This is a genomic window from archaeon CG10_big_fil_rev_8_21_14_0_10_43_11 (assembly GCA_002763265.1).
In the GTDB taxonomy this organism is placed as follows: Archaea; Nanobdellota; Nanobdellia; order PEZQ01; family PEZQ01; genus PEZQ01.
The window spans coordinates 441-107,358 of the sequence record PEZQ01000003.1 but is presented as its reverse complement, the minus strand read 5'-3'; the positions used below and the strand labels follow the sequence as shown (position 1 = coordinate 107,358).

Sequence of the window (106,918 nt, the reverse complement as noted above, 5' to 3'; positions counted from 1 at the left end):
GTATGTAAAACACACCGGTGATGTTACGTTTCTAAAAGAACACAGCAACGCGCTTGCGCATATTTCTCGCTGGTTTGAATCGCTTGATGAAAAGGGGTTTTTACGTCCATTTAACACAAAGAACACAACGTGGATGGACACGCTTGGCAGGACTAAAGCAATTGAAGTGCAGGCGCTCTACGTGAGTGCAGCGCGAAGCTTGGGTGAATTGCATGACATTCTTGGCTCGTCTGAGCTTTCACACTTTTTTAATGAGCGCGCAAAAACAGCGCTTGGCGTGATTGAATCGTACTGGCTTGCAGATAAAGGCTATTTTAAAGATACCAGCGAGAATGCGAGTTTAACACCAAATCAGCTCGTGCCTATTATGTTAGGGCTTGTTGAGCCAACCCGCGCAAACAAGGTGCTCTCGCGCATGCTTGAATCAGACATGCTCGGCGAGTGGGGTGTTCGTTCGCTCTCACAAAAAGAGGAGGGATTTTTTGCTGATGCGTATCATCAGGGAAGCGCGTGGGGTTTGACTAATGCCTGGCTTGTGTGCGCTCTTCTCTCACAGTCGCGCGTAAGCGATGCTGTGAGCATGCTTAGACGCATTCACAAGGACTTGTCTACTGCAGCAATTGGATGCATTTCTGAAACCTACAGTGGAGAACCTCAAAAACCATCAGGGTGTTCGCTGCAGCTGTGGAGTTCTGCATTGATTATTCGTGCAATTGATGAGTTCATGTTTGGCATCAAGCCTAACTTGGCAAAAAAAGTGGTCACGCTTTCACCGGCAATGGTAAAAGGCGTACTCAAACGGCATGATAAATTGTTGCATGACACATTTATGGATGTGCGTCTTGAAGGTCATGCAAATCGTGTTGTTATGGAGTTAGCCTTTAGCAAGCAGCCTGATTTTGATATAGTTCTTGACCTTCGCGGCATTAATGCAACACGCATTGTTGCAAATGGAGTTACGCTTGATGGCGAGCGCTTTACGCCGCGCGATGAGAACGTTATTGAAGTTTTTTTCTAATCTCATTAAAAGCATGAAGTAAACGTTGCGCGCGCGCGTAGGTTTTTGCTTCAATAGTGAGACGAATCACCGGCTCAGTGTTTGATGGTCGAAGAAGTATCCATGATGTTTTTGTGTCAACCCTGATGCCATCAAGAGTGTTAGTGCGCGCGTATTTTTTCTGGTACTGCGCGCGCAATTCTTCAAACGCGTCCTGCATCTCCTCATATGATGCGTAGCGGTATGTCTCGTGCAGGTCATAGTAAAGAGGGAGTTTGAGGCGTTCTTTTGAGAGTGTTGTTTTTTGTGCGAGTTTTGCGGTGTAGAGCATGGCAAGAAACCCGTCAGAAAAGGGGTAGTGCGTGGCAAAATAGAAGTGCGAAGAGAGTTCAAATGCAAACCGTGCTTTTTTTTGAGCAATAAGCCGTTCAAGGTGCGGTCTGCCAATAGGCGTGATGGTTACTTTTTTAAGGGATTTAATCGCATTTGAACAGTTAATAGTTGCTGCAACCCGGTTTTGTCTGAACAATTTCTTTGCAAGAATAACGCCCATGCGGTCGCCGCGAATTGGTTTACCTCTGTTGTCAACAAACAGGGCGCGGTCAACATCTCCATCAAATGCAACGCCAAAATCGCAGTGTTCTTCAACAACGGTTTTAGCAAGGTCATGCACGCTTTCAGGCGTTGGTTCTGGCGTTTTTCCGCCAAAATCTGCGCGAGGCTCCTGATTGAGAAGGGTGATGCGCATGCCGCTTCGTTTTGCAAAGTGTTCAATAATAGTGCCGGCCATGCCGTGCATGCAGTCAACTGCAACTTTAACGGGCAGGTACTCGAATTGTTTGAGCACGAAACGCAGATATTCTTCAATTGCGTGCACATCTTTTTTGAGACTGCCACTGCCCATTTTTTGTTCTCCTAAGTGTTTTTCAAGAAGAGCAAGCGCATGAGTGTCAGTAACGCCTTGGGGTGTGATAATTTTTATGCCATTATACGCTTTTGGATTGTGCGAAGCAGTGATGTAAACACCATGCATGTTATGATGCAGTGCATAATACATGCAAACCGGGTTTGGCACTTCACCAATAGTAGTAACGCGGCATCCTGAACGGACTGCCGCGTGCGAAAATGCGTCAGCTATGCGTTTTGAGCCTTCGCGCACATCATGACCTACCACGACGCGTTTTCCTACGCGTGAGAAGATGTGGCCAATAAGGCGGGCAAGTTCTTCATTAACGCCAGTCGGGTAGACACCGCGAATGTCATAGCCTCTAAACTGGTTTTTGTAATTTTGCAATTGCTTGTTCATATGCGTCAAAATAGTGTTTTATCTGGGCTTTCCAGTCAGAGAGTTCTGCAACGCGCCGTGCTTCTATTTTATTGTGGCGCAGGCTGTCTCGTGGCATGTTGACAAGGAGCTCTATCTCGTTTTCAAGGGTGTGCACAATTTCCTGATACGTGCGGTTTATCATGGGTATCACGCGTATGCCTGGGTTTCTGTCAGCATTTTTCTGGATGAATCTACCATATCCCGCGTGGTCTGTGGTAAAAGACACGTTAAGAAACGTTCCTGCTTCAATAGGCGTAAGCCCCCAGGGTTCGTAGCGTGAGGGGAAAACCCCGATATCCATACCATTAATAACCTCGTAGTAGGGCATGTTGAGTACGCCGTCTGTTTCACGAATGTACGTGGGGTAGAATATTACCTTTACTTTGTCTTCCTTGCGATTGAACAATTCTTTTTGCAGGAGCATGGTTATGATTTGGTCATTTGCGTAGTTGAGCTGGAACACTGAGAGTGGCGGGGTGTCCCAATTTTTTTCAAGACTGCGAAGCAAGTCTTTTGTTCGCCCCACAATGGTTGTGAGCGTGCAGGTTGGTTGCTGGTTTGTTACGACGTCTTGGGTAAAATCATCTTTGTGAATGGCAAGCGCGTCATCAAGCACTTCTTCAACTTCTTCAATAACCTGCAGGTTGTTTGAGAGTTCAGTGTTTGGCTCGCGCACGTTTGAAGGAACAAAAATAAAGGCAAACACGTTTCGGTCATAGTTTGTTCGTTTAAGCTCTTCATTAAGCCGTGCAAGCATGTCAATGAATGTGTCAATACCTTTATCCCTCACCTCGTAGCGTCCTGAAATATAAATAAATGGACAGTTATGCGTTTTTATCGGGTAGTAGGGAAGGAAGTGGGCGCGCAGGAATTTCTTGATTTTTTCACGGTTTACAAAGGATTTTTTAAGAAGCATGGATGTTGGTTCGTATCCTCGAAAGTTAAGCGCGTTTGGCGTGATAAGGTCTGGTGATTTTCCAAGCACGTAGCGCGTTTCTACTGCAGTTATTTCGCTTACGGTTGTAAATATGTGGGCTTGTTCTGCGCTTACTTTTTCAAGCAGGTGTTGTCCTTCAAGCTTGAGCTTGTACGCTTCTCCCTGGTCTATTTGCTTGTTTTCTTTGAGCGCAGCGTCTGCTTCTGAAACAAGGTCTCTGCCTGACGATGCAAGTGCTCGTCCAAGGCTAGTAGCGTGGGTGGTAAAGACAAGTCCTGCGTTCACGTTATTTGATTTAAGGTATAACAATCCTGCGCCCGATATCCATTCATGGAATTGTGCAACAACGCGTTTGTTTTGAAAGCGGGGCAGTTCTAATAATTTTTTAATAACAATGCCCGTTGCGTATGACCATATCACGTTCGTGTCAAAGTCCGCGCCCATGCTTAAGGAGTCAATTTTATAATCATTCCACAGGTATTCTTTAATGCTTGCAACTCGTTTTTGCTTTGTTCCTTCTTCATTAATAGTCACCTCTTCTTCGCCAAATTCCCAGGGCTCAACAAGTACGATGCGTGCGTTACTTCCTTTTGACCAGTGACCCCATGAACAGTGGATCTTAAACTCGTTTTTGAGCTGTTCAAACGCGTCTGCAATATCTGCGGGCGGGTCGTCAGGCGAGAATTCTGTTTTTGCTGCGCGCTCGTCATACATGCCAAACAGAAGGTAGTTCCTGCCTAGTTGCGAAACGAGTTCCGTGCTCTTGCTTTGAAGGACTGTGTAAATGCCTCCTACTTTTCGTCCAGCTTCACTTGAGATTTCAAAAAGATAGTCAAACTTCATGTTGCATAAAACCTCACTGCTTGTTCGGGCGCAATTTCATTAATGTACGTGCGGGCGCCTAATTCCATTCCTGCAAGAGTGGTGATGCGAGGAATGATTTGAATGTGATAATTTGGTGCGCAGTCATAGTGGAAAAAGTTAAGTGATGGCTTATTAAGTTTTTTGTCCAATTTTTTTGTGACTAATAACGCACATGTTGCAATTGAATGCATCTCGCGAGAAGAAAGGTTTGCAAGCGCGCTTTTTTCTCGCTTGCACACAATCCATGCTTCAAGCGGGAAGCGGGAGGCGCGCGGACAATACGCAAATGTGGTGTCATCTTCTTTGATACTATATTCTTTTTCTGTTTGTTTAATTTTTTTAAAATCAAGCACGCGTTTTCGTTCGCGTAATTCCTTTGGCAGGCGCGCAAGTGTGACGAGTTGTGAGTGCTCGTGGGGTATTGATGCTCCTGCATAAGAGCCCGCGTTTTTGAACAAATAGGCGTGATTATGTTTTGTCACTGCTTTGATTCGTTTTTGATAGAACGCAAATACAGCATGCGCGTGGGAGGGTGTGAATTGTGAGAATCGCTGGTTTTGTTTTGGCGTTTCAATAATGACTTCGTGTGTTTGCCCGTCTGGTACAAAGGAGTATTTGTTTGGAACGCTTCGCATAATCCATTTTCCTGCTTTTTCTTCGCGGTCAGTTTCAGGAGGGGTTAAATGCTCATTTCCTGGTGCAAAAACCGTTTTTCCGGATGTGTGTTTGTCTTCTCGTACAAACTGTTTTGGTCGAAATTTCCGGTTGGTCGCGATAAGAACAAAGTTACCAAAATAGTCAGTTCGAAGCACGCTCCCCATACTATAGTTTACAACAGTCAGGTGTTAAAAGGCTTTTGTGATTGTTTTTGCTAAGGCAATCTTTTTAAGCATTATTCGTGTTTTTTTAGTAACCAACTATTGAGGCCGTAGGTGGCTTGACATGGAAAACAATGAAGAGAAACAGGCAAGTGAGATTAGTTTCAAAACTTTGAAGAAATTTGAACAAAAGTATGGGACACGAAACTTTCTTGAAATCGCTTTGAAAGAAACAACGGATGGTAACACTATCATCACGTTCTCAAAGGGTTTTACAGATAACGCGGGAAACAAGAGATATCGAAGAAGTCTTGGTTTTGAGGCTTCAAATGAAATGAAGAAATTCATTCTTGATTCCATAAAGAACTTGTAAGCACGATACGCGAGTTAAGAACTCTGTGCTTACTTTCTTTTTTTTATTTCATATATATTTATAATCCTGCACTGCATTTTGGTTTTTAAAGGGAGTAATGAAGATTATTGGGTATCACGAGAATGATGTGTACAAAGCATATTTGCTTGAAAGTGTGAAGCTGAGAAGTCCTGAGAAAGTTGCTCTGCCTTTGCATTCGATTAGTGAATTTCATGCAGGTCTTCACGCATCTGACTCGCGCATTCGCATGAGCGCAAAACACTTTGTGGATATTGTCAAATATTGCCGTGACAATGATATCGAACTCGTGTTTTATGGATTGCGAAACGAGCAGCGTGTTCGCGTGCTCTCAAAAGAGTCTGAAAAAAAAGGTCGCGTCTACCGCGTTCTTGACCGCTTTGTTAAGCGCGTTAGCGCATATGACAAGCGGGTTGCTCATCCAGAGTGGACGCAAAAATCATTTCGCGGACGTGTTGGCACGCATGTGCTTGGCATGACTGAAAACAGATTTTTAAGCGGTGTTCGCGCATTAGCAAACACGGTAATGGCAAACAAACTGCGTGAGCTCAATGGTGAGGACGTGCTCGTGTTTGTTTCCTTTTCTGATTTTGGTCCTATCAAGAAAAACTTGAAGCGAACCGTCAAACTATAATACTACCAATACACGTACAATACTACTATGGCACGTTTGTTCTTAATTGATATTGATGGCACGCTTCTTGACACAGATGGTAACGGCCATAATGCTAAATTAATGCACGTTCTCTCAAAATTAAAAGAAAAAGGCCACACTATTGGTCTTGTAACTGGAAGAGAAGCAGAAAGCGCGCTTACGATTCGTCAGGTATTTGGGTTGAACGGGCCAGTTATTTCAGAGAATGGGTGTGAGCTGTACCTGTTTACGGGTAAGAAACAAAAAATCGTGCTTGGCAGACTTGATGAAGTAGCTAAAAAAAAGGTGCGAAAAACAATTGCAAAGCAGGGCGTGTTTGAGGACTTTCGTCACGTGCCTGAGAGAAAAAACGTGTTTATGATTATGCCAAAAGCATTTCCAAACCATGACCCTGCGCTTATTGCACGCACATTTTTGCGTGTAAAGCGCGCGCTTGAGGAGCAACAGGAAGTGAGCGTGCTCTACTCCTCATCAGGTATTGCAGTTATTCCAAAACAGGTTTCAAAAGCAAAAGCAATCACTCAGTACTGTAAAGACGCCTCGTGGAAACTGCGCGACGTGGTGTACGCAGGTGATTCTAAAAATGATGTGTCAGCATTTAGACTTGTAGGAAAACATGAGGGTACGCTCATATTTGTAGGAACAGATAAGAACGTGCAAAAAGAGATTGAAACATTTAACCCGATTATTCCAAAAGCAAAACATTCACAAGGGTGTGGAGAAGCTCTTAGTTCATTTCTTTAAACAAAACGGGTAGGAATAGAGTGTTCTTGGAGTGTTGAACGCCTGACCTGTCCTTGGTGGTTTGCTGCAGGAATCGGCAGGTCTTGTGAGCAGTGCTCTAAGAGTACGTTTCAGCAGAGCGCACCATACTATACACGTTATGTGATTGCTAAAAACTAGTTTTAGAAATGTTCTTGGTGCACGCATGTTTCGAGATTCACGCTTTGCTTTTGTGCTTGTTCAAATGCGTTTTTTGAGGCGTGCGGGTCGTGCCAGAATAATGTGTAGAGGGTGTCGGGTGTGGGTTTTTTTGCAAGCGTTATCATAATACCTTGCAATTCCCGGGTGTCTTCAAAACCATTTGCCTGCGCGTCAGTGTCAGTGATTTCATCAAGGGTGAGCACGCTTACCTGTGTGAGGTCAATGAAGAACACGCCATTTGTGTTTAGGTAGTTTTCTTTATCTTTTCGATGTTTTTGGTAGTAGTGAGGTGCAAGAAAGTAGAGGCGCGTGTGTTTTGGTACACGAATCTGAGTAGGATTGCTTGGGCTTCGTGATTCGTTTTGTTTCCAGTCAAAAAACGCGTTGCGCCATGAAGAAATGGTATAGCTTGCTTGTTTTGATGATAAGTCAAAATCACGAAGGCTCAGACTGTCAGTGTAGATAAGTTTGTGCTTACTATAGCTTGAGCCCAGATTGGTGTATAACTCATTTAGACTGTCTTTGTCAGCAATAGTGACATTAATGCGTGCCATACCCCTCCCGTTTAGGGTGTTTTGGGTACTTAATGTTTTAGTTTAACTGGGTGCAGAAGGCATCAAGCCAGTCTAAGAGCAGGCGTGTGATAAGGAAGTTCTTTGTTACGTGGTCTTTTCCATGTTCGCCCATGCGCGCGCGAAGTTTTTCGTCTTTGAGAAGTTTAATAGTGTGTTTTGCAAAACTGCGGTCGTCAGAGGGTTCAATCAAATACCCGTTTGCTCCGCTTATGAGTTGAAGAGGAATACCGCCCACGTTTGAAGCAACAACCGGTGTTTTTTTGTAGAGAGCTTCTGAGACAACAAGTCCAAATCCTTCTTTTTTTGATTTTTGCAAAACTACATCTGATGCACGCTGTAGTGCATTAACAAGGAGGTTGTCTTGGAGCATGATAAGGTGAATATCTTTTGCATGTTTTGCTCTGCGTACTTGTTCTTGCACGTCTTCAAAGAGTGCTACTCCTTGCGGGTCATCCATAGCAGGGTTTCCAAGCAGGACAAGTTGGCAGTCAGTTTTTTCTCGCACGTGTTCAAACACGTTAATAACGCCAAGCGGGTCTTTCCATTTGTCAAATCGTGAAATTTGGGAAATAATTGGTTTATCATTCTCAATACCATATTTTTTGAGTGTGTGCACACTTTCGCTTTCGGTCATGTCTTTGTTTTTGTTTGTAAATGGGTCAATTGCAGGGTGGATTATGCTCTGTGGAGGGATAATGTCTTTTCGCAGATACGAACTGTGAGACACTATGGCATGGTCATATTTATTGATGAATGTTCGAAGATACGCCCATGTTTGGGGGTGCGGGTTTGAGAGGTCTACGTGGCAGCGAAACAGCCATTTTTTTCGTTGTGTGTAAAAATCAACAAGTGCTGCGGGTTGGGGGTCGTGGACAAATACAAGGTCGTGGTCTAAGTGCGTGAATTCTGAGAAGTTCTTGTTTGTCTGGTAGTAAACCTTTTTTTGTTCTTTGGTGAACGTGACTGGTTCGCTTTGAAGCGCGTTATGCATTTGTTTGGTAACCCCAAAAAATTCAGGCATTCCCTGAAGCACGCGCCATCCTGTTTTGATGCCAATCTGGTTCATAAGTGGAATAAGACTATTGAGAAGTTCAGCAACCCCGCCTCCAATAAATGAAGAGTTCACGTGCACGATGTGTTTGTCTTTGAGGGTATCTGTTTTTTCAAGGATGCGAGAAATAACCTCTCTTCCTACAAGTGGTTTGAATTTTGTAAGTGCGTTCATCTTCGTTGAATCATGCGCGTTTTTTCCTCTTAAATTTTAGGGAATCAGAGGAGATAGGTTTAAAAAGGATGTGTACCACGTGATTATTCAAAGCTTATAACGCGCTTTTTTGTTTTCAAAAAAAAGAGCACTGTTTGAGGCGAAAAAAAAATATACGTGAAATAACATGAATTATAGAGATAATCGTGAACGAGGCGGCAATCGCAGCTTTGGTTCACGAGGTGGTCGTGGATTTGGACAAAGAAGTTTTGGTCCACGAAAAATGTTTGACACAACCTGTGATGATTGTGGCAAAGAGTGTCAAGTCCCTTTCAAACCTGTTTTGAATGAGGACGGCTCACACAAGTATCCCGTCTATTGCCGGGATTGCTTCCAAAAGCACAAAGGCGAGAGCGCGCCAAAGCGTTTTGATAAGAAAGAAGAAAGTGAAGAAATCGAAGAAGACGCTGAGGAGAGCGAAGACTCGGACTTTGAAGACAAAGACGAGTAATCGTTAAGAACCGCTTTCTAGCCTTTACCTTTTTTTTCTTTTCTACCTTTTTACAACGGTCTAATGTCAGGGCTTTTTCCTTAGAAAGGAGATTAACTTGCACTTATTGATGCTTTTGAAGATTTAATGTTCTTGAGGTCGTCTCTTACTAAATCTCTAACATAATTTGACTGTAATTGTTTATTTCTATATTTCACAACAAGCTGTATCTCAATATTAATCCGCTTTTTTTGCCGTTCTATGTTGAATTTACCCTTAACATGAATACCTTTATTTAATGCACTTTTTGGAACACCAAAAAGTTCTGCTGCGTTGAGAAATTCGTAACTAATTACCTGATTTTGGTCATCAACATCAATTATAAAATCTTCAATAGAATAGGATTTAGCATATTCTCCCCTATGTGATGGTGAGTAGATTAAGAGAGAATCATTTTCAAAGTCGTAATCAATTTTTCCATCATTCCACTTAAATTCAGCCATTTTTTCTTCTCCGTCTATCTTGAATATAGACTGTGATTATATTTAACCTATTTGTTTTGTTTCCCATAACAACTATTAAATCTTTTTCTTCAGACAATTCGTATGTGTAGTATAGTCTATATTTTCCAGATTCTTTGTCTTTTTGTTTTTCTACGTCAACAGGCTTTTTTTCTAGATACTGTAAAATATTTTCTTTTGTAAACGTTCTTAACTCCATTCCCTTAAGAGCATGTTCACTAAAATGTACCTTGTTCTCACTTAGCCTCATGCGTATTATGTCAAAAACAGAATTAATCATATTCTAATAATAGGGTTACCCTGTCTCTTTATTAATTTTATCGACTCAACTATTCTATCCGTTCTGTATTACTCGTGTCCGTTTTGAGCGATTCCAAAAATAAGAGTGGGGTCGCTGGGATTTGAACCCAGACCAGCAGGTATCCCCTTGTGCTGCGTTGCTCCAGAAAAGCTCATCATCTTGAGATATCAGCATACCTGCACTAAACAGTTATGTTTCATCTGGAGCCTGCTACGCTGCCAGGTTACGCCACGACCCCAAAAAGTGAGTTGGTTGGCGCAAATGGATATTGCTAAACTAATAAGTAAAAGCTTTTAAAAGGTTGTGGAACAAAAACGGTCATGAACAGACTATACCAGAACAAAAAGGACTACTACACAGAGCTTGCACTACACTGCAGCAATGCTCCCCGTGCTTATGTCAATAAACCACAAGAACCCGCAGACAACACGATACGCGCATACCTTGCACACTACAAGATGATACAAGACCCGCTTACGCCTGAAAACGAAAGCAACATGACACAAGCAGATATTTAAAACAAACAGATATAAACCCAAACACGAGGATACTACCCTATGAACCGCATTAGCATAAGCAAAGAAATCAACGGAAAACGTCTTGAAAAAATCATAGACCTTGAACCCGTAGAAACCCTGCTTAGCGTGATAGACCACACTATGGGAAGCGAAAAAGCGCGCAGGAGTCGAAACATCAACTCACTAGGCATCTATGTGCTTGAAACGCTTGAAACAATGACAAAAGACCAGCTCACCTACTTTGCACACGCCATGATAAGCCGAGCACAACAATGGGCAGAACTCTATCAAGCCTTTGCAGACAATCCCGAAACGTACACTAAAATACACGAAGAGTACAAAAAAATCGTCGGCTAACGCACTTACTCGAGCACGACTTCAAGCGTATTGTTTCTAAACGTGTGAGTCACTGCCTTTTTTGGCGTATAAAAAGGCGCGTACACGTCCAAAACATCATCCAAATCATTAGTCAAGCGAAGATACTTACCGCACACGCTCACCTGTTTTGGGATAAAACCATACACATCCATAGTAAGAACATGCCTATCCTGCTCTTCGCGCACCTCAATATTTGCGTACGCTGCCTCACCAGCAAGACCTTCTTGAACGTCCTCAACCAAGTTTTCAACCACGTTTTCATCACTCTCTGACTCATCTAAATCCCAGTTAAGCATGAGAACAGAATTGCCAAGACCAAAACCCTTTTCGCTCGCTCGCTCAATAAAATCAGAGTAACTCACGTACTCGCCATTTATCACATACGCTGGCTGAATAGGCGTGCGTTTCCACACGTCTGCAAGCGCGTGCTTGATGAGTTCACGAAATTCTGCGGATGAGGTCATAATTAAAAACAAGACCTTATGACTTCCTTTTAAGTGTTTAGGTTACGCAATCCTAAAAACACCGTTTTCTTGCACAATCAGTGACTCAAATGCGAGTTGTGAGAGGATTTTTTTCATGCGCTCCTGAGGTTCATCAACACGTGTTACAAGCGCATCAAAAGATAATTCGTGTTGTGTGAGCTCGCGCAGTATTTTTCCGCGCACTTGACGGTCTGAACCCTCAAAACGTGATTGCGTGGCGTGATGCTTGCTTCTGCGCGACGGGTTTGGCATGCTTTGCTTGAGCATGACACCATAATCCATAAGCGCATTATACCACTCGCGCGAATTATTACGGTCCGCGGTTTTTTCAATTAACAAAAGCAGTTCTGCATCACGTACTCCTCTGCTGTTGCGAAAAAAGAAGTGCAAAAACACGGTGCGAACATTTGTCTCAATCAAAGTAACCGGCATATTATACGCAAACGCACAAATTGCACCAGCCGTGTACTCGCCAATACCGGGCAGCGTTATGAGCGCTTCTTTTGTTTTTGGAAGTATGCCCTTGTAGTCATGCACAACTTTTTTTGCAAGATGGTGAAGCATGAGCGCGCGCCGATTGTAGCCAAGACCCTGCCACGCGCTAAGCACCTCTTTGAATGATGCTGATGCAAGGTCATTAAAGTGCGGGAAGCGCGTGATAAACTCAGAAAACTTTTGTTCCACCCTGCTCGTTTGCGTTTGTTGTAGCATGAATTCTGAAACAAGCACGTGATACGGGTCGTGTGATTTTCGCCACAAAAAATCACGTTTATTGTCCCGATAATGTGAATAAATGATATTTTGAAAAAGAGCAATAACCTCATCAGACAAACCATTTTTCGCATAACCGTGTTGCAGGCGAATAAACTCTTCAGGCATGATGCTACCTAGCAGAAGCATTAGCTATTTATTTTATACGCTCCAAAAGAATAATAACACGGCTACTACTTGCGGTGGTAATCGTTGTTAAAGCATAACTATTTATGTAATTGAATCGTGTAACTATAGTAACTGAGAGGCATGCAGAGGGAGGATAGATGGATGTTGAGATTGCAAAAAAGTTTGGACTCATCGAAGTCACCTGCTTTCATGCAAAGCAAGTAAGCATTGTAATTAAACATCCTGACGAGCACATCACCATTTTTCTGCCAGACATTGAAACAGAAACAAAAAATGCGTATTCAAATTATGAAAGCGTGTACGGTTCGGTATATGGCCCGTACTCAGCATATTCTTCATATTCCAGTTACGCCTCATTTCGCACCCAGTCGCGTGTAATCAGGCGGGGAAACGCTCATTTTATCACGTTTGAACCTGATGTTGCGGGCGTGTACGAGATTGAAGTATTTGCAGATAAACAATATCAAATATTAAGAATTGAAGCATAAACATCACACGTTTTTTTAGCAACGCGCTCCCATGAGAACGTGCCTTCTTCAAGAAGGTGGTACGCGTTATGCGCCAGTTTTGAAGCGAACTGTTCATCATCAAGACATGCAAGCGCATCTATAATTTCTTGCGGTTTGTGCGGGTCAATAATAAGAGCGTGCAACTTGTCTTGCAAAAAATCAGAAACACCCGAATATTTTGAAAGAATTGCCGGGCACTTGGCTGCAAACGCTTCAAGCGCAACAATGCCAAACGGCTCGCTCACTGAAGGCATCACAAACGCACGCGCGTTTTTGAGCGCATCAAAAATCACTTTTTTTTCCCGAACAAACCCACGAAATTCCGCGTGCGCGCCAATGAGTTTTGCAAACGAGCGTGTTGCATCAGCTAAGTGCCCATCACCAAGCACGATAAGTTTGTGCGGTGAATTGCGAAGCGCGTAGAGCACGTATTCAAGTCCTTTCTGCTCAGTAATACGCCCAAGAAAAAGCACGTCTTTTCGTTTCTTCGTTGTTTTTGAAACATCCTCAAGACGTATGGCATTAGGAATAACCGTTATTTTTTGTGCGGGAATGCTAAAATCGCGCACAAGCTGTTTTTTTGTGTATTCGCTTACGGTAATAACCGCATCAGCAGCGTCAAGCCCTTTTTTCTCCAATGTTTTGTGTTGATTTTTTTCGCGCACAAATCGGCCTGAACGGTCATGAATAGTGGAGTGAATTGAACACACAACAGGGCACAAACCCAAATTTTTAACAGAAATAGCCGCGTGATAGCTCACCCAATCCTGCGCGTGCAAAATGTCAAGGGGATGGGTTTTTACGTAATCAACAATCTTTTGGTTCACATCTGCAATAAAATCATGGTTGTGAGTATCACTTTCAAACGTAACTAACTCAACACCAGCAATGGTCTTAGGCGCGTTTCGAGCAGGCATAAACACAACCAGTTCTGCACAGTGTTTGAGTTCAGAAATAAGACCTTCAAGATGCACACCCAACCCCCCGCTGTGCTTTGGAGGGTATTCCCATGCAATAATGCCCACACGCATAATACCTATGTAGCGCGCACGTACTATAAAACCATTTTTATCTCATTGAGGTTAAGAATACTTATAAAACACAAAAGCATGATTTTTGGTTAGAGGGTTTATGAGTCGCGTTATTGGTATCATCTCAGGAAAGGGTGGGGTTGGTAAAACAACAACAAGTGTCAATTTAAGTGCAACGCTTGCACACAATTTCAAGCGTGAGACGGTTGTTGTTGACACAAATGTTTCTTCATCAAACTTAAGCCTCCACGTAGGAGCGCATTTTCACCCGTTAACCATCAACAACGCGCTTCGCGGGGAAGTTCCTATTGCTGAGACCATTGTTGTGCACCCGTCCGGAATGAAAGTAGTTCCTGCATCACTCTCAGTTGATGACATGTTTGTTGAATGCACAAACCTTCCTGCAGTAATTAATGAGCTTAAAGCAGATAATGAATTTATCATTCTTGATACCGCGCCAAGTATTGGTCATGAAACGCTTAACGCGCTTAAAGTGTGTGATGACGTTATTATCGTAACCACACCTGATTTACCGGCAGTAACTGACGCGCTTAAAACTATCAAGCTTGCAGAGAAATTGAATGTTCACATTCTTGGCGTTGTCGTAAACATGTATCAAAGAGGCGCGCCGCTTACCATAAAAGATGTGGAATACATGCTCAACTATCCAATTGTTGGTGTGGTACCCTTTGACACAAGCGTGAACGCAAGTGTTATGAAAAAAGTGCCCATCGTGCATTACAAGCCAAATTCTCGCGCTGCGCAAAACTTCAAAAAAGTTGCTTCAGGCCTTGTTGGAGTTGATTTCCTGCCAGAAAAAGGATTGTTCCAAAAGCTTTTAGGCATCTTTATTGAAGAATAATAGTGTGGCCTCACGCACGCAAAAAAAAAGGTTACCCTGCAGGGAACAACGACTATGGGTTACATTCACGAAGTTAAATCACTAGTAGAGGGTAGCGTTAAAACTGAGGGTATTCTTGAATCAGTTAGTGTGTGGAAACAGCGCGCAAACACGTTTGAACAACAATACGCGCGCGTTGCCCGCATCCTGCACGTGCTTGAAGCGCACGGCGTGGAGCACGTGTTACTTGTTGAACCTACCACCCCCCACATAACGGTGCTTGCAAACGATTTTATCCTTCTTGCTGCTCAGGGTTTTTCTCCGCAAATACAGGAGGGTACGGGTTTATTCTTACTTGAAGGTGTTAGTGTGAGCGCGCATTTGACGTTGTCGCACGTGCGTGAAGTCCAATCATTACCTGAGCCATTTTATTTCTGGCACTCAACATATCAGGCAAGAAATAAAGACGCGTTTGTGTTGGCAGTTACAAAAGTGCCCGCAGACTCGCTTGAACACCATCTTTACAGCGGAGACTTTGCAGCATGGTTTGAAGATGTGTTGCATGATAAAGAATATGCGCATAAGATGAGGCTGCTTGAAGACGGACATTTAGAAGGTGAATCTCTGCGTGCGGGCTTGCTTGCACTGTTTACCTAAACAAAAAAGAATTGCTGTCTTCAAACATGTTAAACTCGTCCTGAGTTTGGCCAAATAACAAGCGCATTGCTTCTTCAAGTCTCATGAGTTCAGCGTTTTTCTCGTCGTGCATGAGGTTTGAAAGAAAGTACGCACTGTTCTCAAAAAGAGTGTGTTCCTGTTCTGTGTGGTAATTGTTTTGCCCTAATAATGCTTCTCTGCTGAGTTCAAAAAGAGTGGAGTCAGGAATGTAGCGGGTATGGTTTTCAAAAAAGAGTGCTGATGTTTTTGCGCGCGCTTCAAACAATCGTGCATCAACAAGGTTTTGAAGCGTGTCCACAACGCGTGATTGCATGAGATTTTCGTGTGCTTGCGCGTTTTTCCACATGCTAAGAGCCGCGCTGTTTCTGCTTTGATGCACCGGGTTTTTCATGCGCTCGATGCGTTCAAACGTGGGAATAGTGTCCCATGCAATAGTGTGGGGTACGCTGATTTGTTCGCGCGCGTGAATGCGTGAGATGCGTGTTGGCGTGCTAAAAAGAAGGTTGTGATAGTTTCTGCTTGCCTCAAGCAGTTCATTAAAAAACGTGCTTGTTTGTTTGGTAAACGTTGTTGCATCAACACAGATAAGAGCAACGCGCCCTTGAATAGCACTCAGCCAGGCGGCATAGTCTTTTGCGCTAAACGCGGCATGCGCGTAGCCAAATGCGAGGTCATTGCTTAAGTCTTTTGCACGCATGAGAAGCGTGCTTTGTCCGCGCGGTGTTGAGTATACCTGGTAGGGTGACGTGTTTGGCACTTGCTCTGAGAGCAACGCAAAGTTTCCAATGCGCCGCACGCGGCTGGCTATCTCGTTTGAGTATGCTAATTGAGGGTTTTTCACAACTCTCCCAAGTGTGTTTGTCCCAAGAAGGTCATGCACAATACGTTTGTGCTCTGCAAGCTCTGCTCTAAATTCATCAGGCTTTGCATAGAGCGCGGCATATGAGTGATGGTAGGGTTCGCGCATGAGTTCTGCTTGTTTTGTGTCAATAATACGCGAGAGAAGCGGAATAATAGTTGAATCATTGCGGTATGCTTGTTCAAGCAGGCTTCCTGAAATTGAAAGACCCACTCTAAAGGGCGTTGTTTCAAGCGTGTGCGCAAGTGCAGTAAGAAAAGGCAGATAGTGGTTTTGTTCACGTTCTTTGAACGCGTGCTTTGTTTTTTCTTCATTAAGGCAGGGTGTGTGAGCATGAGATGCAATCCATGTTGGATTGTGCATGTTAAAAACAAAACTCACCCTCACCATGTGTTAGAACGTGGTCGTTTCGGTTAATAATTGTTTTGTTGTTACTTGCTTTTGAGAAACTCTTTTTTCTCCTTAAGCGCGCTTGTTTCATGACCGCCATGCCACGTAAAGCGCGGTCTTACTTGTATTGGATACATTTTTTCAAGTTTGTCATCAATCACAAGCGCAGCGCCCCGCTCAGGAGGAAGCGTTTCAAACAGTTTAGTAATTGCACCGGGAAGATAGCTTTGCATTACTGCATTAAGACCTTCAATATCAAGACGGGATGTGATACGCGTTGAAATAAGAATATCTGCCTGTGTCATGACATCAGTATGGATTTTTCCGGGTTGCTGGGTTGCAAGCACCATAGAAATGCCCGGTTGTCTTCCTTCACGAATAACTTGGATAAGCGCGTTTGTTGCAGGGGTAATACCAGTGCGAGGCAGGAATTCGTGTGCTTCATCAATAAACACCCATACAAGAGGCACGACTTTTTCAGCAGCTTGCGCGTAATCAACATCAAAAAACGCCCAGCCACGCTCAATTTCTGCAAGTTCTTCAATGCGCCGCGCTTCCATGCGCTCTTCGAGAATGCGTTTTGAAACAAGACCAACCACAAGTGCGCGAATACTATAGGTTCCTGCGGTGTGCGCGTACGGTGAGAGGTCAAGCACACTGATTTGTCCTCCTTTAACCAGTTCATTGAGTGGTGTGCCGTCTTTTTTGAAAAGACCCCATGACTCGGCTGCAGCAAACAAGCTTCGAACCGCGTTTTTCGTTGTTGAGTCTGCTTCAGCGTATGCTTTGATTGCTTTGAAAATCTCTTCAAAACCATATTTTTTCTTGCGTTCTTTAAGTTCAATAATCACGTCAGTAATAAGAACGCCAACCGGGTCTACTGCATTAAGATTAAACACATTAATCCAGTCCTGATCTGAGAGTGTTGCAACTGAAATTGCATATGCAACATCAACCGGGATGCCTTTGTCTTTGAAAGCTTTGAAGTGACCATAGGGTATATAGACTTTGACGATTTTGTCAAGGGGTTCTGGTTTCATATCCCACTTTCCAAGCAGTTCGTCCTGGCGAAAGTTAGGATATTTTGTGGTCCAGAAAATGCCCATTGGGTCAAACATGAGAACGCTGATGTTTTTGAAAATCTCTTTTTCAAGTTTTGCCATGCCCTCAGCCATGACTGCCATGGTATAGCTTTTTCCGCCGCCTCGCTTTCCAGCAATTAAAAGAACGTGTGGTTTAACAACGTCAAGGAGCACAGGATTTGAAAGACTGAGGGTTTGACCCATCTTAACGTAGTGTTTTCCAAGCAGAATAGTGCCCCGCTGCCCGAATTGTTCGCGGTCGCTAAGCGTTCTGCCAAGAACAATTTCATACATGACACTACCAAGTGAGCAAGTTTTAAAATATATACCTTCCCCTAATGCTTGAAGCGCATGGCATTTGGCAAGAAATCTGATTATTTTCAGGATTACGGCATTATGGTGCTTGTTGTGTTTTTCATACTTATTGGTTTAGTGTATGGTTTAAGCAAGTACTTGCCAAATCATCCTGAACTGCTCAACATTGGTAAAGACGCGATTAATTCGTATGGCATGATTGGAGTTGCGCTTAGCGCATTTCTTGGCGGGACCGTGCTGCCTCTTCCCTCAACGCTTGTTGTAGCGGGTTTTGCCGCGCTCTCGCTGCACAATATTATCCCGTTTCTTGGTGTTGCCGTTCTTGCAACAAGCGCTGCTGGTTATCTTAATTTTTGGCTTGCGCGCGTGTTTCGCAAACGTTTTGTGCTTAGATATCTTGATGGCAAAACGCTCAAGCGATTTGAGAATATGTGGGTGCGCTATGGGGAAATGCTGTTATGGATTAATGGTGTGCTTCCCATTTCTTTGTTTGACCCGCTCACGCTTGTTGCGGGTTTGAGCAAGATGGATACCGAACATTTTCTTACGATTCTTGTTGCAACACGGATTGTGATGTATTCATTTGTTATCATGCTTGGTCTTGTAGTAAAGCAAGTCTGGTTTCCCTTTGTATGAGTGCTTCCCAAAAATTTATTATACGCGCGCCGCACTAAGGTGAACTGTGGTCACGCGCTATTTTGATTTTGAGGTGAGAAAGCATGATTTCTTGAAATTGTTTTTAGTCCTGCTCATTCCAAACATGCTGCGCCATCTTTCCTATTTTTTTGCATACCTGCAAACCGGCATTTACCCCTCAGTATCTCCTGAGAGCGTTGCCATTTTTGGCGCAGGCCAGTTTGCGCTTTTCTTTCTTGAGGAAGTGGGATTGTCTCTTATCATGGCTGTGGTGTACTTTTTTCGCCACGAACTTCATTTTCTTACACTCGGGTATTTAGTTGACCCGGTTATTGATGCGTTTAATAGTTTAAGTGTTGAGCTTTTCAATTACGTGCCGCTCACTAATTTTTTAATGCGAGAACTCGTATTGCCCTACTTGTTTTTTGGCTTTATTCTCATGTTCTACTATGACCACTATGAGAAGGTGAAAGATTATGTGTACGCGCTTTTATTGCTTATTTTAAGCCTGCAAGTTATTTTTTGAGTGTCAGGTGAGCAGGGTTTGGTTCAAGACAAGGTCAAAGTACGCGCCATTACCAACCGCGCTCACGTTGCGAAACACAAGGGCTCCGTCTGTTTCAATACTGCCAAGTTCAGGCCATGCTTCATGCATGAAAGCCGTGTAATGTGCACCGCGCGAGTCTAGTACCACGCTTGGAATAGCAGTAATGTTGTAGCGCGCAATAATCTCTTTACCGTGCTCGCTTGTGTGAGAAAGAACAAATGCGTATTGGCTATAGATTCCATATGCGCGAAAGAGGTCTATAAAAAGGTCAATAGTAAAGCAAACAGAACACTCCTGATTGATGATAAACGTAATATTCGGTTGTCCTGCTAATACTGTGTTGCTGGTAAGATTCTTGTACGGCGGGTTAAGATAGCGCATCACCAGGTTTCCATCATCTTCAACCGTGCTGAGGCGTAACACCAATCTGTTTGTGGTGTTTTGATTGGCACGCGGTGAAAAAATAATGGTTGGTACAAGTGTGATGTTATAGCGTTCAATAAGTTGTTTGCCACGCTCGCTTGTGCGGTCATACACGTCAACACGGGTATAGTTGCTATTTGTGCTGAGTGCAAGCCCGTCTGCAAACGCGCGCACATCATAGCAATCAGTACAGCTTTGTTCAGAAATAAGTGTTATGTTAAAAAGCGTTTTGTTCAGTGTTGACCTGTTTGTTTGGTTCTGTGTGTGGAGTCCTGCAAGCGGGATTTGTAAGAGCAGGATAAGTGTGATAAATCCTGCAGTAATGCCCAGAAAAAGAAGAGGCTGGAGCAGGTCATAGTCTTCAAGTGTTTTACGAATCGTGCGTCCTTTCTTTTTTGCGCTCATGCATGTGAGTCAGACAGGGTTAGGAGATAAAAATCTTTTTCTAGTATAAGAGCATGAATTCAAAGAGAATGGTTCTTGCAGAAATTGTGTTGGGCATTGTGCAGGGCGTGTTTGAATGGCTGCCTATTTCAAGTGAGGGCATGCTGGCACTTATTAGTTCAGTTGTATTTAAAGACACGCTCTTACAAAGCGTGCAACTCGCCTTATTTCTGCATATTGGCACGCTCTTTTCTATTGGCGTTTTTTATTGGAATGATTTTATGGGTTTGCTTAAAAAACCAAATTCGCCTCTTTTTCGTTTTTTACTTGTTTCCAGCATTTTTAGCGGGGTTGCGGGACTGCTTACCTACGCTACGCTCAGTCTTATTTCAGGAGGTATTGGAGTGTATGCAATGCTTCTTATCTCAGTTGCACTGGTGTTTACCGCATACCTGCAACGCGCATGGCATCTTAAAAAGCACAGCACGGTAACGCGCGTGAGCGCGCGTCAAGCCGCAATTGTTGGCGCTGCTCAAGGTTTTGCCCTTGTTCCGGGCATTTCCCGCTCAGGCATCACACTCTCAACCTTGCTCATGTTTAATATTGAAGCTGATGAAGCATTACGTTTATCCTTTATGATGAGCGTTCCTGCCGTGCTTATGGCTAACATTTTTTTGCAGTTTCAGGGGTTTAGCATCACACCCGGCCTTGTTATTGGTGCATTTGTTGCATTCTTAGTGGGGTTATTTACTATTAAAGCCCTTACTGGTCTTGTTAAAAAAATCTCGTTTTGGAAAGTGTGCCTGGCGCTTGCCGCACTTAACGTTGTTGCAGTGCTTGTAACGGTTTTTGTTTAATCAAATAAGTCCAAGACCAGGCGGTCAACGTGCGCTGACTCAAGGTCATGATATGACTGACCGGTTCCGAGAAAAAAGATTGGTTTTGAGAGAAGGTAGCTTACTGAAAGAATGGTTCCCCCTTTTGTATCACTATCTGTTTTGCTCAAAATAAGTCCATCAACACCAACCGCTTCATCAAAGAGTTTTGCTTGATTCACACTATCACTGCCCGTAAGGCTGTCAATTACCAGAAGTGTGAGGTCAGGCTGGATGACTCGTTTGATTTTTTTAAGCTCATTCATAAGGTTCACATTTTGGTGGCTTCGCCCAGCCGTGTCAATAAGCACGCAATCAAGGCCCTTTGCCTGGGCGTGTTTGAGCGCGTCAAAGGCAACTGCTGCGCTGTCCGCGCCATAATCATGTTTGACCAGTCTCACGCCAAGGTTTTGCGCGTGAGTTTCAAGCTGTTCTATGCTTGCTGCCCGAAACGTGTCTCCTGCAGCAAGAACGCAGCTCATCTTGTGATTTTTAAGAAGGTGGGCAACTTTTGCGAGGGTAGTGGTTTTTCCTGCGCCATTAAAGCCAACAAACAGGATGGTGACGGGTTTGCTCAATGTTTTGAGGTGTTTGATAAAGTCTGCGGTCTGGATTGTTTGAGAAAGCACGTTTTTGAGGCTGGTTTTGAGCACTGATTCAAACGTTCTTTTTTTGAGTTTGACATCAACGAGTTGTGCTTCAAGTTCATTTTTGAGAAGGTCAATAACGTGAGGTGCAACGTTTGCTTGGATGAGTTCAAGTTCTAAATCCCAAAAGATTTTTTCAAACTCATCTTTGGTGAGCGTTTTTTCAGTTATGGTTTTCTTAACAGTAGTAACAGATTTTTTGAAGATGTTTTTGAGTTTTCCAAACATGGTTTAGTAACGAGGCTGGAGGTCGCCAAGACCTTTGAGAAAGTCTTGCAATTCTTTTTGGAGCATGTCTTTGATGTTTTCGATTTCATCAATTTGCTCTTTTACGCTTTTTTTTGCGTCTTCAATGTCTTTTCGAACTACAATGTTTGAGCCAACATTAACAAGCACGCCTTTTGCTTCTTTGAGCGTTCCCTCTGCAAACACGCCTGAACCAACAGGCACGAGTATGTCGCTTTTCTTTTGGTTTTTAATCTCATCAAGACTCATAAGAACAACATCAAGTTCAATGCGGCGTTTTTCAAGCTCAATGATTTGCTGCTCAATTTTTTCTGCTTCCTGCTGCATGAGCTGCATTTGGTAGAGCGCTTGTTGTTTGTCCTCTTCACTGAGGTTTTGCGCGGGTTTTTTGTCAGTCATAACGCTTGTTTCAAACAGCCTATGCCTTTTAAAAGCTTGCTCTTTTACACAGGCATGCCGGTGTTTTAGAAATCAAACACTTCTTTTAAGCGCATGAATTCCGGACCGCTGGTTGATGTGCCAACAAGCATGCCAGTATCATTAACAAGTATGCCTGCGCCAACCATTTTATTGCCAAAATTAGTGGTGCCAATGCCAACGGTAAGGCCTAATTCTTTTTCAAGAAACGCAATGTGTTGAGCAGTTGCGTCTGGGGTAACAATCATTGCCTGAGAATTGTGAGCGCTTGCCACGCCAATAACGTGTGTGTCACCAAAAAAGAAGGGTTTTGCTCCAAGTTTTGTTATAACTGGTTTTTCCATGTCCCGGTTAGCAAGAATTTTTTGAGGAGTGACAATGAGATTATTTCCAAGCGCAGTATGCCTGGTTTTGATGACTTCTACGGTAAGGTGTTGTTTGAGCGCGTCAAGCTCGTGGTCAAAGAGGATGTCAGGAACAAGTACTTTTTTTTCAGTGCCATTCAAAAAAAGACCAACCACATCAGTGCCCGCAATGCGGGTTTGCAAAATGTCAACGCCAAGCGCTTTTTTAAGGTGTTTTTCATCAACCGTGATGCCTGCACCAAGAATAAGAAACTCATTTGTAAGAAAACCAAGCAGTCCAATGTTTGGGTTCCCATTAAAGGCAATGCGTTCCATACGTCTTCACCCATGCGAAGTTGGTTTATAAAACCGTATGTTTTTTTAAAACAAAACGCAAGGTAGGTACTTGTATGGGAAAAAAAGACATTCTTGAAGACGTGTGTGTTGACCCGTTTTTTATACCAGTAGGGGCGCTTGAAAAGTACATGGATCAGATGGGGTTAGCTACCTACACTATCCGAGTTGAGCGCGACCCAGTATCAAAAGATATCAGAGGATATCGTCTTGTGCGCTATGCTCTCTATGAGGGTGCTGAGGTAATCCCCCCGCAAGCGCCGTTAGCGCATAAAAGTCTGATTGAAGAATTAGACACGCTTGACCCCGGAAGAAAACGCAGGTTTACAAAACAGTAACAAATGGGTTTAAACATATAAAAAAGAAGAGTGTTTACTTCTTAGCAAGTTTCTTTGCTGCAGGCGTCTTGGTTTCTTCTTTTTTGGCTGGTTTCTCTTCTTTAGGAGTTTCTTCTTTTTTGTCTGCTTTTTTGAGGGTGAGCTTGTCTTTGAGACTTGATACTTTTTCTGGTTGTTTTTCAACGTATTTTCCTTCAAGTTCCAAACTGAGCTTGTCTGCGTCTTTGATTGCAACAACTTTGATTTTTCCTGGAGGGTTTTTTGCACCGCGCGCCCACACGTGCTGGTTTAAGTGTTTGCCAATAATCACATGAGTAGTACGGTAGTGTTTCCAGGCGTATTCACGAATCACGTTGATTGCGCGGTTAGAGCGCTTTGGTCGTGACGTTTTCGTAACTTTTTTTCGTAAGGGAATAATATGAATTCGTTTTTCCATTGTCAATCACACTTTGAGGCTGTTTCTTCTCCAGTGTCTTCGCATGTGTTGGTTGAGTCTCCAGCGGTGCGTTCTTCGCTTGCCAAGCTTTCTGATTACTGCCCAAAACGGTGCGGCAACATTACTATTCGTTGCTTTTGCGAGTCGTTTCTTTTTTGCGGGTACTTTATTGCTTGCCATTGTTGCTCCTATTTTCTTCGTATGATGAAGTCTCGTTTTTTTGGTTTAAGCGCGGTGAGTAATTCTTTGAGTGTTTCGTCATCAACGCGTTTTGCGAATTGCCCTGATTGAAGGGCTTGGATGAGTGTGAGTTCAACTGTTTGTGCGAGTTCGGGGTGCGCTATGCGCACGGTATTAAGTCGTTCTCGGGCTTGTGGGGTGAGGGTTTGTGCGAGAACATTTTTTCGTGCTTCTTCATGTTCTGCCTGTTCTTTGAGGCTTTGAAGCTTTTTTTTGCGAATTTCTTCTAAATCCATGGTTCTTGTTATTGTGCGGGTTTTTGTGTTCGTGCAAGTTTTGCTGCACTCTTATCAAGTAATGACGCGCCAGCAGGTGTAATGACTCTGCCTTTTACTTCTTTTTTAACTAGTCCTGCTTGTTCAAGTTGCACAAGGATACGTCGGATAATTGCGCCTCCGCCTTTCTTGAACTTTTCTGGGCGAACACCCATATTTTTTCGCCCGCCATATTTGGTTCGCAGTTTTGATACGCCAACGGGTCCATCCTTGTAGATGGTTCTAAGCACTGATGCTGCGCGAATAAACCAGAAGTCAGGATGTGCTGGTGGTCTTTGTGCGTGTGCACCGCTTTTAACAAAGCGCACGGTTTCTGGTGCTTTGACTGCATCAACGTTTTTTAGTGCAGCTGACACTTCTACAATGAGCCTTGTGGGGTGTACGTCAAACGTGCTTACCATGCGAACATTACAAACTACAAGGGTTTTATAAAGGTTTTCATGATAAGAATCTAACTGCAAAATTTCAGCAAAGAGGGCTGGTGTGGTATCACTCTTTTTTTGGTGTGAGCGGGATGCGTTTTGTGGTGTCGCAAAGCAAGCAGTGGTAGGTGAGTTTTTTGTTATTGATTCTGATGCGAACCGTTTTTGAGGAGTACGGCGTTTTGCAGGTCTTGCAATAGGTGAGCTTAAGTTCTTTTGGCATGCTCTCTCGTGCTTTCATGCCAATTTTTTCTGCAAGTTCAATATAGCGCTTTGCATGTTTTTCATCTTCGCGCGCGAGTTCAAGCAGGGTGTGCATGCGTTTTTTTGCTATTTTTTTGACTGAATTATTCATGGTTTCTACTGCATTCTTGGAGCTGTTGTAATTAATAAGCTTTTTATTGCTATGCGTTGCGCTCTTGAGTAACCTATGAGTACAAAAACAACATTCAAAGAAGGCAAAGCAGAATTTCATGCATTTAGCGGCACGATTTCAAAAAAGCTTGATGTATTTTATAATCCCGATAAAGCAATTGACCGCGACCTTAATGTCATGCTCATGCGCTACTTCACTGACGCATTTGAGGTTAAGACCGGTCTTGAACTGCTTGCTGCAAGCGGAGTTCGCGGGATTCGCCTTGCAAAAGAAAGGGGCATGGTAATGACGCTCAATGACATCAATCCTGATGCGTGCGCGCTTATAAAAGAAAACGCGAAGAAAAATAAGGTCTCAGTTGAGGTGCACAATGATGATGCAAATCGATTTTTAAAAAACTATCGCGGCTCATTTGATTATATTGATATTGACCCGTTTGGAACGCCCATGCCCTTTCTTGAATCAGCTCTTTTAAAGCTTCGCAAAAAAAATGGTGTGCTTGCCATAACAGCAACTGATTCCTCTGCCTTATGCGGCTCGTATCCAAAAGCGTGTATGAGAAAGTACGCGTCTATTCCACTAAAGACTGCGTATTGTCATGAGCTTGGCGTGCGCATACTTATCAAGAGCGTGATTCTTGCTGCTGCAAAGTATGATATTGCACTTACCCCTCTCTTCTCGTATGCACGTAGGGATTATATGCGCGTGTATTTTGGAGCGCGCCAAGGCGCCACGCGCTCTAACGAGCTTCTTTCCCAGATTGGATACTTCCAGCACAATTTCAAAACTCTTGAGCGCGGGGTATATATTCCTGGAAAAAAAGCATATGGCACGGTTATGGGTCCACTCTGGCTTGGACCGCTCTGGGATGACACGCTCATGGCATATTTTAAGAACGCGCCGTTTGAGAGCCCGAACAAGACTGCATTGTGGAACGCTATTGAACGTGACGCTCAAATCAAAACAGCAGGGTTTTATCATTTGCCAAATCTGTTTTCAAAAACAGGAAAGAACAAAAAACGGGATGTGTTAATTGCACAGCTTGAAAAAAAAGGTTTTCGCGCGTCAAAAACACATTTTTCTCCCCAAGGTATCCGAACAAACGCATGCGTTGCTGATATTAAAAAAGCATTGAGAACATAAAAAAAGGGAAAAAAGAAACTTATACTGCTTCCTCTTTAAGTTCAAGAGCGTGGAGCTTATCGACCTTCTCTTCAAGGTTCAATTTCTTGATAAGCTCTTTGTAGCGATTTCGAATCGTAACCTCAGTCACGCCAGCAATATCTGCAACTTCGCGCTGGGTTCTTTTCTCATCAACAATAAGTGACGCAATGTAGAGTGCTGCTGCTGCAATGCCTGTTGGACCTTTTCCGCTGGTGATTTCTTTGTGCTGCGCGTCCATGATTATTTCAATTGCTTTGGTCTGCACTTCTGCGGGAAGTTCCAAGTCGTTTGCAAATCGGTGCACGTAGTCAAGCGGGTTTGGTGGCAGGATTTTGATGCCAAGTTGCCGGCAAATGAACCGGTATGTTTTTCCAACATCTTTAATATCAAGAGGAAATACATCTGCAATTTCTTTAAGAGTTCGAGGAACATTATATTTCTTGCACGCAATGTAGGTTGCTCCAGCAACAACGCTTTCCATTGAACGGCCTCTTACAAGACCGTTTTCTGCAGCAATGCGGTAGAGTCGTGCTGATTCTTCAGTAATAATGTTTGGCAGATTGAGTTGCGCTGAAACGCGACGCAGTTCAGTGAGTGCAAATTTGATGTTACGCTCAATAGGTGTTGAAATGCGTCGTTGCCATTTTCGCATGATAAAGAATTGTTTTCGTTTATCACTTGAAAGAGAATAAATATCTGAGGTTTTACCAATTTCAGTGGTCATACCCTTATCTGATTTAGTAAAGCTTGAGGGTGTTCCGCTTCGTCTGCGGTTTTGCGATTGGTCCCAGTTGAATTCACGCCACTCCTGACCATAGTCAAGAATATTCTTGTCAACGACCATACCGCACTTTGCACAGGTTACTTCACCCCGGACATCGTCTGAGATGAGCTTTCCACCACAATCAGGACATTCATCGCTTTGCATTATACTTTGCACCACGCATAAACTTAATTTATAAATGTTTCCCGCTTATCATTTTTAAACATTTCGGTTCGGGAATTTCTCTTAAAAATGCTTAAAATACGCGTTTACCCCTTTTTTGAGCGCGTTTTTTGAGCAACTTCAAACTCGATTTTAACGCCTTGGGCAATGCCTTCTTGTCCCGGTCTGTTTGTGATTTTGATAATGCCTTTATCAGTGTTGACAATCGCACCTTTGGTGATAATGTTTGCTCGTTTGTAGTGGCGGTTTGCAAGATTCTGCTCCACGTTAATCATTTTTGCTTTTTGCATTTTTTTAGTCTTAGCATCATAGAACATGACTTCGGGCAGGCTTAAAGCCCTGCGTTTGTTGTTGCCGCCGCGCACGCGAATAAGCTTTTGTTTTATCTCGCCGATTTTGGTGAGCGCTGCGTCACGTCCCATTTCGAACTTGCGTTTCTTGCGCCAGGTGCGAAGCTTTCCGCCGCTTGGTTTTCGTTTTGACTTACCTTGCCAGGTTACCATTACTCTCGAAACTAATTGCTGTGTTCTTTAAAAACGTTTTGGGTGAGAATTATTGGTTGTGCCAATTCTTCTGCTAGTAAGTTTTACGCGGCTGTATTCTGCCTTGTCAGCATGAACAAAACAATTGAGCGGATGCTCATTTTCGAGTCTTTCAAGCAACGTTATAAAGTATGCCCGTTCATGTGTTATTTGTGGGAGAACATATTTTTGTAACGCGAGTGTACGCCCGCATTTCAACGCCCCGTGCACGCGTGCTTTCATTATTGTTATCAGCAGTAATAATAATTACCGTGTGGTTCTTGCACGCGTATCTCATGTTTAATCCAACACGCAGTAGCGCACTTGTGTATTATAGCACATTATATGGTGCAACCTTTCTTGCACCGTTTATCACATTCATACTATTAGCACCGCCTCGTGTGTTAATACGCCACGTGTGGAAAGTGGGTGTGTTAACGTTTATTGTCTCATTTATTGTTGAGAATGGGGGCGTGCTTCCTGGTTTTTGGCGCTTTAGCGTGCCTTCTTTATTTCCTGCGCCGCTTATTGTTACCGCTTCATTTGGGTGGGGTGGTATGACTCTTTTGTGGATTGCAAGTTGGGCGCAAAAAGCCACGCGTGTGCGAACCGTGCTGGTTGGTGTTGGCTTGGTTGTGCTTGCCATTATTGGAACGGTTACTGATTGGACTAACCCGCACTGGATTGCAAGCAGTATGTTTCATCCATCATACACGTTTATCATCTGGTTAGTTGTTGTGGGCATTCCTCTGTGGTATGCATACTATATCTGCTCAAAAACCGCAAAAAAACGCAGGTAACCGCGTTTTTCTTCATTCCGATAAGCTTATATTGGTTTGGTGTTTTTTGCGTGGTTAGTACAAAACCACTTTGTTTTATGGTGAAAAAATAATGACAACTGATAGACCTTTAGACGCACTCAACGCGGCACGCGATAAGCGTGTCATGATTGAACTTAAAAATAAACAAAAATTCTCCGGCTTGCTCAAGTCATTTGATATTCATATCAATACGGTTCTTGAAGAAGCGCAAGAATTAAGCGATGACAATAAGCCTATTCGCAATATGGGTAAATTGTTCTTGCGCGGAGACACAATCGTTTTAATCTCTCCTGAATAAACGTGCGCAAGCAGTTGTTTATTCAGTTTCTTTTATTTTTTTTGCTTTTCCTGCTTGACTCAAGCGTGAGGTTTATGCGGTGAAAAGTTTGTATTTGTCAAGGTCATCAAGCTCTTCGAGAATACGTTTGACAATGGCTTGTTTTGGGTCAGGTAAGAGATCTACCCGTTCTTGCAAGTCTTTGAAGCTTTCAAACGGTTCATAGCGTCGCTCTTCAATGATTTTCCACATGTGTTTTTTGCCAATGCCTGGCAAGAGTTCTACTTGGTGGAGTCTGGTGCTAATTGGTCCTGATTTGTTGAAAAAATCAACGTATTTTTTCTCGTCGCGCGTGACTACCTCTTCTATCACGCTTTTGAGTTCTGCTTGAGCAGTTCTCGTGAGGTCTTTGATTTTTACGCGCCCTTTTACGTGGTGAATTTTTTCGCGCTTATCTTCCCCAATGTAGACATCATCACCGGGTTTGAGAAACACGTCTTTTTTAGGAATAACTTCAAGAATGGTAAAATGCTGTAAGCCGACAACTTGCGCTATTGGTATTCTTCGTTCCTCGAAGGGATGTCCATGAGGAAGAAAATCCAATACTATTGCTTGCGTTTCGGTTTGTTTCATGTTGTTTCACGTCTTCACACATAATTCTTCACAACGTCTATGATTTGTTTGTACTCATCTTCGTGCAGGTTGAATTTCGCGGTTGCGAATATGCTTTTGAGTTCTTTGAGGTTTTTTGGCAGCACGTCAACGATTTGAATGATATGTTCGTCTTTGAGGCGTCGCAGTTCGAGTTTTTGGAGTTCTTCAACGAGTTTTCGCGCTTCTCTGACTCCTAATTTCTTAAACTTGCTTACGTGCTCCCATACGAGTTTCTGCTCGTAGTTGCGTTCAGCATCAGCACGTTTGCTAAGCGCGTTTTGCACTTCAGCAATAGTGAGTGGTTCTTTTTGTATGATTGTGATGCTTCCCATTGTTTTAGTTACCTCGCAAGTGAGCTGATGCAATTATAAACTTTTTTTCCTTATTTCCCTCAAAAACGCGGACAAGATAGGCTCTTCCGCGTTTTCCTGAGATAATGCCTTTTTTGCCGTGAATACGTCTGTGAGGCATTGAGCGTTGATAGCTGGGGTTTGGAACGATTAAAACCGTGTCTTGTTCTTTAAACTGTTTGAACAAATCTGAAATCTTAAGCTTACCTCTATCTCTGCGTCTAAGACGAAATGCTGAGCGCGTTCTGCGCTTAAGACCTTTTGACGGCTTCATGATTACCTCACTCTTAACAGGCATGTGCTTTTAAAGCTTTTTCCTTTTGCGCATTTGATTATATTTTGAGCTTTTTTACGAGTTGTTCGTGTCCTTGGCGTTGGCAATCATTGCAAACTGCTTTTCGCTTCTTTGCACGCCCAAGATATGTTCCGTTTAGTTTTTCAAGAACGGTTGTTTGAATGGTTTTTTTGCATAAGTCACATTTCATAGCGCACCGCCGCCAAATTGTTTCATCATGCGTTGGAGTTGTCGGGTATTGAGTTTTTTGCTAAATTTATTCATGCGCGCATGGTTTTTGATGAGTTCGCGCACATCTTTTTCATCGCGCCCGCAGCCGCGCGCTATGCGCTTGATGCGTGAGGAGTTAATTAGGCGGGGGTTTTCAAGTTCTTCGCGCGTCATGGATTGGAGGATAATGCGAAACTCTGAAAGTTTGTCTTTTGACGCGCTAAACATGGCATTGTCCATACTAAGACCGGGAAGTGAGGGCATCATGCTCATGATTTTTGAAAATCCGCCCATTTTATTAATAGACTGGATTTGTTCATAAAAGTCAAGGAAGTTTGATTTTCCGCTCAGTATTTTCTTGCTTAAGTCTTTAGCATCATCAGTGCCCAGTTCTTCTTGGACTTTTTCAAGCAGGGTTTCAATGTCGCCCATGCCAAGAAGGCGTGAGACAAACCGTTTTGGTTTGAACGCTTCAATATCAGTAACACTTTCGCCAACAGTAATGTAGACAACCGGCGTTTTGGTAAGGTACGAGGACGTGAGCGCGCCACCGCCTTTTGCGCTTGTGTCAAGCTTGGTAATAATAATTCCAGTAATGGGTATTGCGTTCATGAAGTTTTTTGTAAGCTCGCTTGCTGCTTGTCCGAGTTCTGCAGGAATAGTGAGAAAGACTTGGTCGGGTTTGATTTTTTTAGAGAGTTCCTCAAGTTCAACAAGAAAGTCTTTATGCAGCGAGTCTCGTCCTGCAGTGTCTATAATTACCACGTCATGGTTGAGAATTGCTTTTTCATTATCTTTCCAGGGCGCGAGTTGTTTTTTTGCGTTTTTTGTGCCATAACAGTCAACGTTTATCTGTTTTGAGAGTTGTGCGAGTTGTTCGTATGCTGCTGGGCGGTAGTTGTCAAGTGATACTGCAGCAACGCGGTACCCTTTTGATTTGAAGATTTTAGAGAGTTTGCCTGCTGTTGTTGTTTTTCCTGAGCCAAATAGTCCAATGAGCATTATTTTATAGGGCTTTTTTGTAACATTGACCTCCTGCTCGCCTTGTCCCATAAATGAGACAATCTCGTCGTAAATAAGCGTGATAAGGCGTTGTTTTTTAGTAAGTGATGTGGCATCTTTGCTGAGTTTTGTGCGGATGGTTTGAGACAGTTGAGTAACTACCTCAAATGAAACATCTGCGCGCAAAAGGGCGCGCTGTAGTTCGCGAATAATCTCGTTTAATTCTTTGTCAGAAAGAAAGTCAAGCGTAGCTATTTTTTTAAGTGTGTCTTTAAGGCTTGATGACAAATCTCCTAACATGTGTGGTTTCAAACTAGTAAAGTTTAAATATTAAATGTTTCCCTCAAATCAGACTAATGGCAGTTTGTGGAATTTCCGGCATTGAAACGGATGAACTCTTTGAGTGCGGCGCGTGCGGCATTCTCTTTGCTGACGGGTATGGTAACAGCATCCGTCTGCTCTGTGATAACTGCGCTGAGTTTGCCGATGCTTCACGTCTAGAAGAGCTTGAAGAGGACTAACCCGTTGATACGGACACAAGAGGGGAGAATGTATCTAAGTTATACGTTTCACATTAGTTTTGAATAGGTTTTAGATAAAAACCACATGGTTTATATTATTGTTTTGACCCGTGTCTAGTGGGAGGAAAACATATCATGGCCTATGCTGCAATAATTGCAATTAATAATTTGTGGGTTGGCCTTTATGCGCTTGCAGGAGGTATTATGGTTGCAAGTTTGCTTTATGCATGGCAGATTAGCGTTAAAGAGTTGCAAAACGTGTTTGCCCCGCTCATGCTTAGTGTCGTGCTTATTGGCATTGGTGTTGTGTTGCACACATCCTTTGTGATTGGCAGGGCAATGATGTCGCAAGCATTGACATTTACAATTAGTCATTTGTTTCTTATGGCAGGTATGATTTTGTTCATTTTTCCCGCCCGAGAACTAAAACGCCTCTCAGAAGAGATAGGATTTAAGGAGTGAAATAGTACCATGGTCGATATTAACACATTTGCAATTCAGGTGAGTTCAATGCTTACGATTCTTGGAAGTTCTGTAAGCATCCCGCTTGTACTATTGGCGTTGCGCAATTTTTCACCAAGTTCAGTTCGAAACATTGCAATAGGTCTTGCGGTGTTTCTTGTGAGCATGGCAGTAAGCTCTGCGGCAATGGGCATCAATCATCTTATCCCGTTTTCCTACGCGCTTGATATTTGGCATGTGGGTGCGTTTCTTGGTTTAATCTTTGGTGCAGGCGTTGGCATGTATGCTGCATACATTTCTCGCAGGCTAAGCAAAGTATAAGCTTGTTGTTGCATAAAAAATGGTTCGCGTTGTGATAACGCGTATGTTTGGGTAAAGAAAAATTAGATGATGTCTTCTTCGTTGATGACCACAAAGTCTTCTACGGCAATGATGCTTGAGATAGGCACCATTTGGCGGCCATTTTCATCGATTTCTAAGTCAATTGATGATGCATAACTTGTTGGTCCATTAATAACCATGCTAAGAAGTTCTCCTGTTCTGACTTCAAAAATCATATCGCCAACGCGACCAAGTGTCTTGCCTGACTTTGTTACAATCATTTTCCCCTGCAAGTCTCGTGATGTTTGTCTCTTTTTTTCCATTGTATATAATCCCCCTCTTGAAAAACTAAAGGTTAATCACCATCTGGGCTTATTTAAAATTTGTTGTTTATAATATGCCATAATGCGACAAGAAGATGGCTCCTGCAACAAGTATCGCAATAGTAAATGAGATGAATACCACAAGCGAGACCGGTATGGCAAAAAAGAGCGAGACAAGGCTGATTGTTGCAAGCGCAAACCAGATGTCACGTCGCCACACAAATACTTTCGAACCGTCAAGCGGAGGCACGGGTATGAGGTTGAAGAGCGCGAGCCACGCATTAAGAATAACCATTTGCGTCCATAGTTCAAAGGGAAGGACGGGTGAAAACAGTTTGAACAAGAAAAGCAGGATGATGTTAGTAAGGGGTCCTGCAACAGATATTTTTCCAACTTCTTCTTCGCGAAGAAAGGTTTGACCAAAACCAAAGCGCGATGCAAGTGAAGATGAGATAAGAACAAATCCTGGTGCAAAAAATATGAGCCGGCCGCCGCTTGCTACACCAACGAGCAGGGAAATAAGAAGTCCAGACCACCAAAGCGTGTAATTTGCGTGCGCACCATATGATTGAGCGACAAATTTATGGCCAAGCTCGTGGAGCACAAATGAGACGCCAAGCACGAAGGTTGCCCCAAGATAGTAGAGAATAAGCTCGTTCCACGTTTCTTTGTTCACGCCAAACGAGAATAAGAGCCCAAGCACGAACACGCTTATTGCAATGTCTCGAAGCTCAGTAATAGTAAACGTGAGCTTTGACAGCTTGAACTCTCTCATAGTATGTTTAGACTATACGCATATTGATTAAAAAAACGTTTGCGTTACGCACTTAACAATACTCCCCGGAATACATTTTTACGTGCGCATGTGAGAAGATTTTTTCTGGATGTTCTTCGGTTAACAGCACGGTTGAAACAGTCGCTTCTCCGCTTGAAAATGACAAGAGCACGCGTTGGAGCGTGTCAATAAGACTGCGAACGCCTCGGGCGTTAAAGGATTCTGCAAGAAGCTGTTGATAATATACGTGGCGTGTTCTTGGTGTTTTAGCAACAAAATTAGAAATAGGGTCTGTTTTTTTATCTTTTGCAAGCAATGCTTGATGTATATTAATCTCATAAAGCTTTTTAAAGAGTGTTTGACGGATGTGGCGCTCATGCACGCCCGCCCACATTGAGTAATCCTGAGATTTTTTGTCAAGCAGTTTATTAAGCGAACTAAGCTCAACATCCACACTATGGCGTGTGCTCACCAGAGTACTGATGTCGTATGCTTGTTCAAACATGTTTGCAATCTCGCGCAATACCCCACCAAGACTCTCATGTATTTCATCAGTAAAATCAAGAGAGGGGTTATAGCGCACACCGCCAAACAAGGTAAACAGTTGGTCAGAGCCAAGCAGTTCGTGATTTTTGTATTGTTCTGCAGTAGATAGGCGTTGATAATAAATAAACGGAACTGGATCGTGACAAAACATAGTAGTATCTACTCGTTCCAGTTGCCCTTATTAAATTTTATTCAACGCGTTACACATGTTCTTTAACAAGCCACGCATAAAACACATCAGCAAGAGGAAGCACCATTGCTTCTCCAAACGTGGCAAGGCGTGTTGAATCCATAAGCGCATCATACTCGCCCTGGCGTGCAAAACTTGCAGCAAGGGTCACCGCATTGTCAAGGGCTGCTTTTCGTAAGGGAACAAACTCATCATTGACCATAATCACAAAGAAAACGCGTGCATGTTTATAAGTCTTGCAGGAAAAGTAGCTACTAAAACATATTGTTTAAAAATTATAACTTCCATTACAATATATCTATGGGGATGTCTTCTCTAGAAGGAATGATTACACGTGAGCGAGCAAAGCTCAAAAAAGAACTAAAAGAACGCATTAGAGATGACAATGAATGCCCGGTGTGTGATGAGTATGAACATAAAGAAGTTGTAGGTAGCGTAAAAGCACTTCCTGAAACAAAAGAATCGCTCAAAGTTGTGATGCATTGTCCTGAATGTGGTCATGACTGGTATTATTTTATTATTAAACCAAAAAACAAAGAATCACTTACCCAATACGTTGCCCAGTTAGAAGCCTTTTACGCGCGAAAAGAAGTGCTTAGCAAACGTATGATGCATGACGCTAAAGAAGATTTTATGCTTCGCGAACATGAACTAAACGCAGAGATTGCGCGCATGCAAGAAGATGAACTCATCAAGCGTTACGAGTTGCTTGCAAAAGAGCACGCTCATATGGAAAAAGAATTGAACGCCGCTATTAGCATGCTTGAAGGAAAGTTAGCAAAGCAAAAAGAAAGCTTTGAATCAGAAGAGCACAAAATCAAAAACGAGTTTAGTGCTTTGCGCGCAAAACTCGAAATGCGCGTTTCTGAATTGCGTGAAGAAAAAAGAAACAGCATTCAAACACTACAAGACAAGCTCAAAACAGTTTCAAAACAAGAAGAAGATGCACAACAAAAACTCAAGATTAACGCAGCGAATCTGGAGCGCGAAAAAGAGCGGATTGAAACATTGCATGAGCGGCTCAAACAATTAGATGCAGTAAAAACCAAAAAAGAAGAGCTTATTGCGCAGCTCACCGAAAATCTTGAAGCGCAAACCCAAAAGGGTGAAGCACTTGAAAAGAATGTAACTACGCTTATGCATCGTGTTGAAGCACTTAAAGAGAGTAAAGCTACAATTATTGAAAAAAAGAGTGTTGCTGAAGCAGGACTCAAAGAAGCACGTGAACTCATCAAAGATCAAAAGCAAGAGCTCGATTCATATCACGAACAAGTTGATACGCTCACTCAAACATTAGAATCACAAACAAAGCAGCTTACCTCACAGCTCGCGTCATGGAAGGAAAAGGCGCAGCGCGCGCGAGAAAAGAAAAAAGAACTCGCAGGAGAACTTGCGGCAAGCAAAAAAGAGTTTGACGCAAAAAAGAATGCGCATGAAAAAACCGTAAGCGCGCTTCAAAAGAACCTTGATACGCTTAGTGCACTGCGAGAAAAAGAGCGCGAAACTTTTTCACGCACTATTGAAAAACAACACCGCGCGCATAGCACAAACATGCAGGCGCTTGAAGCAAAGCTTGACGAGCAAATCAAAAATGCCAAAGCCACAAAAGAAGAGCATGCAACCAAGCTTGCAAACATGCAAGCAGTGTATGAAACCTTACAAAAACAATATGCAACGCGTGTTGAAGAGATAGCAACAGCAGAAGAAACAATCAAGCAAACAACCACTGCACTTAACGCGCTCAAAGATGAGTTTGACGCGTTTAGGGCGCGCGTAAAAGACCGTGAAAAAGAGCAGACAGCAAAACGCGTTGCGCTTATAAAAGAAAATGCAAATCAGACAAAGAAGTTAGGTTTTGCACGAAAAGATATAGAACGTCTTAGAAAAATAAAAACTGAGCTTAACAGGAATGTTGCAGCATACGCAAAAGAGCGGGTGAAAAACGAGAAACAAATCAAAAAGCTTAGCGATGAGCAATTACAGCTTGACAAAGAGGTTATTTCTCTTGAAACCGCAAAGGCGCGTTTAGAAAAAGAAGATAATGCAAGCAAAAAAGCGCACGCATCACTTAACGCGCTTCTTGATGAGACAAAAACGCATCTTGAAAAAGCACACACAGATTATGGGTTGCTAAAAAAATCATTTGATGAAGAAAACGCGCGACGTTCAGCACTCAAAGACGAGCTTGAGAACACGAAAAAAGAGCTTAAAGAAATACATGCTATGCTCAAAAAAGAAGAGACAAAAGCGCGCATTTACAAGGATGAAGCTGAAAGCTTAGAAAAAGAAAAGGAAGCGCAAGAAGAAAAAGTCAAGCGACTTAAAAACGCTTTGAGCAGTATCTAATTTTTTTTGACAAATTTTATGTGGTACAATTCACCACCATAGTCAGTTGTGTAATAGCCGCACACACGCACGGCATCCCCGCGTGCAAGCACGTTTTGGTGTACGTTTTTTTGTTTGAACACGCGCACCTCGCTTTGATTGCAGAGTTGAAAATCCTGATACGCATTCCCCGAATTTGAGGTGTAGTCTTTAATTTCAGAGCAAATCACTCCTTCAACAAGAACCGGTTCTCCTGCGTACAGGGTTACCTCGCTAATCGGCGTGAGCTCTGCAGGACATGATTGTTCAAAAATAGGCTGCGTGCTTCCAAGAAGAGGCACAAGCACAAGCAAGGGGAGAACAAAGAATAATTTAGGCGCCTTGGCGTGAGACACTTTTTTGTTGTGAAAAAGCACAACCACGCACACTATGATAGTAAGCATGCTCAGCTGGTTTGTGTTAAAAAAGTGCAGGCTAAAGTACGAGTTCACAAACGGGTAGAGTAACGGCACGCCCATGACCGTAAGCGAGTCAAGCATGAAATGGCTTGCAATGCCTGCAAACACGGCTTTTCCCGCATCCTTATCGTACGCGTACGCGCCAAGACTTGCCACAACCAAAAAGAGCAAGGTATGTAATGGTCCGCGATGAAACGTTGGCAGGATAAATTCTGCGTCTGGCACGAGCGAAAACAAAATAACAATAAACGGGTTGAGACGAAACAGTAATGCGAACACAGCACCAAACAACGCGTGAGCAAGTGCAATCATCAATTTTTTAGAATCTAAATTGTGTTAAAAAATGTTTTTGCACAAAAATATGTAGTATGACCACTTCATTTCTTGAAGAATAAAAGAAAGCATCAACCCGCGCTATAGTCAAAGGCGGTAAGAAACATGCTTTGGCTCCATGCAAGCGGAGTGTTCTCATTTGGCTGCCCGTTTGAAAGGTAGAGTTCGGGCGCGCTGTCTTCTTTGAGTGTTTGTTTTGCGCGCGCAAAATAGTGCTGTGCTTTTTGCGTGTTACCGCGCTGTGCGTAAATAAGCGCAAGCCATGACAAGCCAAAATGCCACTCTGCTTCAGAACCCGTATTATAGTATTGGTCGCCAACATAGCGGATAACGCCATTGTCCCGTACTAAGTGGTTCTCAACATTGTCAAGAATTGCTTGCGCTTGTTTTTCTGAAACAATAGTGTACGGGTAGATAAGGCTCAAGAGAGCAAGGTCTGTTTGCTTACTTGCTGACTCTCTTGGCAAAAGCATATCAAGTGCTTTTCTTCCTTGAGTGAGTAAATGTTCTGGAACGTGCACTAGGTCTTTTATCATTTCAAGTCCTGCAAGACACGCGCCAATAGAGGATGCGTGGACTTCTTCATATTCTTCCCACATGCCATTATCGGCGTCCTGCCAGTATTTTATGCTCTGCAAGTAATATACGAGTTTTTGTAAGATGCGCTCATCATGTTTTGCGCGAATAATTTTGAGACCTTTTTTCTCTAATTCGCCCACTTTAAAGAGAAAGGCGCCAATTGCATCGTTTTGTTTGTTGCCCCATTCCTCATGAAATTCGTCAAACGTGTCTGGATGGTATCGTGCATGAATGTATTGCCACGAGTATTCCGGCTTGTCAAGAATAGCAAAATCAATTTTGTATTCATGTTTTAAAAACACATCAAACAAGGCGTGATAGGCTTTTTGCACGCGCTCAGGAGAACATTGTTCAAATGCAAGAGTAGCATAAACAGTATCTCGAATCCAGGCCTTATTATACCCCGTGTTCACGTGGTGGTGTGATGCCAAAAACAAGCCTGACTGAGCTTGCAAGCCCGCTAATATGTGTAACTGCGTGTGCATTGTGCGAGCAAGCTATTCTTCTTGCTTTTTTAAATGTTGTGGAGAGTGTACATTGTTAAGTTAAAGGGACTTAATCATCTAAAAAATTAAGTTAAACTTTTTTGTGGATTAATCCGTCCACCTTCTAAAACAATTTTCATATTTTCAGCTATTCTTTGAATTACAGAAACAACAACACTATTACCTGCTTGATGATATAATTTACTATCTGCGAGATTTTTAGGTAATTTAAAGTTTTTAGGGAAGCCTTGCAATAAAAAACATTCTCTTGGAGTTAGTTTTCTTATTCCTTTGTGATTTTTTATTATCGGGACATTATGCCCCCCCTAAACCCATATTGGCGTGCTTACTGTTGGAGGAGGGATACTGCTCTATTTGCATAAGAAAAAAATGCTCAAGCCAATGATTAAGCGCGCTCAAAAAACGTCAAAGAAAGTAGTAGCACAGTACCTGAAATAATCAGTTTCTTAGTACAAGACCCGATAGCGTAATACATGAGACGCGAGGTTTTCTAGATTCATGTTCTGCACGTACTGGGGCAGTTGAGTTACTACGTGACCAGGATTTGTTGGAATGTTATCACTCAACGTGATTGCATGGTACGTGTTTTGTATGCTTCGAAAAAGGGGAAGAGATTCGCTCTCACACATAACAATCGTTACCTATTATGCGGGGTTTTTAATAGTTTATGGTCACGCAATCAAAACCCTAATGTAGTTTAACACAGCCCTAATACACTAATGCCTTCAGGAATTGTGCACAGCAAGTGGAGTAAGCGCCTGCTTGGCAGGAGTTACAGTTATGTACACCGCCACATGGACGCACCTGCCCAAGGCGCGCTCAAATGGCGTCATCGCGTGATTCGCCATAACCCTTTTATCCACCCCGTCTTTTATGCGCTCAAGCACAAACGCGTTGGCGCAGGTCTTGCGTGTTTGCAACACATCATTCAGGATTATTACGTGCTTTTCTTGACCTGGATTATTATGCTGCTTGTTTCCAAACTTTTTGGTTTTTTCCTGTTTGCCTTGGGCGTTACGCTTGGCGCAATTTTTATAATAACCTTTTTTAATTTTCTTTTTGAAATCGTGTGGGTGACCCCGCACACGCTTATCAGCATCATGTGGAAGGGGTTAAAAAAAGGGGTTGGTTTTCGTTGAAAGAATTATTTGACACGCTCGAACAATGGGTTGGTGCGCTAAAACAAGAGCCGTTTCCTATTATTGTTGAAGGCAGAAAGGATAGAGTTGCACTTGAAGCACGGGGTATTTCTGCAATAAAAATTCAGGGGGATTTGCGCTTGTTTTGCGAGAGCGTCTCAAAGACCACTAAGGATGTGATACTTTTGATGGACCATGACACAAAGGGTGTTGAACTAACTGACAAGCTTAAGCGCTATTTTGGCGAGGTAGGGGTTCGTGTTAACTTGTTTTATTGGAGAAGGCTCAAGAAATTTCACATTCAGCACGTTGAAGCGCTTGCACGATATGACCTGATTAAGCGAGTAAATATCTAAGCGCATTAAAACCATCTGTTCCCGGGATGGGCAGGAGGTTGAGGATAAGCAACCACATATTTATCTGGCGCGTTACGTAAAGGAGTATGTGCTGGTTTCTGGTCTTCATATATTTTTCCAAAGGATAGGTTATAGCAAAAAGAAAGCCATTAAGTGCTGGTCCAGCTAGTCCAGTAAGAATGAGTCCGGTCTTTGTTGCAGTAAAGGCGCTAATTGAGACGTAAGCAGGAACAAAAAAGATAGGAAGCCCCATAGTTTTGAGTGCCACACCAATAAAGAGCCCCCAAAAATTAGCGTGATACGTTGCGCTCATGCCAAAAGCAATGGCAACAAACTTGTGTGCAAACTCGTGAAGCAATAATGAGGGAATAGCAATAAGTGCGCTTAGTTTGAAGCGCTCTTTATCCTTCATTTGTCCGGGAATGAGTCCTGAAAAAATGTAGGTCACGCCAATGCTTGAAATTGCAATGCCAAAAAGCTCTGCAAGTGAGAACATGAGCATAACAAAAGGATCCGAGTATTATAAAAGTATCTTAAGAATGCCCTGAATATTATAGAGGCGCAGGCCATGCTCATTCTTTTTTACGCGCGCATACAAGTCAGGTGTAACCTGAGCTACAACAAGTTCTTTTTCAGCGGGTCGTGAGTATTCATCAGGGGTTTCATCAGGTTGGGCATCCCAGTAATTCTTAACGAACGCGGCATAGTCTGCTCGTGAAAGATGAAAAGACCAACCATCAGGTCGTGTTCCCCAGCCCCGCTCACTTTCAATCCATGATTGTACATGCACCAGGTTCTTTCCTAAGACACGGTCTTCTAAATCAGTCATTATTCAGCGCCTCCTTGTGAAAGAATAGTTTTTTTGACCATGTCAACGGCTTTACCTATATCAATGCCGCCAATATCTACTTTTTCAAGCATTTTGCTGCCCACATTGTCAAGCACGCTCATAAATTCCATAGGGAATACAATTTTTGATGCTTTGTCTTTTTCAATGCCTTCAATTGCCTTCACGTACAAGTATGAAATGGCGCGCTGGTCAAGCGATTTAGCAGCTTCTCCAATAGCAGTGATAACCACTTTGTTTGCAAGTGCTCTGAATTTTTGTGCCTGATATTTTTCTTCTTCAATCTCAACATTTTGCATAGCATCCACAAGCTCTTCTGGCGGTCTGATTTCATCAAGTTCAAATAAGTCAATGCCAATGCCAAATTTGAGGGTTAAGTGCTTGAGTCTGTCAACAAAGAGTTCATTGATTTTGTCAATGTTTGCAAGAATGTAATTAAAGCTAATTTTTGAAACAAAGTTTCGCACTTCTGCTTCTGCAATTTCTTTTATGTTATACACAAGGTTTTGGATTTCAAGATACGCTTTTTTAGGGTCTTCAACTTTATAGTAAAGCGTGCCAACAATTCGAAGCCGGATTTCTTCTTTTGTAAGGGAAAGCGGGACTTTGAGTTTCATGCTTGTTGTGCGCACGTCATACACTTCTTTGACTTCTTCCATAAAGGGGATGACAATAGACCATCCGGGTCCTGCAATCCTGCTGAATCTGCCAAACGCAAATATTACTGCACGCTCGTAGTGCTGAAACTTTTTTATAAACACTTTAAACGCGATAACAGCAAGAACAAACGCGAGTGCAAGGAAAAAAACTCCTTTAAAGTAGAAATATGCCACGTAAAGTAGCAGACCAAGCGCAGCAATGAGCAGGAAAAGGTAAATCACGAGAAAGAAAAAAGCTTTTAAACTATTAAAAAGTTACTCTATGCTAATCATGGGCCGAGTAAAACCAGTAATTATCAAAAACAAGGGAAAAAAACTGTTCATGCAGGATCCTGAACGTTTTAGCGCGGACTTTGCAAAAAACAAAGAAGCCCTCAAAGATGTCGCATTCATCCCCTCAAAACGACTTCGAAACCGAGTAGCAGGACACATCACGCGACTCAAGAAGACCGTTAAAGAGTGGGAGGTGGCATAAGTCATGGCAGCAAGTAAGAAAACAAGCGAGAAAAAGAGCGCTGACAACATTATCTACATTGGTATAAAACCCTTTATGAATTATGTAACTGCAGCAATGCTTCAGTTTAATGGTGGTGCAGAAATCATCACGCTCAAAGCGCGGGGAAAAAACATTTCACGCGCAGTTGATGTGACTGAAGTGCTTCGAAACCGATTTATGAATGATGTAAAAATCAACGCCATTACTATTGGGTCAGAAAAGTTAACCTCGCGCGAAGGCAAGAATACAAACGTTTCAATTATTGAAATTGCACTTACCAAGTAAAGACGCGCTACTTCACGCTTCACCATTTTTTTTTAGAATGAAAACACGGTTTTTGCGTTCTTAAACACGGTTTTTGTAAGGTCATCTTCTTTTAGCTCATTGATTTTTTCAACCACGAGGGGTAGTGAAAGCGGCGTGTTTGGAAATGTGGCACCCATATAGGGTGTGTCAGTTTCAGTAAGAAGTTGTGTTTCTGGCACGAGTTTTACAAGGGTTTGAAAATTTGAAGCTTTAACAACAATGGTTGGCACGCTAAAGTAGTAGCCGCGCATAACACCTTCTTTGATAAGGGATTTTTTTCCCGTAAAAGAGTGGAGTACAACAGGCAGGTCATAGTGTTTGAGAACATCAAGAACTGCGCTTTCTGCTTTTCTGCTGTGCACAATCACGGGTTTATCAAGTTCTTTTGCAAGCGCAAGCATAAACGTAAAGTGGGCACGTTGCTGTTTTTCACTAATTGTTTGATAATAAAAGTCAAGACCAATCTCTCCAAGTGCAATAACCTCTTTGTTTTGGGCTTGTGTTTCAATAGTATTTTGTTGCGCGCGTTCGTGGGGCCACCACCCCACGGCTTTTAGTGAGTCTGCTTTGAGCACGTGTGCGTTCGTGTCAGGGTTTGTACCATTGTTGATAACAAGAATGCCCTGTTTTTTGCACTCGGTGAGAATGTCTTTTTCATTTTCAAGTTCCCACGTGTGCGCGTGCACGTCAATGTACTTCATTACAAAAAAAGTAAAGACAAAGAGAGAAATAAAACCTTTCTTTTTTTTCTCATTTACATTCCCATCATATATGAGCCTGCAAGCGAGGCTGAAAAAAGGATTGCTCCGCCAATAATAAGGGCTTTGATAAGTCGGGTCGTACTCGTTTAATGCTATAAAGAATGGTATTATCCTGCAAAGGAAATACTATCTCTTCGAGTGAATTAAAGTTTTTTTCTTTGTAGCACGTATCATAACTTTTTTATGGAGCTACCTATGTCTTTAGTGGTATGATTGAATTAGTATTTCTTGGCACGAGTTCTGCAGTGCCAACAAAAGAGCGGAACCATGCAGCAATTCATCTCACAAAAGAGGGCACGCGCGTCTTGTTTGATTGTGGTGAAGCAACGCAGCGCCAGCTCACACGTGCAGGCTTGCTTGGTACCAAAATTGATTATATTCTCATATCTCACTGGCATGCAGACCATAGCGCCGGTTTGTATCCGTTATTGCGCTCTATGCAGATGAACGAGCGAAAAAAAACATTGACCATTATTGGTTTTACCAGCACAAAACATAAACTGTCCCTTCTTGAAGACGTGTTTGGAAAAGTGGGCGGGTTTCCTATCAAAATAATTGAAGTTGATGCGCATGCACCAACAAACGTCGTGAACACTAAGGATTTTGAGATTTGGTGTGCTAAAACACGCCACTCACCAACTAGTCTTGCCTTTAGCTTTGTTGAAAAGGACAAAATCAAGATTAATGTTGACTACACAAAAAAATTTGGTCTCTCCAAGCATCCTCTTCTTGGCAAACTCCAAAAAGGAGAGAATATTGAATACAAAGGAAAAAAGATTTTAGCAAAAGACGCAACATGGGTGCAGAGCGGGAAGCGGGTTGTGTACACGGGTGACGCGCGATTTACAAACTCGCTTGCTGCTTTTTGTGAGGGAGCTGATGTTTTGATTAGTGAGGCAACGTTTTCTCAGCTTGACACGCTTGAGCGTGACAAAAAAGAGAAGAATCATATGACCACGCATGAAGCTGCTGAACTTGCAAAACTTGCTGGAGTGGGCGTGCTCTACATCACGCATTTTTCAAAAAAGTATGCGCGCATAAAGCCACTTGAAAAGGAGTGTCGTGAGATTTTTAAGAAATGCGTTGCTGCCTACGATTTTTTGAAAGTTGACGTGTAGGAGATTCAACTACAAACGGTATGAGACCAAGAATAAGCACACCAGCAATAACAAGTGCGCCGCTTGTTTCATACTGGTCTGTAAACACGTTAAACACTGCTGAAGCAAAGACGAGTATTGCTGATTGCATGAATACGTAAAACGAGGCGAGTGTTGAGCGTTTTTTTGAAGGGATAAAACGGTTTATGTATTGCAAAAGAATGGGTGTTTCAAGTCCTTTTGTAGTAAAGCGTGTTGCAACAAGAAATACTACAATAAATGGGTGGCCATAGATAGCAAGAAAAAAGAGAACGCTGCCGTACAGGGCGAGTATGAGTCGAAGCACATTTTTTGGTGTGGTTATGCGTTCAAGGTGGTGAGCAAAACGCGCAGCCCATCCGCTTAGTGATTGCATGATTGCATAAATAATACCAAATAAGGCAACGTCAACACCAGCAGCGTACATAAGCGGTTGGTCATATTGTGACGTGATGTGCACAAGTGCATAGACAAGTCCTGAGATAAGTACAAACGCGCCAAAATTAGGAATGTTGAGCGCAGCAGTGATGCTTGCTTTTGATTCCTGCACGTAGGCACGCACCCGTTTTGGTGTGCGATGACTTGGTTCAGGGATGAGGTATGCGTTAAGCGCGACAAGCGGCCATTTGAGTGCTTCAAGCAGAAAGACTAGCCCATAATTTATTTTTGCAATAAAGCCGCTTGCAATAAGCACAAATGGTGAGATGCGTGATGAGTAGAAGATGGCTTTGCCAAATATTTCTGTTGCGCGTCCTTCTTGTTTTGTGCTTCGAAGCGTGTCATACACCATGCTTTCAATGCTTGTTGAAATAAACGCAAAACCAATGCCAAAACTGACGTATGCAAGTGCAAAAGAGCTAAGCGAGCGTGAGAAAAGAAACACACTCCATCCAATCATTGAAACAAGAGAACCAACAATAAGTGATGCTTTTCGTCCGTACACGTCAGCAAAAATGCCGGTGGGGATTTCAAGTGCTGCAACAAGAAAGAATTGGAGCGAAGTTAAAAGCAGCACGTTTCCAATGCTTACAAATTGCATTAAGTACAAAACAATAACTGGCGTGCTAAAGAGTAGTCCGTTAACGAGTAGGTCGTGTATGTAGTAATGGGTAATAGTGTCTGCCATAAGGTGGTTTTTGTGTTTTCTTTATGTTTTGTGAATAAAAATATGTTGTTGGAAAGTTTAATTAATCAGGGTCAACACCAGTATACATTGTGGGAGTGCGATTCATACTTGGTTTGTTTTTTGTGCTTGCCTCAGCAAGTGTTGTATTTGCTGAGGAGTGCACTGATAACCCAATAAGTTGTTTTGATGGGGAGGTGTGCTATGTGAATGCATCAACGAGAAGTGCAACCTCACTTGCGTGCGGGTTTGAATACGTATGCCACAATGGAGAGTGGGTTTCAGTGAGTTCAACAAGCGCGTGCAACGAGTGCGGAGAATATGTTAGCAGCATTAGTCAGTGTTGTGGAGACAAGCGAGTTTTTACGTTTACTGAAGGCGTCTGTTTTGAAGGACGCGTGTATCGGTGCGAAGCTGACAGCGGGTGTGCAAGTGCGTTTGGCGCAACGTGTGTGCAAAATGATACGGACTGTTCGGGTGCTCTGCTCAATATTAGTCTTGAGAAATCAGTGTTTGAAGATGATGCTACCATTGACATTGATGTTCGCTTGGTGAATTTTGAGAGTGCAACATTTTTTGAAGTGTATTATGGCCTGTACGATGAATCAAACGTGTTTATTCTTGGCGACTCTGATACCAAACAAAACGTGAGCGGCGTAGTTGATTATACCAAAAGTATCAAGCTTAGAGATATACTTCCAGGTTCGTACACAATTCGTGTTGAAACCGAATTTGGCGGAAAAATCTATAGCGCGCGTGAGCCAATCATTATTTCAGGAGATTGTGTTGAAATTGACGGACCAAACCAAATGCCTGCAACCCGTGATAGCAGTCAAGACATCTTTTTTAGCATCAATAATACGTGCCTCATCCCGCTTCACAATGTGACTCTCACGTTTCGAAGCGCGTCACACTTGTTTGGCAATGTTTCAACTAATGCAAGTGTTCGTCTTTTGAATGTGAGCTTAGGCAGTTCATCACGAAACGAGCGCGTGCGCGTAATATATGATGAAGGCCAAAGCCAAGAACTTATTTCAATTGTAATGCAGGGGCAAGCAAACATAACAAAGAGCCTGGGTCGTTTGATTAATTCTTCTAACGTCGTTCGGGAAAAAGCAGCAAACATTCTCAAATACGCGTATTTAGGAAATCGCGGCGAGATGAAACAGGAGTATGCATACGCGGTTGCGTTACTCAATCAAAGTATTGACGAGTTTTCTCTTGGCAATTATGGATTGTCACAACTCTTTGCAACAACGTCTGCAACGCGTTTTGTGAGCATTCGCAGTAGAGCAGAAGAAAGTGTGCTTATGGAGATTTCTATAGGGGTTGGTCTTGTTGGATTATTTCTGCTTATATTCATCTTGAAATTACGAAGCTTCTACAACAGATAACTGTTAAATACCCTGCGTGCGTGTAGATACACTATGGAGGTAAGGATTGTTTCTAAAAAGCCAAAAACAAAAGCGCCAATTATTATTGAGGGATTTCCCGGTGTGGGTCTTGTTGGCTCAATCGCGTCAAAGTATTTAACGCAAAAACTAGATGCAAAGCAAATTGGTCACATTGAATCACCGCATTTACCCCCCTTAAGTTTTATTCAGGACGGGGACGTGTACAATCCTATCCGTATTTATGATGTTCCTTCAAAAGGATGGGTCATTATCAGTTCAGAGTTTCCCGTGCCGGCAACGCTTATTCATGATGTTGGAGAAGCAATTGTAAAATGGGCAAAAGAGATTAATGCATCACGCATCGTGTGCTTGGAAGGAATTAATTCTCCTAACATAGCAGAAGAACCGCGCGTATTTGGCATTGATGCGAATATTAAAACAAAATTGCCAAGCGGTCTTGAACCAGTTAAGACAGGATACATTCTTGGTGTGAGCGCGGCAATCATGCTTGCATGCAAGTATAAAAAAATAAAAGCGCTCTGCCTTATGGCTGAAAGCCATTCAAACTATCCAGACGGGCTTGCTGCTGTTGCACTCATCAAAAAATTGGGGTCGCTTTTTAAAGTGAATGTAGATGTCAAGCCGCTTGTAGCTGAAGCAGAAGAGTTTGAAAAGAAAATAAAGGACTTGATTGGCAAGGCAAAAGAAGTCAAGCATGAAAGCGATGAGAGCAGAAATATGTACGGATAAGCGCAGGAGAGTAAGACTATGAGACGAACCGTTATTGCAGGAGTATTAATCGTTTTCGCACTCATCCCATTTGCAAAACTGTTTATTGCATCACAAGAAACAGGTCTTAGTCATGATATTGGGGCTACGCCAAGCATTAGCGTAACGGGAAACGTGGTGCAGGCCGCCTCAGAACAGGCAATGAGTTTTCTCATAAAAAAAGATGCAATTATTAATTTCTTTGTAAATCAATACGACCAGGGCTTTTTTCAGGTAGGAAATGAAGACCCCTTGTACGCAACAATGATTGCGCTTGAAACATTCAGCCAGTTCAAATACTTAAACGAGCTCTCAGAGGGAATGGTTCGCACCATTCTTGCACGCTCACGTGCCTATGTGAGTGATGCAGGAGAACTCACGCCCCGTGCGTGGTACGCGTATGTGCGGATTCAGAGCATTCTTGGCAGTGATGTGCCAAAAACAGAAGCTGATGCTATCATTTCTCATGTGCTTGCATTTAAAATTCCTGAATCCGGTTTTGCTGAGCGGACTAATGCAAGTGTGGTGCGAGCAAGTGTTTTAGAAACGTATTTTGCCGTGCGCTTATTTGATGAGCTTGGGTGGAACTCGCAGTCTATGAAAACTGATATTATCACTTTTCTTAATGAAAAACAAGATTTTAGCGAGCAGGAATACGTAATGCGCGCGCGTATTGGAGAAGGGTACGGCGTGCCATTTGGTGTGCCTCGCGAAACGCTTCTTGCTTGTTTAGTAAAAGAATATCTGCCAACCCATGCGAGCGAAGAGTGTGCAAGTGCATTAAATGATTCATATTTGTTTGTATACTTGCCTTCAGCGATTCTTATTATTGCTGCGTATTTACTTTTGATTGCGCGCTAAAGCGGAAGTTTCTCAAAGCTTTCAAGCGGTTGAGGTGCGCAACGCAAGACGCGCTTGAGTGCGTCAAGTTGACGCAGGAATATGTGTTCTTCGTTTTGTGATTTAAATGCATAGCGAACAATACCCGGTCTAAGAAGAGGAAGTGTCGCGTTTAGGGCAAATGAGTTTTCATCAATAACAAGTGAGAGCGGATACTTATCAGCAAGGTACGTGTCGCGCAGGAAGGGTTCTTCGGGAAAGCGCTCGAGAAACGAAGCCGTGCTTTCTTGTATGTAGCGCAGGTTTCCATGACCCCCGCTCAAAAGGGAGCGCATCACGTTTTCAAACAGGTTGTGTGTGTCTGCTTGCGAGAGTAACATTATCCGAAAAAGAGCAATGCCCTCATCATTAAAGCCAAATTCAAATGAAGCAGTGCCTTTTCCCTTGTTAAGCACGTAGTTTTGGAGGTGCTCTCCACTCCGCGCATATGCTCTGAGTGCTTGCTCAAATGGTTTGAGAAGCGGACTTCCTTCAAGAGCTGTTTCAAGGTGTTGTAAATCGAATGGTTTGAGAAATTTGATAGCGAGCGGGAATGTTTTTCGCAAGGGGTTATTAAACGCGATTTTTTGTTGTGCATAATGGTCAATCACGTCTGAAAGTTGGTCAATCTCGTGGTGAGTAATTACGTTATTAGAAAGGTACGTGCGCAAATACTCGTGCACGCGAGGTTTTGTAAGGTAGGTCATGTTTCCATTGCTTGCAGTTTCAAGTTGGGTAATAAGCATATTTTCTGCGCCGTGCAGTTCTCGTGTGGTGTGCAAGAGTTCAAAAAGTGGTTTGAGAGATTTTGTTGCGTATTGTTTGAATCGCGCTTCAAAAAAAGCGGGTTTGTTCATTCTAAAACGCATATACGCGCGGGGGTTTCGTTTTTTTGGTTGTGCAAACTCGGGGTATAGGTCGTGCTGGTTAACATGAAGGTGGTGTATCAGGTAGTCTAGTGATTGTTCAACAGAATCTTCTACGGACCCGTCTTGTTTGTTAAGAATGCGATACGCGTGTGCAAAGTCAAAAACAAAACGGGCAAGACGCGCGCTTCGTGAGAAGTGTTTTTGAAAAACATCTTTTGCATGCAAGTACGCTACTGAATCTGGTTTGTAACCGCGCATTTGTGACAGCGGCTGGTCAAGTATGTTTGTGTTGCAGAGTTCTTCAAGACACAAGCCGCATTCTCCAAGCTTTTCTTGAATGTAGTCTGAAACGTGTTTAACACTGTGCTCATCACCAAAGCTTGTTTGATGAACCACTGATGAATCAGACAAATTGCTTTGCATCATAAAACGTAGGATAATCTGCAGATTAAAGTATTTCCCCTAGCTAATGCGTGTTACGCCCTGTTTTTTGAGATAATCAACAATAATGGGAAGAACAAGGGTTATGTCTGCTCGCACGTCAACAACTTCACTGTCTTTGCTGAGTTTTCCCCAGCTAATGCCTTCGCGAAGTTCAGCGCCACTCAGTCCACCGTCGTTTACGTCGGCGGTAGTGATTTGGAGCGCGTAGCCATGCGTAGCATCATTGAATTGTTGTGCTTGAAGTATGAAGTTTTTTGGCACGCCGCCGCCAAGCAGGATGACGCCGGTCTTTTTTGCAGTCCACACGTGGTGTGCAACAAGCTCGTCCCAGTCTTTAAAGGGGTCAACACTAAAGCCATACTCTTTTGCGTACGTCCACACTTGCATGCCAAGACCGCAATCAACAAGCGCGGGGCAGTAAATGGGGATTTGTTTAAGATAGGATTGGCGAATCAGACTGTTTTCATCAGTTATGTGCTCGCCTAGTTTCCAGATAATCTCTTTTGAAGAGTATGATTTTTTTTCAAGGTTTTTGAATACTTTTTTACAGAAGTCTTCAATGCCTTCATATGAGTGGTCGTCAAAGTACACATCCCACACGCGGTCAAGTCGTTTTTCGTGCAGTTTTGCGTCATCCGCGTTGTGCGTGCCCATAAAGTGTTTGTAGCCAAGTGCTTCAGCAAGGTCGTGAGTAAGAGTTGCTCCAGTTACAACAAGCGCATCAACCCACGCGTTTTTAAGAAAGCTGCCAAGCACGTTTCGCATGCCTGAAGGGATGAGAGCGCCTGCAACACTCATAAAGATAGTACAATCTTTGTCTTGCAACATTCGTTCAACAAGTTTGCCTGCCTGGCTTACGCGCCCAGCACTAAAGCCTGAGTTCTGCCAGTCATGTACAAAGTTTCCGCTCACATCATAGTGATGCACGTGTTTCATTGCGCACCCTGACGGTATGACGCTATAAAAGCCTTTTGGGCGATGCTAATGTAAGAGGTGGATTGGGATATAATAACATCCTTGAACACGAGGGAGGGATTCAAAATATTCATAGTCATCCATGCCCACAATTGCTACAAAGAGGTCATAGTCTTGTGCAGCATCACGGATGCGCTCTCCAAGTCGTTTGAGGTGGTCAAAAAAAGGAAGCTCAGGAAAGCCAAGGGCAAGCACATCAAAACCATTTTCGCGTGCTGCTTCAAAAACGCGTGCATGTTTTTTTTGAAATTTGCGCAGTTGTTTATAGTCTTGTTTTCCTTTGTGTACAAGAATTTCAAGACCCACGCCAACGAGGGCTTCAGGGTATTCGGCGCGCAGATAACTAAGATAAAAGTGTTCGCGTGAAACGCATTCTTGACAGTCATGTTTCTCACCATACACGTAGATTTCAGGAACAAACATAACTTCCATTGAAGCTAGGAGCAAGTCAGGAATTTAAATATGTTTTTCACGGCTCACACGCGTGTTGCAGGTGGAATCTTTAACCAAATGAAAGCTTATGCATAGCAGTTAATCACTACGTTTGAGACGTGGCTTACAATGGAGATATGGTTTTGTTCAGGATAATAATATTCTGCGCTGCCCGGCACGTTATTGTTCTGGATTTTAAGTGGGTCGCAAAAACGAGAAAATACGGCGCACCAGGAGCGTAAGGATGCATCTTCAACTGTTTTATGATGGTACACGCGCACGTTTTCATCGGGTTTTGTAAACGCCCAAAACCCAAGCGCGATTTCTTTGGCAAAACCAGAGTAGTCAATAAGTGATTCAGAAAGATGATAGCCATTGAGCGGAGAGGCAAGTGTGTGGACCTCAAGCACGCCCTCAAAGATAAGTTTATTTGCTGAAAAAGACGCAATCACGCCGCCTGCGCTATGTGCAAAGATAATAAGTTTTTCAACATCAGCGCTTTGGGCAAACGTATTGAATTGATAGATAAACTCTGCACTCAACTCGCTAAGGGTGCGTGACGGGTCGTAGTCAAAATCAAAAAACGGAGCATTGCTGATGAGTTCTTTTCCCGAAGAAAACGTGTTGGGATTATGATCACCATACCCTCTCACATACACGTAACCCGTGCTAAGATTTGTGTCTAACGGGCATGCATAGGTAGTGGTTGTTACTTGAACATCCTCAAAAGAGTAACCTCCAAACAGGTTACCTATCTGAGACGTGAAGACGCTCTTTGTTATAACAAAAGCAACGGCAATGAAAATAATAATAACAGTGAAAACAAACACACTGGTAACGATATTTTTTAAAGAAAATTTGGTCATTAGCAGTTTCTCCAACGTACCAATAGTATACTGCTAAGAACACTTAAAGGTTTTTCCCACTCTCCCACCCCTGAGTAATCTTTAAATACTCCTCATAACTTGTAGCTCAACGTTAACGGTCAAAGTGTGTGGGGAAACACCCGATCCCTTTTCGAACTCGGAAGTTAAGCCCATGTGCGTTATCATCTGTACTGAATTCAATTTGGGAACATGGTAAACTGTTAACACTTTTTTATTTCATGGTTCGCAGTCGGTCAAGTGCTTTTGAGGTTTCTTTGGTGTTATCAAGCAAGTGCTTTGCTTTTCTTGAAAGCTCCATCATGATTTCATGGTCTGAGTATGGTTCTGTTATATCATTGAGCGCTGAGAGTGCCTGAAACCAGCAGCGCACTTCAACGTTATCAGAGTAGAGTGTTTCTTCGCCTGAAATAAGGTCTTGTTGGCGTTTGTCATACGTGTTTGGCGTGATTTTTGTGCTGTGCTCTTCAAGTGCGTGTTTCATTCGAAGCAAGTCTGCAATCACGTGTTCGTAGTAGCCTTCAAAATTAAATGCTTCAAATGATTGTTCAAGCGATTCTTTGAGCGCAGGAACGAGTGTCGGAACTTTGCGGGCAACACTTGCATATGCTTCTGATTTTTGCATGAATTTGTTGTATTTTGAATAAAAGTCAGTGTAGAAGTCTTCAATCACGCTATCCCCATCATGAAGGGCAAACTTATCAAGCACGCTTAGCATGGTGTGGGATTCTTCAAGAGGAATACCATACCTTTCGGAATCAACAAGCGAATGTATTTTAGTTATAACGCGCGAAACGTGTTCTGCCCGTTCTTTTGGATTAGCGGGCAGGGAGTTTTCAAATTCACGCTGGATTTCTTCTATAATTTCAGGCAGTTTCTCTGCGTTTTTTGTTTTAAACCAGCGGACCAAGTAACTCATTGCATACACCTTACTAAATGAGCTAAGAAACATGTCATCAAGTTCTGAGGTGTCACTCGTAAAAAAAGGGTGGTTTGCAAGCGCGGTAAGTTCAGAATTAAGCGAGCAAAGAACGGGCTTTGCGCGCTCGACTTGTTTTTCTGAAATAATAACGTCAGGAATGGTAAGCAGACCTTCAAGCGTTGCGGTTACCTGCATGTGTTCATGTTCACAAAAGAGCGCAGCAGTTTTAATGGTGCTTTGTCCAATAAACTTCCAGAAGGCAAGCCACTCATCGTTATTAAGACCCGCGGTAGGGTCATGGGGCTTGAGTGGTAAAAGACCATAGTCTTCTCGTTGGCTCTTACTTGTATACACATCAAAAAGTGCATTTTTTGTCTGATTAAGCATGTCCCAAACAAGGTCTAGTGCAGGAGCATAAAAGAGCGGTTTTGTTTGGGCAAGCTTTGGTATTACTTTTTCAAACGTTTTTTTGTACCGGTTAATTGGTCCGGTATTATTTTCAATTATGCTTGTGAGCACGCTTACGTGTCCGAGTTTCTCTTCCATAAACTCAACTTCGCCAATGGCTTTTTTGAATATGGATTCTTTTTTCTCATAGGTTCGTTTAAACGCATTAAACGATTTAGTGAGTGTTTTATCAAAGAGTTCAAGCGCGTTTTCCTTGTTAATCTTGTTTTTTGACACAAGCGACCATAATCGTGAATAGTCAAAATTGGTTCGCTCAACAAATGAGCCTTGCCCGGCAATTCTGCGTTTGAGCAGTTCTATTTTTTCAAGCAGTTCAAGATTTGCAAGTGCTTCAGTACTGTCCCAGCCAAGTGATTGCACAGATGCATACAAGTCATCTGAAAATGAAATAACATCAGTAATAGTTTTTGCGCACACACCATAATTAAACGCAATAAGACGGTCAATATCCTCTTTAACATCATGCCATGACGCATAGGATGCGCCGGTACGTTCGCTGAGCGCTTCAAGAGACATATTGTTTTTGAGCCGGTTAAATGAACGCGAATCCCTGCTTAAGTCTTTGAGCACGGCATGACCTGATTCAGCAACGCTTAAGGCAGTGATAGCAAAATCAAGCGAGTCTTTGATGCGAATCCAGTAGTGCAGATCTTGTGTTTTCTCACCAATGCTTGTTGCAACATATTTGTAAAACGAATTGGTTTCAGAAAACACTGCAGAAAGGTAGCGCGCGTACGCTGATTTAAGAGGAGATGATTGCGCATGCTCAAACGTATCTTTTTGAAGGTCAAGAAGGTGCAAGAGCACCTTTGCGCTGTACTGTTGTGGCTCCATGATTTATCGTTTTGTCACGCTTTTGAGGTATTTAAGAGAACGGTCAATAAACCATTCTTTCTTCTTTTGTTGCACAACGCTGTTGTATGACGCGCGGTTAAATGCGGGAACCCGAATTGAAAGGCGTGTGTTAAGATCTTTTGAAATCTTGTCATATGAGCGCAGTGCGTGTCCATGATAGTGAGCTTGAACAAAATAAGCAAGGCCTTTGGTAAGGGCAATATCATCCTGGTTTGACTGTTCATTATTCACAACGTGTTTTACCATGAGTTCTTCAAGCTTTGATGCGTGCGCTTGTTCTGGCATGATTGCAAGTGCGTCATTGGTTTTTCTAAAACCAACACCAAGAGGCGAGCTTTCCCACAAATTAATGGTTGCGTCATTTTGTATTTCACCAATAATGCCTACATACGCGCTTGATTTGTCTTGCAAAAAGTCTGCACTATCAAATTCAAGGTAATATCGAAGATGGCTTTCAAGCACAGGAAAGTTTTCTTCAATGTTTGCGCGCAAAGGGAGGTTTCGCGTTATGTCACTAAGTGCGTGATCAATAAAAAGCTGGTTAACAAGGATTTCAGGGGTTCGTGAAAGAAGTTTGTGCATACCCGTCACATAAAACGAGCCGAAACCAACTTCGCCATAGTCAAAGTTAAGGATTGTAGCGTGCTCGTAGTTGCGCAGGTGTGGGGGGTCAAGACGGAACAGGCCAACACTTGGAAGTGTTTTGAACAAAGAATTTTGTTCAACCGGGTCAGGGGTTGAATTGAATTTGAACGCGAGCATTGATGACTGTTCAAAGGGTGTTTCTCCTTGTCTGAGTGCGCCAAGCGCTTTTCCATATACATTTCCAAACGCCGCAGAATCAAATGAATCACTTCCTGTTTTTGACACGCTAAATTTCATAGTTGAATGCGGGATTTTAATGTCAAAAATTGTATTCAATCGGTGCGTATCAGGCTTGAACGCCTGAACGCGGTAAAACGGCGTAAATGGCGCTGAAAAGTGGTTGTGTTCGCCATTGTATTGGAGTGTGGTTCCATTATATTCTGCACGCAAGGAATCAATGAATGCATTAATATCACCAATGCCCTCCACATTATCAATTGCTTCATCTTTTTTGATAAGAAGCTCAAGCGTGTTAAACTCGTCTTTCCATGTTGTTATTTTTTTGTAATCAAACACATCAAAGTGTGGCTCAAACCGGCCATTATTGTTGTGGATGTAGGCAAGATACACATTTCCGCCAACACCCTGAGTGCTGCCGTCTTTATCCTTAAATGACGCAGTAGTTGCTTTTAGGTGTGCAATAAGCGATTTTTCTCGCGTAAACGAGTTGCGCGTTTTGTATTTGAAAAAAGAGGTATCATCCTCAGTAAGGTCGCGAATTTCTTTACCAGTCTCATTATACCCGCACCCATCAACAGCAAAGAGAAGGGGTGCATCATGCGCCCCTGCTGCATGCCGGTCAAACACATTATTAAAGTGAAACATGGCGCCAGGAGATTCTGAAGAATAAAGTGCTGGCTGGTTTTCTGCGTTCATACCTCCCATAAGAAGAACACCCAGGTGCATAGGATAAAAGTATGCAAGCTTTTTGAATACGCTGGAACTGAATTCTGCAAGCTCCTCAACGCGGGGAATGCTTTTTGGATTGTCAAGGCCAAGCGAGATTTGGCGAAAAGCCATTTCTTTTGCTGAAGCACGTTGGGTGATTGCTTCAATCTCGTAGAGAGGATAAACATAGCCTGTTCCCGCGCTTATAACAAGCGGATTAAGGTATGAGACCTTTTGAGACGAAAGAGTTGCCTGGCGAAAGCCTGCTGAGGTCATTGAATCTGCGCTTACCATCACACCATCACGGTATTGGCTCATCAGAAGAACTGTTCGTGACTCATTAGAATGCTGATTTTTGCCTTCTTTGAAAAAATGGTCCAAAACAGGCGTTTTTTGATCCCACTCAGATAACTGGTCTGCAAGTGTTTTTCGTTTATACGAGAGCAAGGGCTTGTTCATGCTCTAGTTGTTGTGAGAACAATTTAAATTAATACTTGTACTCTAACCCCACTATGCAAGGATAATTAGCTAAAAAGTGCTACATCTTTGCCAAGTGCTTGTCCTGGAAGACCTTTTGAAAATCGAGCAATAACTGCGCCAGAATTTCCGTGCACACGGGTAATAACGCCGTGGAGTTCTTTTCCGCTTGATGTGGTGTACACGACTTTTCTGCCTAGGTATTTGTTTGCGTCTTCTTTGCTTTTTGCCCCAATATTGAGAATGATTTGGTTTGGGGTTTGGGTTCTTCGACCTTGACGGTAATTAAGTATTCGTGCGCTTTGTTTTGCTACTTTTTTGTCTGTCATCGTTGTGCAAGACCTTCTTCAATGATTTTTTGTGATTCGTCTGCAGTTTCTGCTACTGGTTTGCGTTCAACATCTATGAGTCCTTCTCTTTTAACCTTTTTGCTTTCTTCTTTCTCTTTGTCTTCAGCAATCTTAAATTTGTACGTTTCGCCTTTCTTTTTTCGTTCTTTTGAGAGAACATCTTCCATTTTCTTCACAAAATCAGTTGTTTTTGCAAGATAATCATCAATTGCTTTGCCCTTAATCTCTTTGAGCGTGCCATGTTCGGTTTGTTTGTACACGTCAACAATTTCTCGTGCAATATCGGCATATTTTTGTGCAAACAACTTTTCTCCAACAAGTTTTTCTAGAAAATCAGCAATTTCACGCGGTGCAGGGGGGCGGTACCCGCGTTCCATGAGCACGGCTTGGCCTGCTGCTACAATGCTTTGTTCCATGTTGTAAATGAGTTTGCGATTAAGCATGTCTTCAGTGAGGCGAAGCAGTTCTACTGACATGAGAATGTGCCGGTCAATTGCTTCGCTTGAAGGAGTGATAAGTCCTTGTTTAAAAATAAGCTGTACAGGAAGAAAAAAGCCAGTGTCATATAAGGGGATGCCTGTTCGCATCACCGTGTACATGACCGGGTTTCCATGGCGGATGTATTCCCAAAATTCAGTAAGCAAGTAGGGTTGGGGGTGTATTTTTTTGTCAGTGACGTACGCTACTTCAATAAGGCGCTGGAAGAGTTTGTCTTTGAGTTGTCCGCGCGTCATACGGGTAACATCAGTATCATCAACAATAACGGCAACGTCAATGTCTGAGTTTTTGCCTCGTTTTGTTGAACCAAAGGCAACTACACTTTTGATATATCTGCCAAATTTTTGCACAACTTTTACTGAGTACTCGTTGAGGATTTTGAGTTCACGTTCTTTGAGAATGTCGCCTGCAGTGCGTTTCATTCCTTGTTTTGTGCCAAGTTCTTCCTGCATGCGGTGCATTTTTTGCAAAAGCTCAACACCAGAGAGGTTTCCCATGCCTGGCACGTTTGCGTCTTGGGCTGCTTTTTGGGCTTGCATAGCTTTAAGAACATCTTCTTTAGATGGTTCTTCTGGTTTCTGTGGTTGTTTTGCTTTTGATTGTTTTGGCATAAGAAATTACCTTATTGTATAGCAAGTAAGTACGCAGGTTTTCTTTTAAAAGTTTCTATTGGTATGCAGGCGCGCAAAAACCACCAATATGTCTCAATAGGTCTCAAAAAACGTAACATTTAAATATTCTGAGACAGTTTTGACCACTCATAAGTGACAAAATCTTAACATTTGTTGGGATTGCGTCATTTCTACATTCCCTCCCCAAACGGTCGCTTCGGCGACCGTCCCCTTTATGTTCTTGCGCACGCTTTAAAGGCACTACCGCAATACTTAAAAAGCAGTTATCACATACTTAGCGCGGGAAACATAATATGGCAATGAATCTATCCCAATCAGACCTTGAGCAACGTCTTGCTGCTCAAGAAGACGCTCGCAGACCGCAACGAGCGCGAAACGTTCGGCCTAATCTTATCAATCCTGTAGCAACTGAACATGAGATGCCCTATGGTGCGCTTACTATTGCGGGTGTAGATAATTTTGATATTATTGGTGCTGTTTCTATGCCCGTCTATGCAAATGCGTATCTTGAAGGGGAACGCAAAGATGCCTGGAAAGACTATCTTATTTGGCGTCTCAACTTATCACAAGAACATCAAAATACCCTTGATACAAGTATCATTAAAGAAGGTGCAAATGCGTACCGGAAAGTTTTCCAAAAAGTGTTTGGAAAAACAGAGACCGAAGCAAAAGAGTTAGTGAACACTTCAGCGTATGAACTTATGGTTAAGGGGTGGGATAGTTTTTCAAAACTCAAAATTCTTCCGGATTACTCGGTTACTGAAGGTCTTGAAGCAAACATGGAAAACGCAGAACTTGTTGCAGCTCGTATTGATTTACTTCTCTCACTTTATCGTATGATGACTGGAAAAAAGAACGCGGGCGTTAACGATTACGAGCGCTTCCTTGCAGAAGATATGAATGAAGAAGAAATTCTCAACATTCCATATCAACGCAGAGATGAGCCGGCTCAAGAGCAACGAGTTACACCTGAATCAGACGAATCTAATCTTGAAGAGATGCTAGACAATTCAGCTGAGACTTCAGCGGAAGCGGTGCAAGAAGAGACTGCGTTTCCGCAATACCTGCAGGACGCAGATACAATACTAGACACAAACGTGGCACAGGATAACATGGTTGAAAACGAGCCAATACATAATGTTCAACTAACGCAGATTCCTCACAATGACGTAGAACACGTTGAAACACAACCTCTTGTTCAAAGACGTTATAATGAAGAGGAGCATAATTGGACTGAAGAAAACGCTCAGTAAATGCCAAGTTCTTTTTTGATTCGCTCGTAGTAGTCTTCTGTTCGTTTTTTAAGCATATCAAATTCTTTTCCAGAAATCACATTTTTTTTGCGGTAGAGAATGTTTTTAGTAAGCTCGTACAAGTACGCAACAAGCTCGCGGTCCTCTTTTTTGAATGCTTTGTACTTGCTCATGGGCTTAACCACATGTTCAGGACTCAGGGGAATTTCTCCCTGCTTCATTAAGTACGCGTGCGTAATGTCTATTGCACCCCAGTACAAATCAATCACGGCTTGCAGCATTTTCAGGTTTGCATTAAACAAAGCTTTTGGCGCCATACTCGCATAATTGTGAATACTCTCCCCAGATGGTCTGATACGGCCCTGGAAAAGCATGCGCTGCATTGGGTTAAAAAATCCATGGTCAATGAGCGCAACACCATCACGAAGAATGTTGATAATGACCGGGTCACCATTTCGCGTGAATTCCCAAAACGAAGTGAGCGCGATGGTGTGCACGTGCAAGCGGTTTGAGACTTCGACAATGATTTTTTCAGTGATGATTTGATACGCGTCAAGCAATTCCTGACTAAGATTCATGCGCACATCATCAATTACCGTAAGAATGTCAACATCACTTTCGGCGCCCATAGTTTCTTTGGTTGTCGAACCAAAGAGAACAGCAACTTGTAGAAATTCTCCAAACTCTTGGTGAAGTTTTTTTGCGAATTCTCGCGCTATAGCTAAATTTTGTGCATGGTAATATTCGAGATTAGGCGTTTCAAACCCTTCTTGTCTGAATTCCATGATTGCTTATTTCTTCTTTGACTTCTTTTTTGAACTCTCTTCTTTTGCGCCACCCATTGCGTAGCCTTCAAGGGTTTCTTTGAGTCGTTCCACTTTATTTTCTACTTTTTTCTTGCTGTTTTTGTAGATAAAGACTGTTTCAGCAACAGCAGTTGCAAGAAGTCCAAAAAAGACCATTCGTTTGAATTTTTTAATAATCCCCATACCCTTATTATGAGTAGTTGGTTGTTAAAAACATTACTCCAAAGGCAGTTCTTCCCATGTTCTAAAATCAGGCTGAAGCATTTCAGGAACCGCATCTCCTGCAAGAAAATGGGGCGTGTATGTTCTAATGTTGTTGTCAAAGTAGTGAAGCTTGTCCCAAGTCTCGCCTGCTTCGCCGCCAAGAACCGTTGCTTGATTGTACACGTGCGGGTTGAAAAGACGCCATGATTCAGTCACTTGTTTTGCTGACTGGCTTCGCGGGCCGCCAAAACCTTCACTAATAATAGGGATTTTTCCTTCATATTTTCTGATGCGGTCAACTACTTTTTTGAGCGGTACAATTCCCTGGCCTGGAGGAAGCGAGTCATCTTCATAGCCAAAGTGGTCGCTTACGTGCACTTTTTTGATAATGCCCTCTTTTGCAAGGGCTTCTGCTTGGTCTGCAAGCCAGTCGTCAAAATTCTTTTTTCCTTTGCCTTCTTCTTCCCAATACCGGCGCCACATTCCTGCGTGCGCAACATCAAAACACGCGCCAATAAATTCTTCTGACATGCTCTCCCGTTTTTTCTTATCAGACACGTCATGAGCGATTTTTTGTTCAAACTCTCTTCGCGAGCTTTGAATAACGTTCCTAAGCTCATCGGGGTGAGAACCATAGAATTTTGGGAAAATGTTTTCTGGATTAATCATCACTTTTTTTCCGGTGTCTTTGCTGCGCTGGTATGAATGGTAAGCAAGGTCTGCTATGCCATCAACGTTTTGTTTGTGCGCAAACTTGGTGAGCGGCTGGAGACGAAGCGGGTAGTTTTTATCATCAGAGTGCAGGTAGTCTTCAGTTTGTTTTAAGCTCCCCCACGCGTTTGCCGCGCGTTCCATTGCAGAATGTTGTTCATGTTCAAGAAGAGAGTATTGTTCATTGATTCGTTCTTTTGCAGAACTCCATGTTTCAGGTCGTCTAGGGTCAAAGCTTGAACCAAAACTGAACTGTTTGTTCATAAGCGTATCTGCCTTATGGGTAAGTTCACGCAGTTGTTGAGCAGTAAGACTGTTCGGGTTTTTTCGCCCAGTAATATAGTCAATGAGCGCGCCATCCTGTCCAGGTTTACCAAGCAGTTCTAATTGTTTGTGTCGTTCTTCTGATTGCGCTGCCCAACGGTCATATTCTGATTGTTGGAGCACTTCATTTTGGCGCAAATAATGGAGAAGCGCGATATCTGCGCCGGTATATTTTTTTGATTCCTCTCCTTGAAAACCGGGCAATTGTCCTATTTTTATTTTTTCCTCAAAAAAACGTGCCGCCTGATCAAAAGTAACAGACCCTCCTTTAAACCCCATTGTATCAGGGGTATAATATTGAATTCCTTTAGTCTCAGGATCATAGCGATAATTGTAGCGAGTTCGTTTTTTTCCTGTTGAATCAGTATAGTCAACTTTATCAAGAATAGGCAAGCGCACTTCCTGGTCTCCAGAAACTTGGTGCACCATTTTACCGGTTTTCATGTCAACAAAATCATAACGGTCAAGACCCTCGGGTTTAAGACGCGTGTCACCAATTGATTGTATGGGGCGGGGCGTTCCAATAACATGAACCGTAATACTATCTGCACCAATGTCATGGGCAAAATCAACGTTTGCACGTAACTCATCCATGTTGCGAGCGCGCTGATACGCGTCAACACCCTGCTGGCCAAGCGGTGACATGCTTGTGCTTGAACCACTGTGAACGGTGAGCGCTGCTTTGTTGACTTGCGCAAGCTCTTTTATTTCCTGGCGCTGCTCTTTGCCGTAGCCTGCTGAAGGAATTGGTCTGCCACTCCCGCGCGCGGCAAATGCTTGGCCCGGGTCTGCTACGTTTATTTCAATCAGTTTTGCGCCTGTGCGAAGCTGCGCGTCAACACCCTGCTGCGCTTCAGTCATGGGCGCAACAGTAGTACCTAGTTCCGATGGGTAGTAGCGCGCGTCCATTGCATTAAGATAATTTGAATCAAAGCGAACCATAGCGTATTCTTGTTAGTATTCATGCAGGGGCTAATATAAGAGTTTTTCTTTATTTTTTTCCCGCTTTTTCTCAGCTGATTCGTGTTTTTCATCAGCAATGTGTTCAAGTGATGAATCATACTCAACGCCACGCGGAGCTGAATCATATTCTTCATGGGTTTGGCGTTCATACAAACCATCGCCAGGAGTGTATTGTTCGGTGTAGAGTCCTTTTTTTACGGAAGGCGGGCCCGCATAAAACGAACCTGAGTGAGAGTCTGATGCAGTGAATTGAGGGGTGTAGAGTCCGCCTGCTTCTCTTGACTTTTTGATAACTGGTTTTTGTTCTCCTTCAAGCAAGTTTTGTAAGTGCTCATCTCGTTCAAGTTTGTGAGCAGTTTGCTGAATAACGCGCAAGGGAGGGAGGCGAAAGTCAACTGTTTTCTTCTCATTTTTTTGTTTTATGACATAATCAATGTACAAGTACATAACCGCACGAAATTCCGGGTCTGCTTCTTTTGCTGCGCGTCGTGCAAGAAACAAGAGTTTTTCGCTAAAAGGAAGTTCTTTACACTCATCTAGCAGGTTTTTGAGTTTTTTTAAGAGTTCTTCTTCGCGCATCATGGTCGTGCAAAGCCGCGGCTTTGTTTGAATAAGTCATACACTTTCCATAAATCGCCATCCTCATATCCTGACGCAACGGTGGTTTCAGCGCTTTCTCGTTGTTTTTGTGCGTCAAATTTTTGTTGCATCTTGAATATGCGGTGAAATGAGGGCCCATTCTTATTTTTTGGTTTTTTCAAATACCCAAAAAAAGGGAACACATTAAGAAATGAGTCTAAGATTTGTTCTCCAAACTTTTTTCGTGTTTTATGCTCTTCTTTTTTCTTTTTTGGATACAACTTTTCGTAATCATCATTCATAACGTGAATCAAATCATCTTTGATGTCAGCAAGCGATTCATTAATGTGTTTGATAAGAAAGTCAAAAAGTTCTTCGTCTTCTTTTGCTTTTTCTTTAGCCCACTCGTCTTCAGTATACACGTGCGCGCTGAGTTTTATTTCAACACGTCCGCGGTGCACAAATCCTTTTTGGTAGTTTTGTTGGAACGCTTCTGCGGGTGTGGTTCGTTGCGTGAAATTTGCTTTGATTACTGCAATGTTTTTGCCAAATTTTTTCTCATCTTTTTTCACGCCGTCAAGTGAGAGTTCAACCCACGCGGTTTCAAAAGAAGAAACGAGTTCAGGGCGTTCTTCTTGAATGTCTCGAAGTTTGCTTATAGCGCGAAGATAGGGCTTTAACCATTCTGCGTAGAGACGCAGTTGTGAGATGTGGGTTCGAAGCATGTTTTTTGTAACTTTAAGGCGTACGCGCAATTCTTTTTCTGAACGCTCCCGCCATGCTACGAATTGCGAGAGTTTTCGCTTTAACGTGTAGGCAAGCTTTTCTGAGATATCATATTTTCCAACAATGGTGTCAACCTCATCTGCGTTTTGTACGCGCGTAGTGTAAAAATAGTCAGGTAATGGCGCAAACCCCACTTGGCTTGCAAGACCTAATACTGATGCCGGGTTTTTTGTTCCTTGTTCAACAAGCGTAACCCAAATATCTTTGAGTGCTGAATCTGCTGCTGAATCTCCTTCTTTTGAGCGGTCGTAAAAGCTTAAACGCTCCTCAGTAATGGTAACGGTTCGCACAAGCTTAAAAAGGTCTTTGACCATGCCATTGAGCGTGCCCATAAGCTGCATGGCGCGTGATTCTTGTTCGCCACGGCGTCTTGCCATGTCCCCCCAGAAACTGCTCATCTCAGATGAAGCATACACATCTTTTGTTTTGCTCACGTCATAGCCTTGCACGCGCATGAGTGAGAGTATTTTAAAGTAGTGTGATTCAAGGCCTTCGCCAATGTTATCTATTTCAATGGTGTATGATTCAAGCGCGTCACTACTCATTACTTGTTTTATGAGCGTTTGTACGTTAATAATTGTTTTGGGCAAAAAGGTTTTTATGAGAAGAGTGTTACTACATTCAGTATGGGATTGTTGGACTTTCTAAAGCGTGGAAAAAAAGAAGATGAATTCAATCTTGGCGCGTCAAGCAATGACCTTGGTCTTGGAAATAATGAACTCCCACCACTTCCCGAACAAGAGTCAATAGGGCTTTCAGCTCCGCCTGCATTGCCTGAAACATCGCGTAATCCAGACATGCTGAGTTCAGGTATTTCACAAAACCCAACCGTAAGCCAAGCCCGAAGAATTGAGCCGCTTGCACAAGCACCGCAACCATCACAAGGGGATGCGGGTTCTCAATTGCTTGATGCGCGCATAGAAGCGTTGAAAGCAAAGATAGAAGTGGTTGACCACAAGCTTGATTTGATTATTTCAAAAATTGATCGCATGTACTAAAGCTTTTAATAGACGCGCATTACTTTTTGGTGTTAATGGTTTTTGATTCAATTGTGCAATTTGTGTACCATTATTTTTGGCGTCCCTACGAGCAAAATTTAGGATACAATTATGTGAACACGTTTACGTATGGGATTATTCTTATTGGCTTGCTTATTCTTGGTGATAAGGTTCTCAAACGTTTTAATATCACGTTCACACGCAAAATGGCATTTAGTCTTATTCCATTCATCTTATTTGGTTCAACCGTGCGCGTGCTTCGCGACGCCGAAATCTTGCCACGCACGTTTTTTCTTGTCACACCAAGTATCTATCTTGTGATTGGTGCCATTATTATTGGGTGCTTTTTTATTTCGCAAAAAACGCGAAACCCGGAAAAATCCTTATTTATTATGGGAAGCGTGCTATGGCTTCTGGCATTGTTTGGTTTTGAGCTTCGAAACCCGCTTTCCCTGCTCTACATTCTTGGGCTGTTTTCAGGTATCCTATGCGGTCTTTTTGTCTTGCGAAAACTAACGGGCTTCTTACGTAACTGGCTTGATTTTGCCGCGCTCTCCGCTCACTTTCTTGATGCTACAGCAACGTTTATCACCCTTGATGTGTTTGCATACTTAGGATACTGGGAGCAGCATCCACTCACGCGCCTCATTGGCGGGCTTGGCGGAAGTTATGTGTGGTTTTATGTAGCAAAACTCTACGTGCTTGTCGTGATATACGTTATCAATAAGGATGTGAAAGATGAAGGATTTAAAAATCTGCTCAAGTTTGCAATCCTCACATTGGGCCTTGCGCCAGGCGTACGTGATTTGCTGCGTCTTGCCATGCTTGTCTAACATCACTATCTTTTTTAAGCTAACGCAGTCAAGGCTATACTAAACATGGATGAAGAGGATTTTATTGATGATGCGCGCACTATTGGAAAACAAGTGAAAGCTGATGATACACTAAGCGCACACATCCGATTTCTTCTTAACGCCTTTTTTGAGGATACGCCTGTTGCTGCTGAGCACGTGTTGCATGCAGGCCGCAATTCAAGCGTGTTTGCGCTTCCAAAAAAAGTGCGTCTTGAAAACAAGTCGTTTCGTTTGTGTTTGAAAGTTCGCAAGGAATTTTATGCACGTGATGATGCTGCAGGAAGCGAAGCCTATCTGTATTACGCGCTTTTCAAAGAGTTTTGCAAAAAAGGTTTGGCCCAAAAACTTATAGATGCGCAAGGATTTTTCGTGCCTCGTGTGGTATTTGTAGTAAAAAGCGGCAAGCAGTATGGTATTGTCATGGAGGATGTGTCAAACAAGCGCGCGTACCCTCTTATTGACCCGGTAACACAAGGCCTTGGTTTTACTATTGTAGCATCATACCTAAAGGGGATTTCATTTAGAGAATTAGTAGCACCAGTAAACGCAGCGTTGCATACATACGTTGACCCGCACATTATAAAAGACGAATCTGGCGGGCGTATTGTGTTTTTGGACCTTGATTTTGCCCTAGGGCAGGGGCGTTTTGATTATGCCGAATTTCTTAATGTAACCCAGATAGATATTAGTCAATAAAGTAGTGTCCTGATTTTTTTTGTTCGCGGTCTTTGACGCTATCAAGCTTGTTTGCGCGCGGCCGTTTTGTTGTGTCCTCTTGTCTAAACGTAATGCCAACTTGTGCAAGAAACGCGTTCATGGCATCAGCAACAGGTGAGGGCCCATGCGTTTTTGTTTTTCGCCCGGGCTCGCCTAAAAACGCCATTGCCTTATCACTTAGATAATGGAGAAATAAAAGGTCATGGTCAACAATGAATGCAGTTTTTGCATTGAGTTGTAACACGCTTTTGATTGCTTTCGCTACGTTGATGCGCTGCTCAACATCCAGATATGCGCTTGGCTCATCAAGCAAGTACACGTCAGCATCAGCACAAAGGGTGAGCGCAATATGGACTTGTTGGAGTTCTCCGCCACTTAGTTGTGAAATAGTTCGCTCATAGAGCCGCTCAATGTTAAGGTGTTGATTGATTGTTTTAAAAGATGAACTGTTAAGCTTAATATGTGATGAAAGAAAAGAAAACACATTTTGTTCATCACGAGGGAGGTGCTGGGGTTTGTAGCTTACGCGTGCTTTTTTGTCAAAATTGCCTTTGTCTGCTTTTATCTCTCCTGCAAGAATGTTTACAAAGGTGGTTTTTCCCGTTCCGTTTGCGCCAACAATGCCGATCACTTCTTCCTCGTGCGCTGTGCCTGATGTGATTGTAAGCGAAAACAAGTCAAAGTGTTTTTCACCATCATCCCATGCAAGCAGGGTGTGTTTTTGCACTGATTTTGTTGCAGGCTTTGTCATGAATTTGATTTCATAATCTCTAAAACGAATGTTTTCTGTGCGCAAATAGCCTTTCAGGTAGGTGTTGATACCATCTTTTGTGCTAAGAGGCGTGCTTACTACACCATAGACGCCGGGTGTTCCATACATAATGTGCACAATGTCAGCAAGGTAGTCGAGCACGACAAGGTCGTGTTCTACAACAAACACACCTTTACCTTTGTCAGCACGTTCACGGATAAGGGTTGCAATGCGAAGTCGTTCTTTCACGTCCAAAAACGAGGTTGGTTCATCAAAAAAGTAGTAGTCTGCGTCCTTAAGTAGTGTTGCTGCTATTGCCACTTTTTGGAGTTCTCCGCCGCTGATATGGGCAATATTTGAATTAAGAATAGGGGTAATATCCATGCTTTTGGTGACCTCTTCAAACGCGCCGCGCTCATCAACATTTTTGAGCAGCTCTTGAACGTTTCCTTTGAACACTTTTGGAATATCATCAACATATTGGGGTTTGTATGCTACCTTAAGGCCCGTAGCAAATAGTGTTTTGAAGTAATTTTGCGTTTCTGTTCCTCTAAATCGTTGAAATATGTCCTGGTCAGTTGCTTCTTCTTTTCCAAGATTGGGCCGAATCGTTCCGTTTAGAACATGAAGAATCGTGGTTTTTCCAATACCATTTGGTCCAAGCAGTCCAACAACGCTTCCGCGTTTTGGTTGGGGGAAGTTAAAGACGCGAAACGCATTTTGCCCATACTGGTGAAGCGGGTTTTCTTTCATTTCAGGCAGGTTAATGATTTTGATAGCGCCAAAAGGGCATTTTGCTGCGCAAATTCCGCAACCAATGCAAAGTTCTTCGTCAATAACCGAGAGGTTGTCTTTGAGTTGAACCGTTTCTTTTGCACCTGCGCGAACTTTAGGGCAGAAGTTATGACACTCAAAACTACACTTATCAGGCGTGCAGATTTCTGGGTCAACAATTGCAATGCGCATAGTCAAACTAGACGGGATTGTGTCATTTAAATGTTTTATTTACTTGGTTCTTATCAATCTTTGTGCGAGAACATTTCAAAAACAGTGTCAGCATGTGATTTAACTAATGTGTAAATGTCTTGAGAAGATTGAACATCTTCATTTTCAATTAAAAACATTTGAAGCGGTGTTTCAGTTTCTCCAAGGGGTGCGTAAAACGCAACATAACCACGATTGCCATCAGGCATTGCCACTTTCAAAAACATAGTCATTGCATCAGGTTGTCGGTAAAAACTCATGTTTCTGCGTTCAAGTCCTGCACCTTCAATAAGATGCTTCATTTCTGAGATTGCGAATTTCATATCTTTTGCCGCTCCTTTGTAGCCTTGTTTTTGGCCTTCAAAAATTCGAACAGAACTTCCACCCATTTCTTCAACAAGAGTTTCAATGTTTCGAGCGTTTAGACCAAAAATGGTTTTGCTTTCATCAATGTTTGTTGGTTGGCTGCTCTCATGTAGCCCGTCTTCTCCTAAGTAGTATGCTCCAATAGGGAGATAATTCTCATCGAAAATAAATGAGGTAACGGCCATAACTTCCTAGTCTTCAAAGTCATGCTATTTAACACTTTTGGTGGAAACAGGATATCCGACACCAACCATTTTGAAGCGCTTTTGGTGTTTTTGATACCATAATGTATCCACATAGCTTAGATGCGTGTTTGAGGCAATGTGTGAATGAACAAATAGTGTTTTAATTTCATGTTTTGCAATTAGGAGAAAATAAAAACGGTTAAATATGATAAGCAAATGGCATGTTTTGGGATGGAAAATTATCATACGGTTTCATTAGAAATTCTCTCACACGGAGGGTACACAAAAAACAGAACGGGCGTGGACACTATCACCCTCTTTCGACCTGATAAATACAAAAAATTTGACCTGCAAAAAGGCTTTCCGCTTCTTACAACAAAGAAAATGGACGGGCCGTTATGGAAGTCACTTGTAAGCGAATTAGTATGGTATATTTCAGGCAAGACAAGTATTAAGGAATTTAACAAACATAGCGGAATTTGGAAGGCGTGGGATCTTGGTGGAGAGGATGTGGGCGCTGCGTATCCTTGGCAATTAAGACAGTATGAGGGCGTTGATTTCAAAACAAAACAAGTAATTAAAATCGACCAGCTCAAAAATCTTGTTGAAGGAATCAAGCAAAGCCCGCAAAGCAGACGCCACATTATTAGTTATTGGAATCCTGCACAAGTTCGCCAAGGAATTGATGTTGGGCTTCCAGCATGCCATGCATTTTATAATTTCCATGTGCAGGATGGCAAGCTGAGTTTGTCAATGACACAGCGTTCATGTGACATGTTTTTGGGGGTTCCGTTCAACATTGCGCATTCCGCACTTCTTACTCACCTTATTGCGCGTGAAACAGGTTTGGGTGTTGGACACTTTGCGCACACACTTGTGAACGCGCATTTTTATTGTGGCGCAGGCGAACATGGCGAGTTTTATAAGCAGAATATTGGCACAATCCAAACAAAACTTGGAGCAGTTCAAAGTCAAGAAGACTATTTAGGGATAAAAGATTTTATTGAATCAAACGCGCCTGCAGAGAAAGAGGGATTACAGCAAGACCATGTGACGGGTATTCTTGAGCAACTTGCACGAGAGCCATACACGCTTCCAGTGCTTGATTTAAGCAACCTTGCCACGGGCTTGTTTGACTTAACTTTTGATGATGTAGCAAAAATAAAGCTCAAAGAGTATCAGTCACATCCTCGAATAAAACGTGATATTGCCGTATGAGCCTTGAATTAATTGTAATTGCCGCAGTTTCAGAAAATGGAGTTATTGGTAAGGATAACTGTCTGCCATGGAATATCCCACAAGACCTTGCACGTTTTAAGCAACTAACAAGTAATCATCCCATTATTATGGGAAAAAACACGTATGAGTCAATTGGGCGCGCGCTTCCGCATCGCTTGAATATTGTGCTTTCAAAAACGCGTTCAGACTTTGCAGGAGCACACGCGTACACCTCATTAGGCGATGCGATTAACGATTTGTCAAATAATTCGCCCCCTGCAGCCGGGATTGATTACTCTCAGGTATTTGTTATTGGAGGTCAAAAAATTTACCAGGAAGCCTTGCTATTAGCAGACCGTCTTGAAATAACGCATGTATATCAAACAATTGAAGGTGAAAAAATTGCACGATTTCCAAGGATTGGAGAGGAATGGCAGTGCATTACACAAGATGAGCATGAGGGATTTGCATTTGCTACATACGTGAAGAAGCATGCATGATTTTGACAAGGTAGAGGCGTTCAAAATCAAACTTTTTTGTTTCAAGAAGGTCATAGCAATAGCCAAGTTCGCGTATTGCACCAAACGTCTCGTCCGCCTGTGAAAGCGATGAGACCGTGATAAGTATCACTCCTTCTTTGCTTAGATGTTTTTTTGCTTGTTTGAGAAAATTAATGGTTATTTCATTGCCTTTCTTGCCACCCATCAAATCAACACGAATTCGTTGCTCATTTGGAAGGTAGGGTGGGTTAAATGACATGAAATCAAAGGTTTCATCAATGTTTTCAAACAGGTTTGAAAGCACGGTAGTGATGGTTACTTTATTGTGTTCTGCATTTTTTTCAGTAAGGCTGAGCGCGAGCGGGTTGAGATCAGCGCACGTTACCGTACAGCCGCGAAGTGCAGCACCTATGCCAAGAATGCCGCTGCCGCAACCCATGTCCAGCATGTTTCCTTTGCAAAGCGCTTTAACATGCCAAAGAAGCGCAAAGGAATCTTCTCGTGGTGAGTAAACCATATCATCCCATGTTTCAAGTCTCATACGTGCTGTGAAAAAAAAACGTCTGGGGTATAAAAGCGTTATCAAAAATTTATTCTAAATTCAAGACCCTGCTCAAAAAAACCTAATCGTTTGTAAAGTTCGTGCACGCGTGGTTTTTCGTGGCGAATTGTGCAAATGAGTTTGTAACAATGTTGCGCGCGCGCTTCAGTTATAAGTTCTTCAACAAGTTTTGAACCAATACCTTTGCCGCGATATGGTTCTTCTACAAAGACATCTTCCATTAATCCAAACGGCTGCGCGTGTAAATCATTGTAAAGCAAGTACAAATATGCGTGAGCAACAATTTTTGTGTTATCATACAGGATAAGCTTCATTCCAGATAGTATTAATTTTTTTTCGAGTTCAAACACAAACAGGTATTGAACAATTGCGTGTTATAAAAATTAAGAACTTAACGTTCAGCGTTGTCTTTGAGTGTTTCTTCTAAGCCTTTTTTTGCAAGTAAATTAATCCAGAGAAAGTTTCTTCTTTGTTCCTGAATCGTGGTGCCATACGTTACTCTAAATCCTTGTTTGTTTAGAAGTTCGCGCAATTCGCTTATCGTGTAGTACGCAAAGAATCGAGCGTGGCCTGAGTGAGTGTATGTTTCTTCTTCATATGATTCACCGCTACCGCCTCGAAGAGCAATCGCAAGCGTGCCGTCATCTTTGAGTGTTTTGTTAAATTCGCTCAATACAAGAGGACATTGCTCTTTTGGAATGTGTAACAGAGATGCCATGCTCAAAATGCCATCAAATTGGAAGGAAACATTTTTTGAAAAATCGCGCATATCAAGTTTGTAGAGTTTTGCATCGGGTGCGTTTTTTCGCGCAAGTGCAAGTTGGCCTTCACTTAAGTCAAATCCATACGCAGCATACCCTTTTTTGCAGAAGTAAGCAAGAGACAAACCGGGTCCGCACCCACTATCAAGAATGTGTTTTTGTTGTCCTAAACTAGGTTCACCCACATGTGAAAGAAAGAGGTCTAAGAATTCTTGGTACGGTTTAATAGACGCATTCGCGCGCGTATAGGACTTGGCAATTACATCATACGTATCAATTGTTCGAGTCACCGAGTCTTTGTCCATGTGAGTGTTGTTTGCAAAAATGTTATTTAAATAAATCGAAAGGCAATCAACACTTAAAGGCTTAAATATGAATTCATGTATTTTTGTTTGAAGAGACATGAAAATTGGTATTGTGGGAAAGCCATCAGCAGGTAAATCAACCCTCTTTAAAGCGGCAACTATGGTTGATGTTGATATTGCTAATTATCCATTTACCACCATAAAACCAAACCACGCAGTAGGGTATGTACGCGTGAAATGTGTTGAATCCTTTTTTAATGTTACGTGCAATCCGCGTGAAGGTTTTTGCATTGATGGAGAGCGTTTCGTGCCTGTTGAATTAGTTGATGTTGCCGGTCTTGTTCCCGGTGCGCATGAAGGCAAGGGCATGGGCAACCAGTTTTTAGATGACTTGCGCCAAGGTGACGCTTTGATTCATGTTGTTGATGCTTCAGGAAGCACAAATGAAAAGGGAGAGAGCGTGCAGCCAGGAACACATGACCCTGTTCGTGATGTCACCTTTCTTGAAGAAGAGCTGGACATGTGGTTTTTTGGCATTCTTAAAAAAGGTTGGCTTACCTTTGCAAAAAGTGCTGGGGCAAAGGAGGTACATAAAGCAGTTGCAAAGCAAATGAGCGGCCTTGGCGTGAGTGAGGACTTAGCAAAGGACGTGCTCTTAAGACATCCGCTTAGTGAACGTGTGCGTGACTGGACAGATGCGGATTTGAAAGGTCTTGCGCGAGTGCTTCGCAAAAAAACAAAGCCAATCATTATTGCAGCAAATAAGATGGATGTGGTAAGCGGGAAAGATGGTTTTGAACGCCTGAAAACAGCATTTCCGCAATACACCATTATTGCGTGCAGTGGCATGGCTGAAGTCGCGCTCAAAGAGCTTGACAGAGCAGAAAAAATCAAATACATCCCCGGAGACGCTCATTTTGAAGTGACGGGTGCGCTTGATGAAAAACAAAGAGCAATTACTACCTTCATCAAAGAACATGTGCTTAACGTGTTTGGCACAACCGGGATTCAGTCTGTTTTGAATACAACCGTATTTGATGTGCTCAACTATGTGTATGTGTTTCCAGGAAGCGCGTCAGGCAAGCTTGGCGACAAGCACGGCAACATTCTTCCTGACTGCTATTTACTGCCTCCAGGCTCAACTGCACTTGATTTTGCGTATCATGTGCATACTGACTTTGGCAAGAAATTCATCAAAGCAATTGATGTTCGAAAAAAGCAAACCATTGGAAAAGAGCATGAACTCGCATCAGGTGACGTGATTGAAATAATGAGTGGCAGATGATTCTGCACAACGTTTTTATCTCTTAACAGCTATTAAAAACAATAATGTTGGAAAAGTTGTATTTGCGAAATCTTCGCTACCCCGAAAGCCAAGAGATTCGCCCTATTCTCACGTTTCTCTGCAACAGTCTTGGAATAACTGATAGTGATAGCATCAAGCTGTTTATCACCTTATTCGTGAAGTCAAAATATGGAAAGGGCGTAACACTGCAAGAACTTTCAGGTGAGCTCAATCTAAATATGAAAAAAACATCTCAAATCCTTGATGAATTCATGGATCTTGGATGGATTAGAAATTCTCGTGACAAGTTCATGCTGCGCGAAAACTCGCTTGCCATGACTCTTGATAGCGTGCTTGACGACATTTTCATGATTAGCCGCAACCTGAAGCGGGCGTGTGTTATTGTTGATCGAAAGGCAACAAAGAACGCGGTAGACAAGATTATTGAAGAATGGTGAATCTATGATACGTTTTTGGGGAGTTGTCCTCGCACTTATTGCGTTTAGCGTTGGATGGGTTATGAGCAAACGACTTCACGTTGAAGTTAAAGAATATGAAACCTATCTTAAGTATGCGCGTCTTGGCATTCTGCTTGTTCTCGTAGTGCTTGTTGTCCAGCAAACCCTTGACCGGTCAGCGCTCTCGCTTGCACTCTCCTTTTTTGGCGGAGTGGGATTGGGTTTTATTCTTTCAAATCTACGGGCAAAAGCTACGCAATCGCTTCTTAACATATACCTGCTCGTGATGGCTTTGTGGCTCATGCAATTTGTAAACACCACTGAATATGCAGCCCTGCTTTTTGTAGGATTAGCCTACCTCCTGTTGCAGGGGGTTCTTGTCCGTGAAGGTGCGCTCCGTTATCTTATTGCCATTGTTGCGGGGGGAGTTATCGCTGCTTTCGCATTTGTTGCAACAAAGCCAACCGTGTATGCTGCGTATGTTATTATCACCTTCTGCATTGGTGGTGTAATTGGCGCAGAACTAAGTTTGTATGATATTCGAAGTACGGGTAAAACCCGGGAAAAAAGAAGTGCGCGTGCAAAGCGTTGATGAACGCACACTTGAAGTCTGGCTGACAAAACAAGCACAAAAAGGCAGAGCAAATGAGGAGCTTGTGCGCGTATTGCGCGATTTTTTCAAGAAACCAGTCAGCATTGTTTCAGGTTTTACCAGTCACAAAAAACGGGTGCGTGTTGAATAATATTTATATGCTCTTGATTGTATAGGTAATAATATGCGCAAAAAAGTGGGAAGGGTTGTTCAAAAAAGTAAGCGCGTTACAAAGCATCTGGCACGACATAGCTGGGATAATCGATGGCTTCTTTTGATTGTGCTTGCCATTGGCTTGCTTGTCTTGATTAATTTGCCACGCATTGCTGATTCATTCCAATTTGCAGACGAGACCGGTTTGCAGCAGGATGAACAAAGCATTGCCGTACCTGCCCAAGTGCTGTATTCTGGAACAAGCGTGCAAGGATATGTTGAGAGCGACCAACAGTTGTGCTTGAAGAGTGGAAAACCGCTTGTTATGATATTTGGCAAACAAGACCATACTTGGACGCAAAACGCACTTCACGTAGTTGAAGACGCGCTTAGCACAGTTTTAGACAAAGTCGCGGTTGAAACGTTATACATGGGTTCTATGAGCAAGAACAGGCAAGCAGTGTTTGAAGCGTTTAATCCAACGCAAAGCTATCCAACAGTTCTTGTTGCGTGCAAATACATGAAGATTGGAATGAGTTCCCGTTCAGAAAGTGATGTAAACGCGCTAAAAGAGATTATTGAACGCGTAGTTGTATAAGAAGATGTTGAGAGTCCTTTTTTTGTATGCCTAACTATGATTGGGGTAGGGTTGTATTTTCTTGAGTGCCATTCTGCTCAAGAGATACGTTTGTTTCATTTGCCACAGACTCACGTTCAAGAAGAGGGAGTGTGATGCTCATGTTAAAAGGGAAGTTGAATGTAACTGATTGTTCTTCACTGGTTTGCGCACGGACACCAGCGTAAACAAGCAAAACTGCGCTGCTGACAAGCAAGAGGACTACAAGAAGCGCGCCAGGTTTTTGCGCGCCAATTGCTTGCACAAGCAATAAGAGTATGAGTATGGTAAGTAACAGCAAGCCGATAAAGAAGCTGAGTCCTCCGATAATAATACCCATATAATCTAATACAAAAGTTATGAAATAAAAAGGTACTGTACGAGTAACAGTAAACTAAAAAAAATCGCAAAGTACGCACCGTTTAGGTACCTGTGCTTCCAAAACCGCCTTCGCCGCGTTCAGTGGTGTCTAGTGATTTTGCATCAACGAGTCGTGGAAATTCAACTTTGTTTATGACCATTTGCGCAATGCGGTCTCCTTTTTTAATGAAAAAATTGTCCTTACCATGATTGATAAGAATAACATAAAGCAACCCGCGATAGTCTGAATCAAGCGTACCCGGCGTATTTACAACACTGATGCCTTTTTTGAGTGCAAGACCGCTTCGTGGCCTGACTTGTCCTTCAAAACCGTGCGGGATGGCAAAACGCATTCCCGTACATACCCCTCTAAATTCTCCTGGCTTGATTGTTATCTCTTCTGCTGAGTGCAAATCAAAACCAGAGCTGCCAGAGGTTTGATATTGGGGGAGGGGAAGTGTTTTATCTTCGCGAAAAATTTTAAGCTCCATACACCGGTGTAAAACAATCTCAGTTGATTTAAGGGTTATTGTGAGAAAGAAGAAGGTTTAGAATCTGGCGCGTGTTTACAAGATTTTTAACAACATAAACAGCTCCTGCTTCGCGCAAATCCTTCACTGAATAATCACCAGTAGCAACGCCAATGCTTATAACGCCTGCATGGTTTGCAGCAGCAATGTCACTTGGCGTGTCGCCAAACAAGAAGGTTGCATCATACGTTTTTTTGAGTCGCGCAAGTGCAATTCTTATCAGGTTTTCTCGCAGCAGCCCATCACTGCCAAATCCGCCCGCTTTAAAATACGCGCGCATGCCTGCACGCTCAAGTTTTGTATGAGCTATACGTTCAAGATTTCCCGTAACAAGACCCCGGTCAAACGCGTGAGAAACAAGCATATCAAGCAGGTCACGAGAACCAGGCATAGAAACCACAGTAAGCTCGTCTTGTAGCGATTCAAAATAGGAGGACATAGCATCCATGCACGCGCCAAGTTTTTGCGTAATCTCATCAAGGCAAAGACCCTTTTTAGTGAGCACTTCAATAATGATTTGCTGGTCAGTCATGCCATGAGAAGAAATCGTGTTAATGTTTGTTTCAATGTTGTACACGGTTTTAAATGCAAAGGAAAATGCGTCAGCGTGGTGTGCTGAGCATTGCAACAAGGTTTGGTCTATATCAAATAATGCAAGTCTATGCATTGCATAAAAAGGGCAGTTATGCTATTTATAGTCTTAGGAAATAAAATGAGTATTTTTTCTGGCAAATGAAACTATTGTTTCACTTTTTTGTGCATACCAGTTCTAATAGGGTAAAACTATAGGTGTATAGTGACATGCAAGGAAAGGGAATTAGTCAAAATGGGTTCAGATTGGTATGCGCCAACTCTGCAGGCGCGAAGCAGTGTAGGCAGATTGGGTTTGTACATCTATCTTAACTCAGGAGGGGGGGATATCGGATTTAAGCGCCAGTGGACCCTTGAGCTTCATACCATCCATCCCTTGCGCGTGTATGCGGGCATGAAGGTTGGTCAAATGTTGTTTTGGAAACCGCAAGGGGACATAACGCTCTACAAGGGAAAATACAAGGACTCTGTTGGTCCTCAAACAAGCCAGATTTGGCGGGATTTTTTAAGCAAGTGAAAATTTTTCAATGTGAATATTTCCGCGCTTAACTCCTAATTGTTTGAGGCATGTGCGAACGCTTTTCATCATAGGAGTTGGTCCGCACACGTAATAATCTTTTTTTGCAGGTTTTAAAACGTGTTTTGCAAGCAACCGTGTGTCAATATAGCCTTTTTCGCCTTTGTAGTGGGGTTCATCACTGACTACAAGCGTCCATGAAAAGTTTTCGTATTCTTTTGCAAGCGCGTCAAGCTCATGTTTGAGCGCGACATTCGTGCTTGTCTGATTGCCATAAATGAGTTGCACGTTCTTTTTTTGTTTTGCAAATGCTTCAGCAAGCGCGCGAAGCGGGGTTATGCCAATGCCTCCTGCAATAAGCGTGACCTCATCGTGACGTGAACGCTCCTGAGTGAACTTTCCAAGCGGTCCTTCAATGAACACGCGCGTTCCTGGTTTGAGCTTTTTTGGAACCGCGTTTGTAAAGTCTCCAAGTGATTTCATGCTAATACGGAGGTGTTTGTTGTTTGGCGCAAGCGAAAGCGAGAAGGGGTGTGCTTGCCAGAAAAAATCTCTGCTGAGAAATCTGAAAATAAAGAATTGTCCTGCGCGCGTGTTGAGTTTTTCAAGATGTTTTCCCGTAATATAAACTGAAGTAACATCTTCAGTTTCTCTGACAAGTTTTTCAACGCGATAATCCTGATAGAAGAATTGACGTATGGGTTTTATGAAACGGAACGCAATAAAGTTAACAAAAACAAAGGTGTAGAGAACGAGCCAGTAGCCAAGAAATGCGTTATTACGAACAAAATCCGCACCGCCTATGACTTGGTGGAAAAATGAAAGTGCAACAACCGCGTACACGAACAAGTGCGTGAGGTACCAGAGCTCATAGTTGAGTTTGAGATACACCATTGAGAGCGCAAACAAGATGAGAAACGCAAGCATGAAAAATGCAATACTTGCCATGACAAACATGATATGTGACTGGAGAATTACAAAGTATTGCTCGATAAATGGCGTGTTTGAGCTAAGCGAGTATCCAAGCACGATAAAAAACACGTGAAACACAATAAAAAGGAAGCCAACAAGTCCATTGTAGTGATGGTAGCGTGAGAGATTATCCATACCAAACACGCGTTCAATCCATGCAACGCGACCAATAAGCAGGAACTGGCAAAGAATAAGATACGCGCCAACGAGTCCTAATATTCTGCCAAGCGCGATAAACGTGTGGCCATCAATGGTGTGTTCAGGGTCTCGAAAGTGCGTGTTTTGATAGTACCAAACGCTGCTGATAAGAACCAGGTTTGCAATAAAAAGCATGATAAGAATTGCTTTTTTCTTGTCCATAACTATTGAATATGCTCAGAGCAATTTAATAGATTACGGCGCGAGGAAAGTGAGAAAAAACGCGATTATGCTTCCAAAAAGCACGCCTCCAATAATATCTTGAAGATGGTGGTGTTTTCCCTGAAGGCGATGAAACACAAGTGCAATAAAAAGCGGAAGGGTGAACACAAGGGTAAATGGTGCGTGCACGCCAAGAAACACGAGCACGTAGGTTACCGTTTGCGTGTGATTGCTTGGAAATGAATAGTCCATGGTTTGGGGTGTGTTTCGGGGTCTGCTTGTTTTAAACGCGTTTTTAAGATACTTGTTAGCGTACATGCTTATGGGCAGGCCAAGCACGAACACGAGTGCAGCTACAAACGACATGCCAAGCAAAACAGCGAACAAAACAAGAAGTAAGCAAACAACAAACATTCCATAAAACGCGTATTCATGTATTACGCGCGAGACAAGTGTAACTGGCTTCATCATTAGTTAGGTACTTGTTAAAGAATCTTAAATGCTTTGATACCAAAATAACTATGCTTATGTGGTGAATCTATGCGCCGGCCGGGATTTGAACCCGGGTCGCGACCTTGGGAGGGTCGAATCCTGCCACTGGACTACCAGCGCGAACACGTCAAAAGAGAGACAAATGCAACGTTTAAATACTTAGTCGCAATTAACTTAGAACAAAACACATGAGTTCCTGTTAACCATACGATGAATGCCACGGTATCCGCTGAAGATGAGCCTCCCGATATCCCGTTCACAAAAATGCAAGGATGCGGAAATGATTTTATCATTCTTGAATTGAATACCGACCACTATGCAAACCTGCATAAATTATGCGACCGACACTTTGGCATTGGTGCAGACCAAGTTCTCCTTATTCAGCCATCAGATGTTGCTGACGCAAAAATGGTCGTGCTTGAACGCGACGGCTCCCAGTCTGACATGTGCGGAAACGGGATTCGCTGCGTTGCACGCTACCTTATCGAAAGAAAAGGTTTTGGACCAAATGTGCGTATTGAAACCAGAGCAGGCATCAAAGAAGTGTTACGCGTAGAAGACCTTTTTCAAGTTGATATGGGTGCGCCACGCAACGTGTTTTCATTTACCTTTCACTTTGAAGGACATGAATATGATTGCGTGTTTGTTAACAGCGGAGAACCGCACGTGGTCATGTTTGTGCCTGATGTAGACCAATTCAACCTTCATGCGTGCGCTGCGCATATTCGCACACTTCAAAACCTGCCTGAGACACGCGTGAACGTGAACTTGGTACATGTTGTTAATGAGACTATGATTCGTATCAGAACCTTTGAACGCGGTGTTGAAGCAGAAACACTCTCATGCGGAACAGGTGCCACTGCGTGCACAATTGCAGCAGTTATCGCACGAAACATGCAAAACACGCTTACGGTCATAACAAGGGGCGGACCTCTTGTAGTTGATTGCACGCAAAATCCTATTCTTCTTGGACCTGCAGACATTGTTTTTGATGGCGTTATAAAAAAAGATCGGAGCGCGTGCAACGTGCCACTAATAGTATTTGAATAATCTATTCATTTCTAAAAAACAAGGATGTTACTGCTTATGCAAGCTTTGCGCCCAATCGTTCCACATGTTTTTGCCAATACGCGCGCATATCACTCTCCGGCTTTCCTTCAGGCGCGATATAACTCATATGCACTGGTTTCATACCGCAAAACTCGAGCACGTCATATTTGAAGACTTTATGCCCATTTGCACGCATCTTCTCAACCCAGTTTACGGCTTCGTACGCGGTTGTGATAATGCGCGCACTTTTTCTGGCAAGCAATTCTTTATGCCCGCTGCCTTTCTCATATTTGAATGCAAAACCCGGCAAGAAAACGCGCTCAACAAAACCCTTCAAAAGAGCAGGCAAACCACCCCACCACGTTGGGTAGACAAACACAATGTGGTCAGCCCAGGTGATGTGTGCTTGTGCTGCTTCCAAATCATGTTCAAACACTTGCGTACCGCCATAACCTTCCCATAAGACCGGGTCAAATTCAAGCGTTCGCACATCAATGATGCGCACCGATGCGTGCGCGCTTTGCGCTCCTTTTTTATACGCGCGCGCAAGCGTGTGAGAAAAACTCTCATGCTGGGGATGGCCAATAATAATAAGCACTTTCTTCATACTTTCACTACCCCAATTAGAGACTTATATGCGCTTTGCTTCTTTATGGTGCGCGTTTTTATGCAACCCCACTTTTTCGTAATAGTGCGTTGCTTAAATAATTCCAGGGAAGAAGTGATGGTTTTTCCACTACTGCCTCAAGACTGATGCTTTTCATCATTTTTTTTAACTCAGTACCAACCGCATCCCACTGCTCTTCTATACTGCAGCCATAGGGCATGATAAGTACGTTATCTTTTTTAAAAACAGTCATGATAGTGCTGAGCGTTACTCTTTTTGGATGTGGTGTTTGCGTTTTTTTTCCAGAAAGCAATAATCTCCAATACCATTCGCTGTTTTCTGAAACTACAACATCACTGTTTGTGTCTATCTTAAAAAAATAATTTGCTAAACTTTTCTCGTGGAGTGATTTATTTAATTCTGTTACATTATACACATCAAACAAAGGTTGTTTGATGCCAGTAAGCGCATTAATCCATGTTGACTGGTCTGCTTCAGGAATCATAACCAAGTCTTCAAAAACAGGCGTGTCCCCGTCAAACCCATATGCCTTTTGTGACCTGCTTTTTATCATGTAACACCCACTCCACACCTGATAATAGGGGTTTGAGCGGTCAAAGCGCGTGAGTGGCTTGGTTATTTTTTCATACGTGCCAAATGAAAAATAATTCATCCAATCCTGATGGAGAACATCCTTACCATACTTTTTATGTATCATTTCTTGAGGATGAAAGAGCGGCGTTTTCACAAAATTTGCAAGCATGGGCTTTGGCGCGTAATTAAGCACGGGCCGCATTCCTATGTTTTTTTCCTGCGCTGAAACTAATGCCCGTTCTTGCAGTACATTAAAAATTGAAAATGTCAGATTTGATATGAGATTCATTATGCTACATTTCTTTTTATTTCTTATTAAAAATGATTATGATGCTTCAGTATTCCTATTTTATCTTCTGTGTTTTGTTATTTTTGTGCCGGATAATGTTTATTAACACGCCAAGCAAGAAACGAATATGGAAAAAGCAGACTACCTCTGGTTTAATGGCAATCTTGTTGCATGGGATGATGCGCGCGTACACGTGTGGGCTCACGCGCTTCACTACGGAACCAGCGTGTTTGAAGGGATTAGGGGATATCACAAAGATGATGACATTCTTGTGTTTCGTTTAGAAGAGCATCTCAAGCGATTAGAGGATTCAGCAAAAATGTATCACATGAAAACACCATACACTCTTGATGACCTCTTTTCTGCATCCGTGCGTGTTGTACAAGAAAACAAGTTCAAAACAGGCATTTACATTCGTCCCATCCATTTTCGCGATTACGGCGTTTTTGGACTCAACCCTCTTAAGTCTCCAGTGAGTACAGCAATTATTGCCATGCCTCTTGGCAAATACTTGAATACTGAAAAACCGCAACACGTTACGGTCAGTTCATGGCGAAAACTAAGCCAATCAGCACAACCCCTCAAAGCAAAAGCAGGCGGGAACTATGTAAATAGCATTCTTGCAAAACAAGAAGCAGTGCTTAATGGTTTTGATGAAGCACTTTTGCTTGACGAACACGGTTACGTGTGCGAAGGAAGCGCGGAAAACTTCTTTATGGTAAAAGACCAAACCATCATCACACCCCCGCTTTCTGCACCAATTCTTGCAGGAATAACCCGGGACTCGATTGTTACGCTTGCAAAAGAAAAGGGATTTGATGTTCTTGAACGAACCATTGCACGAAGCGAGGTCTACATTGCGGATGAAGCATTCTTTACGGGTACAGCAGGAGAAGTTGCTGGCATTGGTTTTGTTGATCGCATGCAAATCGGGAGTGGAAACATTGGGCCTATCACGCAACAATTGCAAGCAAGCTATTTTGAAACGGTGCTTGGCAACAATGATGCACACCAAAAGTGGATTACAAGAATACCCTCGTAAACTTGGCTTTCAAAAACCTTTTAATAGACCACCCCATATAACACTCTGCAAATCACTAGCCCTGTAGTGTAGTGGCCAAGCATGCGAGGCTCTGAACCTTGCGACCCAGGTTCGAATCCTGGCAGGGCTATTTTACGTTCTTTTTCTTTTGGCACAGCTTTTCTTCTTAAGAAAAGGTGTTGTGTGATTCTTGCTAGTGCATAGTTATACAAGTGGTACGCGTTGTGTTTTGATTTCTCGTGTTTGATATATCTCGTATTCTTCTTTTACGCCACCGATGATGTTGCCAATTATGTAAGCTGTTGCGTTGTTGAGTTCCAGAAATTCAGCGAGGTCTGCGCGTTTTGGACCGTTATGGTAAAAGGTGACTTGCTTTGGAAAAAGCGTGTCAAGCGTGTTTCTAAGTATTGGGTCAAATCCTTGTTTTAGAATTTCATCAAGTGGCATGAATGCGTGTGCAAGTACTGCACCATACTCTTTTTTGGCAACGTGTTCTAGTGCGGGCTGTATTTTTTCAAAAGGTTGGTTTTTTGTCGTAACACTGATACCAATAACGCGCATAATAAGAAAAAAAAGAGAAAAAAAAATATAAAACTCTTTCTAATAGTATTTTGCAAAGCGCATAACGTGTTTTGCAGGTTTTTTGCACACAATGCAGCTCGTATTTATGGGTTCTTTGTTAAATGCATAGTTTGATGAGCGCGCACCGATTTTTTCTTTAAGCGCTACTTCACAGTCAGTTTCTCCGCACCATCCTGCAACGCCCACTTTCTTGTTTGCAAGCGCTTTTTTCAAATCAGTGACTGTGTTTACTTCCACCATCACTAAATGCATTTTTTTCCACGCATTCTCCAAGAGCTCAGCATGTATAGTGTCAAGCAGGCATTCTGTGTCTTTTGCTATGCTCACCATTTTGACGGTTTGTTTTTTTCCATCATTTCTTTTAACCGCAACAGCACTCTTGTTTTGAATATCGCGCATGCCTATCTCAATGCGAAGGGGTAGGCCTTTAAGCTCCCATTCATTGAACTTCCAACCCGGTGTGTATCCTTCTCGGTCATCAATAAATACTCTGAATTCTGAGAGTTTTTTTGCAAGTTTGCCTGCTTCCTTTAACACGATTTCTTTGTTGTCTGCATTGAAAATCGGCACTATCACGATTTGTTTTTCTGCTGCGCGTGGGGGTAATACTAATCCTTTGTCATCGCTGTGCATAAATGCAACAATGCCAAGCGCACGGGTTGCAAAGCCCCACGAGTTTTGGTAGGGATATACCTGTTTGCCGCTCTCATCTTTGAACGTGATGTCAAATGCTTTTGCAAAGCGCTGACCCAAATGGTGTGAGGTTGCTGCTTGCACGCCGCGACCGTTTGGCAAGAAGATTTCAACGCTTGTTGTGTAGTCTGCCCCAGGAAATTTTTCGTAATCGGTTTTCATGCCCGCGTACATGGGAAGTGCAAGCACGTCTTCATAGGCTTTGCGATAGATTTCAAGCATTTCCCTCACTTCCGCATCGGCTTCTTGTTTGGTTGCAAATACGGTGTGTCCCTCTTGCCACAAAAATTCGCGGTAGCGCATGAGGAGCACGGGATTTTTGAATTCCCAGCGTACTACATTGTTCCATTGGTTAAGCCTGAGCGGCAGGTCGCGGTGTGAGCGAATCCATTCTTTGTAGCTGTTGTACATGATAGTTTCGCTTGTTGGTCTAATTGCAAGTCGTTCGGGTAGTTTTGAGTTTCCTGCGTGCGTTACCCATGCCACTTCTGGTGTGAAACCTTCAACGTGTTCTGCTTCTTTTTTGAGCAGGCTTTCTGGGATAAATAAAGGAAAGTACGCGTTTTGCACGCCTGATTTCTTAAATGCCGCGTCAAGATAGGTTTGGAGTGCTTCCCACAGGTAGTAGCCTCTCGGGCGAAGGATATAACAACCGCTGACGGGGGAGTAATCCATCAGCTCGGCTTTTAGACATATTTGTGGGTACCATTTGTCCCAGTTTTCTTCTCGTTTTACGGTTATTCCTTCTTGTTTGCTCATTGTAACAAACCTCGCACTGGATTATCAAGGTGTTTTAGATATTTAAGAATAGGTGAATTAGTGCTTGCGCGGAAGGTATTCACCTGACATAGTGAAGAATAGTATTACTCCATCTTTTTTAAGTGTTGTGACTACGCTATGTTTCCACAGCAGTCACATTTTTTCTTTACGTCAAGTCCAAATAGTTCAGGGTTTTTATCTATGTAATAATTGTTTACTGTTTTAGCGTGTTTTTCTTCCCAATCACCCTGAGTGTTATCGCAGTTATCTATCTGCCTATGGATTACCTGTTTGAACAATGATTTGTACGTGTTCTTAAATTGTTCTAAAGGACTTTGTCGGTAGTTATCATCTATATCAAAGAGTATTCGATTTTCAACACGTGTTTCTGGACAAACAAAACGTAGTTCTCCTTGGCTTGATGCGTCATACGCCCGGTCGTAGTAATGTGTTTGGATAGCAGTGAGCCTGCCAATTTCATGTTGGTTGTCACAGGAGGCGCAGCCAATCGTTTTTTTCTTGTTCTCTTCTTTAAGCTGTTCAAGAAGTTTGCTTTCTTTTTCGCGAAGAGTGCGTAATTGTTGCTCAAGGGTTGACATAACATTTTTAGACTGCTTAACGTATTAATATCAATTTCCATGCCCCCATCCGATATTTTTTTAACGCGCTCTTGAGCAGATAAGAATATGTTTATTCCAGTTGTTCTTGGCACGGCACGCAAAGGCAGAAAAAGTGAAGCTGTTGCAAACGCAGTGGTTGAACACATGAAAACAACAGGAGTTGAAACAATCCTTGTTGATGTAAATGCTTATCCTTTGAGAGCAACAGATAACAGCGAAAAAAACAGGTATGCAAAGAAGTGGGAAAAGATTCTCAACAAAGCAGACGGCATCATAATTGTAAGTCCTGAATACAATCACGGCTATCCCGGCGAATTAAAACTATTTCTCGACCAGCTCTATGACCAATACGAAAAAAAAGTGTTTGGAATTTGCAGCGTATCAGACGGTCCGTGGGGAGGCACGCGCATGACAGAACAATTGCGCCAAGTAATTGTTGCGCTCAAAGCAATTCCGCTCCAGCGTGCAGTTCACGTGTCAGAGGTTAACAATTTTAAACCAGAACACATTAAAACTCAGGTTCAAGGATTGCTTGAACAAATGAAAGAGTTCATTAGCTAGTTTGTGTTTTTTCCGGTTTCTCTCGAAGCACATCATTGTAGAGTTTTATGAGAAGCGGTGAGCCAAGGGTTGTTACAATAGTAAGAATAACAAGCGTTGCAACAATATCCACATTAATGATATCAAACGCGAGCGCGCTATACGCAACAGCAAGCGTAGTTGATAATTGAGGTATTGTTGAAAACGCGATAAGAATGCTCTCGCGCTTTGAAAAACCAGAAATCACACCCCCAACCCAGCCGCTTACTGATTTTGAAATAACAAGTCCAAACACAACGCACACGGTAAATGTAACTGATTGTGGCAACACAAACACGCTCAAATCAGTCTGCACGCCAATCATAAAAAAGAACACAGGAATAAAAATACCATAGCTAATGGTTCTAATTTTATCCCTGATTTTTCCCTGAATTGAATCAGATAATAACAAACCAATCACGAAACCTGCAACAATCGCATGCATGCCCAGCACTTCAAACAAGAGCACGCTTGCAAGAAGCACAACAAACGTGAAACGAAGCTTGCTCTCAAATAAATCCTGACCCGTCTTATCTGCGTGATACGATTCTTCAAGGCGGGGAATAATAATTTTAAGAAGCGCAATAAACAAGAGCACAACCGGGATGTAGGCAAAAAGCGGGATTGCTGATTGCGGCTTGAACGCCTGAAGAATAAAGCCCACAAGAAGCAAACTCCCAAAATCCTCAAAAACAGTTGATGTAATAATACTCCTGCCAAGCTTGGTGTTTACCAATCCCTGAGACTGTAGTGAAGGAATAATAACCGCAACAGATGACGACATGAACGTCACGCCAAGAATAAGCGCAGTAGGAATATTAAAACCAAAAAAGAGCGCGATTCCCATACCAACAAAAAACGGAACTACACTATTGAGTAAGGCAAGAAAAGCAATGCTCTTGCTTGTTTCTTTGAGAGTTTTTGAAGTAATCTCACTTCCCGCAATAAACATGAGAAACAACACACCAACAGAACTCAAGAATACAACAACCGCATCAGGCTCAATAATATCAAAGCCAAACGGTCCTACTATGATTCCTGCAAGAATAAGCGCGATAACATAGGGCAAGTGAAGTTTTCTAAACAATTCCGAAAAAGAAAAGCCCTGAACCAAGAATAATAAGAAAACCAACAATCTCCGCGCCCATACACGTATAGTTGCACTCGCGTGTTATAAGTTTTAGCGTTTAAAGGGGAAAAACGTTTATTACATGCGTGCACATGTAGGCCTTGTGATTAGCAGGACTACCTTTTTTCATGCAGTAAAACGCGGACACTCAAATTTTGTCAAGCTAAACATACTTTTCCTCATATTTTTCCCGTTATTTGTAGCGAGTGTTATTGCTATTTTTCAGCCACAGTTGTTTCAGTTGTGGTTTTTTATTATTCTCTTAGAAATTAGTTTTGCCCAAGGTTTAAGCGATGATTACAGGAAACCAAAAGCGCGAGCAAGAAATTATGTGCTGGGCATGAGTATAGCCTTCATTCAGGCAATTCTTTTTGTCAAGTTCTTAGAACCGGTTCATTTTATTGTTGCCTTTCCGCTCTACTTATGGGCGTGGCTTGAAATGTATAATACTGGCCTGCAAATAACGCCAAAAACCTTGAATGATAAGGAGATTGCTTCAACGCTTCTTACTACGCTTGCAAGTATTGGAACTATGAGCGGAATTTGGCTTTCTGCAGTGGCGTAAAACAAATAATACCAAACATACTCACACTCACGTATGACAGACAAAAAAAGGCCTGCGTGGATTCGTGACAAAATCCTGCACAAAGAGTTTGAGATAATTGAATGCGTACCCTACGACACGTACAAAGATTTCACGCTTGACAAAGGTTGTTACGTGCTTATCAAAGTTGATTTTGAATACCATGAACTCCAAGTTGCAATTACCAACTATGAGCATGAAATACTCAAAGTATTCAAAGGCAAGCGCGCACAAGACGTGTATCACGCCATTTTTGAGTACGAAAAACAGCACAAACAGGAATGGTTCACGCAAAAAGAGCATGTGGCATATCTTGGAAAAGAATTAAAAAAAGCAGAAATCGCACTTGCGCTTGGCAACACCGGATATTATCAGGAATAACGTAGTTAGCCAAAGAAATCATTAATAAGCAATGACCTCTTTTGTGTAGCATATGAAATTACTGTCCTGGAATGTGAATGGAATTCGCTCAGCACTCAAAAAAGGTTTTCTCGCTTCAATTCAAAAACATGACCCTGATGTTGTGTGCTTGCAGGAAACAAAAACTGACAAAACAGAACTCCTGCTTCCCGGCTATCACCAGTTCTGGAACGCAGCTCATAAAAAAGGGTATTCTGGAACGGCTGTGTTTACCAAAATCAAACCCCGCGTGGTTTTTTATGACATCCCAAACCATACTGAGGAGGGGCGTGTTATCACCCTTGAATTTGATGATTTCTTTTTAGTTAACGTGTACACACCAAATGCCAAGCGCGGCTTGTTGCGCATCACGTATCGCTTGAAGTGGGATGCTGATTTTCGCGCGTACGTTAAAGAATTAACACAAAAAAAGCAGGTAGTTATTTGCGGCGACCTTAATGTTGCGCACAAAGCAATTGACCTTGCAAACCCCCAGGCAAACCGCAGGAATGCAGGTTTTAGTGATGAAGAACGCGAAAGCTTTCAAAAACTCTTGAACGCGGGTTTTGTTGACACGTTTCGCATGTTCAATCAAGAACCAAATAATTACACGTGGTGGACATATCGGTTTAATGCACGCGAGAGAAACATTGGATGGCGCATTGATTATTTTCTTGTTAACACCCTCTTTGAGAAGCGCGTGAAAAGTGCAGGCATTCTAAACAACGTGACAGGTTCAGACCATTGTCCAGTAACCATTGAATTAAAAAAACCATAACACACAAATAAATAAACATGCGTTAAGTAAGTGTATGCGGGCAAGTACCATAGTAGGGGTTATTGCACTTGGTCTAATACTTGCCGTGGCTTTTGCTATTGTCTTTCCTTGGGAGTACTTAACCGGGTTCATTCCTAGTGGGGCAAATGACAGCGAGATTATAAACGCAATTAGGCTACCTGACGGGTTTAGCATAGACGTGTACGCGCGCGTTGCTGGAGCGCGCTCCCTTGTCTTAAGTGAGAGTGGCACACTCTTTGTAGGAACACGTGGCGACAAGGTGTACGCAGTAACCCAAACAGGTGATGTAATCAAGGTCGCGCGCAATCTTAATTCGCCAAACGGGGTTGCACTCAAGGGTGGCGACTTGTATGTTGCTGAGATTAGCAGAATCATTCGTTTTAATGATATTGAAAACAACCTTGCCTCTTCAGATTATGAGGTTGTATTTGATGGCTATCCTAAAAACGCGCTTCATGGATGGAAGTATATTGCATTTGGCCCTGACGGATTACTATACGTCCCGGTTGGCGCTCCGTGTAATATTTGCAGTCCAGAAGAGCCGTATGCAACCATAACGCGCCTTAATGTGTCAGACCCCGCCGGGTTTGAGATTATTGCATGGGGTGTTCGAAACACCGTCGGATTTGACTGGAATCCAACCACCAACACGCTGTGGTTTACTGATAATGGGCGAGACTGGCTTGGAAATAACGCGCCTCCTGATGAGTTGAACGCGATTTCAAAACAGCGACCACACTTTGGCTACCCCTACTGCCATGGAGGAACAATTCAAGACCCTAAATTTGACTTGTTTGATTGCAGCGCGTTTGAACAACCTGCTCGCGCGCTTGGCCCACATGTAGCAGCATTGGGAATGACCTTTTATACGGGCACACAGTTTCCAAGCACGTATCACGGAGATGTGTTTATTGCTGAGCATGGGTCATGGAATCGGGATGCGCCTATTGGGTATCGGATTATGCGCGTTTCTGTTGAAAACAATAAAGCACAGTCCTATGAGGTTTTTGCAGAAGGATGGCTTAAGAATAGTGTTGCCCTAGGCAGGCCTGTTGACGTGATTGTAACCCCGTTTGGCTCACTGCTGGTAAGTGATGACAAAGCAGGTTTGATATATGAAATAGGGTATGGCAGCGTCTTAGGCACGCTTCCGTTTAGCATTATTTAATGCTTAATACTCGCGAAAGGCGTCTGCTAAGGGATGTCCTTTTACCTCAGTCTTCCACGCCTTGTACCAGCCAAACGGGCTTTGAAAAACAGTATATGGCGTAGCGCGTAGCGCGTGCTTAAGTTCTTCTAAGAATTGAATTGCTTTTTTTTGACTGCCTAAGTTTGTTGACAAGTGCGCGTAGGGGTGGATGAGCACTGTTTTGAATTTCATGCGTTCAAAATCAGTAAGTAATTTTTGTTTGTATGTCTTGATAATTTCTTCATGCCGGTTCTCATCATATTTTTCATATGTGGTGAAACAAACAAGCACGTTATCAAAACTCCCACTACCCCCATCACCTATCGCGACGGGCGTTTTTTTTGTTGCAACGTATTCAAAGTGTGTGCAGTGGAGTTGTAATACTTTCATAAGAAAAAAATTCTCCGTTCTATATTGTTAAATGCAAATCTTTGGATAATAAAAATTTTGGTGTTTGACGATTTAGAAGTTGGAGATACATTTATTTATTTTCCAACACCAGGCGACAATCATGGGCAGGGAGGATTTCTTGGCGGAGGGTGCGTGTTTGAAAAGATTGTGCCCTCAAAAACCAGGAGAGTATCTGGAGTTGTATCCTACATAAAGGGAGGGTATCCTCTCAGGTTGGAAACAACGCAACAGTCTTTAACGTGTATTTCAAATAAGAAAAAAAAGGTTAGGAGGAGAGTGTTCTCTCCACAATTTCTTGTTTGAGCGTTTTTGCAAAAGCTTTGAAGTTTTTGCCATACTCGATTTTACCGCTGCGATGCCTGACTGTCACGTTTTTTGCGCTCACTTCTTTGTCGCCAAGCACGAGCATGTAGGGCACTTTTTTGAGTTGTGCGTTTCTAATCTTGTATTGTATTGTGTTTGTTGAGTCATCAATGCTCACCAACACGCCGTCTTTTGCAAGCGTTTCTTTAATGCGTTTTGCATACGCCAGGGCACGGTCAGTGATTGGCAGGATTCTTACTTGTTCTGGAGCAAGCCACGTTGGAAACGCGCCAGCAAAGTGTTCAATCAATAAACCAATAAAACGTTCAAGCGAACCGTAAATCACGCGGTGTATAACAACCGGCGTTTTCTTTGAACCGTCCTTGTCCACGTATGATAGGTTGAATCGGCGTGGCTGTTGGAAGTCAAGCTGAACCGTTCCCGTTTGCCATTCCCTGCCAAGACTGTCTTTCATGATAATATCTATTTTTGGTCCGTAAAACGCGCCATCACCTTCAAGCACTTCGTATTCGCGACCGTATTTTTTTCGGCTTTTTTCAAGAATTTTTTTAAGCTCTGCTTCTGCTTTGTCCCACGTTTTTTTGTCTCCAATAAACCCTTCGGGTCGGGTGCCAAGTCGTAGCGTGTAGTCAAGACCAAAAATACGGTAGAACTGGTCTGCAATGCCGAGGATTTCATCATATTGCTGCTCTATTTGTTCAGGTGTAACATAAATGTGCGCGTCATCTTGTGAAAATGAACGTACGCGAAGCAGTCCGTGGAGCGTGCCTGAACGCTCGTAGCGGTGAAGCGTATCTTTGTCTGAGAGCTTGAGCGGCAAATCTTTATAGCTTCGTGACTCGTGAGCAAAGGTTATCATAGCGTTTGGGCAGTTCATTGCTTTCACGCCGTACACTTCGTTTTCGCCCATGTCTGCAATAAACATGTTCTCCTGATAGTGCTCCCAGTGCCCGCTTATTTCCCACAAATCTTTTTTGTTGATAAGAGGAGTTGCAATTTCTTGATAGTTGAGTTTGTCATGCTCCTCTTTCCAGAATTTTACGAGCGCTTGGTACACGCGCAATCCTTTTGGAAGCCAGTACGGCATGCCTGGAGCAGTGTCGTGCAAAAAGAAGAGTCCCAGCTCTGGGCCGAGTTTTCGGTGGTCTCGTTTTTCGATTTCTTCCATGCGCACAAGGTATTCATCAAGTTCTTTTTTGCTCGGGAACGCAACGCCATAGAGCCTGCGCAGGGTTTCTTTTTTCTCATCCCCGCGCCAGTACGCGCTTGAGTCTTTGATTATTTTAAATGCTTTAATGTGGCCTGTGCTTGGGATGTGAGGTCCGCGGCACAAGTCATCAAACTTGCCCATCGTGTAAAATGAGTGCGCGTTTCCTTCAAATTCGCTGATAAGTTCTTTTTTGAATTTGTTATCTTTGTAGAATGCGCGCGCTTCTTTTTTTGCAACCATGTGGCGCACAATTGTATGGTTAGCACCAATGATGCTGTTCACTTTTTTCTCGATTTGTTTGATTTCCTGTGCATCAAAGGGTTTGTCCCGATAAAAATCATAGTAAAACCCATCTTCAATTACGGGTCCAATAGTTGGTTTTGCTTTTGGAAATAATTCAGTGACCGCGTATGCAAGCACGTGCGCTGCGCTGTGGCGAAGCACGTCTTTTCCTTCCGGTTCGTTCCAGGTGAGGATTTTGATGCGCGCGTCAGATTCAATTGGGTGGGAGAGGTCTTTGAGTTCATCTCCTACTTTGATTGCAAGGGCTTGTTTTGCCAGTTTTTTGCCGATTTTTTCAGCAAGGGCTCTACCAGTTATTCCTTTTTTTGCTTCGATTTTTTTTCCATCAGGGAGAGTGAGCTTGATATTCATTGTGTTTCACCAATTTCAACTTTTTTTGAGGGCAAGGGGCGTGTTTGAGTGTAGTATACTACTAACACAAGTTAACCGGTAAAAAAGATATTGCATACGCGCGTCAGGTATGCTTTGCAGTAAAGAAATCGTCTATACGTGTGTGGGATGATCAACTCGCATGATACTCTCTGATTTCAGCAAGAATATTTAAGAGTTATGGAACAAAACATGTTTAACCACAAAAAAAACAGAAGAATATTGTAATGGCATTCTCAATTAAAAAAGAATACACCATTAACGCACCAATTGACGCCGTGTGGAAAGCGCTTACTAACAGTAAAACGTTGAGCTCGTGGCAGGGACAAAAATGCGCGCAATCCACAAAAGTGGGTGGCCACGTGAGTTTGTTTGATGGCGCAACAACTGGAAAGATTTTGGTATTTGAGCCAAAAAAGAAATTATCCTACACGTGGCGCCAAAACACGTGGGATGCATCATGGGCTGACTCGCTAGTAACGTATACGCTCAAAGAAAAAAAGGACAAAACAACGGTCGTATTGTCGCACACTAAGCTTCCAAACAAGCAAGAAGTCGCGGGTCACAAAGAAGGGTGGGATGGGTACTTTTTTGACCTCTTAAAAGAATTTGTTGAAGCTTAATCCTTTTTTTCTACTTTTTTAATAGCATCAACAGGGCAAATATCAATTGCTTCTTCTAATTCTCCATTTGTTGCTGCATGGTCTTTTTTCACTTTTGCAAGCCCGTCAATAAGATAGAATGCTTTAGGGCAAATTGCTTCGCAAGAACCGCAACCAATACAGGTTTGTTCATCAACAGTGACATTCATAACAAGAAGAAGCGCGCGAATGATTTTTATATGCTTCGCAACGTTTGCAATTCAAACGCGAACGCGTTATCATATCGTGAAACGTTGTGCGCGCTTTGCGCGCGGGAAAGAATGGTTTGTGCGTTTTGTGAAAGTTCCATTCTTTCAAGTACGCGCAGGAATTCCATGCTCACCTGCGCTTTTACTCCAATGAGGCCTATGCTTTGCTGATAGGAAACGATTTCTGCTTCAAGCGAGCCAAATTCGCGACTAGTTGCGTCTGCAAGGGCTTGCATGCTCGCAAATATGCGCTCGTTAATCACATCATTGACCGCAAGTGTTTGGCTAAGCAAGCGTTGTGTGTGCGCATCAAATGCGCGAAGCGTTTCGTACTGGTTTTGCGCTATTTGTTTGCTAAACACGGAAAAATCATAGATGAGTTGTGTCATGTTCTCTTCTTCATAATTTTCAAGCAGGTGAAGCGATTGGGTCATGAGATAAAAGTGCGTGTTTTGCGCAGTTGCGTTTGCGCTAAATTCAGTGACGCACTGGTCTGCTGCATCAAGAAGATATGAGATTTTTTCAGTATCAGAGTTTCGCGGGTTTGCAAGAACCGCATCAGCAGTTTCTGCATGGCACACAACAGAAGGACTTCCCGCACTGCCAAAGAATATGAAAATGCTAATGCCTACAAGGCCAATAGTAAAAAACAGAACAATAACGATCCGTTCTATGCGCAGGCCCCTGCCAATCGGACGTTGCCGCATCATAGTATATGTAGGAACGCTAGAGCATTATAAACTTTTGTTAGACGCTAAATACGGGGCGGAAAACGCTCAAACGTGTATTCAAACACGCCATTATTATACGTTACTGAGGGATTATCAAGGTCAAACTCAAAAGGATTGAAATTAAACGCGCTGCGAATGGGGCGCACTATTTTTTGTGAGTGGGGTTTTGCAAGATGGGGATTAATAGTAATGCTAAAAAATTCGTTGTCAAAACAAAGGTCTGGTACAGATGCAGGGTTTTGAGCGGGGGCTTCAAGTATGAATTTGAAATAATCGTTGTCTGCCCTGTTTTTGGTGTCATAGATAACATCCCACATAATACGCGCAGGTAATGGGGGCACAGGAGGAGCAGGGTGAGAAGAGAGGTCAAAAAAGTTTTCAAGAGTTTTTCCAAAAAACAGGTTAATATCTTCAAAAAGCCGGCTAATATCGTCACGAGCAGTGTCAATCGGGGTGACGCGCAGTTCTCCGTCAGGACCACGAGTATACTCAAAACCAAAGATTTTTGGCGGTGGGTTTGGTTGCCCTTTAAAGACTGAATCAAAATGCGCTGAGAACAGCGGTTTATACGCGTCAGACGCGTGTTCATCTAGCATATCTGCATCAATGTGGTATTCTTTGAGTTTCTTTTCAAAATCCTCTTTTGAACCGGTAATATAAAATCTAAGAAGGTCAATCAATTTTTCAAAAGAATCATCACGCATACCATACACTAACCATATTGTGAGAATTTAAAATTTATGAACATCAAACAGGCAATGCGTGAAAGAAAAGGTTTTTAAGAAAAAAGAAAGGTATAATATACCAGGGGAGAAGAGAATGGTAAAGCGGAGCAGTAGTCGTTCAAAAAAAGCAGATAAGCGCGTAGTTATTACCCTATCAAATCGCAATCACATTCTTATGCTCTATTCACTGCTCACCTTCACGTGGGTGATGGTGTTAAGCATGTTTGCTGAGCAAACGGGTGGTTTTGTGATTAATTTCAGAGCAGCGTTTTTTGGTCTTGTAATTGGCATTGGCGCAGCAAGCCTGGTATACCATATAGACAAGAAATTACATTAACACTGCTAGAGAGGAACACGCTTATAAAGCACTGAATAGTTTCGAATTTTTAATGAAAGTAGCGTTTGTAACCTATGGATGCAGCGTGAATCAAGCAGATTCAGGATTGATGCAGCAACAGCTCAAAAAAAGTGGGCATACTATTGTTTTGCATGAAAAAGACGCTGACGTTGTGGTTGTCAACACGTGCGTGGTAAAGAGCCCTACTGAGCGTAAAATTGTCAAAAAGCTTGAAACCCTGCGCAATAAACAGGTAGTTGTTGCAGGATGCATGGCACAATCCCAACCAGAATTTGTGCGCGAACATTTTCCAGAATACGCAATTCTTGGCGTGGAAGGCGTTGACGCAATTAGCGACATTATTGACGGAAACGTAAAAGAAAATACGCAATTAAAGCGATTAAACAAAGCAGGCATGGGCGTGGTGCATAAAGATTCATGCATCAGCATCGTGGAAGTAAATGAAGGGTGTTTGAGTAATTGCTCATATTGCATGACTAAAAAAGCGCGTGGAAATTTGTACTCCTACCCAATACGTGACATTGTTCGAAACGTGAAAAATGCGCATGGCGAAGTATGGCTCACGTCCCAAGACATGGGATGTTATGGGTTTGATAGTAACACAAATCTTGCAAACCTCTTAAACCAGATTAACGCGCTTGGAAAGCGCGTGTGGGTTCGCGTTGGCATGATGAGCCCGCAGCACGCAGCAAGAATTCAAAAACCGCTTATTACAAGTTTTGCATCAGATAAAGTGTTCAAATTTCTTCACATCCCCGTGCAGAGCGGGAGTAACGCGGTTCTTGCGCACATGCGCAGGGGCTATGAAATCAACACGTTTGAGCGCGTGGTAAATGCATTTAAAAAAGCGTATCCAAAGCTCACGCTTGCAACAGATATTATTGCAGGCTACCCTACAGAAACGGATCGTGATTTTGAAAAAACGCGCGAACTATTAACGCGGGTTCGGCCAAGCGTGACTAATATTTCCATGTACTGGGAGCGTCCAAAAACAAGCGCTGCAATGCTTAAACAACTGCCAAACTACATCCGAAAAGAGCGCACGCGCGAATTAACTAAGATATGCGCTGAAATTACTGAAGAAGAACACAAGAAATGGATTGGATGGCAGGGACGCGTCTACATTGATGAAGTTGGAAAACATGATTCACTTGTTGGCAGGAATTTTGCCTACAAACCAATCGTGCTCAAACAAGGGGTTCTCGGCTCGTTTGTAAACGCGCGCGTGACTGATGCAAAAGCACATCACCTTGTTGGCGAGATTGTGTGAGGTTCTACAATACCTTTTTTATGGTTTAGTGCGTGAAACATACGTATGCGCTATCCTCATGATTGGACGTGTCGCAATTGTCGCTCGCTTGTGCGGGACAATCATAACTGCCCTACGTGCGGGTACCCTCGCAGCTGGAAGTGCACGCAGTGCGGGGACGTTACTATCAACAGCAAAGTGTGCGAAACGTGCCACTATCCGTTCAAGCAAGAACGCAAGGAAAAACACGTGTATGAGAGCGCATCTAAGCGAAATAATGCACTTAATTTCCTCTTTAATGTTAAAGACCGCGTAACATCCTACACGGACCGTATTCCAGGCAAGTATGTGATTATTGTTGTTCTCACCCTTATCTTGATTATTATTTTTTCCCTTCGCGCGCCCTACACAAATCTTGCACCAAGCATTGACAACATCACGCTAGACGCGCGCTTGCGTGGGGATGCAAGCACGCTTTTTGTTGGCGCGCACGATGATGAAACGCGCATTTCTAATGTGAGCGCGCGCATTCAAACCCCTCTTGGAGAAAGCATCACACTCACTATGGCAGAGACACCACTAGGATGGGTTTCACAAGAGAATATCATATTTAATCAAACAGGAGAATGGCTCGTGCGCGTTGTAGTCACTGATTCAGCGGGGGTTTCTCGAACCTCGCGCATGAATCAGGTAATCCTCACTCCCTGCGAAAATAATGACGCGTGCGCGCAAAGCGAACAATGTGTTGATAATGGTTGTGAAGCATTTTCCTGCCAGTATTGTGAAGAAACAACAGACCACGCCTGCGTTGCACTTGAGTGCTGCAAAACAAGCCAGTGCGCTGACGATGAAGTATGCAGTAACAACACCTGCGAGGAGGTTGTGTGCAAGGCGTGTGAGTTTCCTGAAGCGCACACGTGTTTCACGTACGCGTGCTGTTCGCATGAGGATTGCGCCAGCAACACGTGGTGTATTGAGGGCGTGTGCGAGTTCATTTCATGCGAGAGCAACCAGATTGTAGTAAACGGGTCATGTATCACACCAGAATGTGTGAGTAACAGTGATTGCAAATTGTTTGAATCATGTGAACAAAATGAGTGCGTGCGCTTGAATTGTGATTTATGCGAGTACGCTGCAAACCACGCGTGTCTGAGCTATGAATGCTGCACTGATACCATGTGCGAGGATGATTTAGTGTGCGGCGAATTTCATCGCTGTGTTGAACCTGCGTCATAAGCGCACTTTTTTATAGAACCTTTGCGTGTAAAAACTACACATCATGAAACACCAACAGCACGTTACCTATCTGATTTTGCTCTTGTTCGTGCTTGCAAACGTGTTTGGCTTGTGGGTTGCTCATTATTACACAACAAACGCGTTGCCATTTGGCATTGAGCGTTTAAGTGATGAAGGCCTGTTTTCGCTTTCAACCTTCCTCTTTGCCCTGCTTGCCATGACGCTTGTGATTTTAGTGCTGATTCGTTATAAGAAAATCTTGTTGTGGAAAATCATGTATGGTGTGGGCATTGGTCTTGCCATGGCAATCACGCTCAACATTTTTTTTGGCGAAACAGGGTTGCTTGTTGCTGGTTTCTTACTGCTTTTAAAGTTGCGCTCGCATGATGCGTACTTTCATAATATTACCGAGATTCTGATTTATGGAGGGGTTGTTGCTATTATCGCACCTATGTTCAATCCAACAACAGCAGTGCTCCTGCTTGCCATTGTTTCATTATATGACACATACGCGGTTCGTGTGTCCAAACATATGGTAACCCTTGCAAAAGCGCAATCAACAGCAGGAGTGTTTCCAGGAATTATTGTTGAACAAAAAAATTCAGCAAGTTTTCTTGGCGGAGGAGATATTGCCTTTCCCTTACTGCTTGCAAGCGTGTTTGCGGGAACATCACTTATCACAAGCGCATTTATTATTGGCGGCGCAGCAAACGGACTCCTCTTTTTGTTAACACGCGGCAAGAAAGGAACGTATTATCCGGCAATGCCATTTATCAGCGTTGGCGCCATGCTGGGCATGATAGTATCAATCGCATTTGTATAAATTCAGCTATCAAAAACTCCAATTGAAATTGAAAAAAGAGATGTTGTAAGAGCATATTTTCTAAATTCACTAACAAAAGCGCCATATAAAAGTTAGATAAAAAAAAAGGTACTGAGAAAGAAAAAAAAGAAGTTATTTTGCGCCCTTTTTTGCGGGCTTTTTCTTGACAAGCAGGTTGAGAATTTTTTGCTCAGTCTTTGCAAGCGTCTCTTGAAGGTCCTCAACTTTTTCAAGCAGGCGTTTTTGATGACGCTCAATACGAACCAGATAGCGCACGCCAATCAACAAACCAAACAAAATGCCAACTGTAACACTCGCTCCAAACGCGCTTTGATAATCAATAAGCACCATGACTTACAATAAGTGGCGCTTTACCTTTTTAGAGATTATGGTAGAAACCCCTGTTGGGTCCTCAAGAATAAGCGTCAGCTTACGTTTTCCACGCCGCGCATTCGTAATAGCGCTCTCAATTGTCTTATAATCATATGAAAGCTCAGAGTGGAAGCGAATGCGGTTAAGCACTTCATCAACATTTGAAATAACACTTGCCGCTTCAGGGTCAGGGTCAACTTCCAAATCAAGCTCAGGAATTTTAAGCTTGCACGTGTTTGATTTCACTACTTTCGCGTCCAAATCGTTCTCATCCTCAATTGAAAATTCAATCCGGCTTGGCTCTTTTTTGAATAAGGGAATGAAATCGTTTTCGTGGTGAAAGCAATGGGCGCAAGAAAGCGTGATGCGAAGCATTTTTCCAACATTCTCAACAGTGGTCATGCGTTGTTGCAGCACTGCTGAATCGCTTTCACAGGCTGGACAAACTAAGCCGGTAACAAGCGATTTAAAGTTCTTCATTGCGATGAGTTGTTCCTCTAAATACTTGTACGTATGGAGGGGTTGCGACAATCCATTCCTCTTCAAGACCAACAACTTCTCCTTCCAGAGCAAAGCAGGTTTTCTTGATTTTATCAACTGCCCGTCGAAGTTCATTCACGTTCTTGTCTCGAAGTGGTTTGATGCGCACAAACGCAATGGTGTAGCCGTCGCGTAGCGAGTCTAGAATTTCTTTGGTATCTTCAAAATCAGTGAGTGTAAAGTATTTTACAACAATTTTTGCAGGTGAACTTTCTCCCGCGTTTGGTGAGATTTCAATATAGTCTTCACCATCTTCGTTTCTTGGTTTATCTGAAGGAAAATTAATCTTAATTGTCCCAAATGCCCCGCGCAATTTATCCATCAATGTCATTCACCTGCATACAATTTTGAGATTATTAATCTAGTGTTTCTCAAACAGGTACTGCTTAAAAAGCTTTATTATGCTTCAAGCACGAGTTTGCATCTGTGTTATTCTTCCTCTTCAGATTCAATAAGTGAAACAGCACTCCATATCTGGGTTCTCGTGTAAAGAGGCAGATTCGGGTCTGAAACAACTTCGTCAAGGATTTGAGTCACTGAATCTCTAATCAGGTCTTTGTCCTCTTTGCTTTCAAGGAGTCTAAGCGCTTCGTGGAGTCGTTCTTTAATATTTCGAGGAACCGTGTTGTCGTCGAGGATATCCTTGAGTATGTGTTTTGTCTGCTCTGCATCGCCCATAAGGGTTCTCACCGTTTCTTATTGATTTCAGCAGTTATTTTTGCCTGAATCTCTTTTGCTTCATCAGTCAATGTGTTGATTTGTTTATCAAGCGAGCTGAGGCGAAGCGTGAAAAGTTCGTTTTTCTCGTCAAGAGAAGCGTTAAGCTCGTCTTTTGATTTTTTGAACATGATAGTGCCAACAATTTCAAAGACGCCATCATCTTTTTTGACGTTCTTAATCTCTTTAAGAGCGTTTTCAACTTCTATTTTTTGGACTTGTACGTGCTGCTTTTGAAGCATGAAGTTTTGCAGCTTTTGCTGTATTTGCTGCATTTTAAGAATGTCTCCTCTAATTTCTGGGGGTATTTCCATATTCTATCACCGTTTGTATTGTTTTAATCCATAACAAGTGTGAATTAATGCTTGCCCGAAGTGCGTTCACGTCAGGGGCGCTGATGTTTGCAACAAACTCATTTTTTGTTGCATGATACGTTATGGTTGAGCGTTTTGAGTTAACATCATCAATCTCAGGCTTAAGCGTTTTGAGTATGTGCTTTGCGTGAGGCGTGTTGATGACAAGTTGTATTGAGAGCTTCATCGTGCCGGTATTTTCTTTCGCACGCTTGGTCGCTGTTTTAAAAGGATTTTACTGCTACAGTAGGGACAGCGAACGCGTCGTCTAACGTGCTCTGCTTCTACTGTTCTTCCGCAATCAAAGCATTTGTAGTCTACCATTTTTTTTTGTATGTACTCCTTATTTTTTTATGGCGAGTAGGCTTTTCCCGCAAATTTTGCACTACACTTTGCGCATTCAAAAATGCCAAGTGCTAGTCGTCTTGCCGTTTTCTTCAAACAAAACGGACAGGTAAAACGGGATTTATTGTCGCGCTCCATATCCGAAACTTTTTTGCGCGCCTTAATGCCATATCGTGCGCCATACCGTCCTGCTGAACCGACTTTTGTGGATGCCATATTTTTTTGTTCTCGCAAACGTTTTTTTTTAGTGGGGCTACCAGGATTTGAACCTGGGTCTTAAGGTCCCAAACCTCAAATGCTAACCAGACTACACTATAGCCCCATGTGAGCATTATTTCTTGAATTTTGAAATAGTTTCAACAAGGTCTATGTGCCCGAGGAACAGTGCTCTACAGCATTGTCGTTCAAGACCAAGTTCGTCAAGCACTTTGCCTGGTTTCTCTTTTTTAATGCGCGTGCTGTAATTGTCCCATAGGTGTCCTACAGGTTTTCCGCAACTAAAGCATCGTACAGGGATTATCATAGTAGCTCCTTTTGAGTGGGATAGTCTTTTTATCGTTTACTCTTTTGTCGTTTTGCGCGAGCAGCTGAACGATACGGTTTATTTTGCTCTTTGCGTCGCGTGTCGTTGACAAGTAAGTGTCGGTCGTAGGCAAGGTATGCATCTTTGAGTCCTTCATCATTGTGGAATTCCACCAGCGCTTTTGAGATTGCGGTTCGAACCGCTTGTGCTTGTGCCATTTGACCGCCGCCAACAACATTCACGGTGATGTTCACCTTTGACGCTTTTTCGCCTGCGATAATGAGGGGTTCTTGGATGAGTAATCGTGATATTTCAGGAGTGTAGGCAGTAATGTTAAGGCTGTTTACGCGTACAACACCGGTTCCTGCGTTAATGGTGGCACGTGCTATTGCGGTTTTTCGTTTGCCTACGGTTTGGATTACAGTGCTCATCGTGCTTTACCCATGACAATTGTTAATTCTTTGAGTGTGACATAGTTATTATGCATGAAATCGTGTTTTGTTTTGGTAACAACATCAAACGTGTTATGTTCATATTCTTTTGGCGTCTCATCAAACACTTTTACCCTTTTAAAGGCTTTCCTGCCTCGTTCTTCTTTGTAGGGAAGCATTCCGCGAATGATGCGTTTCATCACGCCGCGAGCGGTTCTTGGATAGAACGGACCAGTAGTTGGCGTTCCTCTGCTAATTCGTTGGTGGTATCGGTCAAGAAGATATTTTCGGTTTCCTGACATAACCGCCTGTGCTGCGTTGATGATAATAACTTCATCTCCATTGATGGCCTGTTTTGCAGCAAAACTTGCAACGCGCCCAGCAACGCTGTCTTTTGCGTCAATAAAGAATTTAACCAAGGATTCTCACCTTTTTTGCCTGCGGATTTGTTTTAAGCAGTTCAAGAACGCTTACTGCTTTTGCGCCTGCTTGTTTGATTTTTTCTTTTGCAGAGTCTGAAAATTGCCATGCACAAATAGTTATTTTTTTATCAAGCAAACCCGTGCCAAGAACTTTTCCTGGAACAATAATTGTTTCGTCGGGGTGCGCGTAGCGGTTGATGTGAGCGAGATTTTGTGAGCGTCGCAATCGTGTTGAGCGTTCAAGCTCTTTTGCAATACGGCTCCACAGTTTAACCTCATTTTCTCGGGCACTGATTTTAAGAGCCTGGATGGTATGTTTGAGTTCAGTATTTGTCGGTCCGCTTCGTTGTGCCATTAATGAGTCACCTTGTTGTAAAAAGTAATATGTTTTATAAAGCTTTTTATCAATTCTTAAAGATTAGCGAAAGAGGATGAGTGAAAAGATAAGAATAAGAAATCCGGCAATGCTTGCAAGCGTTATTCCAGGCATTTCCACTCCTTTTACGCTAAAACCAGTGATGGGGTCTGCTACCATCACCGAACTTGTTTGTTCAAAAAAAGGTTCGCCCATGTAGGTGAGCGTGATGTTTGCAAGATACAAGCCAGCAGGAAGGGGGATGTTTGCGCGGATGCGTGCGCGCTGCCCGCTTTGAATGGTGGTTGATGCATTTTGTTCAAGGTTTTGCGCGCCAAAAATAAGCAGATTCAGCACAGGCGTTACCTGATGTGAATGATTGTTTTCAAGGGTTACAATTGCGCTCACGCCGTTTTCTGAAAGCAGTTCGTAATCAATAATATGTATTTGTTCGTGTGAGGTCACGTCTATGACAATTTTTTTCTCTTCGCGCTCAATGCTGGTGCTTGCAAGCAAGTCACGTTCTTCACGAACCGGCGCAAACATGAGGGGAATAACAGCATACCCTTCAGGCGCGTCTTTTGGTACGAAAATCGGGAGAAAAACGTCGCGTGTTGCGCCAGCAGGCACGAAAACGGGTTCTGATGGTGTAGTAATCCAGTCGTCATAGGCAAGCGCGTGCACGTAGTAGTATACGTCATTTGGTGCAGGGTTTGAAAGTGGCAGGATAAGCTCATGTTTTTCTCCTGCTGATTGAGAAATAAGAATTTCACTTTGCGCAAAAGAAGGTAGCAAAAGCAGGAGAAACGCGCTCACAAACAGGATTGCACGAAGCATTATGAATGTATTGGTGGCATTCCTGTCTTTTTTAATTTTGTGCCTGCAGCGGGAATGCGAAAATCTTCTTTGCGTGTATTAAGAACAATAAACGTTTGTGTTTCTGTTATGTAAGGGCGCACTAAGTCTGTTTTGAGAAACGAATCAAGCTCGCGCACACTTCTAAAGCGCGTAACAATTACGCTGTCAAACGTGCCGGTCACGTCATACACGCAGGTCACGTTTGGATGCCTGCTTAGTTCAGTTTCAAAGGTGATAATGTGCTGTTTTTGAATGCTCACACCAATCACTGCCTTTACTGTGTAGCCAAGTTCTTCGTAGTTGAGTTTTGCAGAGAAGGCCTGGATAATGCCTTCTTTTCTGAGTTTTCGAATACGGTTGTTTACTGTTGTAATCGAAGTTCGAAGTGTTCGTGCAAGCGTTTTAAGCTTTGTTCGCGAGTCTCTTTCAAGCTCGTGAAGGATATTATAATCCAGTGTGTCAAGTTCCATGTGCATCTAACACTCATGCAAGCCTTTAAATACTTTATTTTTTACACAAAAACCGTCTTTTCTTGATATTTTATGCAAAAAAGTGCTTTTTTCTTAATCTTTTTATGCGCGTACTGCTAAAAAGAACAGGTGAAAACAAAAGCACTTGACGCCATTGACAAAGAACTGATTGCACAAGCGCGTGAGCTTCTCTCTCGTGTGCATTACGTGGGAAAAGACATTCACTTGTCCGTTGGTTCAGCACTGCGTTCTGCCTCAGGTAAGCAGTACCTTGGCGTAAATATTCATAACGTGGCAAGCGCGCCCTCATCAGTGTGTGCTGAAATGAGCGCGGTCTCGAATATGGCAAGTGGAGGAGAACGCGAGGTAGAACGCGTTGTTGCTGTTCGTTTTTCAAAAGATAAAAAACGCTGGAACGTGATTCCCTCATGTGGTGTGTGCCGTGAAGTGTTAAGCGCGTTTGGCAATCCGTGGGTGATTATTTCTAAAAGCAAAAAAGCACGATTAAGCGAGTTGTACCCGCTTGATGTCTCGTCAAACACGCTTACTGTATAGACTTCCAGTTTTCCATGAGCACGTGCTTGCCGCTGCGTTTTTTGTTAAATGAGCAACGCACAAATTTTGCGCGCCCACTTTCAACGGTTAACTGGCGATAGTTTCCCTCAAAAAGAACTTGTGTGGCACCAAAACTTAGAATAGACATGAGTGGGATGTTCTTCTCAAAGGTTCTTCGCGGGATTTCAAAGGTATTGATGCTGATTCGATTGTCATCTTCATGTTCTTCAAGGCGTGCGTACGCAGTCTTTCCAAGAACAAGATATGCCTTATGTTCTTCATACACATGTTTTTCGAGCATATCTCGGGTAAGACATGAGAGAGTAAGCGGTTTGCATCCAAGAATTTCATCAATATCTTGTGTGAGTGTAAGCATGTTTGCTCCCGCAATAGAACGCATCTGAGAATACAAAAATGCATTATACGCAGCAAAAACACCAAGAGTAAGAAACGCGGGAAGAAACATCAAAGAACCAGACACAAGCTGTGCAATACCCGAAACCCCTACTATGGGCAGAAACGCATTGACGGTAAGCGCTTTTCTGTCCACACATTTTAGCGCGCGGTAAATCGGGCTTTTGTACATGCCAAACGCTTCGAATTGTTGTGCAACAAACGCATAATCATAGTTTTGAAGCACGCTCCTAAATGCATCAACTTCAGCACCGCGTCCCTCTGAATTCCATGCATAAAATAGGTCATTGGTAAGTGCAGTCTCTAAATCAGTTGTCACAAGCGTACTGCGCGTGTTTTTAAATACGCTTCGCCGAATTTCATCCTCACTCACGTGTTTGCCGTCAATTACGCGTTTGAGCAGTTCTGCTTTTTTCGCGTTTTTTGGGCTGAGTTCCTGATACGATTTTGTAATCAAATCGGACAGGCACTCTTGTTTTAGTGCATACGAATTAAAGCCACGAATATCCCACTTTCTTCCAACAAGTTTTTCAAGCACCATATGTTCGTATATACGAACAATCTTTGTTTTTTAAAGCTTATGGACATAAAAAGCCGTAAAGCAGGGCAGGGTTGATAAGCGCTGTGTGGCTCTTCTCAGGAACAGAGATATTTTTTGCGTGAGAAAGAAAACTGCCGGTTTCAGTGACGGTGCCATCACCTTGCGGGCAGTAGGTAAATGAAACATCCTGTTTGCCAAAGCGCAGATAGCACAAGGTTTTAAGCCCGGTCCCGCGCAAATTGAGCACTCCTTCTCCATCATGTCCAAGTGCGTGGTGAAAGCGCAGCGCGTTTCTTGCAAGAAGCGTGTTTGGCAGTTTAGAAGAGGGGTTGTATTCATAAATATGGCGTGCGTCAAACGTGTCTTGTGTATCAAACATGTCGAGCCATTCGCGATTGTTTTGTGCGCGCTGGTTGTTAAAATAGAATTCATTTGGACACATTTGATACAAACTTGGATAATTTGCAGTTAAATCACCAACTACATTGTCAAACATGCCATACCTATAGAGCCCGCCTTTTCCGGTTTTCACCACAAAATAGGCAAGCGGAGTTCCGTTGTGGATGGGGCTGACAAAAATGGTTTTTTCAAAGTCAGGAGTGTGATTTTTAAGGTAGCTTCTGGCAACAAGCGCGCCTAGGCTGTGTGCAACAAGTGAAACAGATTCATGCGTATCACGTGCGTGTTCTACCCGTTCGTGCAAGGCACTATCATGGGTTTGCACATCAAGACGCCAATCATAGGGAAAGGTATACGTGTCAAAACCATTTTTTTCAAATGTTTCTGAAATGTTTTGATAAAAGTCAAAAAAACCGTAAAACGAATTAATAACCTCCCCCGTAACAATATTTGAACAGGACTTCCCCTCTTCATCACACGCGCGCAGTTCTAAGAATGTTTTATATGAGTTTTTGCTGAGTCCAAGTTTTTCTTTGCGTATAATAAGCGCAACGTCCTGAACGCCAAGAGGCCAAACCTTGTTTTTTTCTTGTTCCGCATTAACATGATACAGTTCTGTGCCAAGAACACCGGGAACAAAGATAATAGCGTGTTTGTTTTTCATAGGGTATCAAATAAAAGAGTAGAGTGCGGGGGACGTGATTTGAACACGCGCAGGCACTAAGCCCTTAGGCCCTCAACCTAAGCCGTTTGACCAAGCTCCGGCACCCCCGCATTCTTGGATTTGATAATTGATGTGTGAATCTGTTTTAAAGATTTTGTTCAAACAAAAAGTAAAAATGAGATGCAGTACGCATATTAGTGAAGGTTTTTTCATTTCAGACAGGAGAAGTGTTTTTCGCAGCGCGCAGTGTAGGCAATTCCCTCTTCATCTTGTTTTTCTGAACCCAACTTGAAAAGAGGGGAGTGATACGAGTCAGGCGCTCCATGCACGAGTCGTTGCGTGTAATACGCGTCTCGCAGGCATTGGTGGCTGTTCTCTGAGTACGTGCATTTTGCCGTGAGTGTGTCAATGCGCTCAGCATGCGCGAAGAGAGGTCCAATAATTGGCCACGGTTCGCCGCGAAATGATTTGTTAAGCGCGCTCAAGAGCACGTTAATTCCCTCACTTTTAAGCTCATCAATTACCTCTAAAAAGAGTGTGTTGTTTGGCACGCAAATTGTGCTCGCGTTTTTCGCGTCAAACGTGTTAATGAGTTCCTCGAGCACGGACGGGTCGTAGAATTGCACTTCATCAATAGCAATAAGCCCAACACTTCGGTCTGTTTTTTCTTCGTGTTCTTGAATGTAGTCAATCAGCATGTTTGGCGAGAAAACAGGCAGAACGCGCGCGGACAGGTTCATGCCTGTTCTGCTTACAATACGTGGCTGATTTGTTGCTTGTGCGCCAAAAAAGCGCGTGTCCACGTCAGGTTTGAAAGCAAGGCTTTCAAGTTTTTGCTGGGCAAAATCATTATCAAGTTCATAAGCCCATGTGTGGAATCGTTCAATAAATTTTGAAGTCTTGTTTGAGCCCATGGGTCCGGTGTAGATGTGGAGTATTCCCTGTTTCATACTAGTCACAACTAAGAAACA

143 protein-coding genes, 5 tRNA genes and 1 rRNA gene (1 of these 149 running past the window's edge) are annotated in these 106,918 nt (G+C 42.8%); 55 read left to right on the top strand and 94 right to left on the bottom strand.

The genetic code is table 11. The features are described 5' to 3' along the window. Positions 1–1,018, top strand: the end of a protein-coding gene (locus tag COT72_01560; GenBank protein ID PIO00374.1) for a hypothetical protein. 1,076 nt of this gene lie to the left of the window's left edge; the window shows 1,018 of its 2,094 coding nt (coding positions 1,077–2,094); its start codon lies off the left edge, out of view; the stop codon is at positions 1,016–1,018. Here COT72_01560 and COT72_01555 read toward each other — a convergent pair. Genes COT72_01555 through COT72_01545 form a run of 3 tightly spaced genes read right to left on the bottom strand, consistent with a single transcriptional unit; the run spans position 999 to position 4,946 of the window. After that, positions 999–2,303: a hypothetical protein gene (locus COT72_01555; GenBank protein PIO00373.1), complete on the bottom strand. Its 1,305-nt coding sequence runs from the start codon at positions 2,301–2,303 to the stop codon at positions 999–1,001. The genes COT72_01560 and COT72_01555 overlap by 20 nt on opposite strands. Then, positions 2,266–4,104: a hypothetical protein gene (locus COT72_01550; GenBank protein PIO00372.1), complete on the bottom strand. Its 1,839-nt coding sequence runs from the start codon at positions 4,102–4,104 to the stop codon at positions 2,266–2,268. The genes COT72_01555 and COT72_01550 overlap by 38 nt, the downstream gene beginning before the upstream one ends. Beyond that, a complete protein-coding gene (locus COT72_01545; protein ID PIO00371.1) occupies positions 4,101–4,946 on the bottom strand; it encodes a hypothetical protein in 846 nt (281 codons plus the stop codon). Before COT72_01545 ends, COT72_01550 begins: the two co-directional genes overlap by 4 nt. Positions 4,947–5,067: 121 nt before the next feature. Between COT72_01545 and COT72_01540 the strand changes: the two genes are divergently transcribed. From COT72_01540 to COT72_01530, 3 genes are all read left to right on the top strand, one after another. Further along, entirely contained in the window at positions 5,068–5,316 is a 249-nt protein-coding gene (locus tag COT72_01540) for a hypothetical protein (protein PIO00370.1), read from the top strand. 97 nt (positions 5,317–5,413) lie between these two features. Next, entirely contained in the window at positions 5,414–5,968 is a 555-nt protein-coding gene (locus COT72_01535) for a hypothetical protein (GenBank protein PIO00369.1), read from the top strand. A 27-nt stretch (positions 5,969–5,995) separates the two neighbouring features. Further along, on the top strand, positions 5,996–6,733 hold the full coding sequence (locus tag COT72_01530) for a hypothetical protein (GenBank protein PIO00368.1): 738 nt from the start codon (positions 5,996–5,998) through the stop codon (positions 6,731–6,733). Positions 6,734–6,894: 161 nt separating this feature from the next. Here COT72_01530 and COT72_01525 read toward each other — a convergent pair whose 3' ends face one another. Next, the gene (locus COT72_01525) at positions 6,895–7,467 is read right to left on the bottom strand and encodes a hypothetical protein (protein ID PIO00367.1); all 573 of its coding nucleotides are present in this window, start codon (positions 7,465–7,467) and stop codon (positions 6,895–6,897) included. Positions 7,468–7,504: 37 nt separating this feature from the next. Beyond that, positions 7,505–8,713, bottom strand: a complete 1,209-nt coding sequence (locus COT72_01520) for a glycosyl transferase family 1 (GenBank protein ID PIO00366.1) — start codon at positions 8,711–8,713, stop codon at positions 7,505–7,507. 166 nt (positions 8,714–8,879) lie between these two features. On the opposite strand from COT72_01520, the gene COT72_01515 reads away from it, so the two are divergent. Further along, the gene (locus tag COT72_01515) at positions 8,880–9,203 is read left to right on the top strand and encodes a hypothetical protein (GenBank protein PIO00365.1); all 324 of its coding nucleotides are present in this window, start codon (positions 8,880–8,882) and stop codon (positions 9,201–9,203) included. A 92-nt stretch (positions 9,204–9,295) separates the two neighbouring features. On the opposite strand, the gene COT72_01510 is transcribed toward COT72_01515, so the two are convergent. The 3 genes from COT72_01510 to COT72_01500 form a co-directional block, all read right to left on the bottom strand. Then, positions 9,296–9,685, bottom strand: coding sequence for a hypothetical protein (locus COT72_01510; protein ID PIO00364.1), 390 nt, complete (start codon positions 9,683–9,685; stop codon positions 9,296–9,298). Continuing rightward, on the bottom strand, positions 9,678–9,983 hold the full coding sequence (locus tag COT72_01505) for a hypothetical protein (GenBank protein PIO00363.1): 306 nt from the start codon (positions 9,981–9,983) through the stop codon (positions 9,678–9,680). Before COT72_01505 ends, COT72_01510 begins: the two co-directional genes overlap by 8 nt. Before the next feature lie 106 nt (positions 9,984–10,089). Then, a tRNA-Trp gene (locus COT72_01500) sits at positions 10,090–10,242 on the bottom strand. Positions 10,243–10,324: 82 nt separating this feature from the next. Here COT72_01500 and COT72_01495 point away from each other — a divergent pair. Both COT72_01495 and COT72_01490 read left to right on the top strand, forming a co-directional pair. Beyond that, entirely contained in the window at positions 10,325–10,522 is a 198-nt protein-coding gene (locus COT72_01495) for a hypothetical protein (GenBank protein PIO00362.1), read from the top strand. A gap of 39 nt (positions 10,523–10,561) precedes the next feature. Beyond that, positions 10,562–10,879 (top strand): hypothetical protein, encoded by a 318-nt coding sequence (locus COT72_01490; protein PIO00361.1) that lies wholly within the window; start codon positions 10,562–10,564, stop codon positions 10,877–10,879. Positions 10,880–10,884: 5 nt separating this feature from the next. Here COT72_01490 and COT72_01485 read toward each other — a convergent pair whose 3' ends face one another. After that, positions 10,885–11,364 (bottom strand): hypothetical protein, encoded by a 480-nt coding sequence (locus COT72_01485; GenBank protein ID PIO00360.1) that lies wholly within the window; start codon positions 11,362–11,364, stop codon positions 10,885–10,887. A 42-nt stretch (positions 11,365–11,406) separates the two neighbouring features. Then, entirely contained in the window at positions 11,407–12,285 is an 879-nt protein-coding gene (locus COT72_01480) for an endonuclease III (GenBank protein PIO00359.1), read from the bottom strand. Positions 12,286–12,422: 137 nt separating this feature from the next. Between COT72_01480 and COT72_01475 the strand changes: the two genes are divergently transcribed. Beyond that, a complete protein-coding gene (locus tag COT72_01475; protein PIO00358.1) occupies positions 12,423–12,773 on the top strand; it encodes a hypothetical protein in 351 nt (116 codons plus the stop codon). On the opposite strand, the gene COT72_01470 is transcribed toward COT72_01475, so the two are convergent. After that, positions 12,749–13,825, bottom strand: a complete 1,077-nt coding sequence (locus tag COT72_01470; GenBank protein PIO00357.1) for a hypothetical protein — start codon at positions 13,823–13,825, stop codon at positions 12,749–12,751. The genes COT72_01475 and COT72_01470 overlap by 25 nt on opposite strands. Positions 13,826–13,925: 100 nt before the next feature. Between COT72_01470 and COT72_01465 the strand changes: the two genes are divergently transcribed. Together COT72_01465 and COT72_01460 are read left to right on the top strand one after the other, a co-directional pair. Further along, a complete protein-coding gene (locus COT72_01465; GenBank protein ID PIO00356.1) occupies positions 13,926–14,687 on the top strand; it encodes a hypothetical protein in 762 nt (253 codons plus the stop codon). Positions 14,688–14,741: 54 nt separating this feature from the next. Continuing rightward, complete coding sequence (locus COT72_01460; protein ID PIO00355.1) at positions 14,742–15,323, top strand: hypothetical protein; 582 nt, start codon at positions 14,742–14,744, stop codon at positions 15,321–15,323. Here the strand turns inward: COT72_01460 and COT72_01455 are convergent. Both COT72_01455 and COT72_01450 read right to left on the bottom strand, forming a co-directional pair. Further along, positions 15,316–16,593 (bottom strand): hypothetical protein, encoded by a 1,278-nt coding sequence (locus COT72_01455; GenBank protein ID PIO00354.1) that lies wholly within the window; start codon positions 16,591–16,593, stop codon positions 15,316–15,318. The genes COT72_01460 and COT72_01455 overlap by 8 nt on opposite strands. 41 nt (positions 16,594–16,634) lie before the next feature. After that, on the bottom strand, positions 16,635–17,969 hold the full coding sequence (locus COT72_01450; protein PIO00353.1) for a nucleotidyltransferase: 1,335 nt from the start codon (positions 17,967–17,969) through the stop codon (positions 16,635–16,637). Positions 17,970–18,026: 57 nt separating this feature from the next. Here COT72_01450 and COT72_01445 point away from each other — a divergent pair, with 57 nt between their 5' ends. Both COT72_01445 and COT72_01440 read left to right on the top strand, forming a co-directional pair. Then, the gene (locus COT72_01445) at positions 18,027–18,626 is read left to right on the top strand and encodes a hypothetical protein (protein PIO00352.1); all 600 of its coding nucleotides are present in this window, start codon (positions 18,027–18,029) and stop codon (positions 18,624–18,626) included. 46 nt (positions 18,627–18,672) lie between these two features. Then, positions 18,673–19,152 (top strand): hypothetical protein, encoded by a 480-nt coding sequence (locus COT72_01440; GenBank protein PIO00351.1) that lies wholly within the window; start codon positions 18,673–18,675, stop codon positions 19,150–19,152. 3 nt (positions 19,153–19,155) lie between these two features. On the opposite strand, the gene COT72_01435 is transcribed toward COT72_01440, so the two are convergent. Continuing rightward, the gene (locus tag COT72_01435) at positions 19,156–20,001 is read right to left on the bottom strand and encodes a hypothetical protein (GenBank protein PIO00350.1); all 846 of its coding nucleotides are present in this window, start codon (positions 19,999–20,001) and stop codon (positions 19,156–19,158) included. 53 nt (positions 20,002–20,054) lie between these two features. On the opposite strand from COT72_01435, the gene COT72_01430 reads away from it, so the two are divergent. Next, positions 20,055–20,837, top strand: coding sequence for a hypothetical protein (locus COT72_01430; GenBank protein ID PIO00349.1), 783 nt, complete (start codon positions 20,055–20,057; stop codon positions 20,835–20,837). On the opposite strand, the gene ftsY is transcribed toward COT72_01430, so the two are convergent. The 3 genes from ftsY to COT72_01415 form a co-directional block, all read right to left on the bottom strand. Next, positions 20,834–21,730 carry a signal recognition particle-docking protein FtsY gene (gene ftsY / locus COT72_01425; protein ID PIO00348.1) on the bottom strand — a complete coding sequence of 299 codons (897 nt, stop codon included), beginning with the start codon at positions 21,728–21,730 and terminating at the stop codon, positions 20,834–20,836. The two genes, COT72_01430 and ftsY, sit on opposite strands and share 4 nt — an antisense overlap. A gap of 3 nt (positions 21,731–21,733) precedes the next feature. Further along, positions 21,734–22,147 carry a prefoldin subunit alpha gene (gene pfdA, locus COT72_01420; GenBank protein PIO00347.1) on the bottom strand — a complete coding sequence of 138 codons (414 nt, stop codon included), beginning with the start codon at positions 22,145–22,147 and terminating at the stop codon, positions 21,734–21,736. Positions 22,148–22,212: 65 nt separating this feature from the next. Beyond that, entirely contained in the window at positions 22,213–22,845 is a 633-nt protein-coding gene (locus COT72_01415) for a translation initiation factor IF-6 (protein PIO00346.1), read from the bottom strand. A 74-nt stretch (positions 22,846–22,919) separates the two neighbouring features. On the opposite strand from COT72_01415, the gene COT72_01410 reads away from it, so the two are divergent. After that, the gene (locus COT72_01410) at positions 22,920–23,201 is read left to right on the top strand and encodes a hypothetical protein (protein PIO00345.1); all 282 of its coding nucleotides are present in this window, start codon (positions 22,920–22,922) and stop codon (positions 23,199–23,201) included. 34 nt (positions 23,202–23,235) lie between these two features. On the opposite strand, the gene COT72_01405 is transcribed toward COT72_01410, so the two are convergent. From COT72_01405 to COT72_01385, 5 genes are all read right to left on the bottom strand, one after another. Then, entirely contained in the window at positions 23,236–23,637 is a 402-nt protein-coding gene (locus tag COT72_01405) for a hypothetical protein (protein PIO00344.1), read from the bottom strand. 6 nt (positions 23,638–23,643) lie between these two features. Continuing rightward, positions 23,644–23,817 carry a 50S ribosomal protein L39e gene (rpl39e, locus tag COT72_01400; protein PIO00343.1) on the bottom strand — a complete coding sequence of 58 codons (174 nt, stop codon included), beginning with the start codon at positions 23,815–23,817 and terminating at the stop codon, positions 23,644–23,646. 8 nt (positions 23,818–23,825) lie between these two features. Then, the gene (locus COT72_01395; protein ID PIO00342.1) at positions 23,826–24,113 is read right to left on the bottom strand and encodes a hypothetical protein; all 288 of its coding nucleotides are present in this window, start codon (positions 24,111–24,113) and stop codon (positions 23,826–23,828) included. 8 nt (positions 24,114–24,121) lie between these two features. Further along, positions 24,122–24,553 carry a 30S ribosomal protein S19e gene (locus COT72_01390; GenBank protein ID PIO00341.1) on the bottom strand — a complete coding sequence of 144 codons (432 nt, stop codon included), beginning with the start codon at positions 24,551–24,553 and terminating at the stop codon, positions 24,122–24,124. A gap of 88 nt (positions 24,554–24,641) precedes the next feature. After that, a complete protein-coding gene (locus COT72_01385; GenBank protein PIO00340.1) occupies positions 24,642–24,929 on the bottom strand; it encodes a ribonuclease P in 288 nt (95 codons plus the stop codon). Positions 24,930–25,004: 75 nt separating this feature from the next. Between COT72_01385 and COT72_01380 the strand changes: the two genes are divergently transcribed. Then, positions 25,005–26,093, top strand: a complete 1,089-nt coding sequence (locus tag COT72_01380) for a tRNA (guanine(10)-N(2))-dimethyltransferase (GenBank protein ID PIO00339.1) — start codon at positions 25,005–25,007, stop codon at positions 26,091–26,093. Positions 26,094–26,112: 19 nt separating this feature from the next. On the opposite strand, the gene COT72_01375 is transcribed toward COT72_01380, so the two are convergent. Together COT72_01375 and COT72_01370 are read right to left on the bottom strand one after the other, a co-directional pair. Beyond that, on the bottom strand, positions 26,113–27,042 hold the full coding sequence (locus COT72_01375; GenBank protein PIO00338.1) for a hypothetical protein: 930 nt from the start codon (positions 27,040–27,042) through the stop codon (positions 26,113–26,115). 104 nt (positions 27,043–27,146) lie between these two features. Beyond that, positions 27,147–27,563, bottom strand: coding sequence for a 30S ribosomal protein S8e (locus COT72_01370; protein ID PIO00337.1), 417 nt, complete (start codon positions 27,561–27,563; stop codon positions 27,147–27,149). Positions 27,564–27,733: 170 nt separating this feature from the next. Between COT72_01370 and COT72_01365 the strand changes: the two genes are divergently transcribed. Both COT72_01365 and COT72_01360 read left to right on the top strand, forming a co-directional pair. Beyond that, positions 27,734–28,381 (top strand): hypothetical protein, encoded by a 648-nt coding sequence (locus tag COT72_01365; protein ID PIO00336.1) that lies wholly within the window; start codon positions 27,734–27,736, stop codon positions 28,379–28,381. A gap of 91 nt (positions 28,382–28,472) precedes the next feature. After that, entirely contained in the window at positions 28,473–28,700 is a 228-nt protein-coding gene (locus COT72_01360) for a small nuclear ribonucleoprotein (GenBank protein PIO00335.1), read from the top strand. 72 nt (positions 28,701–28,772) lie between these two features. On the opposite strand, the gene COT72_01355 is transcribed toward COT72_01360, so the two are convergent. The 4 genes from COT72_01355 to COT72_01340 all read right to left on the bottom strand — a co-directional run bounded on the left by COT72_01355 (position 28,773) and on the right by COT72_01340 (position 31,490). Next, positions 28,773–29,312 (bottom strand): DUF655 domain-containing protein, encoded by a 540-nt coding sequence (locus COT72_01355; GenBank protein PIO00334.1) that lies wholly within the window; start codon positions 29,310–29,312, stop codon positions 28,773–28,775. A 14-nt stretch (positions 29,313–29,326) separates the two neighbouring features. Next, positions 29,327–29,665 (bottom strand): hypothetical protein, encoded by a 339-nt coding sequence (locus tag COT72_01350; protein ID PIO00333.1) that lies wholly within the window; start codon positions 29,663–29,665, stop codon positions 29,327–29,329. 4 nt (positions 29,666–29,669) lie between these two features. Next, positions 29,670–29,957, bottom strand: coding sequence for a 50S ribosomal protein L21e (locus COT72_01345; GenBank protein ID PIO00332.1), 288 nt, complete (start codon positions 29,955–29,957; stop codon positions 29,670–29,672). A gap of 207 nt (positions 29,958–30,164) precedes the next feature. After that, positions 30,165–31,490, bottom strand: a complete 1,326-nt coding sequence (locus COT72_01340; protein ID PIO00331.1) for a signal recognition particle protein — start codon at positions 31,488–31,490, stop codon at positions 30,165–30,167. 338 nt (positions 31,491–31,828) lie between these two features. Here COT72_01340 and COT72_01335 point away from each other — a divergent pair, with 338 nt between their 5' ends. Beyond that, the gene (locus COT72_01335) at positions 31,829–32,173 is read left to right on the top strand and encodes a hypothetical protein (protein ID PIO00330.1); all 345 of its coding nucleotides are present in this window, start codon (positions 31,829–31,831) and stop codon (positions 32,171–32,173) included. Between the two features lie 9 nt (positions 32,174–32,182). Further along, entirely contained in the window at positions 32,183–32,494 is a 312-nt protein-coding gene (locus COT72_01330; protein ID PIO00329.1) for a hypothetical protein, read from the top strand. A gap of 62 nt (positions 32,495–32,556) precedes the next feature. On the opposite strand, the gene COT72_01325 is transcribed toward COT72_01330, so the two are convergent. The 4 genes from COT72_01325 to COT72_01310 form a co-directional block, all read right to left on the bottom strand. After that, positions 32,557–32,817: a hypothetical protein gene (locus COT72_01325; GenBank protein PIO00328.1), complete on the bottom strand. Its 261-nt coding sequence runs from the start codon at positions 32,815–32,817 to the stop codon at positions 32,557–32,559. 67 nt (positions 32,818–32,884) lie between these two features. Continuing rightward, positions 32,885–33,592: a site-2 protease family protein gene (locus tag COT72_01320; GenBank protein ID PIO00327.1), complete on the bottom strand. Its 708-nt coding sequence runs from the start codon at positions 33,590–33,592 to the stop codon at positions 32,885–32,887. Between the two features lie 52 nt (positions 33,593–33,644). After that, complete coding sequence (locus COT72_01315) at positions 33,645–34,289, bottom strand: hypothetical protein (GenBank protein PIO00326.1); 645 nt, start codon at positions 34,287–34,289, stop codon at positions 33,645–33,647. 49 nt (positions 34,290–34,338) lie between these two features. Beyond that, positions 34,339–34,530, bottom strand: a complete 192-nt coding sequence (locus COT72_01310; protein PIO00325.1) for a hypothetical protein — start codon at positions 34,528–34,530, stop codon at positions 34,339–34,341. Positions 34,531–34,634: 104 nt separating this feature from the next. On the opposite strand from COT72_01310, the gene COT72_01305 reads away from it, so the two are divergent. Beyond that, positions 34,635–36,674: a hypothetical protein gene (locus tag COT72_01305; GenBank protein PIO00324.1), complete on the top strand. Its 2,040-nt coding sequence runs from the start codon at positions 34,635–34,637 to the stop codon at positions 36,672–36,674. Here COT72_01305 and COT72_01300 read toward each other — a convergent pair. From COT72_01300 to COT72_01290, 3 genes are all read right to left on the bottom strand, one after another. Then, positions 36,671–37,423, bottom strand: coding sequence for a hypothetical protein (locus COT72_01300; protein PIO00323.1), 753 nt, complete (start codon positions 37,421–37,423; stop codon positions 36,671–36,673). The genes COT72_01305 and COT72_01300 overlap by 4 nt on opposite strands. Before the next feature lie 92 nt (positions 37,424–37,515). After that, a complete protein-coding gene (locus COT72_01295) occupies positions 37,516–38,508 on the bottom strand; it encodes a glycoside hydrolase family 15 (GenBank protein PIO00322.1) in 993 nt (330 codons plus the stop codon). Between the two features lie 86 nt (positions 38,509–38,594). Beyond that, positions 38,595–38,816: a hypothetical protein gene (locus COT72_01290; GenBank protein PIO00321.1), complete on the bottom strand. Its 222-nt coding sequence runs from the start codon at positions 38,814–38,816 to the stop codon at positions 38,595–38,597. A 432-nt stretch (positions 38,817–39,248) separates the two neighbouring features. On the opposite strand from COT72_01290, the gene COT72_01285 reads away from it, so the two are divergent. Together COT72_01285 and COT72_01280 are read left to right on the top strand one after the other, a co-directional pair. Further along, entirely contained in the window at positions 39,249–39,668 is a 420-nt protein-coding gene (locus COT72_01285; protein ID PIO00320.1) for a hypothetical protein, read from the top strand. Beyond that, entirely contained in the window at positions 39,665–40,024 is a 360-nt protein-coding gene (locus tag COT72_01280) for a hypothetical protein (protein ID PIO00319.1), read from the top strand. The genes COT72_01285 and COT72_01280 overlap by 4 nt, the downstream gene beginning before the upstream one ends. On the opposite strand, the gene COT72_01275 is transcribed toward COT72_01280, so the two are convergent. From COT72_01275 to COT72_01265, 3 genes are read right to left on the bottom strand one after another with little or no spacing between them, the layout of a single operon-like run. Continuing rightward, the gene (locus COT72_01275; GenBank protein PIO00318.1) at positions 40,005–40,520 is read right to left on the bottom strand and encodes a hypothetical protein; all 516 of its coding nucleotides are present in this window, start codon (positions 40,518–40,520) and stop codon (positions 40,005–40,007) included. The two genes, COT72_01280 and COT72_01275, sit on opposite strands and share 20 nt — an antisense overlap. 24 nt (positions 40,521–40,544) lie before the next feature. Beyond that, on the bottom strand, positions 40,545–40,853 hold the full coding sequence (locus COT72_01270; protein ID PIO00317.1) for a hypothetical protein: 309 nt from the start codon (positions 40,851–40,853) through the stop codon (positions 40,545–40,547). Continuing rightward, positions 40,853–41,752: a hypothetical protein gene (locus COT72_01265; GenBank protein PIO00316.1), complete on the bottom strand. Its 900-nt coding sequence runs from the start codon at positions 41,750–41,752 to the stop codon at positions 40,853–40,855. Before COT72_01265 ends, COT72_01270 begins: the two co-directional genes overlap by 1 nt. A gap of 49 nt (positions 41,753–41,801) precedes the next feature. Here COT72_01265 and COT72_01260 point away from each other — a divergent pair, with 49 nt between their 5' ends. Beyond that, a complete protein-coding gene (locus COT72_01260) occupies positions 41,802–42,005 on the top strand; it encodes a 30S ribosomal protein S17e (protein PIO00315.1) in 204 nt (67 codons plus the stop codon). Positions 42,006–42,008: 3 nt separating this feature from the next. After that, entirely contained in the window at positions 42,009–42,311 is a 303-nt protein-coding gene (gene albA / locus COT72_01255; protein PIO00314.1) for a DNA-binding protein Alba, read from the top strand. Between the two features lie 32 nt (positions 42,312–42,343). Here the strand turns inward: albA and COT72_01250 are convergent, their stop codons facing one another. Further along, positions 42,344–43,033, bottom strand: coding sequence for a hypothetical protein (locus COT72_01250; protein ID PIO00313.1), 690 nt, complete (start codon positions 43,031–43,033; stop codon positions 42,344–42,346). A 269-nt stretch (positions 43,034–43,302) separates the two neighbouring features. Between COT72_01250 and COT72_01245 the strand changes: the two genes are divergently transcribed. Continuing rightward, entirely contained in the window at positions 43,303–44,211 is a 909-nt protein-coding gene (locus tag COT72_01245; protein PIO00312.1) for a ribonuclease, read from the top strand. On the opposite strand, the gene COT72_01240 is transcribed toward COT72_01245, so the two are convergent. Continuing rightward, positions 44,165–45,268 (bottom strand): hypothetical protein, encoded by a 1,104-nt coding sequence (locus COT72_01240; GenBank protein ID PIO00311.1) that lies wholly within the window; start codon positions 45,266–45,268, stop codon positions 44,165–44,167. The two genes, COT72_01245 and COT72_01240, sit on opposite strands and share 47 nt — an antisense overlap. 176 nt (positions 45,269–45,444) lie before the next feature. Here COT72_01240 and COT72_01235 point away from each other — a divergent pair, with 176 nt between their 5' ends. Genes COT72_01235 through COT72_01225 form a run of 3 tightly spaced genes read left to right on the top strand, consistent with a single transcriptional unit; the run spans position 45,445 to position 48,375 of the window. Then, positions 45,445–46,746 carry a hypothetical protein gene (locus COT72_01235; protein ID PIO00310.1) on the top strand — a complete coding sequence of 434 codons (1,302 nt, stop codon included), beginning with the start codon at positions 45,445–45,447 and terminating at the stop codon, positions 46,744–46,746. A 33-nt stretch (positions 46,747–46,779) separates the two neighbouring features. Continuing rightward, positions 46,780–47,496 carry a hypothetical protein gene (locus COT72_01230; GenBank protein ID PIO00309.1) on the top strand — a complete coding sequence of 239 codons (717 nt, stop codon included), beginning with the start codon at positions 46,780–46,782 and terminating at the stop codon, positions 47,494–47,496. Positions 47,497–47,514: 18 nt separating this feature from the next. Further along, positions 47,515–48,375: a hypothetical protein gene (locus tag COT72_01225; GenBank protein PIO00308.1), complete on the top strand. Its 861-nt coding sequence runs from the start codon at positions 47,515–47,517 to the stop codon at positions 48,373–48,375. Here COT72_01225 and COT72_01220 read toward each other — a convergent pair. From COT72_01220 to COT72_01205, 4 genes are all read right to left on the bottom strand, one after another. Then, positions 48,372–49,685, bottom strand: a complete 1,314-nt coding sequence (locus COT72_01220; protein PIO00307.1) for a hypothetical protein — start codon at positions 49,683–49,685, stop codon at positions 48,372–48,374. The two genes, COT72_01225 and COT72_01220, sit on opposite strands and share 4 nt — an antisense overlap. A gap of 39 nt (positions 49,686–49,724) precedes the next feature. Continuing rightward, positions 49,725–50,642 carry a hypothetical protein gene (locus COT72_01215; protein PIO00306.1) on the bottom strand — a complete coding sequence of 306 codons (918 nt, stop codon included), beginning with the start codon at positions 50,640–50,642 and terminating at the stop codon, positions 49,725–49,727. Positions 50,643–50,687: 45 nt separating this feature from the next. Then, positions 50,688–51,113, bottom strand: a complete 426-nt coding sequence (locus tag COT72_01210) for a hypothetical protein (GenBank protein ID PIO00305.1) — start codon at positions 51,111–51,113, stop codon at positions 50,688–50,690. An 86-nt stretch (positions 51,114–51,199) separates the two neighbouring features. Then, positions 51,200–51,979: a hypothetical protein gene (locus COT72_01205; protein ID PIO00304.1), complete on the bottom strand. Its 780-nt coding sequence runs from the start codon at positions 51,977–51,979 to the stop codon at positions 51,200–51,202. Positions 51,980–52,090: 111 nt separating this feature from the next. On the opposite strand from COT72_01205, the gene rrf reads away from it, so the two are divergent. Then, positions 52,091–52,206: ribosomal RNA gene (rrf, locus tag COT72_01200) — 5S ribosomal RNA — on the top strand. A gap of 5 nt (positions 52,207–52,211) precedes the next feature. On the opposite strand, the gene COT72_01195 is transcribed toward rrf, so the two are convergent. The 4 genes from COT72_01195 to COT72_01180 all read right to left on the bottom strand — a co-directional run bounded on the left by COT72_01195 (position 52,212) and on the right by COT72_01180 (position 57,711). Then, the gene (locus COT72_01195) at positions 52,212–54,221 is read right to left on the bottom strand and encodes a hypothetical protein (GenBank protein ID PIO00303.1); all 2,010 of its coding nucleotides are present in this window, start codon (positions 54,219–54,221) and stop codon (positions 52,212–52,214) included. 3 nt (positions 54,222–54,224) lie between these two features. Then, positions 54,225–56,234 (bottom strand): hypothetical protein, encoded by a 2,010-nt coding sequence (locus COT72_01190; GenBank protein PIO00302.1) that lies wholly within the window; start codon positions 56,232–56,234, stop codon positions 54,225–54,227. 65 nt (positions 56,235–56,299) lie between these two features. Next, positions 56,300–56,581 carry a 50S ribosomal protein L35ae gene (locus COT72_01185; GenBank protein ID PIO00301.1) on the bottom strand — a complete coding sequence of 94 codons (282 nt, stop codon included), beginning with the start codon at positions 56,579–56,581 and terminating at the stop codon, positions 56,300–56,302. Then, positions 56,578–57,711, bottom strand: coding sequence for a hypothetical protein (locus COT72_01180; GenBank protein PIO00300.1), 1,134 nt, complete (start codon positions 57,709–57,711; stop codon positions 56,578–56,580). The genes COT72_01185 and COT72_01180 overlap by 4 nt, the downstream gene beginning before the upstream one ends. Before the next feature lie 314 nt (positions 57,712–58,025). Between COT72_01180 and COT72_01175 the strand changes: the two genes are divergently transcribed. Further along, complete coding sequence (locus COT72_01175) at positions 58,026–58,985, top strand: hypothetical protein (protein ID PIO00299.1); 960 nt, start codon at positions 58,026–58,028, stop codon at positions 58,983–58,985. Here COT72_01175 and COT72_01170 read toward each other — a convergent pair. Genes COT72_01170 through COT72_01150 form a run of 5 tightly spaced genes read right to left on the bottom strand, consistent with a single transcriptional unit; the run spans position 58,979 to position 63,903 of the window. After that, entirely contained in the window at positions 58,979–59,770 is a 792-nt protein-coding gene (locus tag COT72_01170; GenBank protein PIO00298.1) for a hypothetical protein, read from the bottom strand. The two genes, COT72_01175 and COT72_01170, sit on opposite strands and share 7 nt — an antisense overlap. A gap of 6 nt (positions 59,771–59,776) precedes the next feature. Further along, a complete protein-coding gene (locus COT72_01165) occupies positions 59,777–59,974 on the bottom strand; it encodes a hypothetical protein (protein PIO00297.1) in 198 nt (65 codons plus the stop codon). Positions 59,975–60,007: 33 nt separating this feature from the next. After that, a complete protein-coding gene (locus COT72_01160; protein ID PIO00296.1) occupies positions 60,008–61,972 on the bottom strand; it encodes a hypothetical protein in 1,965 nt (654 codons plus the stop codon). Positions 61,973–62,002: 30 nt separating this feature from the next. Beyond that, positions 62,003–62,575 (bottom strand): hypothetical protein, encoded by a 573-nt coding sequence (locus COT72_01155; GenBank protein ID PIO00295.1) that lies wholly within the window; start codon positions 62,573–62,575, stop codon positions 62,003–62,005. Continuing rightward, positions 62,572–63,903: a hypothetical protein gene (locus tag COT72_01150; GenBank protein PIO00294.1), complete on the bottom strand. Its 1,332-nt coding sequence runs from the start codon at positions 63,901–63,903 to the stop codon at positions 62,572–62,574. The genes COT72_01155 and COT72_01150 overlap by 4 nt, the downstream gene beginning before the upstream one ends. Before the next feature lie 81 nt (positions 63,904–63,984). On the opposite strand from COT72_01150, the gene COT72_01145 reads away from it, so the two are divergent. The 3 genes from COT72_01145 to COT72_01135 are packed head-to-tail and all read left to right on the top strand — an operon-like array spanning position 63,985 to position 65,906. Then, positions 63,985–64,356 (top strand): hypothetical protein, encoded by a 372-nt coding sequence (locus COT72_01145; protein ID PIO00293.1) that lies wholly within the window; start codon positions 63,985–63,987, stop codon positions 64,354–64,356. Positions 64,357–64,391: 35 nt separating this feature from the next. Continuing rightward, positions 64,392–65,189, top strand: coding sequence for a hypothetical protein (locus tag COT72_01140; protein ID PIO00292.1), 798 nt, complete (start codon positions 64,392–64,394; stop codon positions 65,187–65,189). Between the two features lie 45 nt (positions 65,190–65,234). Further along, entirely contained in the window at positions 65,235–65,906 is a 672-nt protein-coding gene (locus COT72_01135) for a hypothetical protein (protein PIO00291.1), read from the top strand. On the opposite strand, the gene COT72_01130 is transcribed toward COT72_01135, so the two are convergent. Together COT72_01130 and COT72_01125 are read right to left on the bottom strand one after the other, a co-directional pair. Continuing rightward, on the bottom strand, positions 65,896–67,644 hold the full coding sequence (locus tag COT72_01130) for a ribosome biogenesis/translation initiation ATPase RLI (protein ID PIO00290.1): 1,749 nt from the start codon (positions 67,642–67,644) through the stop codon (positions 65,896–65,898). The two genes, COT72_01135 and COT72_01130, sit on opposite strands and share 11 nt — an antisense overlap. 53 nt (positions 67,645–67,697) lie before the next feature. Next, complete coding sequence (locus COT72_01125; GenBank protein PIO00289.1) at positions 67,698–68,213, bottom strand: hypothetical protein; 516 nt, start codon at positions 68,211–68,213, stop codon at positions 67,698–67,700. Positions 68,214–68,429: 216 nt separating this feature from the next. Between COT72_01125 and thyA the strand changes: the two genes are divergently transcribed. Beyond that, positions 68,430–69,431 carry a thymidylate synthase gene (gene thyA, locus COT72_01120; protein ID PIO00288.1) on the top strand — a complete coding sequence of 334 codons (1,002 nt, stop codon included), beginning with the start codon at positions 68,430–68,432 and terminating at the stop codon, positions 69,429–69,431. Next, positions 69,428–69,931 carry a hypothetical protein gene (locus COT72_01115; GenBank protein ID PIO00287.1) on the top strand — a complete coding sequence of 168 codons (504 nt, stop codon included), beginning with the start codon at positions 69,428–69,430 and terminating at the stop codon, positions 69,929–69,931. Before thyA ends, COT72_01115 begins: the two co-directional genes overlap by 4 nt. On the opposite strand, the gene COT72_01110 is transcribed toward COT72_01115, so the two are convergent. The 3 genes from COT72_01110 to COT72_01100 form a co-directional block, all read right to left on the bottom strand. Beyond that, positions 69,906–70,472 (bottom strand): hypothetical protein, encoded by a 567-nt coding sequence (locus tag COT72_01110; GenBank protein ID PIO00286.1) that lies wholly within the window; start codon positions 70,470–70,472, stop codon positions 69,906–69,908. The two genes, COT72_01115 and COT72_01110, sit on opposite strands and share 26 nt — an antisense overlap. A gap of 41 nt (positions 70,473–70,513) precedes the next feature. After that, positions 70,514–70,807, bottom strand: a complete 294-nt coding sequence (locus tag COT72_01105) for a GNAT family N-acetyltransferase (GenBank protein PIO00512.1) — start codon at positions 70,805–70,807, stop codon at positions 70,514–70,516. Between the two features lie 77 nt (positions 70,808–70,884). Further along, entirely contained in the window at positions 70,885–71,658 is a 774-nt protein-coding gene (locus tag COT72_01100; GenBank protein PIO00285.1) for a hypothetical protein, read from the bottom strand. On the opposite strand from COT72_01100, the gene COT72_01095 reads away from it, so the two are divergent. From COT72_01095 to COT72_01075, 5 genes are read left to right on the top strand one after another with little or no spacing between them, the layout of a single operon-like run. Continuing rightward, a complete protein-coding gene (locus COT72_01095) occupies positions 71,657–72,844 on the top strand; it encodes a hypothetical protein (GenBank protein ID PIO00284.1) in 1,188 nt (395 codons plus the stop codon). The genes COT72_01100 and COT72_01095 overlap by 2 nt on opposite strands. A 44-nt stretch (positions 72,845–72,888) precedes the next feature. Next, complete coding sequence (locus COT72_01090; GenBank protein ID PIO00283.1) at positions 72,889–73,302, top strand: hypothetical protein; 414 nt, start codon at positions 72,889–72,891, stop codon at positions 73,300–73,302. A gap of 4 nt (positions 73,303–73,306) precedes the next feature. Next, the gene (locus tag COT72_01085; protein ID PIO00282.1) at positions 73,307–73,894 is read left to right on the top strand and encodes a hypothetical protein; all 588 of its coding nucleotides are present in this window, start codon (positions 73,307–73,309) and stop codon (positions 73,892–73,894) included. Then, positions 73,836–74,045, top strand: coding sequence for a hypothetical protein (locus tag COT72_01080; protein ID PIO00281.1), 210 nt, complete (start codon positions 73,836–73,838; stop codon positions 74,043–74,045). Before COT72_01085 ends, COT72_01080 begins: the two co-directional genes overlap by 59 nt. 33 nt (positions 74,046–74,078) lie before the next feature. Continuing rightward, positions 74,079–74,645, top strand: coding sequence for a hypothetical protein (locus tag COT72_01075; protein ID PIO00280.1), 567 nt, complete (start codon positions 74,079–74,081; stop codon positions 74,643–74,645). Between the two features lie 34 nt (positions 74,646–74,679). Here the strand turns inward: COT72_01075 and COT72_01070 are convergent, their stop codons facing one another. From COT72_01070 to COT72_01060, 3 genes are all read right to left on the bottom strand, one after another. Then, positions 74,680–75,003, bottom strand: coding sequence for a hypothetical protein (locus tag COT72_01070; GenBank protein ID PIO00279.1), 324 nt, complete (start codon positions 75,001–75,003; stop codon positions 74,680–74,682). 82 nt (positions 75,004–75,085) lie between these two features. Continuing rightward, complete coding sequence (locus COT72_01065) at positions 75,086–75,514, bottom strand: dUTP diphosphatase (GenBank protein ID PIO00278.1); 429 nt, start codon at positions 75,512–75,514, stop codon at positions 75,086–75,088. Positions 75,515–75,542: 28 nt separating this feature from the next. Further along, positions 75,543–76,220 carry a haloacid dehalogenase gene (locus COT72_01060; GenBank protein PIO00277.1) on the bottom strand — a complete coding sequence of 226 codons (678 nt, stop codon included), beginning with the start codon at positions 76,218–76,220 and terminating at the stop codon, positions 75,543–75,545. Between the two features lie 159 nt (positions 76,221–76,379). Between COT72_01060 and COT72_01055 the strand changes: the two genes are divergently transcribed. Further along, the gene (locus COT72_01055; protein PIO00276.1) at positions 76,380–76,661 is read left to right on the top strand and encodes a hypothetical protein; all 282 of its coding nucleotides are present in this window, start codon (positions 76,380–76,382) and stop codon (positions 76,659–76,661) included. Here COT72_01055 and COT72_01050 read toward each other — a convergent pair. From COT72_01050 to COT72_01040, 3 genes are all read right to left on the bottom strand, one after another. Beyond that, a complete protein-coding gene (locus tag COT72_01050) occupies positions 76,650–77,993 on the bottom strand; it encodes a hypothetical protein (GenBank protein ID PIO00275.1) in 1,344 nt (447 codons plus the stop codon). The genes COT72_01055 and COT72_01050 overlap by 12 nt on opposite strands. A 33-nt stretch (positions 77,994–78,026) precedes the next feature. Beyond that, complete coding sequence (locus COT72_01045; protein PIO00274.1) at positions 78,027–78,461, bottom strand: hypothetical protein; 435 nt, start codon at positions 78,459–78,461, stop codon at positions 78,027–78,029. Positions 78,462–78,534: 73 nt separating this feature from the next. After that, a tRNA-Gly gene (locus COT72_01040) sits at positions 78,535–78,605 on the bottom strand. Positions 78,606–78,695: 90 nt separating this feature from the next. Between COT72_01040 and dapF the strand changes: the two genes are divergently transcribed. After that, on the top strand, positions 78,696–79,535 hold the full coding sequence (dapF, locus tag COT72_01035; GenBank protein ID PIO00273.1) for a diaminopimelate epimerase: 840 nt from the start codon (positions 78,696–78,698) through the stop codon (positions 79,533–79,535). A gap of 34 nt (positions 79,536–79,569) precedes the next feature. Here the strand turns inward: dapF and COT72_01030 are convergent, their stop codons facing one another. Next, on the bottom strand, positions 79,570–80,142 hold the full coding sequence (locus COT72_01030; protein PIO00272.1) for an NADPH:quinone reductase: 573 nt from the start codon (positions 80,140–80,142) through the stop codon (positions 79,570–79,572). A 58-nt stretch (positions 80,143–80,200) separates the two neighbouring features. Beyond that, positions 80,201–81,025, bottom strand: coding sequence for a hypothetical protein (locus tag COT72_01025; protein PIO00271.1), 825 nt, complete (start codon positions 81,023–81,025; stop codon positions 80,201–80,203). A 127-nt stretch (positions 81,026–81,152) separates the two neighbouring features. Between COT72_01025 and COT72_01020 the strand changes: the two genes are divergently transcribed. After that, positions 81,153–82,067 (top strand): branched chain amino acid aminotransferase, encoded by a 915-nt coding sequence (locus tag COT72_01020; GenBank protein PIO00270.1) that lies wholly within the window; start codon positions 81,153–81,155, stop codon positions 82,065–82,067. A 57-nt stretch (positions 82,068–82,124) separates the two neighbouring features. Next, positions 82,125–82,197: transfer RNA gene (locus COT72_01015), tRNA-Gln, on the top strand. A gap of 74 nt (positions 82,198–82,271) precedes the next feature. Here the strand turns inward: COT72_01015 and COT72_01010 are convergent. The 3 genes from COT72_01010 to COT72_01000 all read right to left on the bottom strand — a co-directional run bounded on the left by COT72_01010 (position 82,272) and on the right by COT72_01000 (position 84,700). Further along, positions 82,272–82,628: a hypothetical protein gene (locus COT72_01010; protein PIO00269.1), complete on the bottom strand. Its 357-nt coding sequence runs from the start codon at positions 82,626–82,628 to the stop codon at positions 82,272–82,274. A 39-nt stretch (positions 82,629–82,667) separates the two neighbouring features. Beyond that, a complete protein-coding gene (locus COT72_01005) occupies positions 82,668–84,101 on the bottom strand; it encodes a proline--tRNA ligase (protein ID PIO00268.1) in 1,434 nt (477 codons plus the stop codon). Between the two features lie 131 nt (positions 84,102–84,232). Further along, entirely contained in the window at positions 84,233–84,700 is a 468-nt protein-coding gene (locus tag COT72_01000; GenBank protein ID PIO00267.1) for a hypothetical protein, read from the bottom strand. A gap of 87 nt (positions 84,701–84,787) precedes the next feature. On the opposite strand from COT72_01000, the gene COT72_00995 reads away from it, so the two are divergent. Next, positions 84,788–85,282 (top strand): NADPH-dependent FMN reductase, encoded by a 495-nt coding sequence (locus COT72_00995; GenBank protein ID PIO00266.1) that lies wholly within the window; start codon positions 84,788–84,790, stop codon positions 85,280–85,282. On the opposite strand, the gene COT72_00990 is transcribed toward COT72_00995, so the two are convergent. After that, positions 85,275–86,456, bottom strand: coding sequence for a hypothetical protein (locus tag COT72_00990; GenBank protein ID PIO00265.1), 1,182 nt, complete (start codon positions 86,454–86,456; stop codon positions 85,275–85,277). The genes COT72_00995 and COT72_00990 overlap by 8 nt on opposite strands. Before the next feature lie 55 nt (positions 86,457–86,511). On the opposite strand from COT72_00990, the gene COT72_00985 reads away from it, so the two are divergent. Genes COT72_00985 through COT72_00970 form a run of 4 tightly spaced genes read left to right on the top strand, consistent with a single transcriptional unit; the run spans position 86,512 to position 89,378 of the window. Beyond that, entirely contained in the window at positions 86,512–86,994 is a 483-nt protein-coding gene (locus COT72_00985; GenBank protein PIO00264.1) for a hypothetical protein, read from the top strand. 33 nt (positions 86,995–87,027) lie between these two features. Beyond that, on the top strand, positions 87,028–87,393 hold the full coding sequence (locus COT72_00980; protein ID PIO00263.1) for a hypothetical protein: 366 nt from the start codon (positions 87,028–87,030) through the stop codon (positions 87,391–87,393). A 52-nt stretch (positions 87,394–87,445) separates the two neighbouring features. Further along, on the top strand, positions 87,446–88,189 hold the full coding sequence (gene xth / locus COT72_00975) for an exodeoxyribonuclease III (GenBank protein PIO00262.1): 744 nt from the start codon (positions 87,446–87,448) through the stop codon (positions 88,187–88,189). Between the two features lie 34 nt (positions 88,190–88,223). Beyond that, entirely contained in the window at positions 88,224–89,378 is a 1,155-nt protein-coding gene (locus COT72_00970; protein ID PIO00261.1) for a sorbosone dehydrogenase, read from the top strand. 3 nt (positions 89,379–89,381) lie between these two features. On the opposite strand, the gene COT72_00965 is transcribed toward COT72_00970, so the two are convergent. Further along, positions 89,382–89,789: a hypothetical protein gene (locus tag COT72_00965; GenBank protein ID PIO00260.1), complete on the bottom strand. Its 408-nt coding sequence runs from the start codon at positions 89,787–89,789 to the stop codon at positions 89,382–89,384. A 286-nt stretch (positions 89,790–90,075) separates the two neighbouring features. Next, positions 90,076–91,998, bottom strand: coding sequence for a threonine--tRNA ligase (locus tag COT72_00960; protein ID PIO00259.1), 1,923 nt, complete (start codon positions 91,996–91,998; stop codon positions 90,076–90,078). A gap of 245 nt (positions 91,999–92,243) precedes the next feature. Here COT72_00960 and COT72_00955 point away from each other — a divergent pair, with 245 nt between their 5' ends. Then, positions 92,244–92,639: a hypothetical protein gene (locus tag COT72_00955; GenBank protein PIO00258.1), complete on the top strand. Its 396-nt coding sequence runs from the start codon at positions 92,244–92,246 to the stop codon at positions 92,637–92,639. Here the strand turns inward: COT72_00955 and COT72_00950 are convergent. The 3 genes from COT72_00950 to COT72_00940 are packed head-to-tail and all read right to left on the bottom strand — an operon-like array spanning position 92,636 to position 94,301. Next, the gene (locus tag COT72_00950; protein ID PIO00257.1) at positions 92,636–92,827 is read right to left on the bottom strand and encodes a ferredoxin; all 192 of its coding nucleotides are present in this window, start codon (positions 92,825–92,827) and stop codon (positions 92,636–92,638) included. The two genes, COT72_00955 and COT72_00950, sit on opposite strands and share 4 nt — an antisense overlap. A gap of 26 nt (positions 92,828–92,853) precedes the next feature. Further along, the gene (locus COT72_00945) at positions 92,854–93,576 is read right to left on the bottom strand and encodes a hypothetical protein (protein ID PIO00256.1); all 723 of its coding nucleotides are present in this window, start codon (positions 93,574–93,576) and stop codon (positions 92,854–92,856) included. A gap of 44 nt (positions 93,577–93,620) precedes the next feature. Further along, on the bottom strand, positions 93,621–94,301 hold the full coding sequence (locus COT72_00940; protein PIO00255.1) for a hypothetical protein: 681 nt from the start codon (positions 94,299–94,301) through the stop codon (positions 93,621–93,623). 58 nt (positions 94,302–94,359) lie between these two features. Here COT72_00940 and COT72_00935 point away from each other — a divergent pair, with 58 nt between their 5' ends. The 4 genes from COT72_00935 to COT72_00920 are packed head-to-tail and all read left to right on the top strand — an operon-like array spanning position 94,360 to position 97,988. Beyond that, positions 94,360–94,659 (top strand): hypothetical protein, encoded by a 300-nt coding sequence (locus COT72_00935; GenBank protein PIO00254.1) that lies wholly within the window; start codon positions 94,360–94,362, stop codon positions 94,657–94,659. 52 nt (positions 94,660–94,711) lie between these two features. Further along, the gene (locus COT72_00930; GenBank protein ID PIO00253.1) at positions 94,712–95,950 is read left to right on the top strand and encodes a threonylcarbamoyladenosine tRNA methylthiotransferase; all 1,239 of its coding nucleotides are present in this window, start codon (positions 94,712–94,714) and stop codon (positions 95,948–95,950) included. A gap of 45 nt (positions 95,951–95,995) precedes the next feature. Continuing rightward, positions 95,996–97,165 (top strand): hypothetical protein, encoded by a 1,170-nt coding sequence (locus COT72_00925; protein ID PIO00252.1) that lies wholly within the window; start codon positions 95,996–95,998, stop codon positions 97,163–97,165. Between the two features lie 43 nt (positions 97,166–97,208). Then, complete coding sequence (locus COT72_00920) at positions 97,209–97,988, top strand: hypothetical protein (GenBank protein PIO00251.1); 780 nt, start codon at positions 97,209–97,211, stop codon at positions 97,986–97,988. A 132-nt stretch (positions 97,989–98,120) separates the two neighbouring features. On the opposite strand, the gene COT72_00915 is transcribed toward COT72_00920, so the two are convergent. From COT72_00915 to COT72_00845, 15 genes are all read right to left on the bottom strand, one after another. After that, on the bottom strand, positions 98,121–98,339 hold the full coding sequence (locus COT72_00915) for a hypothetical protein (protein PIO00250.1): 219 nt from the start codon (positions 98,337–98,339) through the stop codon (positions 98,121–98,123). Positions 98,340–98,342: 3 nt separating this feature from the next. After that, on the bottom strand, positions 98,343–98,975 hold the full coding sequence (locus COT72_00910; GenBank protein ID PIO00249.1) for a hypothetical protein: 633 nt from the start codon (positions 98,973–98,975) through the stop codon (positions 98,343–98,345). Continuing rightward, entirely contained in the window at positions 98,827–99,231 is a 405-nt protein-coding gene (locus COT72_00905; protein ID PIO00248.1) for a hypothetical protein, read from the bottom strand. Before COT72_00905 ends, COT72_00910 begins: the two co-directional genes overlap by 149 nt. Positions 99,232–99,329: 98 nt before the next feature. Further along, positions 99,330–99,578: a hypothetical protein gene (locus COT72_00900; GenBank protein ID PIO00247.1), complete on the bottom strand. Its 249-nt coding sequence runs from the start codon at positions 99,576–99,578 to the stop codon at positions 99,330–99,332. Positions 99,579–99,586: 8 nt separating this feature from the next. Beyond that, on the bottom strand, positions 99,587–99,931 hold the full coding sequence (locus COT72_00895; GenBank protein ID PIO00246.1) for a prefoldin subunit beta: 345 nt from the start codon (positions 99,929–99,931) through the stop codon (positions 99,587–99,589). Then, positions 99,909–100,157, bottom strand: a complete 249-nt coding sequence (locus COT72_00890; protein PIO00245.1) for a hypothetical protein — start codon at positions 100,155–100,157, stop codon at positions 99,909–99,911. The genes COT72_00895 and COT72_00890 overlap by 23 nt, the downstream gene beginning before the upstream one ends. Beyond that, on the bottom strand, positions 100,154–100,294 hold the full coding sequence (locus COT72_00885; GenBank protein ID PIO00244.1) for a DNA-directed RNA polymerase subunit P: 141 nt from the start codon (positions 100,292–100,294) through the stop codon (positions 100,154–100,156). Before COT72_00885 ends, COT72_00890 begins: the two co-directional genes overlap by 4 nt. A gap of 27 nt (positions 100,295–100,321) precedes the next feature. Then, complete coding sequence (locus COT72_00880) at positions 100,322–100,531, bottom strand: 50S ribosomal protein L37ae (GenBank protein PIO00243.1); 210 nt, start codon at positions 100,529–100,531, stop codon at positions 100,322–100,324. Between the two features lie 32 nt (positions 100,532–100,563). Continuing rightward, positions 100,564–100,637: transfer RNA gene (locus tag COT72_00875), tRNA-Pro, on the bottom strand. Between the two features lie 9 nt (positions 100,638–100,646). Then, positions 100,647–100,838 carry a DNA-directed RNA polymerase subunit N gene (locus tag COT72_00870; protein PIO00242.1) on the bottom strand — a complete coding sequence of 64 codons (192 nt, stop codon included), beginning with the start codon at positions 100,836–100,838 and terminating at the stop codon, positions 100,647–100,649. A 29-nt stretch (positions 100,839–100,867) separates the two neighbouring features. Continuing rightward, positions 100,868–101,269: a 30S ribosomal protein S9 gene (locus tag COT72_00865; GenBank protein ID PIO00241.1), complete on the bottom strand. Its 402-nt coding sequence runs from the start codon at positions 101,267–101,269 to the stop codon at positions 100,868–100,870. Further along, positions 101,266–101,688, bottom strand: coding sequence for a 50S ribosomal protein L13 (rplM, locus tag COT72_00860; protein ID PIO00240.1), 423 nt, complete (start codon positions 101,686–101,688; stop codon positions 101,266–101,268). The genes COT72_00865 and rplM overlap by 4 nt, the downstream gene beginning before the upstream one ends. After that, on the bottom strand, positions 101,681–102,046 hold the full coding sequence (locus tag COT72_00855; protein PIO00239.1) for a 50S ribosomal protein L18e: 366 nt from the start codon (positions 102,044–102,046) through the stop codon (positions 101,681–101,683). The genes rplM and COT72_00855 overlap by 8 nt, the downstream gene beginning before the upstream one ends. 63 nt (positions 102,047–102,109) lie before the next feature. Beyond that, entirely contained in the window at positions 102,110–102,883 is a 774-nt protein-coding gene (locus COT72_00850; protein PIO00238.1) for a hypothetical protein, read from the bottom strand. Beyond that, a complete protein-coding gene (locus COT72_00845) occupies positions 102,883–103,380 on the bottom strand; it encodes an AsnC family transcriptional regulator (protein PIO00237.1) in 498 nt (165 codons plus the stop codon). The genes COT72_00850 and COT72_00845 overlap by 1 nt, the downstream gene beginning before the upstream one ends. Positions 103,381–103,503: 123 nt before the next feature. Between COT72_00845 and COT72_00840 the strand changes: the two genes are divergently transcribed. Then, positions 103,504–103,929 (top strand): hypothetical protein, encoded by a 426-nt coding sequence (locus COT72_00840; GenBank protein ID PIO00236.1) that lies wholly within the window; start codon positions 103,504–103,506, stop codon positions 103,927–103,929. Here COT72_00840 and COT72_00835 read toward each other — a convergent pair. From COT72_00835 to COT72_00820, 4 genes are all read right to left on the bottom strand, one after another. Then, a complete protein-coding gene (locus COT72_00835; protein ID PIO00235.1) occupies positions 103,919–104,884 on the bottom strand; it encodes a hypothetical protein in 966 nt (321 codons plus the stop codon). The genes COT72_00840 and COT72_00835 overlap by 11 nt on opposite strands. A 37-nt stretch (positions 104,885–104,921) precedes the next feature. Continuing rightward, entirely contained in the window at positions 104,922–105,947 is a 1,026-nt protein-coding gene (locus COT72_00830; protein PIO00234.1) for a hypothetical protein, read from the bottom strand. Positions 105,948–105,971: 24 nt separating this feature from the next. Further along, positions 105,972–106,057 (bottom strand) — tRNA-Leu (locus COT72_00825). Between the two features lie 99 nt (positions 106,058–106,156). Beyond that, positions 106,157–106,897 carry a hypothetical protein gene (locus tag COT72_00820; GenBank protein ID PIO00233.1) on the bottom strand — a complete coding sequence of 247 codons (741 nt, stop codon included), beginning with the start codon at positions 106,895–106,897 and terminating at the stop codon, positions 106,157–106,159. Positions 106,898–106,918 lie beyond the last annotated feature (21 nt).

Coding starts and splice junctions, on each gene's coding strand:
- ftsY (PIO00348.1), bottom strand. CDS start 21,730: ATGTTTGGAAAACTCAAAAACATCTTCAAAAAATCTGTTACTACTGTT.
- COT72_01190 (PIO00302.1), bottom strand. CDS start 56,234: ATGAACAAGCCCTTGCTCTCGTATAAACGAAAAACACTTGCAGACCAG.
- COT72_01310 (PIO00325.1), bottom strand. CDS start 34,530: ATGGTCAATGATGAGTTTGTTCCCTTACGAAAAGCAGCCCTTGACAAT.
- COT72_01510 (PIO00364.1), bottom strand. CDS start 9,685: ATGGCTGAATTTAAGTGGAATGATGGAAAAATTGATTACGACTTTGAA.
- COT72_01405 (PIO00344.1), bottom strand. CDS start 23,637: ATGGAAAAACGAATTCATATTATTCCCTTACGAAAAAAAGTTACGAAA.
- COT72_00865 (PIO00241.1), bottom strand. CDS start 101,269: ATGAGCACTGTAATCCAAACCGTAGGCAAACGAAAAACCGCAATAGCA.
- COT72_01530 (PIO00368.1), top strand. CDS start 5,996: ATGGCACGTTTGTTCTTAATTGATATTGATGGCACGCTTCTTGACACA.
- COT72_01105 (PIO00512.1), bottom strand. CDS start 70,807: ATGAAGCTTATCCTGTATGATAACACAAAAATTGTTGCTCACGCATAT.
- COT72_01275 (PIO00318.1), bottom strand. CDS start 40,520: ATGTTCTCACTTGCAGAGCTTTTTGGCATTGCAATTTCAAGCATTGGC.
- COT72_01160 (PIO00296.1), bottom strand. CDS start 61,972: ATGGTTCGCTTTGATTCAAATTATCTTAATGCAATGGACGCGCGCTAC.
- COT72_00950 (PIO00257.1), bottom strand. CDS start 92,827: ATGAATGTCACTGTTGATGAACAAACCTGTATTGGTTGCGGTTCTTGC.
- COT72_01005 (PIO00268.1), bottom strand. CDS start 84,101: ATGAGCAAACAAGAAGGAATAACCGTAAAACGAGAAGAAAACTGGGAC.
- COT72_00920 (PIO00251.1), top strand. CDS start 97,209: ATGAAACACCAACAGCACGTTACCTATCTGATTTTGCTCTTGTTCGTG.
- COT72_00915 (PIO00250.1), bottom strand. CDS start 98,339: ATGGTGCTTATTGATTATCAAAGCGCGTTTGGAGCGAGTGTTACAGTT.
- COT72_01260 (PIO00315.1), top strand. CDS start 41,802: ATGGGCCGAGTAAAACCAGTAATTATCAAAAACAAGGGAAAAAAACTG.
- COT72_01360 (PIO00335.1), top strand. CDS start 28,473: ATGACAACTGATAGACCTTTAGACGCACTCAACGCGGCACGCGATAAG.
- COT72_00925 (PIO00252.1), top strand. CDS start 95,996: ATGCGCTATCCTCATGATTGGACGTGTCGCAATTGTCGCTCGCTTGTG.
- COT72_01245 (PIO00312.1), top strand. CDS start 43,303: ATGATTGAATTAGTATTTCTTGGCACGAGTTCTGCAGTGCCAACAAAA.
- COT72_01285 (PIO00320.1), top strand. CDS start 39,249: ATGCCTTCAGGAATTGTGCACAGCAAGTGGAGTAAGCGCCTGCTTGGC.
- COT72_01550 (PIO00372.1), bottom strand. CDS start 4,104: ATGAAGTTTGACTATCTTTTTGAAATCTCAAGTGAAGCTGGACGAAAA.
- COT72_00945 (PIO00256.1), bottom strand. CDS start 93,576: ATGATGCGGCAACGTCCGATTGGCAGGGGCCTGCGCATAGAACGGATC.
- COT72_00895 (PIO00246.1), bottom strand. CDS start 99,931: ATGGAAATACCCCCAGAAATTAGAGGAGACATTCTTAAAATGCAGCAA.
- COT72_00830 (PIO00234.1), bottom strand. CDS start 105,947: ATGAAAAACAAACACGCTATTATCTTTGTTCCCGGTGTTCTTGGCACA.
- COT72_01195 (PIO00303.1), bottom strand. CDS start 54,221: ATGGAGCCACAACAGTACAGCGCAAAGGTGCTCTTGCACCTTCTTGAC.
- COT72_01370 (PIO00337.1), bottom strand. CDS start 27,563: ATGGTAACCTGGCAAGGTAAGTCAAAACGAAAACCAAGCGGCGGAAAG.
- COT72_01450 (PIO00353.1), bottom strand. CDS start 17,969: ATGTATGAAATTGTTCTTGGCAGAACGCTTAGCGACCGCGAACAATTC.
- COT72_01100 (PIO00285.1), bottom strand. CDS start 71,658: ATGTCTCTTCAAACAAAAATACATGAATTCATATTTAAGCCTTTAAGT.
- COT72_01055 (PIO00276.1), top strand. CDS start 76,380: ATGGGTTCAGATTGGTATGCGCCAACTCTGCAGGCGCGAAGCAGTGTA.
- COT72_01330 (PIO00329.1), top strand. CDS start 32,183: ATGGTCGATATTAACACATTTGCAATTCAGGTGAGTTCAATGCTTACG.
- COT72_01380 (PIO00339.1), top strand. CDS start 25,005: ATGAGTACAAAAACAACATTCAAAGAAGGCAAAGCAGAATTTCATGCA.
- COT72_01495 (PIO00362.1), top strand. CDS start 10,325: ATGAACAGACTATACCAGAACAAAAAGGACTACTACACAGAGCTTGCA.
- COT72_01065 (PIO00278.1), bottom strand. CDS start 75,514: ATGGAGCTTAAAATTTTTCGCGAAGATAAAACACTTCCCCTCCCCCAA.
- COT72_01465 (PIO00356.1), top strand. CDS start 13,926: ATGAGTCGCGTTATTGGTATCATCTCAGGAAAGGGTGGGGTTGGTAAA.
- COT72_01390 (PIO00341.1), bottom strand. CDS start 24,553: ATGGTAAGCACGTTTGACGTACACCCCACAAGGCTCATTGTAGAAGTG.
- pfdA (PIO00347.1), bottom strand. CDS start 22,147: ATGACTGACAAAAAACCCGCGCAAAACCTCAGTGAAGAGGACAAACAA.
- COT72_01365 (PIO00336.1), top strand. CDS start 27,734: ATGCCCGTTCATGTGTTATTTGTGGGAGAACATATTTTTGTAACGCGA.
- COT72_01150 (PIO00294.1), bottom strand. CDS start 63,903: ATGAGTAGTGACGCGCTTGAATCATACACCATTGAAATAGATAACATT.
- COT72_01295 (PIO00322.1), bottom strand. CDS start 38,508: ATGCACACGCAGTTACACATATTAGCGGGCTTGCAAGCTCAGTCAGGC.
- COT72_01355 (PIO00334.1), bottom strand. CDS start 29,312: ATGAAACAAACCGAAACGCAAGCAATAGTATTGGATTTTCTTCCTCAT.
- COT72_01410 (PIO00345.1), top strand. CDS start 22,920: ATGGGAAAAAAAGACATTCTTGAAGACGTGTGTGTTGACCCGTTTTTT.
- COT72_01460 (PIO00355.1), top strand. CDS start 14,742: ATGGGTTACATTCACGAAGTTAAATCACTAGTAGAGGGTAGCGTTAAA.
- COT72_01075 (PIO00280.1), top strand. CDS start 74,079: ATGCGCAAAAAAGTGGGAAGGGTTGTTCAAAAAAGTAAGCGCGTTACA.
- COT72_01375 (PIO00338.1), bottom strand. CDS start 27,042: ATGCAAAGCGATGAATGTCCTGATTGTGGTGGAAAGCTCATCTCAGAC.
- COT72_00960 (PIO00259.1), bottom strand. CDS start 91,998: ATGAATATCAAGCTCACTCTCCCTGATGGAAAAAAAATCGAAGCAAAA.
- COT72_01165 (PIO00297.1), bottom strand. CDS start 59,974: ATGGGGATTATTAAAAAATTCAAACGAATGGTCTTTTTTGGACTTCTT.
- COT72_01220 (PIO00307.1), bottom strand. CDS start 49,685: ATGCAAAGCAATTTGTCTGATTCATCAGTGGTTCATCAAACAAGCTTT.
- COT72_00835 (PIO00235.1), bottom strand. CDS start 104,884: ATGGTGCTTGAAAAACTTGTTGGAAGAAAGTGGGATATTCGTGGCTTT.
- albA (PIO00314.1), top strand. CDS start 42,009: ATGGCAGCAAGTAAGAAAACAAGCGAGAAAAAGAGCGCTGACAACATT.
- COT72_00885 (PIO00244.1), bottom strand. CDS start 100,294: ATGGTAGACTACAAATGCTTTGATTGCGGAAGAACAGTAGAAGCAGAG.
- COT72_01185 (PIO00301.1), bottom strand. CDS start 56,581: ATGACAGACAAAAAAGTAGCAAAACAAAGCGCACGAATACTTAATTAC.
- COT72_01215 (PIO00306.1), bottom strand. CDS start 50,642: ATGAAACACGTGCATCACTATGATGTGAGCGGAAACTTTGTACATGAC.
- COT72_01325 (PIO00328.1), bottom strand. CDS start 32,817: ATGGAAAAAAAGAGACAAACATCACGAGACTTGCAGGGGAAAATGATT.
- COT72_00820 (PIO00233.1), bottom strand. CDS start 106,897: ATGAAACAGGGAATACTCCACATCTACACCGGACCCATGGGCTCAAAC.
- COT72_01455 (PIO00354.1), bottom strand. CDS start 16,593: ATGGTGAGGGTGAGTTTTGTTTTTAACATGCACAATCCAACATGGATT.
- COT72_00965 (PIO00260.1), bottom strand. CDS start 89,789: ATGAAAGTATTACAACTCCACTGCACACACTTTGAATACGTTGCAACA.
- COT72_01045 (PIO00274.1), bottom strand. CDS start 78,461: ATGAAGCCAGTTACACTTGTCTCGCGCGTAATACATGAATACGCGTTT.
- COT72_01315 (PIO00326.1), bottom strand. CDS start 34,289: ATGTTTTGTCACGATCCAGTTCCGTTTATTTATTATCAACGCCTATCT.
- COT72_01180 (PIO00300.1), bottom strand. CDS start 57,711: ATGCCAAAACAATCAAAAGCAAAACAACCACAGAAACCAGAAGAACCA.
- COT72_01125 (PIO00289.1), bottom strand. CDS start 68,213: ATGGCCGTTACCTCATTTATTTTCGATGAGAATTATCTCCCTATTGGA.
- COT72_01085 (PIO00282.1), top strand. CDS start 73,307: ATGATACGTTTTTGGGGAGTTGTCCTCGCACTTATTGCGTTTAGCGTT.
- COT72_00890 (PIO00245.1), bottom strand. CDS start 100,157: ATGAAGCTCTCAATACAACTTGTCATCAACACGCCTCACGCAAAGCAC.
- COT72_00900 (PIO00247.1), bottom strand. CDS start 99,578: ATGGGCGATGCAGAGCAGACAAAACACATACTCAAGGATATCCTCGAC.
- COT72_01475 (PIO00358.1), top strand. CDS start 12,423: ATGGATGTTGAGATTGCAAAAAAGTTTGGACTCATCGAAGTCACCTGC.
- COT72_01000 (PIO00267.1), bottom strand. CDS start 84,700: ATGTCAACCCTTGAGCAACAATTACGCACTCTTCGCGAAAAAGAAAGC.
- COT72_01140 (PIO00292.1), top strand. CDS start 64,392: ATGGTTTTTGATTCAATTGTGCAATTTGTGTACCATTATTTTTGGCGT.
- COT72_00985 (PIO00264.1), top strand. CDS start 86,512: ATGCGTGCACATGTAGGCCTTGTGATTAGCAGGACTACCTTTTTTCAT.
- COT72_00845 (PIO00237.1), bottom strand. CDS start 103,380: ATGCACATGGAACTTGACACACTGGATTATAATATCCTTCACGAGCTT.
- COT72_01445 (PIO00352.1), top strand. CDS start 18,027: ATGGCATTTGGCAAGAAATCTGATTATTTTCAGGATTACGGCATTATG.
- COT72_01050 (PIO00275.1), bottom strand. CDS start 77,993: ATGGACAAGAAAAAAGCAATTCTTATCATGCTTTTTATTGCAAACCTG.
- COT72_01175 (PIO00299.1), top strand. CDS start 58,026: ATGGCAATGAATCTATCCCAATCAGACCTTGAGCAACGTCTTGCTGCT.
- COT72_01415 (PIO00346.1), bottom strand. CDS start 22,845: ATGGAACGCATTGCCTTTAATGGGAACCCAAACATTGGACTGCTTGGT.
- COT72_01485 (PIO00360.1), bottom strand. CDS start 11,364: ATGACCTCATCCGCAGAATTTCGTGAACTCATCAAGCACGCGCTTGCA.
- COT72_01155 (PIO00295.1), bottom strand. CDS start 62,575: ATGATGCGCGAAGAAGAACTCTTAAAAAAACTCAAAAACCTGCTAGAT.
- COT72_01350 (PIO00333.1), bottom strand. CDS start 29,665: ATGGGAAGCATCACAATCATACAAAAAGAACCACTCACTATTGCTGAA.
- COT72_00930 (PIO00253.1), top strand. CDS start 94,712: ATGAAAGTAGCGTTTGTAACCTATGGATGCAGCGTGAATCAAGCAGAT.
- COT72_01535 (PIO00369.1), top strand. CDS start 5,414: ATGAAGATTATTGGGTATCACGAGAATGATGTGTACAAAGCATATTTG.
- COT72_00970 (PIO00261.1), top strand. CDS start 88,224: ATGCGGGCAAGTACCATAGTAGGGGTTATTGCACTTGGTCTAATACTT.
- COT72_01205 (PIO00304.1), bottom strand. CDS start 51,979: ATGACCAAATTTTCTTTAAAAAATATCGTTACCAGTGTGTTTGTTTTC.
- dapF (PIO00273.1), top strand. CDS start 78,696: ATGAATGCCACGGTATCCGCTGAAGATGAGCCTCCCGATATCCCGTTC.
- COT72_01525 (PIO00367.1), bottom strand. CDS start 7,467: ATGGCACGCATTAATGTCACTATTGCTGACAAAGACAGTCTAAATGAG.
- COT72_00855 (PIO00239.1), bottom strand. CDS start 102,046: ATGGCACAACGAAGCGGACCGACAAATACTGAACTCAAACATACCATC.
- COT72_01250 (PIO00313.1), bottom strand. CDS start 43,033: ATGAAGTACATTGACGTGCACGCGCACACGTGGGAACTTGAAAATGAA.
- COT72_01320 (PIO00327.1), bottom strand. CDS start 33,592: ATGAGAGAGTTCAAGCTGTCAAAGCTCACGTTTACTATTACTGAGCTT.
- COT72_01300 (PIO00323.1), bottom strand. CDS start 37,423: ATGATTGCACTTGCTCACGCGTTGTTTGGTGCTGTGTTCGCATTACTG.
- xth (PIO00262.1), top strand. CDS start 87,446: ATGAAATTACTGTCCTGGAATGTGAATGGAATTCGCTCAGCACTCAAA.
- COT72_00980 (PIO00263.1), top strand. CDS start 87,028: ATGACAGACAAAAAAAGGCCTGCGTGGATTCGTGACAAAATCCTGCAC.
- COT72_01340 (PIO00331.1), bottom strand. CDS start 31,490: ATGTTAGGAGATTTGTCATCAAGCCTTAAAGACACACTTAAAAAAATA.
- COT72_01480 (PIO00359.1), bottom strand. CDS start 12,285: ATGCTTCTGCTAGGTAGCATCATGCCTGAAGAGTTTATTCGCCTGCAA.
- COT72_01395 (PIO00342.1), bottom strand. CDS start 24,113: ATGGATTTAGAAGAAATTCGCAAAAAAAAGCTTCAAAGCCTCAAAGAA.
- COT72_01240 (PIO00311.1), bottom strand. CDS start 45,268: ATGCAATTTGTAAGCATTGGAAACGTGCTGCTTTTAACTTCGCTCCAA.
- COT72_01145 (PIO00293.1), top strand. CDS start 63,985: ATGGGATTGTTGGACTTTCTAAAGCGTGGAAAAAAAGAAGATGAATTC.
- COT72_01090 (PIO00283.1), top strand. CDS start 72,889: ATGTTGGAAAAGTTGTATTTGCGAAATCTTCGCTACCCCGAAAGCCAA.
- COT72_01435 (PIO00350.1), bottom strand. CDS start 20,001: ATGAGCGCAAAAAAGAAAGGACGCACGATTCGTAAAACACTTGAAGAC.
- COT72_00850 (PIO00238.1), bottom strand. CDS start 102,883: ATGCTTCGTGCAATCCTGTTTGTGAGCGCGTTTCTCCTGCTTTTGCTA.
- COT72_01030 (PIO00272.1), bottom strand. CDS start 80,142: ATGAAGAAAGTGCTTATTATTATTGGCCATCCCCAGCATGAGAGTTTT.
- COT72_01080 (PIO00281.1), top strand. CDS start 73,836: ATGATATTCGAAGTACGGGTAAAACCCGGGAAAAAAGAAGTGCGCGTG.
- COT72_01115 (PIO00287.1), top strand. CDS start 69,428: ATGAGCCTTGAATTAATTGTAATTGCCGCAGTTTCAGAAAATGGAGTT.
- COT72_00910 (PIO00249.1), bottom strand. CDS start 98,975: ATGAACTTCGACGGGCAGTTGATAAAATCAAGAAAACCTGCTTTGCTC.
- COT72_01515 (PIO00365.1), top strand. CDS start 8,880: ATGAATTATAGAGATAATCGTGAACGAGGCGGCAATCGCAGCTTTGGT.
- COT72_01270 (PIO00317.1), bottom strand. CDS start 40,853: ATGACTGATTTAGAAGACCGTGTCTTAGGAAAGAACCTGGTGCATGTA.
- COT72_01095 (PIO00284.1), top strand. CDS start 71,657: ATGAAAATTGGTATTGTGGGAAAGCCATCAGCAGGTAAATCAACCCTC.
- COT72_01540 (PIO00370.1), top strand. CDS start 5,068: ATGGAAAACAATGAAGAGAAACAGGCAAGTGAGATTAGTTTCAAAACT.
- COT72_01505 (PIO00363.1), bottom strand. CDS start 9,983: ATGATTAATTCTGTTTTTGACATAATACGCATGAGGCTAAGTGAGAAC.
- COT72_01490 (PIO00361.1), top strand. CDS start 10,562: ATGAACCGCATTAGCATAAGCAAAGAAATCAACGGAAAACGTCTTGAA.
- COT72_01345 (PIO00332.1), bottom strand. CDS start 29,957: ATGAAGCCGTCAAAAGGTCTTAAGCGCAGAACGCGCTCAGCATTTCGT.
- COT72_01135 (PIO00291.1), top strand. CDS start 65,235: ATGGATGAAGAGGATTTTATTGATGATGCGCGCACTATTGGAAAACAA.
- COT72_01210 (PIO00305.1), bottom strand. CDS start 51,113: ATGGAAGTTATGTTTGTTCCTGAAATCTACGTGTATGGTGAGAAACAT.
- COT72_01470 (PIO00357.1), bottom strand. CDS start 13,825: ATGCGTGTGGGCATTATTGCATGGGAATACCCTCCAAAGCACAGCGGG.
- COT72_00880 (PIO00243.1), bottom strand. CDS start 100,531: ATGGCATCCACAAAAGTCGGTTCAGCAGGACGGTATGGCGCACGATAT.
- COT72_01010 (PIO00269.1), bottom strand. CDS start 82,628: ATGCGCGTTATTGGTATCAGTGTTACGACAAAAAACCAACCTTTTGAA.
- thyA (PIO00288.1), top strand. CDS start 68,430: ATGGCATGTTTTGGGATGGAAAATTATCATACGGTTTCATTAGAAATT.
- COT72_00905 (PIO00248.1), bottom strand. CDS start 99,231: ATGACATTGATGGATAAATTGCGCGGGGCATTTGGGACAATTAAGATT.
- COT72_01230 (PIO00309.1), top strand. CDS start 46,780: ATGGAGGTAAGGATTGTTTCTAAAAAGCCAAAAACAAAAGCGCCAATT.
- COT72_01130 (PIO00290.1), bottom strand. CDS start 67,644: ATGCGCATTGCAATTGTTGACCCAGAAATCTGCACGCCTGATAAGTGT.
- COT72_01025 (PIO00271.1), bottom strand. CDS start 81,025: ATGAATCTCATATCAAATCTGACATTTTCAATTTTTAATGTACTGCAA.
- COT72_00870 (PIO00242.1), bottom strand. CDS start 100,838: ATGATAATCCCTGTACGATGCTTTAGTTGCGGAAAACCTGTAGGACAC.
- COT72_01545 (PIO00371.1), bottom strand. CDS start 4,946: ATGGGGAGCGTGCTTCGAACTGACTATTTTGGTAACTTTGTTCTTATC.
- rpl39e (PIO00343.1), bottom strand. CDS start 23,817: ATGGCAAGCAATAAAGTACCCGCAAAAAAGAAACGACTCGCAAAAGCA.
- COT72_01430 (PIO00349.1), top strand. CDS start 20,055: ATGAATTCAAAGAGAATGGTTCTTGCAGAAATTGTGTTGGGCATTGTG.
- COT72_01060 (PIO00277.1), bottom strand. CDS start 76,220: ATGCATAGACTTGCATTATTTGATATAGACCAAACCTTGTTGCAATGC.
- COT72_01110 (PIO00286.1), bottom strand. CDS start 70,472: ATGAGACTTGAAACATGGGATGATATGGTTTACTCACCACGAGAAGAT.
- COT72_01520 (PIO00366.1), bottom strand. CDS start 8,713: ATGAACGCACTTACAAAATTCAAACCACTTGTAGGAAGAGAGGTTATT.
- COT72_01305 (PIO00324.1), top strand. CDS start 34,635: ATGTCTTCTCTAGAAGGAATGATTACACGTGAGCGAGCAAAGCTCAAA.
- COT72_01385 (PIO00340.1), bottom strand. CDS start 24,929: ATGAATAATTCAGTCAAAAAAATAGCAAAAAAACGCATGCACACCCTG.
- COT72_01070 (PIO00279.1), bottom strand. CDS start 75,003: ATGGGTATTATTATCGGAGGACTCAGCTTCTTTATCGGCTTGCTGTTA.
- COT72_00995 (PIO00266.1), top strand. CDS start 84,788: ATGTTTATTCCAGTTGTTCTTGGCACGGCACGCAAAGGCAGAAAAAGT.
- COT72_00940 (PIO00255.1), bottom strand. CDS start 94,301: ATGCGTGATGATTCTTTTGAAAAATTGATTGACCTTCTTAGATTTTAT.
- COT72_01555 (PIO00373.1), bottom strand. CDS start 2,303: ATGAACAAGCAATTGCAAAATTACAAAAACCAGTTTAGAGGCTATGAC.
- COT72_01170 (PIO00298.1), bottom strand. CDS start 59,770: ATGGAATTCAGACAAGAAGGGTTTGAAACGCCTAATCTCGAATATTAC.
- COT72_01020 (PIO00270.1), top strand. CDS start 81,153: ATGGAAAAAGCAGACTACCTCTGGTTTAATGGCAATCTTGTTGCATGG.
- COT72_00955 (PIO00258.1), top strand. CDS start 92,244: ATGGCATTCTCAATTAAAAAAGAATACACCATTAACGCACCAATTGAC.
- COT72_01225 (PIO00308.1), top strand. CDS start 47,515: ATGAGACGAACCGTTATTGCAGGAGTATTAATCGTTTTCGCACTCATC.